The organism is Chryseobacterium defluvii, assembly GCF_003634775.1.
Lineage (GTDB): Bacteria > Bacteroidota > Bacteroidia > Flavobacteriales > Weeksellaceae > Chryseobacterium > Chryseobacterium defluvii.
The window spans coordinates 807,398-922,740 of record NZ_RBXB01000003.1; the positions used below are offsets into that span (position 1 = coordinate 807,398).

106 protein-coding genes and 1 riboswitch (2 of these 107 running past the window's edge) are annotated in these 115,343 nt (G+C 36.8%); of the genes, 67 read left to right on the forward strand and 39 right to left on the reverse strand.

What is annotated here, in order from left to right; translation table 11 throughout:
• Window positions 1-553, reverse strand: the 5' portion of a protein-coding gene (locus BCF58_RS15605; RefSeq protein WP_121462725.1) for a tRNA threonylcarbamoyladenosine dehydratase. 173 nt of this gene lie to the left of the window's left edge; only the first 553 of its 726 coding nucleotides appear in the window; it begins with the start codon at window positions 551-553; its stop codon lies off the left edge, out of view.
• Window positions 546-1,175 carry a TatD family hydrolase gene (locus BCF58_RS15610; RefSeq protein ID WP_228434821.1) on the reverse strand — a complete coding sequence of 210 codons (630 nt, stop codon included), beginning with the start codon at window positions 1,173-1,175 and terminating at the stop codon, window positions 546-548. The genes BCF58_RS15605 and BCF58_RS15610 overlap by 8 nt, the downstream gene beginning before the upstream one ends.
• Window positions 1,176-1,268: 93 nt before the next feature.
• Here BCF58_RS15610 and BCF58_RS15615 point away from each other — a divergent pair, with 93 nt between their 5' ends.
• From BCF58_RS15615 to BCF58_RS15655, 9 genes are all read left to right on the forward strand, one after another.
• Complete coding sequence (locus tag BCF58_RS15615; RefSeq protein ID WP_121462726.1) at window positions 1,269-1,898, forward strand: TetR/AcrR family transcriptional regulator; 630 nt, start codon at window positions 1,269-1,271, stop codon at window positions 1,896-1,898.
• 98 nt (window positions 1,899-1,996) lie between these two features.
• Window positions 1,997-2,992 carry an outer membrane protein assembly factor BamD gene (locus BCF58_RS15620; RefSeq protein WP_121462727.1) on the forward strand — a complete coding sequence of 332 codons (996 nt, stop codon included), beginning with the start codon at window positions 1,997-1,999 and terminating at the stop codon, window positions 2,990-2,992.
• A 41-nt stretch (window positions 2,993-3,033) separates the two neighbouring features.
• Window positions 3,034-3,357 (forward strand): DNA-directed RNA polymerase subunit omega, encoded by a 324-nt coding sequence (locus BCF58_RS15625; RefSeq protein ID WP_121462728.1) that lies wholly within the window; start codon window positions 3,034-3,036, stop codon window positions 3,355-3,357.
• Between the two features lie 113 nt (window positions 3,358-3,470).
• The gene (coaBC, locus tag BCF58_RS15630) at window positions 3,471-4,676 is read left to right on the forward strand and encodes a bifunctional phosphopantothenoylcysteine decarboxylase/phosphopantothenate--cysteine ligase CoaBC (protein ID WP_121462729.1); all 1,206 of its coding nucleotides are present in this window, start codon (window positions 3,471-3,473) and stop codon (window positions 4,674-4,676) included.
• A 37-nt stretch (window positions 4,677-4,713) separates the two neighbouring features.
• Window positions 4,714-5,616 carry a type IX secretion system protein PorD gene (porD, locus tag BCF58_RS15635; protein WP_121462730.1) on the forward strand — a complete coding sequence of 301 codons (903 nt, stop codon included), beginning with the start codon at window positions 4,714-4,716 and terminating at the stop codon, window positions 5,614-5,616.
• An 81-nt stretch (window positions 5,617-5,697) separates the two neighbouring features.
• Window positions 5,698-7,347 (forward strand): DNA repair protein RecN, encoded by a 1,650-nt coding sequence (locus BCF58_RS15640; RefSeq protein WP_121462731.1) that lies wholly within the window; start codon window positions 5,698-5,700, stop codon window positions 7,345-7,347.
• Window positions 7,348-7,397: 50 nt separating this feature from the next.
• Window positions 7,398-8,864, forward strand: a complete 1,467-nt coding sequence (locus BCF58_RS15645) for a DUF5687 family protein (RefSeq protein ID WP_121462732.1) — start codon at window positions 7,398-7,400, stop codon at window positions 8,862-8,864.
• Between the two features lie 4 nt (window positions 8,865-8,868).
• Window positions 8,869-9,591, forward strand: coding sequence for an ABC transporter ATP-binding protein (locus BCF58_RS15650; RefSeq protein WP_121462733.1), 723 nt, complete (start codon window positions 8,869-8,871; stop codon window positions 9,589-9,591).
• Window positions 9,592-9,608: 17 nt separating this feature from the next.
• Complete coding sequence (locus BCF58_RS15655; protein WP_121462925.1) at window positions 9,609-10,544, forward strand: Dyp-type peroxidase; 936 nt, start codon at window positions 9,609-9,611, stop codon at window positions 10,542-10,544.
• A gap of 94 nt (window positions 10,545-10,638) precedes the next feature.
• Here BCF58_RS15655 and fumC read toward each other — a convergent pair whose 3' ends face one another.
• The gene (gene fumC, locus BCF58_RS15660; RefSeq protein ID WP_121462734.1) at window positions 10,639-12,033 is read right to left on the reverse strand and encodes a class II fumarate hydratase; all 1,395 of its coding nucleotides are present in this window, start codon (window positions 12,031-12,033) and stop codon (window positions 10,639-10,641) included.
• A gap of 138 nt (window positions 12,034-12,171) precedes the next feature.
• Between fumC and BCF58_RS15665 the strand changes: the two genes are divergently transcribed.
• The 16 genes from BCF58_RS15665 (at window position 12,172) to BCF58_RS15740 (ending at window position 34,046) form a co-directional block, all read left to right on the forward strand.
• A complete protein-coding gene (locus BCF58_RS15665) occupies window positions 12,172-13,779 on the forward strand; it encodes a fumarate hydratase (protein WP_121462735.1) in 1,608 nt (535 codons plus the stop codon).
• A 93-nt stretch (window positions 13,780-13,872) separates the two neighbouring features.
• The gene (locus tag BCF58_RS15670) at window positions 13,873-14,946 is read left to right on the forward strand and encodes a serine hydrolase domain-containing protein (RefSeq protein WP_170149039.1); all 1,074 of its coding nucleotides are present in this window, start codon (window positions 13,873-13,875) and stop codon (window positions 14,944-14,946) included.
• Window positions 14,947-15,051: 105 nt separating this feature from the next.
• A complete protein-coding gene (locus tag BCF58_RS15675) occupies window positions 15,052-15,333 on the forward strand; it encodes a hypothetical protein (protein WP_121462737.1) in 282 nt (93 codons plus the stop codon).
• A gap of 284 nt (window positions 15,334-15,617) precedes the next feature.
• Window positions 15,618-18,452, forward strand: a complete 2,835-nt coding sequence (locus tag BCF58_RS15680) for an alpha-amylase family glycosyl hydrolase (protein ID WP_121462738.1) — start codon at window positions 15,618-15,620, stop codon at window positions 18,450-18,452.
• A gap of 155 nt (window positions 18,453-18,607) precedes the next feature.
• On the forward strand, window positions 18,608-19,693 hold the full coding sequence (gene prfA, locus BCF58_RS15685; RefSeq protein WP_121462739.1) for a peptide chain release factor 1: 1,086 nt from the start codon (window positions 18,608-18,610) through the stop codon (window positions 19,691-19,693).
• An 82-nt stretch (window positions 19,694-19,775) separates the two neighbouring features.
• Window positions 19,776-20,441: a hypothetical protein gene (locus tag BCF58_RS15690; RefSeq protein WP_228434822.1), complete on the forward strand. Its 666-nt coding sequence runs from the start codon at window positions 19,776-19,778 to the stop codon at window positions 20,439-20,441.
• A 179-nt stretch (window positions 20,442-20,620) separates the two neighbouring features.
• The gene (locus BCF58_RS15695; protein WP_228434823.1) at window positions 20,621-22,666 is read left to right on the forward strand and encodes a prolyl oligopeptidase family serine peptidase; all 2,046 of its coding nucleotides are present in this window, start codon (window positions 20,621-20,623) and stop codon (window positions 22,664-22,666) included.
• Between the two features lie 238 nt (window positions 22,667-22,904).
• Window positions 22,905-25,022 (forward strand): methylmalonyl-CoA mutase, encoded by a 2,118-nt coding sequence (scpA, locus tag BCF58_RS15700; RefSeq protein ID WP_121462741.1) that lies wholly within the window; start codon window positions 22,905-22,907, stop codon window positions 25,020-25,022.
• A gap of 20 nt (window positions 25,023-25,042) precedes the next feature.
• Window positions 25,043-27,940 carry a T9SS type A sorting domain-containing protein gene (locus tag BCF58_RS15705; protein ID WP_170149040.1) on the forward strand — a complete coding sequence of 966 codons (2,898 nt, stop codon included), beginning with the start codon at window positions 25,043-25,045 and terminating at the stop codon, window positions 27,938-27,940.
• Between the two features lie 223 nt (window positions 27,941-28,163).
• Window positions 28,164-28,655: a hypothetical protein gene (locus BCF58_RS15710; RefSeq protein WP_121462742.1), complete on the forward strand. Its 492-nt coding sequence runs from the start codon at window positions 28,164-28,166 to the stop codon at window positions 28,653-28,655.
• Window positions 28,656-29,172: 517 nt separating this feature from the next.
• A complete protein-coding gene (locus tag BCF58_RS15715) occupies window positions 29,173-30,564 on the forward strand; it encodes an RtcB family protein (RefSeq protein WP_121462743.1) in 1,392 nt (463 codons plus the stop codon).
• Between the two features lie 89 nt (window positions 30,565-30,653).
• Window positions 30,654-31,199, forward strand: coding sequence for a hypothetical protein (locus BCF58_RS15720; protein WP_121462744.1), 546 nt, complete (start codon window positions 30,654-30,656; stop codon window positions 31,197-31,199).
• A gap of 1 nt (window position 31,200) precedes the next feature.
• Entirely contained in the window at window positions 31,201-31,899 is a 699-nt protein-coding gene (gene prfH / locus BCF58_RS15725; RefSeq protein ID WP_121462745.1) for a peptide chain release factor H, read from the forward strand.
• Window positions 31,886-32,401, forward strand: a complete 516-nt coding sequence (locus tag BCF58_RS15730; protein WP_121462746.1) for a tetratricopeptide repeat protein — start codon at window positions 31,886-31,888, stop codon at window positions 32,399-32,401. The genes prfH and BCF58_RS15730 overlap by 14 nt, the downstream gene beginning before the upstream one ends.
• A gap of 25 nt (window positions 32,402-32,426) precedes the next feature.
• On the forward strand, window positions 32,427-33,050 hold the full coding sequence (locus BCF58_RS15735; RefSeq protein ID WP_121462747.1) for a hypothetical protein: 624 nt from the start codon (window positions 32,427-32,429) through the stop codon (window positions 33,048-33,050).
• A gap of 3 nt (window positions 33,051-33,053) precedes the next feature.
• Window positions 33,054-34,046: an enolase C-terminal domain-like protein gene (locus BCF58_RS15740; protein WP_121462748.1), complete on the forward strand. Its 993-nt coding sequence runs from the start codon at window positions 33,054-33,056 to the stop codon at window positions 34,044-34,046.
• A gap of 20 nt (window positions 34,047-34,066) precedes the next feature.
• On the opposite strand, the gene BCF58_RS15745 is transcribed toward BCF58_RS15740, so the two are convergent.
• Both BCF58_RS15745 and BCF58_RS15750 read right to left on the reverse strand, forming a co-directional pair.
• On the reverse strand, window positions 34,067-34,354 hold the full coding sequence (locus BCF58_RS15745; protein WP_121462749.1) for a cytochrome C: 288 nt from the start codon (window positions 34,352-34,354) through the stop codon (window positions 34,067-34,069).
• A gap of 22 nt (window positions 34,355-34,376) precedes the next feature.
• Window positions 34,377-34,670: a c-type cytochrome gene (locus tag BCF58_RS15750; protein ID WP_121462750.1), complete on the reverse strand. Its 294-nt coding sequence runs from the start codon at window positions 34,668-34,670 to the stop codon at window positions 34,377-34,379.
• Window positions 34,671-34,894: 224 nt separating this feature from the next.
• On the opposite strand from BCF58_RS15750, the gene meaB reads away from it, so the two are divergent.
• Complete coding sequence (gene meaB / locus BCF58_RS15755) at window positions 34,895-35,878, forward strand: methylmalonyl Co-A mutase-associated GTPase MeaB (protein WP_121462751.1); 984 nt, start codon at window positions 34,895-34,897, stop codon at window positions 35,876-35,878.
• 58 nt (window positions 35,879-35,936) lie between these two features.
• Here the strand turns inward: meaB and BCF58_RS15760 are convergent, their stop codons facing one another.
• Complete coding sequence (locus tag BCF58_RS15760) at window positions 35,937-36,476, reverse strand: DUF4251 domain-containing protein (RefSeq protein ID WP_121462752.1); 540 nt, start codon at window positions 36,474-36,476, stop codon at window positions 35,937-35,939.
• Between the two features lie 105 nt (window positions 36,477-36,581).
• Here BCF58_RS15760 and BCF58_RS15765 point away from each other — a divergent pair, with 105 nt between their 5' ends.
• Window positions 36,582-37,391, forward strand: a complete 810-nt coding sequence (locus BCF58_RS15765) for a M48 family metallopeptidase (RefSeq protein WP_121462753.1) — start codon at window positions 36,582-36,584, stop codon at window positions 37,389-37,391.
• A gap of 82 nt (window positions 37,392-37,473) precedes the next feature.
• Window positions 37,474-37,785, forward strand: a complete 312-nt coding sequence (locus BCF58_RS15770) for a DUF1049 domain-containing protein (protein WP_121462754.1) — start codon at window positions 37,474-37,476, stop codon at window positions 37,783-37,785.
• Window positions 37,786-37,826: 41 nt separating this feature from the next.
• Here BCF58_RS15770 and BCF58_RS15775 read toward each other — a convergent pair whose 3' ends face one another.
• The 11 genes from BCF58_RS15775 to BCF58_RS15825 all read right to left on the reverse strand — a co-directional run bounded on the left by BCF58_RS15775 (window position 37,827) and on the right by BCF58_RS15825 (window position 47,903).
• Window positions 37,827-38,438: an outer membrane beta-barrel protein gene (locus BCF58_RS15775; protein WP_121462755.1), complete on the reverse strand. Its 612-nt coding sequence runs from the start codon at window positions 38,436-38,438 to the stop codon at window positions 37,827-37,829.
• Window positions 38,422-39,237, reverse strand: a complete 816-nt coding sequence (locus tag BCF58_RS15780; RefSeq protein ID WP_121462756.1) for an ABC transporter ATP-binding protein — start codon at window positions 39,235-39,237, stop codon at window positions 38,422-38,424. The genes BCF58_RS15775 and BCF58_RS15780 overlap by 17 nt, the downstream gene beginning before the upstream one ends.
• Window positions 39,237-39,989 (reverse strand): MlaE family ABC transporter permease, encoded by a 753-nt coding sequence (locus tag BCF58_RS15785; RefSeq protein WP_121462757.1) that lies wholly within the window; start codon window positions 39,987-39,989, stop codon window positions 39,237-39,239. The genes BCF58_RS15780 and BCF58_RS15785 overlap by 1 nt, the downstream gene beginning before the upstream one ends.
• 35 nt (window positions 39,990-40,024) lie before the next feature.
• Window positions 40,025-41,395: an exopolysaccharide biosynthesis polyprenyl glycosylphosphotransferase gene (locus BCF58_RS15790; protein ID WP_121462758.1), complete on the reverse strand. Its 1,371-nt coding sequence runs from the start codon at window positions 41,393-41,395 to the stop codon at window positions 40,025-40,027.
• Between the two features lie 47 nt (window positions 41,396-41,442).
• Entirely contained in the window at window positions 41,443-42,072 is a 630-nt protein-coding gene (locus tag BCF58_RS15795; protein WP_121462759.1) for a 7-carboxy-7-deazaguanine synthase QueE, read from the reverse strand.
• Window positions 42,073-42,079: 7 nt separating this feature from the next.
• On the reverse strand, window positions 42,080-42,964 hold the full coding sequence (locus tag BCF58_RS15800; protein WP_121462760.1) for a bifunctional 5,10-methylenetetrahydrofolate dehydrogenase/5,10-methenyltetrahydrofolate cyclohydrolase: 885 nt from the start codon (window positions 42,962-42,964) through the stop codon (window positions 42,080-42,082).
• Between the two features lie 29 nt (window positions 42,965-42,993).
• Window positions 42,994-44,634 carry a glucose-6-phosphate isomerase gene (pgi, locus tag BCF58_RS15805; RefSeq protein ID WP_121462761.1) on the reverse strand — a complete coding sequence of 547 codons (1,641 nt, stop codon included), beginning with the start codon at window positions 44,632-44,634 and terminating at the stop codon, window positions 42,994-42,996.
• 205 nt (window positions 44,635-44,839) lie between these two features.
• Complete coding sequence (locus BCF58_RS15810; RefSeq protein WP_121462762.1) at window positions 44,840-45,451, reverse strand: hypothetical protein; 612 nt, start codon at window positions 45,449-45,451, stop codon at window positions 44,840-44,842.
• Window positions 45,441-45,950, reverse strand: coding sequence for an RNA polymerase sigma factor (locus BCF58_RS15815; protein WP_121462763.1), 510 nt, complete (start codon window positions 45,948-45,950; stop codon window positions 45,441-45,443). Before BCF58_RS15815 ends, BCF58_RS15810 begins: the two co-directional genes overlap by 11 nt.
• Before the next feature lie 18 nt (window positions 45,951-45,968).
• The gene (locus BCF58_RS15820) at window positions 45,969-46,826 is read right to left on the reverse strand and encodes a TraB/GumN family protein (RefSeq protein WP_121462764.1); all 858 of its coding nucleotides are present in this window, start codon (window positions 46,824-46,826) and stop codon (window positions 45,969-45,971) included.
• Between the two features lie 165 nt (window positions 46,827-46,991).
• Window positions 46,992-47,903 carry a DUF4349 domain-containing protein gene (locus tag BCF58_RS15825; protein WP_121462765.1) on the reverse strand — a complete coding sequence of 304 codons (912 nt, stop codon included), beginning with the start codon at window positions 47,901-47,903 and terminating at the stop codon, window positions 46,992-46,994.
• Between the two features lie 206 nt (window positions 47,904-48,109).
• On the opposite strand from BCF58_RS15825, the gene BCF58_RS15830 reads away from it, so the two are divergent.
• Complete coding sequence (locus tag BCF58_RS15830) at window positions 48,110-49,468, forward strand: acyl-CoA dehydrogenase family protein (protein WP_121462766.1); 1,359 nt, start codon at window positions 48,110-48,112, stop codon at window positions 49,466-49,468.
• 96 nt (window positions 49,469-49,564) lie between these two features.
• Here the strand turns inward: BCF58_RS15830 and BCF58_RS15835 are convergent, their stop codons facing one another.
• Window positions 49,565-49,942: a DoxX family protein gene (locus BCF58_RS15835; RefSeq protein WP_121462767.1), complete on the reverse strand. Its 378-nt coding sequence runs from the start codon at window positions 49,940-49,942 to the stop codon at window positions 49,565-49,567.
• A gap of 127 nt (window positions 49,943-50,069) precedes the next feature.
• Between BCF58_RS15835 and BCF58_RS15840 the strand changes: the two genes are divergently transcribed.
• Complete coding sequence (locus BCF58_RS15840) at window positions 50,070-50,306, forward strand: bacteriocin-like protein (protein WP_228434824.1); 237 nt, start codon at window positions 50,070-50,072, stop codon at window positions 50,304-50,306.
• Between the two features lie 30 nt (window positions 50,307-50,336).
• Here the strand turns inward: BCF58_RS15840 and BCF58_RS15845 are convergent, their stop codons facing one another.
• Complete coding sequence (locus BCF58_RS15845; protein WP_121462768.1) at window positions 50,337-51,449, reverse strand: AI-2E family transporter; 1,113 nt, start codon at window positions 51,447-51,449, stop codon at window positions 50,337-50,339.
• Window positions 51,450-51,607: 158 nt separating this feature from the next.
• A complete protein-coding gene (lon, locus tag BCF58_RS15850; RefSeq protein ID WP_394337676.1) occupies window positions 51,608-53,995 on the reverse strand; it encodes an endopeptidase La in 2,388 nt (795 codons plus the stop codon).
• A gap of 279 nt (window positions 53,996-54,274) precedes the next feature.
• On the opposite strand from lon, the gene BCF58_RS15855 reads away from it, so the two are divergent.
• The 10 genes from BCF58_RS15855 (at window position 54,275) to serS (ending at window position 65,234) form a co-directional block, all read left to right on the forward strand.
• Window positions 54,275-56,428 carry a SurA N-terminal domain-containing protein gene (locus tag BCF58_RS15855; RefSeq protein WP_121462770.1) on the forward strand — a complete coding sequence of 718 codons (2,154 nt, stop codon included), beginning with the start codon at window positions 54,275-54,277 and terminating at the stop codon, window positions 56,426-56,428.
• 122 nt (window positions 56,429-56,550) lie between these two features.
• Complete coding sequence (locus BCF58_RS15860) at window positions 56,551-57,501, forward strand: MlaD family protein (protein ID WP_121462771.1); 951 nt, start codon at window positions 56,551-56,553, stop codon at window positions 57,499-57,501.
• Between the two features lie 15 nt (window positions 57,502-57,516).
• Entirely contained in the window at window positions 57,517-58,842 is a 1,326-nt protein-coding gene (locus tag BCF58_RS15865; protein ID WP_121462772.1) for a (Fe-S)-binding protein, read from the forward strand.
• An 11-nt stretch (window positions 58,843-58,853) separates the two neighbouring features.
• On the forward strand, window positions 58,854-59,474 hold the full coding sequence (locus BCF58_RS15870) for a hypothetical protein (RefSeq protein ID WP_121462773.1): 621 nt from the start codon (window positions 58,854-58,856) through the stop codon (window positions 59,472-59,474).
• Window positions 59,464-60,243 carry a (Fe-S)-binding protein gene (locus tag BCF58_RS15875; RefSeq protein WP_121462774.1) on the forward strand — a complete coding sequence of 260 codons (780 nt, stop codon included), beginning with the start codon at window positions 59,464-59,466 and terminating at the stop codon, window positions 60,241-60,243. Before BCF58_RS15870 ends, BCF58_RS15875 begins: the two co-directional genes overlap by 11 nt.
• A 111-nt stretch (window positions 60,244-60,354) precedes the next feature.
• Complete coding sequence (locus BCF58_RS15880; RefSeq protein ID WP_121462775.1) at window positions 60,355-60,840, forward strand: hypothetical protein; 486 nt, start codon at window positions 60,355-60,357, stop codon at window positions 60,838-60,840.
• Window positions 60,841-60,922: 82 nt separating this feature from the next.
• A complete protein-coding gene (locus tag BCF58_RS15885) occupies window positions 60,923-62,053 on the forward strand; it encodes a glycosyltransferase (protein WP_121462776.1) in 1,131 nt (376 codons plus the stop codon).
• 1 nt (window position 62,054) lies between these two features.
• Entirely contained in the window at window positions 62,055-63,317 is a 1,263-nt protein-coding gene (locus BCF58_RS15890; RefSeq protein ID WP_121462777.1) for an MATE family efflux transporter, read from the forward strand.
• Between the two features lie 73 nt (window positions 63,318-63,390).
• A complete protein-coding gene (locus BCF58_RS15895) occupies window positions 63,391-63,894 on the forward strand; it encodes a serpin family protein (protein ID WP_121462778.1) in 504 nt (167 codons plus the stop codon).
• Window positions 63,895-63,965: 71 nt separating this feature from the next.
• On the forward strand, window positions 63,966-65,234 hold the full coding sequence (gene serS / locus BCF58_RS15900) for a serine--tRNA ligase (RefSeq protein WP_121462779.1): 1,269 nt from the start codon (window positions 63,966-63,968) through the stop codon (window positions 65,232-65,234).
• A gap of 47 nt (window positions 65,235-65,281) precedes the next feature.
• On the opposite strand, the gene BCF58_RS15905 is transcribed toward serS, so the two are convergent.
• The 9 genes from BCF58_RS15905 to BCF58_RS15945 form a co-directional block, all read right to left on the reverse strand.
• Window positions 65,282-66,058: a hypothetical protein gene (locus BCF58_RS15905; RefSeq protein WP_121462780.1), complete on the reverse strand. Its 777-nt coding sequence runs from the start codon at window positions 66,056-66,058 to the stop codon at window positions 65,282-65,284.
• A gap of 17 nt (window positions 66,059-66,075) precedes the next feature.
• Window positions 66,076-66,840, reverse strand: coding sequence for a sulfite exporter TauE/SafE family protein (locus BCF58_RS15910; RefSeq protein ID WP_121462781.1), 765 nt, complete (start codon window positions 66,838-66,840; stop codon window positions 66,076-66,078).
• Window positions 66,831-67,283: a FixH family protein gene (locus BCF58_RS15915; RefSeq protein WP_121462782.1), complete on the reverse strand. Its 453-nt coding sequence runs from the start codon at window positions 67,281-67,283 to the stop codon at window positions 66,831-66,833. The genes BCF58_RS15910 and BCF58_RS15915 overlap by 10 nt, the downstream gene beginning before the upstream one ends.
• Window positions 67,284-67,319: 36 nt before the next feature.
• Window positions 67,320-68,774, reverse strand: coding sequence for a cytochrome c oxidase accessory protein CcoG (gene ccoG / locus BCF58_RS15920; RefSeq protein WP_121462783.1), 1,455 nt, complete (start codon window positions 68,772-68,774; stop codon window positions 67,320-67,322).
• 96 nt (window positions 68,775-68,870) lie between these two features.
• Complete coding sequence (locus BCF58_RS15925) at window positions 68,871-69,752, reverse strand: cbb3-type cytochrome c oxidase N-terminal domain-containing protein (RefSeq protein WP_121462784.1); 882 nt, start codon at window positions 69,750-69,752, stop codon at window positions 68,871-68,873.
• An 8-nt stretch (window positions 69,753-69,760) separates the two neighbouring features.
• Window positions 69,761-69,958, reverse strand: coding sequence for a cbb3-type cytochrome oxidase subunit 3 (locus tag BCF58_RS15930; RefSeq protein ID WP_121462785.1), 198 nt, complete (start codon window positions 69,956-69,958; stop codon window positions 69,761-69,763).
• 20 nt (window positions 69,959-69,978) lie between these two features.
• Window positions 69,979-72,240: a cytochrome-c oxidase, cbb3-type subunit I gene (gene ccoN, locus BCF58_RS15935; RefSeq protein ID WP_121462786.1), complete on the reverse strand. Its 2,262-nt coding sequence runs from the start codon at window positions 72,238-72,240 to the stop codon at window positions 69,979-69,981.
• 5 nt (window positions 72,241-72,245) lie between these two features.
• Window positions 72,246-72,479, reverse strand: coding sequence for a cbb3-type cytochrome oxidase assembly protein CcoS (gene ccoS, locus BCF58_RS15940; protein WP_121462787.1), 234 nt, complete (start codon window positions 72,477-72,479; stop codon window positions 72,246-72,248).
• 116 nt (window positions 72,480-72,595) lie between these two features.
• Complete coding sequence (locus tag BCF58_RS15945; RefSeq protein ID WP_185144849.1) at window positions 72,596-74,968, reverse strand: heavy metal translocating P-type ATPase; 2,373 nt, start codon at window positions 74,966-74,968, stop codon at window positions 72,596-72,598.
• An 89-nt stretch (window positions 74,969-75,057) separates the two neighbouring features.
• Between BCF58_RS15945 and BCF58_RS15950 the strand changes: the two genes are divergently transcribed.
• The 13 genes from BCF58_RS15950 to BCF58_RS16010 all read left to right on the forward strand — a co-directional run bounded on the left by BCF58_RS15950 (window position 75,058) and on the right by BCF58_RS16010 (window position 86,924).
• The gene (locus tag BCF58_RS15950; protein ID WP_121462789.1) at window positions 75,058-75,771 is read left to right on the forward strand and encodes a Crp/Fnr family transcriptional regulator; all 714 of its coding nucleotides are present in this window, start codon (window positions 75,058-75,060) and stop codon (window positions 75,769-75,771) included.
• 59 nt (window positions 75,772-75,830) lie between these two features.
• Complete coding sequence (panB, locus tag BCF58_RS15955) at window positions 75,831-76,646, forward strand: 3-methyl-2-oxobutanoate hydroxymethyltransferase (protein ID WP_121462790.1); 816 nt, start codon at window positions 75,831-75,833, stop codon at window positions 76,644-76,646.
• 17 nt (window positions 76,647-76,663) lie between these two features.
• On the forward strand, window positions 76,664-76,987 hold the full coding sequence (locus BCF58_RS15960) for a hypothetical protein (RefSeq protein WP_121462791.1): 324 nt from the start codon (window positions 76,664-76,666) through the stop codon (window positions 76,985-76,987).
• Window positions 76,988-77,665, forward strand: a complete 678-nt coding sequence (locus BCF58_RS15965; RefSeq protein WP_121462792.1) for an RluA family pseudouridine synthase — start codon at window positions 76,988-76,990, stop codon at window positions 77,663-77,665.
• A 252-nt stretch (window positions 77,666-77,917) separates the two neighbouring features.
• Window positions 77,918-78,015: riboswitch (TPP riboswitch) on the forward strand.
• Between the two features lie 56 nt (window positions 78,016-78,071).
• Window positions 78,072-78,278 (forward strand): sulfur carrier protein ThiS, encoded by a 207-nt coding sequence (gene thiS, locus BCF58_RS15970; RefSeq protein ID WP_121462793.1) that lies wholly within the window; start codon window positions 78,072-78,074, stop codon window positions 78,276-78,278.
• 25 nt (window positions 78,279-78,303) lie between these two features.
• Window positions 78,304-80,115 carry a phosphomethylpyrimidine synthase ThiC gene (thiC, locus tag BCF58_RS15975; RefSeq protein ID WP_121462794.1) on the forward strand — a complete coding sequence of 604 codons (1,812 nt, stop codon included), beginning with the start codon at window positions 78,304-78,306 and terminating at the stop codon, window positions 80,113-80,115.
• On the forward strand, window positions 80,112-80,696 hold the full coding sequence (locus BCF58_RS15980; RefSeq protein ID WP_121462795.1) for a thiamine phosphate synthase: 585 nt from the start codon (window positions 80,112-80,114) through the stop codon (window positions 80,694-80,696). Before thiC ends, BCF58_RS15980 begins: the two co-directional genes overlap by 4 nt.
• Window positions 80,672-81,406: a hydroxymethylpyrimidine/phosphomethylpyrimidine kinase gene (locus BCF58_RS15985; RefSeq protein WP_121462796.1), complete on the forward strand. Its 735-nt coding sequence runs from the start codon at window positions 80,672-80,674 to the stop codon at window positions 81,404-81,406. Before BCF58_RS15980 ends, BCF58_RS15985 begins: the two co-directional genes overlap by 25 nt.
• 2 nt (window positions 81,407-81,408) lie before the next feature.
• Window positions 81,409-82,023 (forward strand): thiamine phosphate synthase, encoded by a 615-nt coding sequence (locus BCF58_RS15990; protein ID WP_121462797.1) that lies wholly within the window; start codon window positions 81,409-81,411, stop codon window positions 82,021-82,023.
• Window positions 82,020-82,796 carry a thiazole synthase gene (locus tag BCF58_RS15995; protein ID WP_121462798.1) on the forward strand — a complete coding sequence of 259 codons (777 nt, stop codon included), beginning with the start codon at window positions 82,020-82,022 and terminating at the stop codon, window positions 82,794-82,796. Before BCF58_RS15990 ends, BCF58_RS15995 begins: the two co-directional genes overlap by 4 nt.
• An 11-nt stretch (window positions 82,797-82,807) precedes the next feature.
• Complete coding sequence (thiH, locus tag BCF58_RS16000) at window positions 82,808-83,926, forward strand: 2-iminoacetate synthase ThiH (RefSeq protein WP_121462799.1); 1,119 nt, start codon at window positions 82,808-82,810, stop codon at window positions 83,924-83,926.
• A gap of 11 nt (window positions 83,927-83,937) precedes the next feature.
• Window positions 83,938-84,648, forward strand: a complete 711-nt coding sequence (locus BCF58_RS16005) for a HesA/MoeB/ThiF family protein (RefSeq protein ID WP_121462800.1) — start codon at window positions 83,938-83,940, stop codon at window positions 84,646-84,648.
• A gap of 143 nt (window positions 84,649-84,791) precedes the next feature.
• The gene (locus BCF58_RS16010; protein WP_147462072.1) at window positions 84,792-86,924 is read left to right on the forward strand and encodes a fibronectin type III domain-containing protein; all 2,133 of its coding nucleotides are present in this window, start codon (window positions 84,792-84,794) and stop codon (window positions 86,922-86,924) included.
• A gap of 45 nt (window positions 86,925-86,969) precedes the next feature.
• Here the strand turns inward: BCF58_RS16010 and BCF58_RS16015 are convergent, their stop codons facing one another.
• From BCF58_RS16015 to BCF58_RS16025, 3 genes are all read right to left on the reverse strand, one after another.
• Window positions 86,970-89,180 (reverse strand): outer membrane beta-barrel family protein, encoded by a 2,211-nt coding sequence (locus BCF58_RS16015; protein ID WP_121462802.1) that lies wholly within the window; start codon window positions 89,178-89,180, stop codon window positions 86,970-86,972.
• Between the two features lie 117 nt (window positions 89,181-89,297).
• Entirely contained in the window at window positions 89,298-91,568 is a 2,271-nt protein-coding gene (locus tag BCF58_RS16020; RefSeq protein ID WP_121462803.1) for an aconitate hydratase, read from the reverse strand.
• Between the two features lie 62 nt (window positions 91,569-91,630).
• On the reverse strand, window positions 91,631-94,402 hold the full coding sequence (locus BCF58_RS16025) for a bifunctional aconitate hydratase 2/2-methylisocitrate dehydratase (RefSeq protein ID WP_121462804.1): 2,772 nt from the start codon (window positions 94,400-94,402) through the stop codon (window positions 91,631-91,633).
• A 270-nt stretch (window positions 94,403-94,672) separates the two neighbouring features.
• Between BCF58_RS16025 and BCF58_RS16030 the strand changes: the two genes are divergently transcribed.
• The 8 genes from BCF58_RS16030 to BCF58_RS16065 all read left to right on the forward strand — a co-directional run bounded on the left by BCF58_RS16030 (window position 94,673) and on the right by BCF58_RS16065 (window position 103,908).
• Window positions 94,673-95,437: a WG repeat-containing protein gene (locus BCF58_RS16030; RefSeq protein WP_121462805.1), complete on the forward strand. Its 765-nt coding sequence runs from the start codon at window positions 94,673-94,675 to the stop codon at window positions 95,435-95,437.
• A 241-nt stretch (window positions 95,438-95,678) separates the two neighbouring features.
• On the forward strand, window positions 95,679-97,796 hold the full coding sequence (locus BCF58_RS16035; RefSeq protein WP_121462806.1) for a TonB-dependent receptor: 2,118 nt from the start codon (window positions 95,679-95,681) through the stop codon (window positions 97,794-97,796).
• A gap of 142 nt (window positions 97,797-97,938) precedes the next feature.
• A complete protein-coding gene (locus BCF58_RS16040; RefSeq protein WP_121462807.1) occupies window positions 97,939-98,691 on the forward strand; it encodes an HU domain-containing protein in 753 nt (250 codons plus the stop codon).
• Complete coding sequence (locus BCF58_RS16045) at window positions 98,679-99,200, forward strand: acyl-CoA thioesterase (protein WP_121462808.1); 522 nt, start codon at window positions 98,679-98,681, stop codon at window positions 99,198-99,200. The genes BCF58_RS16040 and BCF58_RS16045 overlap by 13 nt, the downstream gene beginning before the upstream one ends.
• A 118-nt stretch (window positions 99,201-99,318) precedes the next feature.
• Window positions 99,319-100,248, forward strand: coding sequence for a 2-hydroxyacid dehydrogenase (locus tag BCF58_RS16050; RefSeq protein ID WP_121462809.1), 930 nt, complete (start codon window positions 99,319-99,321; stop codon window positions 100,246-100,248).
• A gap of 159 nt (window positions 100,249-100,407) precedes the next feature.
• Window positions 100,408-101,667 (forward strand): serine hydrolase domain-containing protein, encoded by a 1,260-nt coding sequence (locus BCF58_RS16055; RefSeq protein WP_121462810.1) that lies wholly within the window; start codon window positions 100,408-100,410, stop codon window positions 101,665-101,667.
• 25 nt (window positions 101,668-101,692) lie between these two features.
• Window positions 101,693-103,444, forward strand: coding sequence for an Ig-like domain-containing protein (locus tag BCF58_RS16060; RefSeq protein ID WP_121462811.1), 1,752 nt, complete (start codon window positions 101,693-101,695; stop codon window positions 103,442-103,444).
• A gap of 5 nt (window positions 103,445-103,449) precedes the next feature.
• The gene (locus tag BCF58_RS16065) at window positions 103,450-103,908 is read left to right on the forward strand and encodes a heme-binding domain-containing protein (protein ID WP_121462812.1); all 459 of its coding nucleotides are present in this window, start codon (window positions 103,450-103,452) and stop codon (window positions 103,906-103,908) included.
• A 90-nt stretch (window positions 103,909-103,998) separates the two neighbouring features.
• On the opposite strand, the gene BCF58_RS16070 is transcribed toward BCF58_RS16065, so the two are convergent.
• The 5 genes from BCF58_RS16070 to BCF58_RS16090 all read right to left on the reverse strand — a co-directional run bounded on the left by BCF58_RS16070 (window position 103,999) and on the right by BCF58_RS16090 (window position 108,304).
• A complete protein-coding gene (locus BCF58_RS16070; RefSeq protein WP_121462813.1) occupies window positions 103,999-104,514 on the reverse strand; it encodes an NUDIX hydrolase in 516 nt (171 codons plus the stop codon).
• Window positions 104,515-104,556: 42 nt separating this feature from the next.
• Window positions 104,557-105,471, reverse strand: a complete 915-nt coding sequence (gene xerD, locus BCF58_RS16075) for a site-specific tyrosine recombinase XerD (protein WP_121462814.1) — start codon at window positions 105,469-105,471, stop codon at window positions 104,557-104,559.
• Between the two features lie 7 nt (window positions 105,472-105,478).
• Window positions 105,479-105,901, reverse strand: a complete 423-nt coding sequence (locus tag BCF58_RS16080; RefSeq protein WP_121462815.1) for a deoxycytidylate deaminase — start codon at window positions 105,899-105,901, stop codon at window positions 105,479-105,481.
• A gap of 42 nt (window positions 105,902-105,943) precedes the next feature.
• A complete protein-coding gene (locus tag BCF58_RS16085) occupies window positions 105,944-106,711 on the reverse strand; it encodes an enoyl-CoA hydratase/isomerase family protein (protein ID WP_121462816.1) in 768 nt (255 codons plus the stop codon).
• Between the two features lie 105 nt (window positions 106,712-106,816).
• Window positions 106,817-108,304: a catalase gene (locus BCF58_RS16090; protein ID WP_121462817.1), complete on the reverse strand. Its 1,488-nt coding sequence runs from the start codon at window positions 108,302-108,304 to the stop codon at window positions 106,817-106,819.
• A gap of 133 nt (window positions 108,305-108,437) precedes the next feature.
• On the opposite strand from BCF58_RS16090, the gene BCF58_RS16095 reads away from it, so the two are divergent.
• From BCF58_RS16095 to BCF58_RS16120, 6 genes are all read left to right on the forward strand, one after another.
• The gene (locus BCF58_RS16095) at window positions 108,438-109,388 is read left to right on the forward strand and encodes a LysR substrate-binding domain-containing protein (RefSeq protein ID WP_121462818.1); all 951 of its coding nucleotides are present in this window, start codon (window positions 108,438-108,440) and stop codon (window positions 109,386-109,388) included.
• 239 nt (window positions 109,389-109,627) lie between these two features.
• Window positions 109,628-110,908, forward strand: a complete 1,281-nt coding sequence (gene metK, locus BCF58_RS16100; protein WP_121462819.1) for a methionine adenosyltransferase — start codon at window positions 109,628-109,630, stop codon at window positions 110,906-110,908.
• A gap of 82 nt (window positions 110,909-110,990) precedes the next feature.
• Window positions 110,991-111,482, forward strand: coding sequence for a hypothetical protein (locus tag BCF58_RS16105; protein ID WP_185144854.1), 492 nt, complete (start codon window positions 110,991-110,993; stop codon window positions 111,480-111,482).
• A gap of 196 nt (window positions 111,483-111,678) precedes the next feature.
• Window positions 111,679-112,269 (forward strand): RNA polymerase sigma factor, encoded by a 591-nt coding sequence (locus tag BCF58_RS16110; RefSeq protein WP_121462821.1) that lies wholly within the window; start codon window positions 111,679-111,681, stop codon window positions 112,267-112,269.
• 200 nt (window positions 112,270-112,469) lie between these two features.
• Entirely contained in the window at window positions 112,470-113,165 is a 696-nt protein-coding gene (locus BCF58_RS16115; protein ID WP_121462822.1) for a YjjG family noncanonical pyrimidine nucleotidase, read from the forward strand.
• Window position 113,166: 1 nt separating this feature from the next.
• Window positions 113,167-113,643 carry a hypothetical protein gene (locus BCF58_RS16120; protein ID WP_121462823.1) on the forward strand — a complete coding sequence of 159 codons (477 nt, stop codon included), beginning with the start codon at window positions 113,167-113,169 and terminating at the stop codon, window positions 113,641-113,643.
• 53 nt (window positions 113,644-113,696) lie between these two features.
• On the opposite strand, the gene trpS is transcribed toward BCF58_RS16120, so the two are convergent.
• Both trpS and BCF58_RS16130 read right to left on the reverse strand, forming a co-directional pair.
• Window positions 113,697-114,665 (reverse strand): tryptophan--tRNA ligase, encoded by a 969-nt coding sequence (gene trpS, locus BCF58_RS16125; RefSeq protein ID WP_121462824.1) that lies wholly within the window; start codon window positions 114,663-114,665, stop codon window positions 113,697-113,699.
• A gap of 185 nt (window positions 114,666-114,850) precedes the next feature.
• A protein-coding gene (locus BCF58_RS16130) for a SanA/YdcF family protein (RefSeq protein WP_121462825.1) crosses the window boundary here: on the reverse strand, window positions 114,851-115,343 show its 3' portion. 152 nt of this gene lie beyond the right edge of the window; the window shows 493 of its 645 coding nt (coding positions 153-645); its start codon lies beyond the right edge, outside the window; the stop codon is at window positions 114,851-114,853.

A 115,343-nucleotide genomic window follows, 5' to 3' on the forward strand; every position in this document is an offset into this window, starting at 1 on the left:
GGATTTTTTCTTTTTTAAGTCTTTTTCTCACCTGTTTGGCAAGGAAGCAGTTATGAGTTTTGCTGATATCTCTCACCATCACTTTGCTTGGATCGGTTTTTCCGCCGGCTCCCATAGAACTGATGATTTTGATCTTTCTTTTTCTTGCGGCCTTAATCAGGCATAATTTAGGAGTCACACTGTCAATACAGTCCAGAATATAATCAAACTTTCCTGAATCCAGCACTTCATCCATTCTTTCAGGATTTAGAAATTCGTTGATTTTGATGAGATTAAGTTCAGGGTTAATATCTAAAAGCCTGTCTGCAACCACTTCCACTTTATGTTTTCCAACAGTAGAATGTAATGCAGGAAGCTGTCTGTTGATATTGGTAATGTCTACCGTGTCACCATCTACAATCGTCATATTTCCTACTCCGGCTCTGGCTAAAAACTCAGCTGCAAAAGAACCTACTCCGCCTAAACCTATAACCAGAATATTAGCTTTACTTAATTTTTCAATTCCATCTTCCTTTATAAGAAGTTCCGTTCTTTCCAGCCAGTACTTATCCATTTTTTATCGTCTCTAAATTTTCTATAATCTGCTCATTGAGCCTTTCCAAAGAAATTCCTTTGATTTCCGAAACCTTTTGGTACAATTCTCTGATGACAAAATCATCATTATCAGTCTCTAAAAAGATCTTATCTAAAGGAACTGTTTTTAAAATTTCCTGCAAAGATAAATTATACAAAACAGCTTTTCCAAAACTCAAATAAAAATTATTTTTCAGCAGGTCTTCTGCGATACTCTGTTTTTTATTAAATCCATGAATAATCATTGCCTGTTCCGCTTTTTTCCTGAATGAGATCACCTCATAAAACTTTCTTACACAATGAATGATCAATGGTTTTCTGAGTTCATTGGAAATCTTGATCTGTCTTAAAAAAACATCTTCCTGAATACGTTGATCTATTGTAACAAAAGAATCCAGCCCGCACTCTCCAATGGCAAAACAGCTTTCCGAAATATGGGATCGGAGCCATTGAAACTGGTTTTCAACGGCATTGATCTTAATATCTTTAGGATGAATCCCGATTGAATACAGATGTCCGTGGGGAATCTCTCCGATATTCACATTGTAAACGCCGAAAGATATATTTTTTTTATGATGGTGAAAATCAAAAAAATCCATCATCAAAAATACTCATAATTTGAGTTAGCGTAAAATTCTTAAACAAACGTTTATAATTATGTTAAAAATTTCTTAACTTTACTCAAACTACACTTTATGAGAAAAAAATTTACAGAAAAACAAATCCATATTTTAGACATTGCCGAGGAGCTTATTGCTAAAAAAGGTTATGAAGGAACATCTGTCCGGGATATCTGCTCCAAGGCCAACATCAATGTTGCCATGATTTCTTATTACTTTGGTTCCAAAGAAAAAATGATGTCTTATCTCTACCAATACAGAGTATTGAAAACCAGGGAGAATTTTTCGGAATTTGCGGATACCATTAAAGAAGGGAAACCGGAAATGCAAATGAAAGAGATTATTAAATATATTGTAAGTCAGTTGTTTAAGTATAATTATTTCCACGGATTTGTCACCCAGGAGTTACGCCACACAGAAAACCTGAAAGATGAATTGCTGGATTTTTACCAGCTGTTTGTAAAAAAACTGGATGAAGTAATCAAGAAAGGAGTCGCTTCAGGAGTTTTTACCTTTACTCCGAAACCGGAAGATATTCTTACCACCATTATAGGATCTACCCTTTTTGTGATCCGGAATAAAAACTTCTATGAATTGTATGTTCCCAACAAAAATGAGGAAACCTATGTAAAAGAAGCGGAAAAGAAAGTAAGAATGAACCTCTTACTCAGTGTTTTTGCGATTTTGGGATACGCTGCGGACTAAAATTACGTTAAATAATCATAAAAAGAAATCTATTGGCAAAAAAGTTATATTTTTGCAAATTAGTAGATCGGAAAAATCCGGAAACTGTTGAATTTTTTATGAAAAAATATATTTTAGGTCTCTTAGCGGCAGTTGTGGTTGCTTCATGTGTTAGCCAGCAGGATAAAGCCATGAAAAGTGCGGACAAAAACTACATTTTAAAAGTTGCTAACGAAAACTTTGCTAAAAAGAAATGGAAAAATGCACTGGCTCTTTACGACAGGCTTCCGAACCTTGTAGCAGGAACAGATGATGCTCCGAATGTGGTTTTCAATTCTGCATACGCGAACTATTACGACAAGAACTATAAATTAGCAGGGCACCAGTTCAAAAACTTTGCAGTAAGCTTTCCACAGGACAGCAGAAAAGAAGAAGCAGCTTATATGTCTGCATTGTGTTACTATGAAGGATCTATGGATTATAATCTGGATCAGTCGAGTACAGAACTGGCGATTAACGAGCTACAGGACTTCCTGAATAACTATCCGAATTCCGAAAGATCTAAAAATATCAGCCAGCTTATTGATGAATTATCTTATAAGTTAGAATTCAAAGCCTATGAAAATGCAAGACAGTATTTCAAGATGGGTGACTATAAAGCGGCAAATGTAGCCCTGGATAATGTATTGGAAGATTTTCCGAGTACAAAGCTTCGTCCGAAAATTTATGATTATATCGTAAAATCCCGTTATGAGCTGGCTACAAAATCTGTTTATGACCTTAAAGATGAGCGTATTGAAAGCGCATTGGCTTTTACAAGACAGATCGAAAAAGAAATGCCGAATACCGATGTTGCGAAAACAGCTTTAGACATCAGAGAAAAACTTGAAAAGGAAAAGAAAGATTTTGTTGTCGTTAAAAAACAGACGGAAGCAAGAATCGCAGCTTTAACGGAAAAACAAAAAAAGCTGGAAGCGAAGAACGCTGAAAAGGCAAAAACGGAACAACAAATGAAAGATCAGATTGATGCAGAGAAGAAAGCAATGCAGATCCAGAGGGATAGTGCAGCACTTCAGACACCTCCGCCGGCTGCGACTTTCAAAATTCAAAGATAATTCGTAAATTTGCCATCTTAAAATAAAATAAATTTCTCAAAATGAGCGTAAAAGATACAAAAGCAGAAGTAAATACAATTACTTACGATAGAGATAAGATTGAAGCAAAAGTAGGTTCAATCTATGAGGCTATTGTTATCATGGGAAAGAGAGCAGAGCAGATCAATGCAGAAATCCGTACGGAATTACATAATAAATTGGATGAATTTGCTGTGCATAATTCTACATTGGAAGAAGTTTTCGAAAACAGAGAGCAGATTGAAATCTCCAAGCATTATGAAAAACTTCCGAAACCAACTTCAATTGCTATTGAAGAATGGATGAATGAAGATATCTATTTCAGAAAAACAGAAGACAGAAAATAATTTTTCTGCAGAATAAATAAACGAAGGTCGTAAAGGAATAATTTCTTTATGACCTTTGCTGTTTCTGAACGTGAGAAAAAATAAGTAAATTAGTATTCTAAAATTAAAACTACATGGGTGTTTCCGGGAAAAAAATCCTTATTGCCGTCTCTGGAGGAATTGCTGCATATAAAATACACTTTCTGATCAGGGGTTTTGTGAAGAAAGGAGCCGAGGTTCAGGTCATTATGACTCCTGATGCAGAACATTTCGTTACCAAGCTCAGCTTATCCACATTATCTAAAAAACCCGTCTATACGGATTTTTACAGTGATAATGGCACTTGGAACAGTCATGTGGAAATGGCTTTATGGGCAGATGTGATGATTGTTGCACCTTGTACGGCCAATACATTAGCCAAGATGGTGCACGGAATGTGTGATAATCTGGTTATTGCCACTTATATGTCCGCAAAATGTCCTGTTTTTATTGCTCCGGCAATGGATTTGGATATGTATCAGCATCCGTCTACCAAACAGAACCTGAAATTGGCTGAAGATTACGGGCATTTCATCATTCCGGCGGAAAGCGGGGAATTGGCAAGTGGTTTAATCGGTCAGGGAAGAATGGCGGAACCGGAAACCATTGCTAAAGCAGTAGAAGATTTCTTTAATTCAGGGCATACGAATAAAAGCCTTGAAGGGAAAACCGTTTTAATTACGGCAGGGCCTACCTATGAAGCAATCGATCCGGTACGGTTCATTGGCAATCATTCTTCGGGGAAAATGGGATTCTCATTAGCAGAAGAAGCATCCGGGAGAGGAGCAAAAGTTATTCTGATTTCAGGACCAAGTTCTCAGGTAATCAATGATAAAAATGTAGAACTTCATAGAGTTACTTCTGCAAAAGAAATGCTGGCTAAAGTATTTGAGTTTTATGAAAATGCAGATATCGCCATTGCGAGTGCAGCGGTTGCAGATTATGCCCCAAAGGAAGTAGCCAAAGAAAAAATTAAAAAAAATGATGATAGCTTAACTATCGAATTGATTAAAAATCCGGATATCCTTAAAACAATGGGAGAAAAGAAATCTCATCAGTTTTTAGTAGGATTTGCCTTGGAAACTCAAAATGAAGAAGAAAATGCAAAAGGGAAGCTGGAAAAGAAAAATCTGGATATGATTGTTCTGAATTCTCTTCGCGATGAGGGAGCCGGCTTTAAAAACGATACCAATAAAATAAAAATATTTACCCGAACGGAAAAGAAAGAATTTGCACTGAAATCTAAGGATGATGTGGCGAAGGATATTCTTAACTTTGTTGAAAATCAACTTTTAAAATAATTTTAATAAATTTCCGTTCTCAATTTTTACTAACAGAATGAAAAAGATCATAAGCTTATTTTTACTGCTTTTCTTATATAACATCAGCTTTTCCCAGGAAATCCTGGCCACAGTACAGGTGAATGCCCAGCAATTGGGGGGAAGTAACCAGCAGGCTTACAAAGCGTTGGAAAAAAGTCTTCGGGACTTCATCAATAATACAAGCTGGACCGGGAAAAAGCTTCAGAATTTCGAAAAAGTAAAGTCAAACTTTGCTATCGTCATTTCAGAAAGAGACGGAAATAGATTCAAAGGAAGTATTGTGGTTCAGGCGGTTCGTCCGGTGTACAATACTACGTATGAATCTCCGCTTCTGAACCTTCAGGACACCAAATTCGGATTTGAATATGTTGAGAACGAGAACCTGATCTTCAATGAAAGACAGTTTTCCGGAAAAAACTTAATTGATGTCATCAGTTTTTATGTGTATCTGATCTTAGGATATGATGCAGACAGTTTCCAGTCTATGGCGGGTTCACAATGGTTTGCCAAAGCACAGCAGATTGCTCAGAATGCCCAGAACAGAGGGTATGAAGGATGGGGGCAGATCAATGAGCCAAGAAGCCGTGCCATATTGATCGGGGAAATTGTAAACCCGAACTTAAGTCAGTTGCGCTCCACAATTTATACATACCACAGAGCAGGATTGGATAATTTGTTCAACCAGGATCAGACTGCGGCTAAAAAAATCATTTTTAATACCCTGATGCAGCTGAAAATGTATGAAAACTCTTTCCAGCAGAATTATTTCTTCAATCTTTTCATGGATAATAAAAGTGATGAGATCTTCAATATCTTTAATACGGGAAATAACGGCGGAATTGTGCTCAATGACCTGAAGCAGCTCATGATTATGTTCTCTCCTAAGAATACTGAATCCAAATGGAACAAATGGAAATAGCAAAAGCTTCATTTCCTTCTATTGAATTCTGAATTCTAAAGTTCTATATTTGCAGTACCTAACGTAATCTGCTACTGATTCATGCTTTCGAGAATTTATATTAAAAATTTCGCCCTGATTGATACCTTAGAAGTATCATTACACAACGGTTTACAGGTCATAACCGGTGAAACGGGAGCAGGTAAATCCATTATTTTAGGTGCTTTACGACTTATTTTAGGCGAAAGAGCGGATGTAAAATCCATTTCCAATGCTGAAGAGAAAAGCATTGTAGAAACGGAATTTGCACTCAATAACCAGTTCAAAAAATTCTTTATTGAAAATGACCTGGATTATGAGCATCAGACGATTATCCGCAGAGAAATCCTGCCTTCAGGGAAATCCCGGGCTTTTATCAATGATGTTCCGGTAACGCTGGATGTGTTGAAAGAGCTTTCTTCTCAGCTGATCGATATCCATTCCCAGTTTGAAACTTCCAACCTTTTTACTTCCGAATATCAGTTTAAAATTATTGACGGGCTTTCGGATAACAAAAAAATCATAGAAGACTATCAGTATGAGTTTTCCGAATTTCAAAGCCTGAAAACCCAGCTTAAAAGATTACAAACCCAGCTTTCTGAAAATACCAAGGAAAGTGATTATAAACAATTCTTATTAAATGAGCTGGAAGAATTGAAATTGGATGATGTAGATTATGAGGATTTGCAAAACCAGCTTTCTATTCAGGAGAATGCGGAAATGATTTCCGAGAATCTGGGACAGATTTTATCCAGATTCCATCAGGAAGAAATCGGGATCCTGTCATTTTTTAATGAAGCTAAAAATAAACTTTCAAAAATCTCTGAAGTTTCATCAGCCTTTTCTGAATTGGATGAAAGGATGGAAACTTCTTTCGTAGAATTGAAAGACATTATTTCCGAGCTTGAAAACGAATCGGAGAAAATTGAGATCAATCCGGAAACTTTAGCTTTATTATCTGATCTTAATAATAAAATCAATGCATTATTCCTTAAGCATAACGTTTCAGATATTCATGAACTTAAAGAAATCAGAGATCAGCTAGCCGGAGAACAAAAAGGAGCTTCCGAGCTTGAAACTTTAATAAGCGAAATAGAAGGGAATATTTCTAAAAAACAGAAAAGCCTTCAGAATTTATCTGAAAAACTATCTAAGAACAGGAAGAAAAGTATTCCTGATTTTATTAAAAAAGCAGAAGGGCTTCTTAAAAAGCTGGGTCTTGAAAAAGCCAGGGTAGATATTGAGCTTCAGGATACAACAGAGTTTACTCCATTCGGGAAAGAAAATATTCAGCTTTTATTCCAGGCAAACTCAGGATTTCCTTTAAAGCCGATTCAAACGGCTATTTCAGGAGGAGAAAGATCAAGAGTGATGTTGGCGGTGAAGAAGATTATTGCGGAAAGCGATGAACTTCCGACTCTTATATTAGACGAAATTGATACGGGAGTTTCCGGAAAAGTGGCTGAAGAAATCGGAAACCTGATGCGTGAAATGTCTGGAGACATGCAGCTCATTGTTATTTCTCACCTTGCGCAGGTAGCCGCTAAAGGAAATAATAACTATAAAGTGGTAAAACAGGATATTTCCGGGAAAACACAATCTACTATCATTCCGCTAAGTGAAGAGGAGAAACTCAACGAAATTGCACAGCTTCTTTCCGGAAGCAAAATAACAGAAGCTGCTTTAGCACAGGCTAAAGAATTAATTGGATAAAAATCTGTAACATATTTTACATTACATTTACTAATGTAAAAAAGTAAACTATGTTTTTTAAGTTCCTCAGATTAGAAATAAAAAGTTTTTTTCGTGGTACGTCAGTCGGGGTCAATCTTGCGATGAAGATTCTCAGGTTTATGGGGATTTTTTATTTCATTGCCTGTTTGGTTGGAGGAGCCTTTGCGGCTTTTTTTTACATACGGGAAGAAATACATCAGGATCCTCTGAAAATCGTTTCCAGATACATGATCATTGCATGGGTTCTGGATCTTACTTTTAAATACCTTTGGCAGGAAATGCCAACCCAGAACATCAAGCCTTTTCTGACGCTGAATGTTTCGAAAAAAACATTGGTTAACTACATGCTGATCAAAACATTCTTATCCGCGTTCAGCTGGCTAAACTCCTTCTTTTTGATTACGTTTGCAGGAATCTGTTTATTCAACGGATATGGAGTATCAGGAACTTTTGCCTGGCTCATAGGAGCTTCTTTGCTTTTTTATCTCAACAATTTTATCAACATCCTTTTTAATGATAAGGAAACGATTGCGATTGTAGTAGGAGGTATCTTTACTTTGTTTGGGATTCTGGCCTACTACAACATGATTCCTTTACTGCACTATTCAGAAAAATTCTTTTACAGTTTTTATGAGAGACCTTATTTTGCAGCCCTGTCAATAATACTTTTTTTAGGATTGTGGAGGATCTGTTTCAGGCATGTTTATCAGGAATTTTATCTTGATCAGGGTCTTGAAGCCAAGAAAACAGTTGGTAAAACAGAGAATATTGCTTTCCTGAATAAGTACGGTGTACTCGGAAGCTTTATTAATAATGATATTAAAATGCTCAGACGGAATAAAGTCACCAAAGGGGTTTTATTGGGAAGTTTCTTATTCATCTTTTATGGGTTACTGATCTTTACTTCTCCGATATATAAAACATCCTATATGATGATGTTCATGGGATTGTTTGTTACCGGTGGATTCCAGTTTATGTTCGGACAAAGAGTTCCGTCCTTCGACAGCTCTTATTACCCTTTGATGATGACACTTAATGTACCTTACAAAGAATACCTGAAAGCAAAATGGTGGCTGATGAATATCGTAACAGCGGTATCAATAGTTATTGCTTTATTTTATGCTTATTTCGGATGGGAATTGTATGTTACCTTTTTTGCGGCAGGACTTTACAATATAGGAGTGAATTCACAATTTACATTATGGTCGGGAGCATTTAATAAAACCCAGATCGATCTGAATTCTAAAGAAAAAAGGATAGGGCAGAAAAACAGTTTTAATATGAAAGCCCTTCTGTTATTGATTCCTAAAATGCTGTTACCGATGGCTGTTTTCGGGCTAACGAAATATTTCTTCGGAATGACGGCGGGAGTGGTAAGCATTGCCATTTTAGGCTTAATAGGATTTTTGTTCAGAGAGAAAATCTTTGATATTATTGTAAAACAATATAAAGTAGAGAAATACAGTACTTTAGACGCATTCAAATCTAAAAATTAATATAATGATCACTATAAATAATTTATCCAAAACCTACGGAACAGCAACTGTTCTTAATATTGAGCATCTTGAAATTCCTAACGGAGAAACTTTTGGTTTGGTGGGAAACAACGGAGCCGGAAAAACAACCCTTTTCAGTTTAATGCTTGATCTTATTCAGGCAACTACAGGTTCAGTAAACATAGACGGAATTAAAGTCAGCGAATCGGAAGCCTGGAAAAGCAAAGTTTCTGCTTTTGTAGATGATACGTTCCTGATTGGATATCTTACCCCGGAAGAGTATTTTTACTTTATCGGAGAGCTTCGGGGACAAAATAAAGCAACCGTAGATGAATTTTTAAAACAGTTTCATGATTTGTTCAACGGGGAAATTTTAAACTCCGGGAAATATGTTCGTGACCTTTCCAAAGGAAATCAGAAAAAAGTAGGCATTGTAGGAGCTATTATTGGAAACCCTGAAATCATTATCCTGGATGAGCCGTTTGCCAATCTTGACCCCTCTACACAGATCAAATTAAAAAACCTTATTAAAGAATTATCTAAACAGGATGGAGTAACGTTCTTAATTTCTAGTCATGATTTATCCCATACTACCGAAGTTTGTAATAGAATTGTTGTGGTGAACAAAGGATTGCTTGTAAAAGATATTCAGACAAATCCTGAAACATTGAAAGAACTGGAACAATATTTTGCGGATCAGGTTTCCCGTCCTATTGAAGTTATTTAAGGTAAAAATGAATCATGATGGGTATAGAATCTCAAAATGTCACTGATTATCCTAACAGTAATACCATTTTTATGGTTTGGAAACTTGGAGATGATCCGAAAGTGAAAGACGTTTTCCGGCAATTGTGCGCCTTGGTTTTGAATCTTAATAATTCTGTTTTCAACAGGTTTCCTGACAGCCGGGCCAGTTGTGTAATGGGCATTGGCCATAATGCATGGAAAATATTAGACCTTCCGTCTCCTTTACCTAAAGAATTGACTCATTATGAAGAAATACGAGGAGATAAACATGTTGCAGTATCTACACCGGGAGATTTGCATTTTCATTTACGGGCAGATAATAAAAGCCTGATCTTTGATATGGCGATCGAAATTTCAAAATTATTGACGCCGGTTGCAGAAAGTATTTTGGAAGTTCACGGGTTTAAATATTGGGATGCCCGTTCCATTCTCGGATTTGTGGATGGTACTGAAAATCCTCATGGGGAAGATAGAGATTTTTTCGCTAAAATTGGTGATGAAGATCTACCCTACAAAGGCGGAAGCTATCTTTTCGTGCAAAAATATATTCATAATATGGATGCCTGGAAAAGCCTTTCGACTGAAGAACAGGAAAAGGTCATCGGAAGATCAAAAGAAAATGATATTGAAATGTCTGATGACGTGAAACCTTCCAATTCACATATCGCTTTGGCAAATATTGAAGGGGAAAACGGGGAAGAATTAAAAATCGTAAGAGATAATATGCCTTTCGGAAGCCCATCTACCAATGAATTCGGGACCTATTTTATCGCCTATTCCAATACATTTACCACCACAAAAAAAATGCTGACAAATATGTTTGTGGGAAATCCCGTTGGGAATTATGACAGAATTCTGGATTTCAGCACAGCAGTTACAGGAACCCTTTTCTTTGTTCCGACCAGAAATATGCTGGATGAGTTTTCCGGATAATTTTACATTCGACTTCAAAAACAGAACAGATAAAAAGAGAAAAACCTTGGAATTGGCCAAGGTTTTCTTACATTTAATCTATATTAAAAAATCATTATTTCAAACTTCCAACCATATCTTCAGGTTTTACCCATTCGTCAAACTGTTCGGCAGTTAGTAAGCCAAGATTAATGGCCTCTTCTTTCAGGGTAGTTCCGTTTTTATGAGCTGTTTTGGCAATTTTAGCGGCATTTTCATACCCGATGTGCGTATTCAAAGCAGTCACAAGCATCAAGGATTTATCCACCAGCTCTTTAATCCTCTCATGATTAGGCTCAATACCTACAGCGCAGTGATCGTTGAATGATATACATGCATCTGCAATTAATTGAGCAGATTGTAAGAAATTATAAGCCATCACCGGTTTGAAAACATTCAGCTCATAATTCCCCTGGGTTCCCGCAAAAGAAATAGTAGTATCGTTACCTAAAACCTGCGCACAAACCATCGTTAACGCTTCATTTTGAGTAGGATTTACTTTTCCCGGCATAATAGATGATCCCGGTTCATTTTCAGGAATATAGATTTCCCCAATCCCGGAACGGGGGCCTGAAGCTAATAACCTGATATCCTGTGCAATTTTGAATAGGGAAACAGCCAGTTGCTTAAGAGCTCCGTGAGATTCAACAATAGCATCATGAGCAGCCAATGCTTCAAATTTATTTTCTGCCGTTATAAAAGGATGATTGGTAAACTTCGCAATATATTCAGCTACTTTAACGTCATAACCTTTTGGAGTATTTAATCCTGTTCCTACTGCAGTTCCTCCCAAAGCAAGTTCAGAAAGATGAGGTAAGGTGTTTTTTAATGCTCTCAATCCGAATTCCAGCTGAGCAACATATCCTGAAAATTCCTGACCTAAGGTTAATGGAGTAGCATCCATCAGGTGTGTTCTCCCGATCTTCACGATATCTTTAAAAGCATTAGCTTTTTCTGCTAAAGTGTTCTTTAATTTTTCAACCGCAGGAATTGTTACCTCTACTACTTTTTTGTAGGCAGCGATGTGCATTGCCGTTGGATAGGTATCGTTAGACGATTGGGATTTGTTCACATCATCATTCGGATGAATTTCAGAGGGGTCTCCCAGAGTTCCTCCATTATTTACATGAGCTCTGTTCGAAATCACTTCATTCACATTCATGTTCGATTGAGTTCCGGAGCCTGTTTGCCAGATTACCAGCGGAAACTGATCATTTAATTTTCCTTCCAGGATTTCGTCACAAACTTTGGCAATCATATCTCTCTTTTCAGCAGGAAGAACACCTAAATCTGTATTGGTATAGGCAGCAGCTTTCTTTAAAAAGGCAAAAGCTTCTATAATTTCGTGAGGCATAGAACCTTCAGGTCCGATCTTGAAATTGTTTCTCGAACGTTCCGTTTGAGCACCCCAAAACTTATCTGCAGGTACCTGCACCTCACCCATAGTGTCTTTTTCTATTCTGTAATTCATTGTGATTGAAATTTTTATAAAGTTACTCATAACGTAAAAATCTCACAATTTATAATGATTATAAATATCAATTCAGATGACTGATTTTACTCATGTTTTTTTATGTAAGCTGTATTTTTGCACCAATAAAAAATTGAAATGGAATTTAGATATCAGGATCCGTATCCGATTCAGAAAGATGATACGGTGTACAAGAAGCTTACCTCAGATTATGTAAAAGTTGAAAAACTGGGCGACAGGGAAATTTTAACCGTAGATCCGAAAGGTCTTGAGCTGTTGGCAGAAGAAGCAATGGCAGATGTTTCTTTTATGCTTCGTTCTTCTCACTTAGAGAGTCTTAGAAGAATCATCGATGATCCTGAAGCTACAGACAATGACAGATTCGTTGCGTATAATTTATTACAAAATGCCGCAGTTGCTGCAGAAGGAGCTTTACCTTCTTGTCAGGATACAGGAACAGCTATTGTAATGGGAAAGAAAGGAGAGAATGTATATACCGGAGTTGATGATGGGGAATATTTAAGCAAAGGAATCTATAATACCTATCAAAAAAGAAACTTAAGATATTCTCAGGTGGTTCCTTTAACCATGTTTGATGAGAAGAATTCAGGTTCAAATCTTCCGGCACAGATTGATATTTATGCCAAAAAAGGAGATTATTATGAGTTTTTATTTCTTACAAAAGGAGGAGGCTCAGCTAATAAAACTTTCCTTTACCAAAAGACAAAGTCATTATTGAACGAAAAGTCTCTTGAAGAATTTATCAAAGAAAAAATATCAGATTTAGGAACGGCTGCCTGTCCGCCATACCATTTAGCTCTGGTAATTGGAGGAACCTCTGCTGAAGCCAATCTGGCAGCAGTGAAAAAAGCATCGGCTAAATATTATGACAACCTTCCGACAGAAGGAAATGAAGCAGGACAAGCTTTCAGAGACCTGGAATGGGAAGCAAAAGTTCAGAAAATCTGCCAGGAAAGTGCGATTGGAGCACAGTTTGGAGGTAAATACCTGACTCACGATGTTAGAGTGATCAGACTTCCTCGCCACGCAGCATCTTGTCCTGTCGGAATGGGGGTTTCTTGTTCTGCAGACAGAAATATTAAAGGGAAGATTACCAAAGAAGGTATTTTCCTTGAGCAATTGGAACAGGATCCGAAAAGATTTTTACCGGATACTCCGCCGCATCTGGAAGAAGCAGTTGAAATTGATCTGAACAAGCCTATGCCTGAAATTTTAGCAGAACTTTCAAAATATCCGATCAAAACAAGATTAAAGCTTAATGGAACTTTAATTGTAGCGAGAGATATTGCTCACGCAAAAATTAAAGAAATCATAGACAGCGGAAAACCAATGCCAGAATACTTCAAAAATCATCCGATTTATTATGCGGGACCGGCAAAAACTCCGGAGGGAATGGCTTCAGGAAGCTTCGGGCCTACGACTGCGGGAAGAATGGATGTATATGTAGATGAATTCCAGAGTCATGGCGGAAGCATGATCATGCTGGCAAAAGGAAACAGAAGCAAGGATGTTACGAATGCCTGTAACAAATACGGTGGGTTCTATTTAGGATCTATCGGTGGGCCTGCAGCTATTTTGGCAAAAGACAATATTGTGTCTGTAGATGTGGTAGACTTCCCGGAATTAGGAATGGAAGCGGTGAGAAAAATTGAAGTGAAAGACTTCCCGGCGTTTATCATTACCGACGATAAAGGGAATGATTTCTTTGCAAATTTAGCCCATTAAAAAAGAAAACAAGAATTTGTCTTCAAAACAAGCTACTTTGTATTGCATAGTACGTGATTATTTTGTACTTTTGAACTACAAAGTAGCTTTATTATGAAAAAATTTTTACTGTCCTTACTCCTGAGCGTTATTGTTTTTAATATTTCTTTTGCTCAGCTTGATAAAAAGATTGACGGCATCATTCAGACGGAATTCAACAATTCAAATGATCCCGGTGGTGTATTTTTGGTTTCAAAGAAAGGAAAAACTCTGTATGAAAAGGCATTTGGAAAAGCCAATCTGGAATTGGATGTCAATATGACCCCTCAACATGTTTTTCAAATTGGATCAATGACCAAACAGTTTACCGCAGTTTCAATTCTGATCTTGGAATCACAGGGGAAGTTAACTGTAAATGATCCTATTTCTAAATATATTCCTGATTATCCTTCCGGTAATTCAATTACCATTCATCACCTTTTGACCCATACTTCAGGAATTAAGGATTTTACAAAAATGAAAACAATTTCGGAGATCGCGCAAAAAGAAATGTCGCCTAAAATGATGGTGGATTTCTTTAAAAACGAACCTGTTGATTTCAAGCCCGGGGAGAAATTAGAATATAATAATTCTGGGTATGTATTGCTGGGATATCTTATAGAATTGGTTTCCGGTGAAAAATATGAAGATTTTATCAGAAAAAATATTTTCGAAAAAGCAGGAATGAGGAATTCTTATTATGCCAGTGATAGAAAATTGATCAAAAACAGAGCTTATGGTTATCATAAAAAGAGTGAGGGTTATGTAAACAGGACTATCATCAGCTTCAGTGTGCCTTTTGCCTCCGGTTCATTAATGTCAACGGTAGAGGATATGGTGAAATGGCAAGGTGCTTTGAATCAAAATATATTTTTAAAACCTGAACAGATCAGGAAGGCATTCACAAAATACAAGCTCAATAATGAAGAAGAGTTTACGTACGGTTACGGTTGGCATTTAAAAGAAATCAACGGAGTCTCAACGAGAGAGCATGGAGGAAGTGTTTTCGGATTCAAGTCGATGGCTGTTTATATTCCCGATGAAGATGTATACGTCATTGGGCTGAGTAATTGCGATTGTCATTCGCCGACACAGATTACAAAAGATATTGCCCGGTTGGTTTTGGAGAACACAAAAAAACAGCAATAGTGAACGTTTGAATAGTTTAAAATTAAAATAAATTATAAAATAGGGCTTTGATCTTTTGTGTAGAAAATAAAAAAGTTCTATTTTTGCCTAAAATCTTTAAGAAAAATGATGTTATCAGCATTTTGGCCATTTTATCAGTTCATTTGGACGATATTTTTCTTCACCATGTTCTTAGTAGGGTTCTGGTGTATTTTTATGTTCTTCGGTTTAGTTATTCCTATGTGGTTAACAGAAGGTTTGAAAGAATACTTTGGAAAGGTAAAGTCCTTCGATCCTGAACAGATCAGAAGAAAAAACATTTATGAGCAGGAAGGTGTAGAAGTAATCTACAATGAACCTAAAGGAAATGGTCCTTTCTTACACGATAGTCACGGACATCATCATTAATTGATTGTCATTGCTTTTTCACCTGAATTCTGAAAAAGTAATATCAAAGCAAAACAACATATATAAATCCATTCTGAATAAGAATGGATTTTTTATTGGATAAATTCACAAGTAAAGATGTTTTTATTTAAAGGATACTTCACTTAATTACCTGTTATTCGGTGGCTTTATGTAAATATGATCCTTTTCGCTGTAATGGAGAGTTTAATTTTTTTTAACAAGAAATCGGAAGTTTTCAAAAAATAAATTACATTCGTATTAAATTACTAAAAAAAACAAACTTTATGAAGAAATTTTATTCTGGTGTATTATTGTTGATGATGACTCTCCTATTCGGGCAGATCAGCTATACCATTACACCTAATCCATTTAATGAAACAGATCAGATCACATTAAGCGTACCCGGAAATCAGATCGATGAATCTGCATGGGGTGTTGTCGGAAATGCTATTTACATCTGGTCCTGGTCTTTGGATACGAATTATAATAACAGCCAGGACTGTCCTACCAACGGAAGCTGGAATAATTCCAATGAAGCGAACAGGCTTTCCTATAACGCAGGGACTGATACTTATTCTTTAACCTTTACTCCTACTACGTTTTTCAACAGAACAGGAATCGGAAGATTCGGTTTTTTATTGAAAGATAAGACAGGAGCCCATCAAACCGCAGATCATTTTGTAAACGTGGGTGTTTTGAGCTTGAGTATGACGAATCCTTTAGCAAATACTCTAACATCAGTTCCAACGGGAAATGCCATCAATATTACAGCTACAACTAATGTAAATGCAACATTCCAGTTAAAGGCAAACGGAACTGTGGTGAATTCAACATCTACGCCTTCCACTTCTTATTCTTACAGCTATACTGTAACAGGAGATGCAAGTATGGAGCTTATTGCAACAGATGCCAATTCAAATTCCAAAAACGCAACCTTCATTTTACAGGTTCCAAGAAATGTTGTGTCTGAAGCAATTCCTAGTTGGATAAAGCAGGGAATTAATTATCATCCTACAGATAATACAAAAGTAGGATTGGCATTATATGCTCCTTTTAAAAATTTCGTTCATGTGATCGGCAGTTTCAATGGCTGGACAGTTAATGATGCTTATCTGATGAAAAGAGATACCACAAACCCTGATCTTTACTGGATTGAGCTAAATGGATTAACCCCTGCACAGCTATATACTTTTCAGTATAGAACCAATGATCTGAAAAAAGTGGCAGATCCTTTCTCACCACAGATTTTATCTTCTTATGACGACCAGTGGATATCGGCTTCTACCTATCCAGGCTTACCAGCATTCCCTGCAGGACAGGAATTTGAGGTTTCCATGTTTAAAACAGGTCAGACACCATACAACTGGCAGGTAACCAATTTCCAGAGACCGAATAAAGAAAATCTGGTAATCTATGAATTGCTGTTAAGAGATTTTACCCAGGAAAAAAACTGGCAGTCTTTAATCAATAAGATTGCATATTTAAAGAATTTGAATATCAATGCGATAGAGCTTCTTCCGATTATGGAATTTGAGGGAAACCTTTCCTGGGGGTACAATACATCTTTCCACTATGCTATTGATAAAGCTTACGGAACACCTGAAAAATTCAAAGAATTTGTAGACCTGTGTCACCAAAACGGAATTGCCGTAATTTTGGATATTGCTTTCAATCATGCTACAGGAAGATCCCCATTGGTTAGGCTCTGGAATATAGATCCGGATAACGACGGATATGGGGATGTTGCAGCTAATAATCCTTATTTCAATCAGGTTCCAAAGCATTCGTACAATGTTTTCAATGACTTTAACCATACAAGTACTGCCACCAGATATTATGTGGAGAGATCTTTGCAACAGTGGTTAACGGAATATCATATTGATGGATTCCGTTGGGATCTAACAAAAGGATTTACCCAGAGCTGTTCTGCAAATGATGAAACATGTACCAATGCTTATCAACAGGACAGAGTGGATATTATGAAATATTATGCCGACAAGCAATGGGCAATTGATCCTAATTCCTATATGATTTTTGAACACCTGGGAACAGATGCTGAAGAGCAGCAGTGGGCCAATTACAGAATTGCTGAAGGGAAAGGAGTAATGCTTTGGAACAAGCAGACCGATCCTTACAATCAGAATACGATGGGGTATAAAGATAATAGTAACTATGACAGAATGGATCATGAACTTCATGGTTTTACCAATATGCATGCTGTGGGATTCGGAGAAAGCCATGATGAAGAAAGACTGATGTTTAAAAACCTTTCTTATGGTGCTGTAAATGGAGCTTACGATGTTAAAAACCTGAATACGGCACTGGAAAGAATGAAAACTTTCGGCGCTACTTTCTTCACGATTCCCGGACCTAAAATGATCTGGCAGTTTGGTGAGCTTGGGTATGAATTCAGTATCAACAGATGTCCTGACGGGTCTATCAATAGCGGCTGCAGAACTGATGAAAAACCGGTTGCCTTTACATTAGGATATGATACCAATACCAATAGAAAAGCAATTTACGATACATGGGCTAAAATCATCAATATCAGAAATGCCAATCAGGTATTTAAATCGAAAACCTATAGTGTAGAATCCAACAACCTTACCAACGATCCGGATGGTTTGATTACCAGAATATATGTATATGATACGACGGCAACAGGAATTAAAAATATTGTGGTATTAGCTAATTATAACACATCGGCTAAAGATGTTGTACCTTATTTCCCATATACCGGACAATGGCAGAATCTGATGGATAATACGATTTTAAATGTGGCTTCCACAACTGCTCCTATTACACTTCAGCCGGGAGAATTCAGAATCTTTGGAAACTATACCGGAACCCTATCTACAATAGATCAAAATGCAGAATATAAGTTGTCTCTTCAGATCGCAGATAACCCCGTAAAAAACGGATTGGCAAAGTTGATTTATCACAAGGCTAAAAACGGAGAAATTACCATTTATGATATGAGTGGTAAAAAATTGGATTCATTTAAATTGAAGGATGAGAACGGCACTTATGAATTAAAAGCCCATTATCCTGCAGGAACTTATCTGGTTCATTTAAAATCCGATACCGGAGTGGCAATTCAGAAAATGATCATAAAATAATTAATTAACCTTTTAATAGCAAAAAGAGAGATAATTGAAAAATTGTCTCTCTTTTATTTAAAACGAGGATTACAGAAGACTTTCCTCATCTGAAACCTTTAAGAGTTTTAAAATGAATTAATAATTCTTATCTTTGCAGCCACAAAAATTCTACAATGTCTAAGTCATTAATTCCAAAATTAGAAGCTATAAAACAAAGATATAATGAGGTAGCAGACCTTATTATACAGCCTGATGTGATTTCAGATCAAAAAAGATATTCTTCTTTGAATAAAGAATATAGTGATTTGGGGAAAATTGTTAGAGTATATGATCAGTACAAAGGAGCCTTGGACACCATTACAGAATCCGACGAAATCATTGCAGATGGTTCAGACAGAGATCTGGTAGACCTGGCGAAAATGGAAAAGCTTGAAGCTCAGGATAAAATTCCCGGACTTGAAGAAGAATTGAAAGTATTACTGATCCCGAAAGATCCTGCAGACGACAAAAACGTGATCGTGGAATTACGTGCGGGAACAGGAGGTGATGAAGCCGCGATCTTTGTGGAAGATATTTACAGAATGTATTCTATGTATTTCAAAACAAAAGGATGGAAACATGAAGTAACAGATTCCAATGAAGCAGCCAAGGGATATAAAGAACTGATCATGAAAGTAGAAGGAGAAGGAGTATATGGAATCATGAAGTTTGAATCCGGAGTTCACCGGGTACAACGTGTTCCTGAAACGGAATCCCAAGGAAGAGTTCATACTTCTGCCATTACAGTAGCGGTTTTACCTGAAGCTGAAGAAGTGGACGTAGAAATCAATCCTGCAGATATCGAAATGCAGACTTCACGTTCCGGAGGAGCGGGAGGTCAGAACGTAAACAAAGTTGAAACAAAAGTTCAGCTTACGCATAAACCTTCAGGAATTGTAGTAGTTTGTCAGCAGGCCCGTTCCCAGTTAGCCAACCGTGAATTGGCAATGGAAATGCTTCGTGCTAAATTATATGATATTAAATTACAGGAAGTGCAGGGAGATATTGCTGCACAAAGAAAAACAATGGTTTCTACGGGAGACCGTTCCGCAAAAATCAAAACCTACAATTATCCTCAGGGAAGAGTTACAGATCACAGAATCAATAAGTCCATCTACAACCTTGATGCTTACATGAACGGAGATATTTCAGAAATGATAGATGCCGTAATCATGGCAGAAAATGCAGAGAAGATGAAAGGTGAAGAGGAAAGCTTATAAAAAATAACCACATTTGTTAAAAGGCTTTTGATATTCAAAAGCCTTTTTTTATGATATATCACAGAACTTTAAATCAATAAATATGAAAAATTTTAAACTCATCTTATTTTTATTCCTGGTAGGAACGGGTCAGCAACTTATGGCACAAAAGGAAGTGAAAAAACCGGCAGAAGTATTTGAACTGTTTTTCGGAACGTTCTTAAATAACAATGAAGCGGCACAAACTAAGCTTAATGATTATTTGAGGCCCACAGTAGAAGGACAGGATGCCTATCAGGGGAGCTTTAAAGAGGCATCAGAAGAAACCATTAAAAACGGAGCGGATAATTTTCTATCCGTATTTTCTAAAGCTACAGCATCAGCCTGTAAAAAGGAAGCGGAAGATTATTTTAGAGCGATGTTTGGGAATTTCAGAAACGGAAAACTTACCGTTAAAAACGTAAAAATGGTTCCTAATGAATATATTGAAGATCAAAAAATTGCTGAGATAACTTATACAGTAAGTTTTAAAATACCTTCAAAAGTAACGCACGGTCCCCAAGGAGATCCAGGAAAAGTAAAGGCGGAAGAGCTGAAAAAGTATTTGGTACAGACCGTTCAGGATTTAAAAAACGCAGATAAAACAGTAAGCTTCGATCAGAAGTTCAGTTTATATGAGCTTAAGGTAGAAGATAAAATATATTACTGGAATGGCAGTCCGGATGAGATTGTTACTAATCTTACAGATCTTTATTTTGACAGCTTTTAAAGCTGAGAGTCAAAAAATAGTAATGAATAGATAATCATCATATAAAGTTCCTGTTTCCGGAACTTTTTTTATTTCACCTACTTTGCTTATTTTTGAGAAAATCATAAAATATGAATATCAAATCCGTTTTATTAACAGCTGGAGTTTTATTTTCGGCCTCTTTTTATTCTCAAAAAATAATGAATTATCCTAAAGCATTAAAAGGAAATCAAACAGATACGTACTTTGGGACTGCTGTGGCAGACCCCTTCAGAGATTTGGAAAATGATTCGGAGCCCACTAAAAAATGGGTGGATGAAGAAGTAGCTTATAGTCAAAACTATCTTTCAAAAATCCCTTTCAGGGAACAAATTAAGAGCCAGCTGAGAGATATCTGGAATTATGAAAAAATTTCAGCTCCATTCAAAGAAGGAGATTATACGTATTATTACAAAAACGACGGATTGCAGGCCCAGTCGGTTTTATACAGGACCAATAATAAAACCAAAACCACTGAAGTATTTCTGGATCCGAATAAATTCTCGGAAAAAGGAACAACCTCCCTTTCTAACCTGTCATTCAATAAAAAAGGAAATTTAGCTGCTTACTCTATTTCAGAAGGCGGAAGCGACTGGAACAAAATTATCATCATTGATGCCATCACCAAAAAGCAAATTGATGAAACTCTAACGGATGTAAAATTCAGCGGAATCTCATGGCAGGGAGATGAAGGATTTTATTATTCAAGCTACGATAAACCAAAAGAAGGAACGGTGCTTTCCGGAATGACAGATAAGCATAAAGTATATTTCCACAAATTAGGAACAAAACAATCTGATGATAAACTGATCTTCGGTGGAGAAAAAACACCTCGCAGATACATTGGGGCAGGAGTTTCGGAAGATCAGAGATTCCTGATTATTTCTGCGGCGAATGCAACCAACGGAAATGAATTATACATTAAAGATTTAAAAAACGGAGGTGACTTTGTTCAAATTAATAAAGGATTTGACATCAATGCAAGCATCGTTGATACACAAGGCGATGATATCTTCATTTTTACAGATAAAGATGCTCCTAATATGCGCCTGGTAAAAACAAGCATCAAAAACCCTTCACCCGATACATGGAAAGATGTGATTCCGCAAACAGAAAATGTCCTGGGGATTTCTTCCGGGGGTGGTTATTTCTTTGCTACCTATATGGTGGATGCTATTGATCAGGTAAAGCAATATGATAAAAACGGGAAGCTGATCAGAGAAATTAGTCTGCCCGGCAAAGGAAATGTTTCAGGATTTGGAGGTAAGGAAGAAGAAAAAGAATTGTATTTTTCGTTCAGCAACTATATTACTCCGGGAACCACCTATAAATTCAATGCGGATTCAGGAAAATCAGAAGTTTATCAGAAGCCTAAAGTAAAATTCAATCCGGAAGATTATATTTCAGAGCAAGTGTTCTATACTTCAAAGGACGGAACCAAGATTCCGATGATGATCAATTATAAAAAAGGAACTAAGCTTAATGGTAAAAATCCAACGATTTTATATTCTTACGGAGGGTTCAATATCAGCTTACAGCCGGCTTTCTCTGTAGTCAATGCTATCTGGATGGAAAATGGAGGTATCTATGCCGTTCCGAACATTCGGGGAGGTGGTGAATATGGGAAAAAGTGGCATGATGCAGGAACCAAAATGCAGAAGAAGAACGTTTTTGAAGACTTCATTGCAGCAGGAGAATATTTGCAGAGCAAAGGATATACTTCCAAAGAGTATATGGCACTTTCAGGAAGATCAAACGGAGGCTTATTGGTTGGAGCTACAATGACTATGCGTCCTGATTTAGCAAAAGTAGCATTCCCGGGAGTTGGAGTACTGGACATGTTGAGATACAACAAATTTACTGCAGGGGCAGGATGGTCTTACGATTATGGAACTGCCGAAGATAATAAAGAAATGTTTGAATATTTAAAATCATATTCTCCCGTACATAATGTAAAAGCCGGAACCTGTTATCCTTCAACAATGATTATTACCAGTGATCACGACGACAGGGTAGTTCCAGCACATTCCTTTAAATTCGGAGCTGAGCTTCAGGAAAAACAAGGATGTGGAAACCCTATTTTATTAAGAATTGAAAAGAACGCAGGTCACGGTGCAGGAAGAGCAACAGAACAGGTGATCAGTGAAAATGCAGATCTTATTTCTTTTGCCTTGTTTGAAATGGGAATTAAAAAATTAGGAAAATAAGTAAAGTCCGATAAAATTAAACATTGGCGGGTCTTTGCTAAGTGAAACGCCTTTGCGATCTTAAAACAGCATGGTTGTTTCCAAAAGCATTGCTTACTTTGCGATAAATTAAAGCATTTTATAACTCACTAATAGAGGCGATTTTGCAGTTTTGCAATTTCGCCTTTTTACTTTAGAAATTAGCACAGAATTATTAACACAAAAATCCGTAATTTTATGCGCCTAATAAATCTGAAAAATGAGAAGGGAAATCCAGAACAAAACTCCTCAATTTAGCATAGCCAGACACAATACAGAAATCTACCCATTTGAAAAAGATGGTTTGCAGCTAAAATCGTCCTATACTGCCGAAGATATTAAAGATAGATCTTTAACGGAGACTTCACCGGGAATTGCACCCTACTTAAGAGGCCCATATTCCACGATGTATGTTCAAAAACCGTGGACGATCCGTCAATATGCGGGCTTTTCCACAGCAGAAGAATCCAATGCATTCTATAGAAGAAACTTAGCAGCAGGACAAAAAGGACTTTCCGTAGCCTTCGATCTGGCGACCCACAGAGGGTATGATTCAGATCATGCAAGAGTGATAGGTGATGTTGGAAAAGCAGGAGTAGCGATTGATTCTGTAGAAGATATGAAAATCTTGTTCAACGAAATCCCTTTGGATCAGATTTCCGTTTCTATGACAATGAATGGTGCGGTTTTACCCATTCTGTCTTTCTACATCGTAGCGGCAGAAGAGCAAGGTGTAAAACAGGAGCTTCTTTCAGGAACTATTCAGAATGATATTTTGAAAGAATTTATGGTGAGAAATACCTACATTTATCCACCTGCGCCTTCTATGAAAATTATCGCGGATATATTTGAATATACTTCTCAAAATATCCCGAAATTCAACTCAATTTCCATTTCAGGATACCACATGCAGGAAGCAGGAGCTACTCCGGTATTGGAAATGGCTTATACTTTGGCAGATGGTCTTGAATACGTAAGAACAGGGATCAAAGCGGGAATGAATGTTGATGATTTTGCACCAAGATTATCCTTTTTCTGGGCCATCGGGATGAATCACTTCATGGAAATTGCTAAAATGCGTGCTGCAAGATACATCTGGGCCAATCTTTTAAAACAATTCAATCCTCAAAATCCAAAATCTTTAGCGTTAAGAACACATTCTCAGACTTCGGGATGGTCTTTAACAGAGCAGGAGCCTTTCAATAATATTACCAGAACAGCCATTGAGGCGCTATCCTCAGCTTTAGGGGGAACTCAATCCCTTCATACCAATGCCTTGGATGAAGCCATTGCGCTTCCTACAGATTATTCTGCAAAAATTGCCAGAAATACCCAGATCATCCTTCAACAGGAAAGCGGAATATGTGATGTGGTAGATCCGATGGGGGGAAGTCATTTAATTGAAAGTCTTACCCAGCAGATGATTGAAGAAGCGATGAAATACATTGATGAGGTGGAACAGGAAGGCGGGATGACCAAGGCGATCGAAGCAGGAATTCCTAAAATGAGAATTGAAGAAGCCGCTGCCAGAAAACAGGCAAAAATTGATAGTGGTGAAGAATTTATCATTGGAGTAAACTCATTCAGGTCATCTTTAAAACAAGATGAAATAGAGATCTTAGATATTGATAATACCGAAGTCCGCAGAAAACAAATTGAAAGATTAAATACGATAAAAGCAGAAAGAAATGCTGACGCTGTTGAACATATCTTAAACGAAATCCGCGAAAGTGCAAAAACAGGAAAAGGTAATCTTTTGGCATTATGTATTGAAGCAGCCCGCAGAAGAGTAACATTAGGAGAAATGAGTGATGCCATGGAAGAAAGCTTCGGAAGATATAAAGCAAACATTAAAACAATTTCTGGAGTATATGCTATGAACGCCGGGAAAAACGAATATTTTGAAAAAGCCCTTCAATTAACCCAAAAATTTGAGGAAGAAGAAGGACGCCGCCCAAGACTAATGGTTGCCAAAATGGGACAGGACGGCCACGACAGAGGAGCAAAAGTAGTAGCAACAGCATTTGCCGATATGGGATTTGATGTTGACGTTGCTCCATTATTCCAGACACCTGAAGAAGTAGCAAAACAGGCCGTAGAAAACGATATCCATATCTTAGGAGTGTCTTCTCTTGCTGCGGGACACAAAACTTTAGTTCCACAGGTCGTAGAGGAGCTGAAAAAACTGGGCGCAGACGATATCACTATCGTTGTAGGAGGAGTAATTCCACAACAGGATTATGAGTTCTTATATGCAAATGGTGCCGATTTCATCTTCGGTCCCGGAACCAACCTTCCGAAATGTGCTGTGGATATTTTAGAGAAATTTTTAGGATAGCAATAATAAAAACACAAATTATGAAAACAGGAAATTTTACCAATATTAAAATAATTTTTCTCTTTTTCTTTTTTAGCTTACAATGTTTTGATGCACAAGTAACAATAGCTCCTGTAGGTTCACCGGCAACATTACCTAATATTAATTTGAATGATATTGATAATATCTGTACAATAAGTAATAACTACAGAGGTCTGACAAAAATATCAAGTGTTGACCCATCAAATAATTATCAGGCAACTTTTAACAATAATACATGGAATTCAGGGGCTTGGTTTAGAGGATATTTTTCCGGATTTGAAGATACATTAGATAAAAGGACAAAATTTTATAATGAAAACTGGAGCTCTCATCCCTTGGCAAGATCTACCAGTAAGGTTGTAAGAGGTCTTATTCATTATAATAATTTCAGAGGTGAAAACGGTAATGCTAATTACAATTTGAATATTGACCAGATCGTTGATGGACTGAAATATCTCCAGACACAAATCCAGCCTAGTGGAGGAGTTATTTGGTGGTTTGAGAGGCCGGGGCTTAACACTTTTGACCAGGATGATACCCCAGGAGCGAATAACATTCATATCTATGAAACAGGGCATACCTTGGCTACCTTGTGTGATGGTTATATGTATCTGAAGAAAATAAATAAGCTGGATAGGGTGCCAAACCTGATACAGGATATAAATAAAATTGCCGGATTTATTGAACAGATCCCGGTTCCAACTACTGATATTTTGGACCCCTCTACACAATATAATACGGCAGATTATATGGCATTTGGATTATGGGGATTATCAAAAGCCTATAAAGTAACTAAAAACTGCAATTATTTAAATAAGGTAACAGAAATTTGTAATTGGTTCATTGCTTATCAAAGTTTGGATAATACAAACAATGAAGAATGTAAAGGGACATGGAAATTTTCTTCTCAAACTGAGAATAATGTGCAAATTTACAGTAATACAAAAATTGTCTATCATTTAGTATGTGTACGAGGACTGATAGAAGCATTTGATATAATACCAGCTTCTTCCTCCATTAGGGAAAATCTATCTAATACAATAAAGTTAGGAGTAAACCATATAATAAAGAAAAGAGTAAGAGAATCTGATCAAACATTAAGCTGGCTACAATTCGATACTAACTGCCAAACCTTAGCAAATATTGACTATGCTTACTATTATGATAATGATCAAGTAGAACCTATAGCATTACTTGCTTATTATGCAACACTTCATAATGACTTATTTAATAATTCTGAAAAAGAATATCTAAAAAACTTTTTGATAAAAATGAGTTTGTATTCAGGATCAAGAATACTTCCAAGCACAAACAATCAAGGGGATTATGGAGCACTTATCCAAATGCATTCCTGGGCTTATTATGTGGATTATTATAATGCGATTACCCACGGCTATAAAATTTTTGCTGAAGACGGAAATCCATATTATGATTCCAATAAAGTGATGAATAAAATGGTGTCGGGAGATTTTGATAATGATGGGAAACAGGACGATATTGCTGCGTTTTATGATTACGGGGGTGACCCAATTAACGGGATGACAACAGAACTTCATGTGTTAAAGGGAACAGGTAGTAATTTCAACTTTTCTTCGTCAAGTATTTATTGGCAGGCACCAAATTATAATTCAGCTCAAATAGTAGGGAATACCGTTTCCGGAGATTTTGATAATGATGGGAAACAGGACGATATTGCTCTTTTTTATGATTTAGGAACAGACCCTGTGAATGGAGCAAAAACAGCTATCCACGTATTTAAAGGAAATGTAAATAGCTTTGAATATTCCGGGACAAATGGGTTTTGGCAATCTCAGGGCTATGATTCAGGAAAAATAACAGATAGAATAGTTTCCGGAGATTTTGATAATGATGGTAAAGTAGATGATATAGCGGCTTTTTATGATTATGGTACCGGAGGGACACGTATCCATGTATTTAGAGGTACAGGGTCCGGGTTTGAATATCTTAATGGGGCAGACGGTTTTTGGCAACAAACAAGTTATGATGCTAATAAAATAACAGGGAAGATAGTTTCCGGAGATTTCGATAATGATGGGAATTTTGATGATATTGCCGCTTTTTATGATGATGGAAATACGGCAAATGGGATTAAGACATCTATTCATGTTTTTAAAGGAACGGGTACAGGTTTCGATTATTCTGATCCTAATGGATTTTGGAATACAACGGGATATGATTCTAATAAAATAACAGGACGTGTAGTTTCCGGAGACTTTGACAATGATGGTAAATATGATGATATCATTGCCTTTTATGATTATGGATCCAATGAAACTCGTGCTCATATATTCAGAAGTACAGGTACAGGGTTTGAATATCTTCCTTATGCATCAGATGGTTTTTGGCAGAATATTAACTATAAAGCAGATAATATAACAGGAAGATTAATTTCCGGTGATTTCGATAATGATGGAAATTTTGATGATATCGCAGGCTTTAAAAACAATACAAATCAAAATTCTTCGATTAACGTCTGGCTTTCCTCAAATCATGATTTCCAATATACCGGAATAGATAACTGGTTTGGATGCGGATCAAATAGCAATAATATTTTTATAGCGGCGAAGAGTCCTAACAATTATAATAGTATAGAGTATTCCGTATCAGCAAAAAATCAGAACGAAATAGTAGTGTATCCAAATCCTGCAGATGATATAATTAACATTAAGTATCAACTAAAAGAGAAAGGCTCAGTATTAATAAATATTTCAACTTTCGAAGGAAGAAGAATTAATATTCAGCCATATATAAAAGAAGAAAAAGGTATTTACAATAAAGTGTATAATATTAAACGATATCATTTAACTAAAGGAACTTACCTTGTTGAAATATATATCAATAATATTTTGCACACAAAGAAAATAATAATAAAATAGGTTAATGATTTGAGTCTCGAAAGCTATCAAAATTTCTAATGTAATTGATTTCTTTACCATTATCATGTGCTTTCCTTTTTGCAAATGGTGCCGATTTCATCTTCGGTCCCGGAACCAACCTTCCGAAATGTGCTGTGGATATTTTAGAGAAATTTTTAAGTTAATTAACATTTGTAAAGGGTAAGCTGTATGATTTTTGTATTATTTACTGAAAAATTTCATTATGGCTTATACAGTAATTTCAGTATTTCCTGCTACTGTAGATACAGAGGAAATTAAAGAAGATTTAACAAATCAGGGCTTTGATAGAGCAAATATTATCGTTTCAAAATCAAGGCTGGAGAACAGATCACCGGATGGTCATTACGAAGAAGATGTGAAAACAAGAAGTTTCTGGGATTATATCTTTGCCCATGATACAGAAATGTTAGAAGCCTACAAAAAAGAAAGTGTAGGAAAAAATAACATTATTGTGTATACGGATACTGCTGAAGATGCACAGAAGGCAAAAGCGATTCTTGATAAAAAGGGAGCAATAGAAGTGTATCGTAAACAGCCGGAATCCAATGTACCCGAAGGTATGTCTGAAGAAACATACAATGGAATTATTGCCAAAGCAAGGCATAATTTATATTTTCTGGATTCAGAAAGAGTATATAAATCGGGAAGCAAAGGGATGGATGAACCCATGGATAGCCAGGGATCAGAAGACTGATTTCACAACATATGTAGAAATAGAAGAAGCCTGAATATTTGTTCAGGCTTTCTTATTTTCGGATAAAAAAGTTGCAGTTTCAGAAAATTTAATATATTTGCACCAGAAAATTAAAGTTTAACCATTTAATAACAACGAAGCAAATGTTCAGATTTAATCATAATTCTACAGTTGGATTACCGCTTATGGTGGTAAGGCTTCGTGGTATGGTACATTCTTAGAATAACAGTATAATGAAATATCAGAACCCGAAGTCGTAGAGATTTCGGGTTTTTTATTGCGCAATATTTCAAACTTAGTTTCCCCGAAATCCTTTTAATATCATTTTGAACGAAGTGAAGGATTGGCTCTTTACCGGTTCATAATAATTATCTTGTCATTCTGTCCAAGAAGAATTTGTTTTTCTTAGTCAAAAATGACAAAAATTCATATCAACTAAATTTTTAGTTGATAGATCAATGGTGTGTATATTAGAAGCTGACTTCTAACCTCACCTCTAATTTCTAAAACAAAAACAATGGGAAATTTAAAACTAAAAGGAAAAGATATATTAAAATTAGGCTATCCAAACAACCAAAGTGTAAACATCGCTCTGGAGGTTATGAAAAGAAATTTTGCAACAAAAAACATTCATTATGTGAAATCTCTTTTAAAAGAAATACTCCTGAATCCGGAACATTTTGAAAAAGATTTAACATTCGGGCAAATTGCTGAAGCTTTGCTTTCATCAAAGAAAACAGAGAAGAGAATGCTCAATACAAACCGTGCTTCTTTTCAGATTTTCGGACCTCAAATTTCAGATGAAGCGAAAAATCAGCTGTATACTGCTTTGAAACTCCCCATTTCAATACAGGGAGCTTTAATGCCCGATGCACACAGCGGTTATGGACTTCCGATCGGGGGAGTTCTTGCTGTGGAAAATGCAGTCATTCCTTATGGAGTCGGGATGGATATAGGTTGCAGAATGAGCCTCAGTATTTTGGATACGCCAATTTCATATCTGGATGGTGCTAAAGATAAATATGAAAAAGCACTGGCTGAACATACCAAATTCGGAATGTATGAAACGCATAAACTTCATGGAGAACATGAAATTTTCGATAGAGATACATTTGATATGATTCCGGTTTTGAGGAGATTAAAAGGGAAAGCCATTAAGCAAATGGGAACTTCCGGTGGCGGAAACCATTTTGTAGAATTCGGGGAAGTGGAAATTACCGAAGAGGACGAACAGATTGGATTACCGAAAGGTAAATATCTGGGAATTCTTTCACATAGCGGTTCGCGTGGATTGGGAGCTGAAATCGCCCAGTATTATTCAAGGGTTGCAGTAGAACAATGTCCGTTGCCAAAAGAAGCGCAGCAATTTGCATGGCTGGATTTGAATACCCACCTCGGATTAGAATATTGGACAGCTATGAATTTAGCAGGAGATTATGCTTCAGCCTGTCACGATGATATTCACAGACGATTGGTAAAAGCAGTTGGTGGAAGAGTGAAAGCGAGAATCGAAAACCACCACAATTTTGCCTGGAAAGAAATCCATAATGGAAAAGAAGTGATTGTTCACAGAAAAGGGGCTACTCCGGCCCATAAAAATGAACTGGGAATGATTCCCGGATCCATGACGGCAAAAGGATTTATCGTTCGTGGAAAAGGAAATCCGGATTCCCTGAATTCAGCTTCACATGGAGCAGGAAGAGCTTATTCAAGAGGAGAATGCAGAAATCTTTTCACTCAAAATGACATCAAAAAAGAATTGAAACTAAAGAATGTCATTTTAATGGGCGGAAATGCAGAAGAAGCACCAATGGCATATAAAGACATCAACGAAGTGATGAATGCACAAAGCGAATTGGTAGACATCCTCGGAACCTTTCAACCGAGAATCGTAAGAATGGATAAATAATTTGGTTAATAGTTGAGAGTTATTGGTTGGCAGATTATTTCATGCTGACCATTCTCAACCATTAATATTCAACTTAAAATTAAAAAGAAATGGGAGCACCACATAATATAAAAAGATACGGTGAAGTCTGGCCGGAATTCAGAATCAGGCACGGACTTGAAATTTTAGAAAAATTAAAACATAAGATCATTTTATCTGGAGGCTGGGCATGGCATTTTATGTCTGAAGCAGGGCATACGGAATATAAACATGCCCACGATCATAAGGATATTGATGTTTTTGTAGAAAAAGAAAATGTTGCCGGGGTGATAATCATTCTTCAACAGGAAGGCTTTCAGAAAGTCTGGACCCGTTACGATCATTTACCCAGTGAAGAGAACTTTCGAAGGTATGAGAAAACGGTAGAACTGGATAACGGAAAATCTCACAGGATTACCATAGATTTTTTTGAAAGAAACGGGTTGGAAACTGTTGAATCTAATGGATTTACTGTTGTAAAACCCGAAATCCTGCTTTCATTTTACAGAAATATCCATTCCAGTGATAAATGTTGGGCTGTAATGGCTGCCAAAGATTTATTGGAAAAAGGAATAAATCCTGTTGGTCATTCCAGATTAAGTGAAATACCAAAATAAAATGGAAAAATTAATACAGATTACCTCAGGAAGAGGACCTTTGGAATGTCAGTGGGTAGTTGCCAAAATTCTGAAGGTCTTCCTTGAGGAAGCAAAAGATAATCATATAGAATATGAAATCATTCACCGTGAAAATGGTGATGAAAACCTGACATTGAAATCCGTAAGTATACTTTTAAAAGGAAAAGATTTATCTCAATTTTTAAAAGGCTGGCTAGGAAGTATCTGTTGGGTAGGAAAAAGTACATTCCGGAAGCTGCATAAAAGAAGCAATTGGTTTATCGGAATTTTTGAGATGGAAGGATTGGAAAAGATCAATTTCAATGAAAAAGATATTCAGTTTCAAACGACGAGAAGCCAGGGAAGTGGTGGGCAAAATGTAAACAAAGTCAACACTGCTGTTCGTGCTACACATATTCCCAGCGGGAAAAGTGTGTTTGTACAGGATTCCCGATCACAGTTGGAGAATAAAAAGCTTTCCATTATTCGGTTAAAAGAAAAAATGATGGAGCTGCATATTCAACAGCTGGAAAAAAGAATGCAGGAAACCTGGAACAATCATTTGCAGGTGCAGAGAGGAAACCCGGTCCGTACATTTTCCGGGACAGATTTTAAAAAGAATTACAAGGATAAATCTTTCAAAAAGCAAAGAAATGTCCTGAAAAATGAATTAAAAAACAACAACAATGACCTTAACTAAGAATAAATACTATTTCGAAGCCTTAGATAATTATCCATACAGTCTTCCTGACTGTCTGGAAGCCTTGAATTATGCATTGTCTTACGATCCTGAAGATGCGGACAGCCTTTGTCTGATGGGAAGAATCTATAGTGAAATGCTAAATGACTTTGAAAAAGCAAAACTCTATTTTGAAGAAGCTATGCAATGTGACATGACGAATTTAAATGTACCTCAATATTATATTAAATGTCTATTGGATAACGAAGACCTGAGAGAAGCCGAAAAGTTAATTGAATATTCATTGAAAATAAAAGGAATCGATAAGTCAACACTATTGTTACATAGATCTTTACTTTCCGAGAAAAGAGGAAGTTTTTCTAATGCATTGAAATTTTTGAACGAGGCAGAAAAGTATTGCTTCACACTATATAGTCTGGATTTAGTAAGAGATCGTAAAAAATTTATCAAGTCAAAAATGCCGAAGAAAAAACAAAATAAAATTGAGAAGGAGACGAAATGAGTCTCCTTTTTTGTAGATTTAATTTATGAAATACATTATTTTTTTGCTCTTGCTTTTGCTCTTCTCTTGTAAGAAAAGTGAAAATAGAAAAGAAGAGATTATTCCCAAAGATGAAACTTTAGATCTAAAGTATGAGGTTTTAAATCAATTGATAAATGAAATAGAAGCAAAAGAAAAATTTACAGATACATATGTTTATAACATTTCCGTGAAACCTATTTCTTTAGAAATACCGATGGATACCAATGAACCGCCTCCACCTCCGCCAGGATTTGGAATCAGTTTGAATTATGATTCAATATTTATAAGTAAGGATTCCGCTTATTATCGGGACGAAATTCAAATATTGAAGAAGTTTAAATTTGACAAAAATAGAATAAAAAAGCACCTACAATATACTACGGATGAGGAACTGTACCAATTAAACGAAAATAAAGAAAGTGACTATTGGACAGAGTTTGATAAAAAGTATGGCAATAAATGTATTCAAAGATTTTCTGTGCCTTTTTTCAATAAAGACAAAACAATGTGTGTAGTTCAAAATTCTACTTCCTGTGGATATTTAAACGGAAGAGGATACACGGCAATTTATAAAAAAGTGGATGGAAAATGGATAGAAGTCAAATCATTTGATCACTGGATAAGTTAAGATATGAAGCTAAATTTCACCATAAAACAGCTCCGGTTAAAAGAAACATTCTCTATTGCCTATGGAAATTATGATAAAAGAGAAGCATTGCTTGTAGAATTATTTCATCAGGGCAATAAAGGATACGGGGAATGTATAGCCATAGATTATTATCAGATCAATCTGCCAAACTTTGCTTCAACATTAAAAGAAATTCAATCCCGGATTGAGGTTCATCCGATCATTCATCCCAAAGAGTTTTTTCAGTTTCTGGTGAGTCTGAATTTGCATCCATTTTTACTGTCCGCTTTAGATTGCGCGTATTGGGATCTTTTTGGAAAACTTGAAAACAAAAGTTTCATAGAACTGAATAATATACCCCATGAAAATCTGGTGGAAAGTTCCATTACAGTTTCAGTTGACGATATTGAAAAGCAAATCCTGAAAATTGAAAAAAGTAAATGGAACAGATTCAAAGTAAAATGCAAAGGATTGAATAAAGATAATGTTGAAAAGCTTTTACAGCTTAATAGAAATATCGCTTTAGATTCCAATGCAAGCTTTACCAATGAAGATTGTATCTGGTTGCAGGAAAACATAGAAGTTCAAAAATTCTCATATCTTGAACAGCCAAGACCAATTGATCAATATAGCATTTTAAAGAAAGAGGGCTTTGCCAATTGGATGGCAGATGAAGACTGCCAGGATATGGATTCTCTGGAAGAACTTATTCCCTATTACAAAAGCATCAATATAAAGCTGATGAAATGCGGCGGTTTAACACCAGCGCTGGAAATGATCCGGAAAGGCAGAGAACTGGGATACAAAATAATGATCGGCTGCATGACAGAATCATCCGTTGGGATTTCCGCAGGATGTGTATTGACCGGGCTTGCTGATTATTCAGATTTAGACGGAGCCAATCTCATTTCCAACGATTATGCAACAGGCAATTTTGTTGAAAACGGGAAAATAATGTTGTCCGGAAAGCCGGGATTAGGAATACAGTTGAAATAAAATAAGCTTTCCAAGAAAGCTTATTTTTTATTTACAGAAATCAGATAATCATACACCATTTGATGCTGGTCGTCACTCAATTTGGCTTTTGGCGCCATTCTGCTTAAGGTTTTTATCCATCCCTGATCATCATGCTTAGCCGGATCCGGTAATTTGTGACACTTGTTGCATGAATTTTCAAAAATGGTTTTTCCTTGAGCTAACTGTTCGGATGAGGTGTACTTAGGCCCGGTGACCGCTACACTCTTAGGTCCGCATGATACCATAAAAACGGAGCCTAAAATCATACCTGAAATCAATTTTTTCATAATACTATTTTTTTGAAATGATTTATTTCTTCACAGAAACAATATAATCATAAACCCATTGATGTTGCTCATCCGTAAGCTTTGCTTTCGGAGCCATAGAGTTCATAATTCCTACCCATTGTACAGAGTTGTGAGATGTTGGATCTGGCAACTTATGACATCTGCCGCATGAATTTTCAAAAATCGTTTTTCCCTGGGCAATTTGTTCAGCAGTAGAAGTGGCAGGCCCTGTAGCAGCAGTTGGCGTTGATGTTTTTGGAGTACAAGAAGCTAATAAAACAGCAGTGAATGATGCTACAGCGAATATTTTTTTCATGTTATTTAAAATTTGATTAGTAACAAATGTAATGAATTCCGCTTGCTATTGATAAAAACCCGTGTAGTTTTAATTTAGAAGAAATAAAAAGTAAGGACAAGTGAATTGTCAATGGTGAATAGTGAATTTTTAATAAAGAAAAATTGACGGGTGAAATGCATTCACCATTGACAATTCACGGTTCGCCGTTCACATTCTCACATTTAATTATTATTTTTGAATCAATGAAATTTTCTACAGAAGAGCTTATACAGGGAATACAGTCAGGTAACAAACGCCTGATCGCAAAAGCTATCACCCTGGTTGAAAGCAAAAAGGCTGAACACAGGATACAGGCGGAAGAATTATTAAAGAAAATAATGCCACTTACCGGAAATTCCATAAGAGTAGGAGTAACGGGAGTTCCGGGTGCGGGAAAGTCGACATTCATAGAAAATTTTGGAAGATTGGCTATCTCTAACGGCAGAAAAGTAGCTGTTTTGGCCATTGATCCGAGCTCTGCAGTGAATAAAGGAAGCATTTTAGGTGATAAAACCAGAATGGAAGAACTCGCAAAAGAGGAAAATGCATTCATCCGCCCTTCTCCAAGCTCCGGTTTTTTAGGCGGTGTTGCGAATACAACTTTTGAAACGATGATGATCTGCGAGGCAGCGGGTTACGACTATATTTTAATTGAAACGGTAGGAGTGGGTCAATCTGAAGTTCTGGTTGCAGACATTACAGATATATTCCTGTTCCTTAAAATTATAGGTGGTGGCGATGAGCTTCAGGGAATAAAACGCGGGATTATGGAAATGGTAGATGTTATTTTTATTAATAAAGTGGAGCAGGACAACCTTCCCAAAGCCAAAAATACACGCCTTGAATTAAAAAGAGCTTTAGATTTTATTCCTCCCAAAGAAAAAGACTGGAAAGTTCCTGTTCTGTTAGGCTCGGCTTTACATAATGAAGGCTTGGGAGACGTTTATCAGAAAATTGATGAATTTATCAGATTAAAGAAGAAAACCGGCCGTTTTGAAAAAGTCAGAACCCAACAGGCGGAAAAAAGATTCGATTATTGGGTACAGGAGTATATTCTGGCGATGATGAAGCGAAATAACTCCATGGAGGAAGCTTATATTCAGCATAAAAAAAATGCTTCGGCGATGGTTTCAAATCCAAGTACCGAAGCAAAGTTATTTGTAGAGAAATTCTTGAAGGATAGCTAGGTTTTTCCTTTTTATGAATTTCTGACAGGTTTGTTATTTAGTAGAGAAAATGATCATTTTACTGTTTGGATGTTTCTTCATTTTTAGCAATATATCCATCATAAGATATAGGTTGTCTGTCATTGCTTCTCATAGAAGTTAGAGCTTTTCCGTTCTTGAAGACCTCAATAATGATTTCCGGAGCATTTTTTACATCATTAGGTTTAATTGTTACAATCCATTTTCCTTTTTTACCTTGGGATTTATTAATCGTGAAATCTTTAGAGGTAAATCTGTAGCTATTGTCATTATTGCTGTATGATGGCGTAAATGACCTTCCGAAATAAGGTAAAACAACCTCCAGAGTATTGTTTTTTAGTTCAATGGTATAATTTCCGCCACTCAGCTCCAACATTCTTGTAGAAGTAGAATTAGGCATTGAATTCATAACGTTGATAACATCGTAATTCGTAGGATTGGCTCTTGTGGCATAAAATGTAAATTCTTGGGAATTGACTAATGCATCCACTGTTTTCGGATCTGCTGTAGCTTGAGAAGAACAGCTTTGAAAGAAAAATAAAAAACCGAAAACAAATAGAAGTGAAATATATTTTTTCATGACCTTAATAATTATTAATTTTAAATAGCAAAATGTATGCAAATCTTCATTCGGGAATATTTTGGAATAGAAATTGTTAAAGTTGAATTATTAACACTCTAAACTATGAAAATAACACATCTATTAGGAATAGGAGCAATTGCAATGTCAGTTGCAGCTTGTACCACCAACCCGATCACAGGAAGGTCTTCTTTGCAGTTAGCCAATAATTCTGAAATCATGACGATGTCTGCACAGGAATATAAAACAACTTTGGCCAAAGGTAAAGTAATTACCGGAACAGCAGATGCAAAAAGAGTGGTAGGTGTAGGAAACAGAATAAAAAGCGCTGCTGAAAGATATTATCAAAGTATCGGCAGATCAGCAGATCTCGCTAATTATAAATGGGAATTTAATCTTTTACAGAGCAACGAGCTAAATGCCTGGTGTATGCCGGGTGGAAAAGTAGCGGTCTATACAGGTATTTTGCCGGTAACAAAAGATGATAACGGACTTGCAGTGGTAATGGGACACGAAGTATCTCACGCATTGGCAGGTCATGGTAATGAAAGAATTTCCCAGGCAATGGTAGCTCAATATGGAGGGGCTATTTTAGGAAGCACCATATCCAATGCTCAATGGGCAAATATTTTCCAGCAGGTGTATCCGGTAGGTTCCCAGGTGGCATTGCTGAAATATGGTAGAAATCAGGAGTCTGAAGCAGACCAAATGGGGCTATATCTGATGTCTATGGCAGGTTATGATCCGAGAGCGGCGATCCCATTCTGGAACAGAATGGAAGCAGCTTCTAAAGGGAGCAGCAGACCTCCTCAGTTTTTATCTACCCACCCTAATCCTGAAACAAGAATTTCTGATATTCAGAGAGATCTTCCTAAGGCATTAGAATATTATAAGGCTGCGGGCGGAAAAATATAGTTATTAGAATTTTAATTTTGAAAAAGCCTTATTAAATTTTCCTTACATTTGATAAGGCTTTTTAATTACTAAACACAAAATTATGAAGAGTTTATCAATTACCGGACTTATTCTTTTAGCTGTATCAGCTTTACTTTTTTACCTGACTACTGATTTTGCCGTAGAGCAGATTAAGCTTTCTCATATTATGGGAATTATGGGTGGAATAGGCATAGGGCTTATTATTGGTGGAATGGTAGGATACGTAAGTAAAGGAAGCGCCATCAAAGAAGAGCAGAAGAGGAGGGAATTTAAGCAGCTGCAAAAAGATAAAGAAGAATTAGAAAAACAGGCTGCCGAAATCGCTAAACGTCAGGCAGAACTGGAAAACCAAAATAAAAATCCTCAAATGTAATTTGAGGATTTTTTGAATAGTTGTTATTTTCAATGAATTAATTAAAATTTATATCCAACCCCTACCATAAATAAATTAGGGCGGTTGTCGTATCTGATTTCTTCACCGGATACCCTGTTGATGAAATTTCTTTCATCCTTACTTAAAGCCCCTTCGTATCTTGCATTGATAATCAGTTTCTGAATTTCAAGCTGAGCTCCGAACTGGTATCCCACGGTAAAGTTATCTCTTGCATTTTCCTTGAAGTCGTTGAACGTATCTTCTTTACTCAAATTATAACTTGCCACAGGACCTATAAAAACACCTAATGTATTTCCTAAGATATTGTATCCCAAAAGCACTGGCAAATCTATACGGTTGTTCTTAATGTCGAATGTTGTATTGGCTGCCGTATATTCATTTTTAAAAGAAGTGTAATACAATTCCGGCATTACATAAAATGAAGTCGGAAGACCTACTTTCAAGGAAAGTCCCACGTTAAAACCTACATTATTTTTACCTTCATTATTGGCAGCATCCACTACAGTTCCTTTGATGTTTTCCCAAGACGGAGAACCTGTAGGGAAAATTAAATTGGCTTTACCGGCAAGAGAAATTTGTGCAGAAGCAAATACGGAAAAACTTATTAATGCTATACTAAGTACCTTTTTCATTATCGTCTAGTTTTGTGATTGTATTTTCAATAGTTTTATTATTTTCTAGTAGATATTCTCTTAGTTCCTTAAACAACTCTGATGAATAAACGAAGTCGATGAGGTTTTTATTGCCTGCAGTAATCAGAATATCTTTGTTTCCTTCCCACTCCTTAATTCCCAATCTCAGATAAACAATCTTTTCCCCAATCGTCATTACGGAATTCATATCGTGAGTATTGATAATGGTTGTGGTATTATATTCTTTGGTGATCTCAAGCAATAAATCGTCAATTACATTTGAAGTATATGGGTCCAGCCCTGAATTAGGTTCATCACAGAACAGATATTTAGGGTGGTTTACGATGGCTCTTGCAATAGCTACACGCTTCTGCATCCCCCCGGAAATTTCAGACGGAAATTTTCTATTGGCCTTATCCAAATGAACTCTTCCTATTACTTCAAAGACCCTCCTTTTCTTTTCTCTGAAAGTAAGGTTGGTAAACATATCCAGCGGGAACATAATGTTCTCCTCTACAGTTAAGGAATCAAACAAGGCACTTCCCTGAAATAAAGTACCTATTTCAGATCGTAAATGCTGTTTTTCTTCCCTGTTCATGACATTGATATCTCTTCCATCAAAAAGGATTTCCCCTGAAGAAGGCTGATAAACATTCAATAAGCTTTTAAGAAAAACTGTCTTTCCTGAACCGCTCTGCCCAATAATTAAATTTACTTTTCCTTTCTCAAAAGTGGTTGAAATTCCTTTAAGTACTTCAACTTCATCAAAACTCTTTTTAAGATTTTTTACCTCAATCATCAGCTTAATATTAATTGGGTTAAAATTAATTCCGAAATGATAATGAAAACCATGGTCCACACTACAGCCTGTGTACTCGCTCTACCCACTTCCAGGGATCCTCCTTTTACAAAATATCCGAAATAAGCGGGAACCGTTGCGATAATGAAAGCGAATACTGTTGTTTTAGCAAAAGCATAGTAGATGAACAGGTTAGGCATATACATCTGAATACCGGTTATATAATCATTTTCCGTCCAGTTGCCTGTAAGAATTCCTGCCATATAACCACCTCCGATACCAAATACAATACTGATGGCGATTAATAATGGATTAAATAAGACACATGCTATTATTTTAGGGAATATCAGGAAATTCGGAGAATTTACTCCCATGATATCCAGAGCGTCAATCTGTTCCGAAACCCTCATCGTACCAATACTGGAGGCAATATAAGAACCTACTTTTCCCGCCAGGATCAAACTGATAATAGTAGGGGAAAATTCAAGTACCAGAACTGCTTTGGTAGCATATCCCACAAAGGTGGTCGGTATAGGGAAGGAAGACGCATCGAAATTGTTGAACATCTGAATAGCAACTACCGCTCCTACGAATATAGAGGTAAAAACCACCAACCCGAATGAATTGACTCCTAAATCATTGATCTCTCTCATGAACAGCTTCCAGAATACCCTCATTTTCTGAGGCTTCTGAAGGGATTTCCCCAAAAGAATAATATATTCTCCTACAGCTGTGAAAAACTTTTTTAACATGCTGCTAAATTAACCTTTTTTTATTAAAGCATTATTTATTTTGCGTTTTTATCCCCACCAATTACTAATAAAACAGTTTTCAAAATAATAACCAGATCCAGAACAAAACTCCAGTTTCGGACATAAAATGCATCTGCCAAAACGCGTTTATTCATTTCTACTTCAATATTCCCGAAGTCACCCCTCAGACCATTTACCTGGGCCAAGCCTGTAATTCCTGGGTTTACCATGCTTCTTAAACTGTATCTCCCAATTTTAGGTTTATAATAATTGTCTACGGCAAGCATATGGGGACGCGGACCAACCACTGACATTTCTCCTTTTAAAACATTGATAAATTGCGGCATTTCATCCAAACTTGTTTTCCTTAGGAATTTGCCTATTTTGGTAATCCTGGAATCATTATCCTGTGTCGTTTTTGTAGAAGATTCTTCATTGACAACCATAGTTCTGAATTTAATGCAAGTGAAAACCTCTTCATGAAATCCATATCTTTTTTGAAGAAAAAAAACAGGTCCTTTGGTAGTTGCTTTTATGAGTACGGCAATAATGGGAAAGAGCCAGGAACAGATGAAGGTGAGCACCAGGATGGAAAAAACAACGTCAAACGTTCTCTTTACTAAAAAGTTGGCATAATAATCCAAAGGATATTTTGCCTGGTTTAAAACAGGTTGTGTTTGAATATAAGCCAGGTCGTAAAGAAAAAAGTCACTTTGGGTGATACTGGGAATCAGAGAAACATGAACTTTATGGGCTTCCGCTCTTCTGAAAATTTCGTTTTCTGCATGTTCGCCCAGTGAATTCTCACTCGACAAGAATAAAGTATGGATTTCGTTTTCCTTCCAGAATTCCACAAGCTTGTCCGGACTAATATCATGATAAGGATAGTTGAAGATTCTGTATCCGTAGTCTGTCCTTTCGCTGAATATATTTCTTAAAATCTCGGTTGAACTGTTTTTGCCCAGAAACATCACATTCCTGTAATTGATCCCAAGGCTCCGGAAATATTTGATACCGAAGAATATAAGAGATTTCATAAGAAAAATAAAGAAAAATAAGTAAAAGGAAAGCCAGTAAATATCTGAGTTGAAAAAAACATTATAACTTACTTTTCCTATTAATAAAACCCCGATTATAAATAGTATGAAATGAATTAAAAGACGCTCAAGAAATAGGGTATAGGTCAAGTTTCTCGGAATATTATAAATTTTTGTCCTGCCACTCAGAAGCATCCAGAATAAAAATAACAATAAGAGAGAAAATATATTCTGATACCATGTTTCCCGATTATATTTTAAATCTTCATTTCTGCTGATAAAGAAAAAAATAAAGATAGATGCAATAACCAGGAGGTCAAGCAAAATGATAATCGACTTTAAATATCTAGAATATCGAATTCTTTGCATCTAATAAATACTATTAAAAACAATACTTCAAGCTAAATTACATATTTTTATGGGATGTTCAGATATTTATGAGTTTGCACTGAAGCCTGCCATTCCGGGTGAGCCAAAATAAAATCTGTGATTTTAGGATACATTTCATCACGTTTGCTCCATTCACTCTGAAGATATAGCTTACAGTTTTCCGAAACTTTGGCCGCCTGTTCCTCTGCAAAGGTAAAATCATGATTGTTGAAAATAATAACTTTCAGTTCATTCGCCCTCTGATAAATTTCCTCTTTCGGAAGGCCTGTCTTTTTAGGTGAAAGAGTAATCCAGTCCAAATGACCGCTCATCGGATAAGCACCTGATGTTTCAATATGGATGGAACATCCCAGTTCTTTCAATCTGGATGTTAATATGTCTAAATTCCACATTAATGGCTCTCCACCCGTTAATACAATTGTTTTACAATGTTTTGCAGCTGTTTCTGCAATCTCTTCAGCATTCATAAGAGGATGAAGATCAGGATTCCAGCTCTCTTTTACATCACACCAGTGACATCCGACATCGCAACCTCCTAAACGGATAAAATAAGCCGCTTTTCCGGTATGTGCCCCCTCTCCCTGTAAAGTGTAAAAATGCTCCATCACAGGGAGCATTTTACCTTCTTTTAATAAAATATCTTCTTCTTTGTTCATTTTAAAATTAGTCGTTATAGACCGAAGTTTTGTACGCAATGATGGTGTTTTTCATCAGCATCGCTCTTGTCATAGGTCCGACTCCTCCCGGAACAGGGGTGATCCAGCTTGCTTTTGTGGCACAACTGTCAAAATCCACATCACCTGCAAGGTGGTAACCTTTTGGAGAATCGTCGTCTACTCTTGTAATTCCTACGTCAATAACTACTGCTCCTTCTTTGATCATGTCTCCTTTTAAGAAGTGAGGATCCCCTAAAGCGGTAATAACGATGTCTGCTTTTTTAGTATATTCTTCAATGTCTTTAGTATAAGAGTGTGTAAGGGTAACGGTAGAGTTTCCCGGGAAATCTTTTCTTCCCATCAAAATACTCATAGGTCTTCCTACAATCTTACTTCTTCCGATGATTACACAGTCTTTCCCTTTTGTTTCAATATTATATCTTTCCAATAACGTTAAAATTCCGAATGGAGTCGCAGGTAAGAACGTATCCATTTCCAATGCCATTTTTCCGAAGTTTTCAGGGTGGAATCCGTCAACATCTTTTCTTGGATCGATAGCATTGATAATTTTTTCCTGATCGATCTGATCCGGTAAAGGCAACTGAACGATAAATCCGTCAACTGCTTTAGATTTATTTAATTCATCAATTTTTTCCAATAATTCAGATTCAGAAACCGTACTTGGGAATTTGATTAAACTGGATTGAAAACCTACTTCTTCACAGTCTTTCACTTTAGAGTTTACATACGCCTTACTTGCGCCGTTGTTCCCTACAAGAATAGCCACCAAATGAGGAGCCCTTCTTTTTCCTTCAAGGATTTTTTCAACTTCTACCTTGATTTCTGCTTTTATTTCTTTGGATACTTTAAGTCCGTCAAGAATTTCTGCCATTTTACTTTTATTAGATATTGAGTTCAAATTTACTTATTTCCTTTATAATAGTTGATCAATCCATTCGTAGAACTGTCATGAGACGTGATCATTTCACTATTTTCAAGCTCGGGCAAAATCTTGTTTGCCAAAACCTTTCCTAATTCCACTCCGAACTGATCAAAGCTGAAGATATTCCAGATCACCCCCTGAACAAAAATTTTATGTTCATACATTGCAATTAGCTGTCCCAATGAAAAAGGAGTTAATTCTTTGAACATAAATGAATTAGTAGGGGTGTTTCCGTGGAAAACCTTGAAATTTAATAATCTGTCTATTTCTTCATCAGATTTCCCGGAATTTCTTAATTCCTCTTCAACTTCCTCTTCCGTTTTTCCAAAAGCAAGCGCTTCAGTCTGAGCAAAGAAGTTGGCTAGCAATTTTTCCTGGTGATCAGAAATGTCATTACAGCTTTTTACATAAGCGATAAAATCTGCAGGAATCAATTCTGTACCCTGATGAATCAATTGGTAGAATGCATGCTGTCCGTTAGTTCCCGGTTCGCCCCAAATGATTGGTCCTGTTTCATATTCCACAAATTCTCCGCTTCTGTCAACACATTTACCATTACTTTCCATATCTCCTTGCTGAAGATAGGCTGCAAATCTGTCTAAATATTGTGAATAAGGCAAAATAGCATAGCTTGTTGCTGCATAAAAGTTACGATACCAGATTCCTAAAAGCCCCATTAAAACAGGAACGTTTTCAGAGAAATCCGCAGCCTGGAAATGCTGATCGGTATCAAATGCTCCTTTTAAAAGCTGTTCAAAGTTGTCATAACCTACCGCAAGGACGATACTCAATCCGATCGCACTCCAAAGAGAGTACCTTCCGCCAACCCAATCCCAGAATTCAAAGATATTTTCTTCTGCAATCCCGAATTTTTTAACTTCCTGAATATTAGTGGATAAAGCGACAAAGTGCTTGGCCACGTCTTCCTGTTTTCCTGCTTTTAAGAACCAGTCTTTTGCAGAATGGGCATTCGTCATTGTTTCCTGGGTGGTAAACGTTTTGGAAGCAATAATGAATAAAGTGGTTTCAGGATTTAAATCTTTAACTACTTCAGCTATATGATTTCCGTCCACGTTGGAAACAAAGTGAACTTGTAATCTGGTTTTAAAATGTTTCAAAGCGGAAACAACCATTACAGGCCCCAAATCTGAGCCTCCGATCCCAATATTCACAACATCAGTGATTTCTTTTCCGCTGAAACCTTTATGTTCTCCTGAAATAATGCTTTCGGAAAAAGATTTCATGTGCTGAAGAACTCTTTTGATCTGAGGTTTGATATTTTCACCGTCAACCAGAATCTCTTTATCGGAAAAATCTCTTAAAGCTGTATGAAGAACAGCTCTTCCTTCTGTTTCATTGATCTTATCTCCTGAGAACATTTTGGAAATGGCATCCTTTAACTGGCATTCGTCTGCAAGATTTAATAAAAGCTCTTTTGTTCGGGAGTCCATTAAGTTTTTGGAATAATCGAAAAGGAAATTATTTCTTTTTACAGAAAATTCTTCAAAACGGCTCGGGTTGTATTGGAAAAGGCTTCTTAAATCAAAATCATTACCTGCAAAATGTTCGTCAAGGGCTTTCCAGCTGTTGGTTTGTATAGGATTTATTTTTGATAGCATATTGTAGAATTATATATAAACAGGAATAGTTTACAGCGTTGAAAAATATTTCAAAACCAAGCATATAATTTCCTGGTTTGCAAATTTAAGGAAAAATAAAACCCCAAATAAATTTGAGGTCAATAAATAACATTTTTTTAAAGTAAGGCACGGAGATTCATCTGAAGCCTTTATCGATTATGGGAATAAGAGATCGGAAATATTCTTATTCATACTCCGTTTCATTCAGGATAGTTTCTAATTGCTTGGCGTAGCGTCCGTAAATATATTTTGTCCATAAAACAATACTTGCTACCACAAATAAAGTTCCTATCAATACCACCAAAATTAAAGTTTGCTGATGAGATGAAGCAAGGTCAGAAATTGACTTTCCCTTTTCTTCAAGCTGATTATAAATAGCCAGACCAATTGTTAATAGAAAGTGAGGCAGCAAAAGAAACCCGAAAGACTGGTATCTTTCCATGTTCAGACGCAGTTCGTAATAGATTTTCCACAGGCTGTTTCTTGTATTTCCGGTGTACAGTTCAGTCTGTTTGTAAAATTGATAGAACCCATAAAGATAATAAGAGGAAATTACTACCAACATGGCATAGGACGTATAATAAATGACATATTGTGAAGAAGGAAATCCGAATTGAAATGGGAAAAAAGCGATTAATATAATGGCTATAACCTGCATTACAAATTCCCTTTTCATTGTTCTCTGGATGCGTTCAATAGGATGTTTGCTCTCCTTTAGCTTTTTTATAGAGTCGGGAATATTGATATCTTCATTGTTCTCATTATTCCATTCATTTTTTAATTGATCAAAATTCATAACCTGATTTTTTTATGATTTGCTGTATTTTTTCTTTTGTTCTGTTGAGTTTTACACGGGCGTTGCCTTCACTTAGCCCGAGATGGTTTCCGATTTCACGATGAGAAAGCCCTTCCATAAAGTAAAAGATGATAGCTTTTTCCAAAGGATTGAGCTCCTGGACCGCTTTATAAAAAATCTCCAATTGTTTATCTTTTGCAGGATTGTATTCTTCGGTCTGTACTTCAAAATGATGAGGTGCGTCGGAATGATTCGTCGTTCTTTGTTTTTCTTTTTTTAAATAAGTAATAGCAGTATTGATGGCTACACGGTACATCCATGTGGAAAATTCACTGTTTCCTTTAAAGCTCTGATAAGATTTCCAGAGCTGTATCATTATTTCCTGCTGGAGGTCTTCCCGGTCCTCTAACGAATCAGCATACATTCTGGAGGCCTTGTATAAAATGCCTTTGTGCTGATTGACCTGTTTCAAAAATGTGATTTCTGTTTGATTGTTCACCGTATTTCTCTGGTTTTGTTACAGGTTGCTAATTGGTTTTACAGTATATCCTTTAGATTTTAATAAACTGATCAATCCGTTATCTCCCCATAAATGGCCGCTTCCCACTGCGAAAAATGAACGTTCCTTTTTCATCATTTCCGGCATCTTTTCAACCCAGTTTTTATTTCTGTTAGAAAGCATAGCTTCTTCCTGTTTTTCATTCATGAATCTTTTGTCTTTAAGAAGCATATCTAATGTTTTGAGGTCCTCATTTTTGAAGGCATTAATCGTTTTTTGCATCAGGATTTCATATTCTTTACCCATTTTCAGTTGAGCGATAATGTCTTTTAAATGGTATGCCTTGTTTATAGAATTCAACTGATCGTTAACACTTTCCAATCCTTTAATACTTTTTTTCTCCTTTAATGCCTTTTGCAAAAGCTCTAATTCATACATTTTCACCTCTGTTTGCGGACACGGAATTGCTTTGGTGGAAATAAGAGCATATAATGCCTGAGAACTGTAATTGTCTACATTTTGTAAATTAGTGTGATACTCTTTTAAGATTTCATCTAATTCATTTGCCTCTGTAGAAGTAAGCTGTTCAGAGATCTTTTTATCTGCCTGAAGCATTTTTTGTAAGGCGGTCATTTCTCCCGGATCTGTATAATTGATTTCCATGACAAGGCTTTCCGATTTTTCAAGAGCTTTAAGTACTTTGGGCTTCATTTCAAAATCTTTTTTGCACATTACATGGATTGTTCCAAGCAGATAAGAAGGTTGAGACAGTCCGTTCCCTGAAATTTCCCATAAAATACTTTTGTCCTGTGCCTTTGTAATAACAGCTGTGAATGATAATAAAACGGCTAATCCAAATGTAACTAATTTTTTCATGATATTATTTTTTGATTTTTTATGGTTTTAATGAGTAGGTAATAGAGTGAAAAGTTTCGTTACAGTTTTTTTTGAAAAAAATAAAAGAAAAACCTCCGGGGGAACCGGAGGCTTGTAAAATCTAAAATTATGATGATAACCGAGAGGTTAGGATAGCATGATCAATCATTCAGAAAGGGTTGGAGTATTGTTTTTCAAAGGCTTTCTTTTTCTTAAAAAATATATGACTAATCCCAGTATTAATAAAATTGGCCAAACAGTAATCAATCCTACTGCAATTTTTTGAATCAGGTAAAAACCTTCTACAAAAGCATTTTTAGCATCGTAGATAAAATTGAATTTATATTTATTATCAATATTATGGGAATTGGTTATAGCAATTTCAGCAATGCGGAGTTTAGGTTCCTTGATGTAAATATCAATAGTACTGTATTTCAGATTATCGGTAACATCCATATTGGCGAGCTGTTGCAAATTATCTTCCGTCATATTTTCATCTCCCATTTTCACCTTGTCTTTATTGGTTTTCAGTTGAGAGATATTTTCGCCGGTTTTTTTGATTCTTTTCCCTTCCAGTTCTGCATACTTTATATTTGCAGTTACATCCTCCGCATTGATGACCCTTGAGTTCAAAAACAGTTTTTTATTATTGATTAGAGTCAAAAGCTCACCCAATCTTTCTGTAGGGACACGCACCTGCATCGTGTTTTCTGTCTGATATTTCTTTACCAGCATCGCATTTTCATTGGAAGTATTGTAAATGTCTTCCGAAATTACATTGCTGTGTAATTCACTATGAGTTACGAATCCTCCCAGATCCTGAACTGATTTTTCAATGGAAATCGTCGCTTCATAAACATCCTTCACTTCCATATTGACATCTGCTGTTTTGATGAATTGTTTATCTTTTACCTTCATATTGGCAACAGAAGAAACACTGTCGGAAATCATAGCCGAAGCAGAATCTGCGGAAGCCGATAGTTCATAATCGCTTGCTGTTGCCTCGCCTTTTTTACATGAGTATACACCTAAAAGCAGTAATGATGCTAATGATAATTTGATGTAAGTGGTTTTCATAATGTTGATTTTTATTGTTTTGCTTACCTCAAAGTTCAGCCTGATTTTTTTGTAATATTTGAAAATTGCAAGTAAAAAATTTGTAAATAAAATAGCATGGATAAATATATGTAAATCAATACTTTGTAAAACGCGTGATTAAATTAAGGCTTAATTTCGGATTGATTTTTGCATGCTTTTTACAAACCAAAACCACCATAATAACTATGTCCAGCCCTTTTTCCAAAATCAAAAACGCAATAGAGTTATTCAAGTCAATAGACTTTGATCAGCTGAGTGCCATTTCTCAAAAAGTGGACCTTCCGAAACTGATGCATAATTTTTCAAAATTAGATGACAAACAGTTGAGCGGATTAATGAAAATGCTTGATCCGGATAAACCGAAAAAAGAGCTTCCGCCCATTGATGGAGATTTCTACGATATCTATCATACGCTGACACCGGAACAAAGAGACATTCAGCTTAAAGTAAGGGCTTTCATGGAAAAAGAAGTGAAACCTCTGGTCAACCACTACTGGCTGAGAGATGAATTTCCGTTTGAATTGATTCCGAAATTCCAGAAGCTGGATATCTGCGGAGTAACCTATGAAGGATACGGCTGTCCCGGAATGCCGTTTTTGATGGAAGGGGTCATTGCAATGGAAATGGCGAGAATTGATGCATCTATTGCCACTTTTTTTGGAGTACAGTCCGGATTGGCTATGGGCTCTATCTACATCTGCGGATCCGAAGAACAAAAACAGAAATGGCTTCCACAAATGCAGAAATTCGAGAAAATCGGCGCGTTTGGATTAACGGAGCCGGAAGTAGGTTCGGGAGCAGCAGGTGGTTTAACGGTAACCTGTAAAAAAACACCTGAAGGCTGGATACTGAACGGACAAAAAAAATGGATTGGAAACGCAACTTTTGCTGACCTGGTGATCATTTGGGCAAGAGATCTGGATAATGGGGAAGTAAAAGGGTTTATTGTAGAAAAAGATAATCCCGGATATTCCGTAGAGAAGATCAAAGGGAAAATGGCCTTAAGAATTGTTCAGAACGGACTGATCACGTTAAAAGACTGTCTGGTTACGGAGGAAAATCGCCTCCAGAATGCCAATTCATTTAAAGATACGGGGAAAGTCCTGCGTATGACAAGGGCCGGAGTGGCGTGGATGGCAACGGGATGTGCAAGAGGAGCTTATGAAAGTGCATTGGATTATACCAGAAAAAGAGAACAATTCGGAAAACCTATCGCTTCATTCCAGATGATTCAGGGACATCTCGTAGAAATGTTATCGAATCTCACCGCTATGCAAACGATGGTATTCAGATTATCCGAAATGCAGGACGAAGGGATTCTGAAAGATGAGCACGCTTCTTTAGCCAAGGTTTTCTGCACCTTGAGAACCAGGGACATTGTTTCCAGGGCACGTGAAGTAATGGGAGGAAACGGAATTCTTCTGGAGTATGATGTTGCAAGATTTGTTGCTGATGCGGAAGCCATTTATTCCTATGAAGGAACGAAAGAAATCAATTCATTAATTGTAGGAAGGTCTATTACAGGCTTCAGTGCATTTGTATAATTTAAAAATGAATGGTCAATAGTCAATTAACCTTGTTGTCAATTTTAAGAATTCACTTGCGAAGCAAAATTCACGATTGACCTTTCACTTAACATATTAGCTTACTAAAGCTTTATATTTTTCTTTATTATCAATAATCATCCAAAGGTTGATCAGGAACATCACTCCCGCAATTGTCATTCCCATGGGAGATTTATCCATGGTGAAAACATGAACAACAATTCCTACCATTACAGGTAAAATAACAATAGCTCCTAAAGCTCTTGTTTTTGGGAAAATAAATAATAGTCCCCCAATGATTTCTACAATTCCAACTAATGGCATCAACCAGCTGATTTCTCCAAAAGCAGCGAAAAGCTTCATTTGTTCCGGAGTGGGTTTCTCCATGGGCATATAATTAAAGAATTTGTTCAATCCGGCATTAATGAACATAAGCCCGAAAAGTAAGCTTACAATGAATTTTACTATTTTCATGATTCTTGGATTTTTTATCAAATTTAAATAAAAAACACATTGATATTCTCTCATTAGAGAATTTTTTATTATTTCATGCCTTATACTTTATATATTTGCTAAACCAAACCAACTAAACAGTAATATTATGTTGAAAAATCTTCAAAAATTAAATCGCGAAAACTTAAAGAAAATCAATGGTGGTGCGGAACCTTGTGATATAGCACCGATAGACTGCCCATGCATTGTTCCTCCCGGTCATCCGTGCCTTGGAGGTGGTGATCCGGGTGGTGGCGGGACATTAGGATATTGCCCGAATGACGGAGCCTATATTCCTTGTGATCAGCTTTGTTCTGACGGCAGACAGCCGCTCTGTCCTTTATAATTAAAAAAGCCCTCCAACCGGAGGGCTTTTTTAATCCTTTTCTTGTAAGGTGATATTTTTAGAGATTTTATAGCTTTTTTTCTTTTTATGAGGCTTCTCTTCCTCTCCAAGTAATCTTCCCCAAGGTTTCAGATCTTCCACTCTTTCAAAGATGATCTTAATAATGGCGATGGCCGGAATACAGAGAAACATACCCGCAATACCCCAAAGGTGCTCTCCTATTACAATACCAATAAACGAGAACAGTGCATTGATTTTCACTTTGGAACCTACAACAAAAGGAAGAACAATATTTCCGTCGATAATGTGAACTCCTACATACCCGATAATAACATAAATGCAGGTTGCCGGTGTACTGGTAGCAAAAGCAATAAAGCACGATATTAAAAGGGAGATAAGTATTCCCAAATAAGGAATCACATTCAGCAATCCCGTTAAAACGCCTAAGAGAACAGCATACTTCACTCCTAAAACACTAAGCACAATAGTCGTAAATATGGATACAATAATCACCTGAAGACAAAGCCCTATGATATATTTTTTGGTCATCACCCTTACTTCGTTGACTACTTCCTGCACACTGGATTTATGCTTTTCATTAAAAACAGAAACGATGAAGTTGTTCAGAATTCTTCTGTAATTCAAAATAAAAATGAAAAAGAGAATAAAGAATATAATAAAACCAATTCCGGTTGAGAATATGCCAAAAGTAAAGCCGAGAATTACCCCGGAAGAAGATAAAAGCTTATTTAAGCCCTGATCAAGATAATCCAGCTGCTCATCAATTTTTACATGAAAAGTCTCAGAAACCCATTTTTGAAGGCTGTTGAAAACCGTATCAAATTGTGCCCTTAAATGAGGTATATCTTTGCTGAAACTGGACAGCTGTGATCCAAAGAAATATATAAGTCCGGTTAAAATAATCAGCATGATCATCACAGAAGTCATGGTAGATAAAGATCTCGGGAACCTTAGCTTTCTTTCCATAAAAGTAGCCACCGGCAAAAACAGCATAGCCATTAAAAATGCAAGGAAAAAAGGAGAAAGAATACTCTGGCCTAAAGCCAGAAGATATCCGATACCAATGATGGAAACGACAACAAGGGTAAGTTTCAGGAGAAAAGGGATTCTAAAAAAGTTCATTTTGCAGTTATTCAGTATAAAAATACTAAAAAGCCCTTAATTGGAAGGCTTCATCATCTTTATAATTTGATTAATTTATTTCTTCCGCAAAGTATGAAAATAAAACTCGCTCCAACTATGGAGCGAATTTTTTATTGAGAGTTAATATGTATAAATTTTTATTTTTCGATAGCGATGTCAATTACTTCCTCCATTCTGTTTACGTAATGAACTTTCAGGTTTTTTAAATAATCTTTCTTGATTTCTTCCACATCTTTTCTGTTAGCTTCACAAAGAATTACATCTTTAATTCCGGCTCTGGTAGCTGCTAAAAGCTTTTCTTTAATTCCACCTACAGGAAGCACTTTACCTCTTAAAGTAATTTCCCCCGTCATGGCCATATGCGGTTTTACTTTTTTATTCTTAAAAGAAGATACCATGGATGTTAACATCGCAATACCTGCAGAAGGTCCGTCTTTAGGTGTTGCCCCTTCAGGAACGTGAACGTGGATGTTTTTCTTTTCCAGATCCTCCTGATCAATTCCAAGCTCATGATGCTTCGCCTTAATATACTCTAAAGCAATTGTAGCCGATTCCTTCATCACGGTTCCCAGATTACCGGTCATCGTAAGAGTTCCTTTACCATTGCTTAAAATACTTTCAATGAATAAGATATCTCCTCCCACACTTGTCCAGGCCAATCCTGTAACCACTCCCGGGACTCCGGTAATTTCAGATAAGCTCTTCGGTCTTGGGACTCCTAAAATTTCATCTACTTTTTCAAGAGAAATTTTACGGTCGTATTCTTTCAATAATGCCGTTTGTAAAGCTACCCAACGGGCAATGGAAGCGATTCTTTTCTCTAAAGATCTTACTCCGCTTTCAGAAGTATGTGCTTCAATAATATGCTTAAGTTCAGAATTTCCAAGCTTGAATGATTTAGAATCCAAACCATTTTCCTCCTGCTGCTTTTTGATGAGGTGTCTTTTGGCAATCTCTATCTTTTCTTCCAATGTATATCCTGCGATTTGGATGATCTCTGTTCTGTCCAAAAGAGGAGTCTGTATCGTTGAAAGAGAGTTGGCTGTAGCAATGAACATTACTTTAGATAGATTATAACCCATTTCTAAGAAATTATCATAGAAAGATTTATTCTGTTCAGGATCAAGAACTTCCAGAAGCGCTGAACTCGGGTCTCCGTGAAGACCTTGCCCGATCTTATCAATCTCATCCAAAACAATAACAGGATTCGATGTTCCGGACTTTTTAATAGACTGGAGAATTCTTCCGGCCATTGCACCAATATAGGTTTTTCTATGTCCCCTGATCTCACTTTCATCATGAAGGCCACCCAATGATAATCTTACGTATTTTCTGCCTAAAGCATCTGCAATTGATTTTCCTAAAGAAGTTTTACCCACTCCGGGAGGACCAACCAAAAGAAGGATAGGAGATCTCATATTGTTTTTCAATTTTAGAACAGCCATATGTTCCAAAATCCTTTTTTTGATATCTTCCAGTCCGAAATGAGCCTTATCTAAAACTTTTTCGGCTCTGGCAATGTCAAAAATATCTTTAGTATAAGTTTCCCAGGGAAGATCCGTAAAAAAATCCAGATAATTTCTCTGAACATTATAATCCGGAGAATTAGGGTTCTGGCGTTGAAGTCTGCCGATTTCTTTCTGGAAATGCTCCTCCACTTCATTGTTCCATTTTTTGGCTCTGGCTTTTTTGATCAGTTCTTCAACATCACTTTCCGGACCGCCTCCCAATTCCTCCTGAATGGTTCTGATCTGTTGATTTAAAAAATATTCTCTTTGCTGCTTATCCAGGTCTTTTGATGTCTTCTGATGAATCTGATTTCTCAATTCCAGTTTTCTGAAATCTTCATGCATCATCTCATAACATTTATTTGCCCTTTCTATCAGGTTTTTCTCTTCAAGCAGTTTCTGCTTGTCTGCCGGTGAGAAATTAGCATTGGTGCAGATGAAATTTAATAAATCATCATTATTATTGATGTTTTTAATCGCAAAATTGGCCGCGTTGGGAATGTTAGGATCAAGTTCGATAATCTTTAAAGCCAGATCCTTGATGTTTTCAAGCAAGGCTTCATATTCTTCTATATTTTTAGGCTTATTGTCTTTCAGCTTGGAAATTTCAGCTTTAAAATAAGGCTGTGTTTCAACGTACTTTTTGACCTTAAACCGGTGAAACCCTTTAGTAATGGCTGTAATATTCCCTTCAGGAAGCTTGATGATTTTGATGATCTTAGCCAAGGTACCAATCTGAAAAAGATCCTTCTCGGCAGGTTGCTCTAAATCTGAATTTTTCTGGCTGATAATTCCGATAAGATCTCCATTTTTTTGGGCCTCTTCAAGCAGTTGTATAGATGTTTTTCTTCCTGCCGTAATAGGAATCACCACATTCGGGAACATTACCATATTTCTTACGGGAAGTATAGGGAATATTTTCTGTTCGGAATTTTTCTCAGTCTCGGTAAGGTCGGAAAGATTGATCTCCTCGGCCACAATATCGAATCCGTCGCTGATTATTTCTTCTAAACTCATATCTTCAAATTCTGTCATAGTCAATCGAATGACAAATTGTCATTTCAGTTTTAAATCGTTAAAGTGATATTTTGATAATATACTGCAAGAATACCAGATATACTATATCATTTTAAATGGCACAATACTTATGCCATTTGTATTTTGGTGAGAAATCTGGTCAAAATTTCCTTTTTTGTATAAGATTGAGTTTAAAAAGATTAAAAAAAGCATATACGTTTCTGTAATTTCTTAAAAATGTGTATTTTCGCAAACTGATAAAAAACTATAATTTATAAAATGGCAATTTTAGGACAGATTAGGAATAGACCTTGGCTTTTGATGGGAGTAATTGCGTTGGCACTTTTAGCCTTCTTGGTGAATCCTGACAGTATCGATAAGGTTTTTGGAAAAAATCCTGATGTTTTAGGAAAAGTGAATGGTGAAAAAATTACTCGTGAAGAGTACAATGATCAGCTTTTCGTACTTCAGCAGCAGGCAGAGCAACAAGGTCAGCCAAAGAATGGTCTTGAAGAACAGGCTTGGCAATTGTTGGTGCAATCTAAGCTTATCAAGCAACAATTTGAAAAAATGGGGTTTGAAATGACGGAAGATTACTTTTGGAATCAGATCCAGTATGATCAGTTGTTTGCCCAAAACCAGCAATTCTTCGATGAGAAAGGGAATTTTAAAACCCAGGAACTTAAAAAACAAATTGAAGAATTAAAGAATGCTAGTCCTGAAGGTTACAACCAGTGGTTGAAATCTAAAAAAGCTATCGAATACAGATTGATGGCAAGACAGGTATTTGCAAACCTTTCTGCAGGAATCACGACAGGGAAGAAAGAAGCTGAAGAATTAATGAAGCAGAGAGACCAGCTTGCTGATATCGATTTTGTAAAAATTGATTATGCGGCTTATCTTCAAAAAACTAAAATCAATGTTTCTACTGAGGATCTTGCCAATTATATTAAGCAGCATCCTGTCATGTTCAAAACAGAACCGAGCAGAAATATTGGGATCGTATATTTTCCTTCTCAGCCAAGTGCAGCAGATGAAGCAGCAACTCAGAAAGAAATTACAAAATTATTTTCAGGAGGTACGGATGCCAGTGGAGGTAAGGAAAATTTCCAGAATACAACCAACGATTCTATGTTCGTAATGGCTAATTCTGATATGCCTTTCAGTAATCAGTATTTAAAGCCTAATCAATTGCCTCAGACTATTCAGGGGCAGATTGCAACTGCTGCAATCGGTCAGACTTTCGGCCCTTATAAAGAGCAAAACGTTTATGTAGTATCTAAGCTTTTAGATAAAAAAACATCTGATTCTACATTATCAAGACATATCCTTATTGCATTCAAGGGAAGCCCTGCAGGAGAAGGTGTTACAAGGTCTAAAGAAGCGGCTAAAAAATTAGCGGATTCTATTGGAGCTATCGTAAAAACTGATCCGGCTAAATTTACAGACTTCATTAAGCTTTCCAATGACCCTAATTCTGCGGCTCAAGGAGGAAGCTTAGGATGGACTACACCGGAAACGCCTTTTGTTCCTGAATTCTTAACCTACCTTGCAAACAATCCTAAAGGAGCAACAGGAGTGGTGGAAACACAATTCGGATACCATATCATTAATATTCAGGATAAAAAACCTGGAGCAATGGGTTATAAAGTGGCTAACCTTGTGAAAGCTGTTAAGCCTTCCGAAGCTACTGAAGCTGATACGGATAAAAAAGCAAGAAGATTTATCCAACAGGTTCAAGGAAAATCTTTCAACGATTTCGTAAATATTGCTAAAAAATCTAATTACCAGTTCTCTAATCCTAAAGCGGCTAAAAGATTCGATGGTCAGCTACAAGGTTTAGGTACGGATAAAGATTCTGAGATCCTTGCATGGGCATTCGATAAGAAAAGAGAGAAAGGAGATACAGAATTTTTTACGGTAGACGGAACAGGAGATAAAATTGTAGTATATCTTAACGGAAAACAGGAAAAAGGCCTTGCTGATCCGGAATCTGTAAGAGACCAGATCGAAGTTATTGTTAAAAATAAATTGGCGGCAAAACAAATCTCTGATAAAATTGCTGCAGCCAAAGCATCCAACTTAGATCAGATTGCAAAAATGTTTGCCACTACAAAACAAACGGCACAGGTGAATCTTTTAAATCCTTCAGTAGGCGGATCAATGGAGCCTAAAGTTGCAGGTGCTGCATTTGGAGTTAAAAAAGGTAAGATTTCTAATGCGGTTGAAGGAGGTACAGGAGTTTATGTGCTGATCAAAAAGAATGAAACCGTAAACAAACAACCGGGAGATCTTAAACAACTGACAGAATCTATTACCCAGAGAAATGCGGGAATGTTCGGGCAGGCATGGATGAAGAGTTTACAGGATAATGCAGATATTGAAGATTATAGAATTGAGATCTGGAGTAAGCTTGGAACACAGCAACAATAAAAATAAAATTCATTTATATAAAGCGGCAAACTTTTTGCCGCTTTTTTTGTATTTAACGCAGAGCAAGAAAGAAAAACATTAATTTAAATGTCTTATATTTGCTCATAGAAAAAATTTAGCAAGTGAAGTTCAGTAAAGAATTAAAAGCTGGTGTGATCGCACTTTTGGCTATTGTAGGCTTTGTGTTATTATTTCAATTTATGAAAGGCAGAAGTCTTTTCACTACCGATAATATATTTTACGCAAGATATGATAATGTAGAAGGACTGGCTCAATCTTCTCCTGTTTCGATCAACGGATTAAAGGTGGGGCAAGTGGATAAGATTATTCCTCAGACTGCAAAAGACGGGAAAATCCATTTTATTGTAAAAGTTACCATAGATAATAACTTTGAATTCTCAAAGAATTCTACCCTTGAAATTTTCGAGCCGGGATTAATGTCCGGTAAGGAGATGAGAGTAAATCTAATGTATGGTGGCCCCACTGCAAAAGATGGAGACACCTTACAGGGTGCTTTCAAATTATCCATGATGAATAACCTGTCTTCTCAGGTAGGGCCTGTTAAAGACCAATTACAGGTTGTCCTTCACCGTGTAGATTCATTAATGACTAATGCGAATCAGCTAGTAGACGCTCAGAACAGGGCAGAAATCAGAGCATTATTAAGCAATCTTAATAAAACTGTTGGCGCATTGCAAACTACAGCAGCAAGTGTAAATTCATTGGTAGGAAACAATGATCCTAAACTTCAAAAAGTATTGGATGATGCGAGCTTAACGATGCAAAGTGGTAAAGTTACATTAGATAAATACGGAACCCTGGCTGAAAGCATTGATACTAAAAAGCTGAATGCTACGATTGCTAATTTAGATGCCACAGTAGGAAAACTGAACCAGGTGATCGGTGGAATTGATAGCGGACAGGGAAGCTTAGGGAAGCTAATGAAAGACGAGCAGCTTTACAACAATCTGAATTCTGCATCTACAAATCTGAATTCGTTAATCGAAGATATGAAGGCCAATCCGAAAAGATATATCAACTTCTCCGTTTTTGGTAAGAACAATAAAGACTAATAACTCATAAACCTTATGCAGTATATTGATAATATAATTTTCCTGATTTTATTAGTTGCAGGTTTCGGGCTTTTTGCAAAAAGCTTACAAAAGATCTATCGGAATATCAGATTAGGAAGAGAAATCAACCGGAATGACAGAAAAGCTGAACGTTGGGAAACCATGGCTAGAGTGGCAATGGGCCAGAGCAAAATGGTAAAACGTCCTGTTGCAGGGATTTTACACCTTTTTGTGTATGTTGGTTTCATTATCATCAATATAGAACTTATAGAAATTATTGTTGACGGATTATTCGGAACACACCGGTTTTTGGCAACGATCTTAGGACATGGATTTTATAATGCTTTTACGGCAACACTGGAAATTCTGGCTCTTTTAGTCGTTATTGGTGTTGTTGTATTCTTTATCCGAAGAAATTTTTACGGAGTTAAGAGATTAACGATGAAAGAGCTTTTCGGATGGCCAAAGCAAGACGCGAACTGGATCCTGATCATTGAATTTGCTTTAATGGTGGCTTTCTTTACGATGAATACTTCTGATTGGGTACTGCAACAGAAAGGTTTACTTCCTGAACACGGAAGTTTCCCGATCAGTTCCACTATTTTGGCTCCTATCTTTAATAACTTTGGAGACAGTTTCCTATTCTTTACAGAAAAAGCAGCATGGTGGTTTCACTTTGTAGGAATTTTGTTCTTCATGAACTATCTTTATTACTCAAAACATTTACATATTATTTTAGCATTTCCAAGTACCTGGTATGCTAATCTGGAAAAGAAAGGGAAATTTAATAACCTGGAATCCGTTACCAAAGAAATCAAATTGATGATGGATCCTAACGCAGATCCTTATGCTGCACCGGCGGAAGGCGAGACCGAAGCTCCGTCAAAATTCGGAGCGGAAGATGTGTTTGATCTAAACCAGGTTCAGCTACTGAATGCCTATTCCTGTACGGAATGCGGAAGATGTACTGCTGTGTGTCCTGCGAATATTACCGGTAAAAAGCTTTCTCCAAGATTAATCCTTATGAAAACCAGAGACCGTCTGGAAGAAGTAGGAAAAAATATTGATAAAAACGGAAAGTTTGTGGATGATGGTAAAAAATTATTAAACGATTATATTACCAAAGAAGAACTTTGGGCTTGTACCACATGTAATGCGTGTACCGAGGCTTGTCCTGTACTGTTGGATCCTCTTTCCATTATCTTTGAAATGAGAAGATTCCTGGTGATGGAACAATCAGCGGCTCCTCAGGAACTTAACCTGATGATGACCAATGTAGAGAATAATGCCGCTCCGTGGCAATATAATCAGGCCGATCGTTTAAATTGGGCAAATGATTAAAAGCTCAAAAGATGAAAAAATTACTCTTCATTTTCGTATTAATTTCAGGTTTTCTGGTGGCACAATCTGCAGATCAGAAAAAGATTCTTGAAGACTCTCAATCCATGATGGAGTTATTCAGTAAAAAAGATTACAACGGAATACTCAATCTTACCCACCCGGTTCTTTTTGAAAAAATCAACAGGGAAACGATGATTGAAGGCTTCAAAGCTATGTTTGAGGGAAATGAAGAATTCAAAATGGAAGTTATTAAGGTAGATAAGACTGCATTTAATGCTTCAGAAATTTTTTCAGGGAAAGACCAAATAAAATACGCATTCGTTACTTACCCGATGAAAATGAAAATGACTTTTCTGAAAGAGAAATTTGATGCAGAAAAGAAAACAGCAATGATAGGGATGATGGAAGTACAAGGGATGAAAGCAAAGTTTCTGGATGATAGTACTGTAGAAATAAGCAAAGAAAGCATGATTGTTGCAATCAATGATAAATCTACGGGGAATGTCTGGAAATATATGAATTATGACGAAACCAATCCTTTTTTTGCATCAGTAATACCGGTAGAAGTATTGAAGAAAGCCAAGGAGTACTATGCGGATTTTTTAATTAAACAAAAAGAAAATGCAAATTAAAACAATGGCAGAATATGCTGCCGAAGGAAAATCACCGGAAGTTTTGTTTTGGGTGGGCTGTGCCGGAAGTTTCGATGACCGTGCGAAAAAAATCACCAAAGCATTTTGCAAAATATTAAATAAAATAGGGGTAGAATTTGCCGTATTGGGACAGGAGGAAAGTTGTACCGGAGATCCTGCAAAACGTGCCGGGAATGAATTCGTTTTCCAGATGATGGCATTAACGAATATTGAGGTTCTTAACGCTTACGAAGTAAAGAGAATCGTAACCGCTTGCCCGCATTGCTTTAATACCCTGAAAAATGAGTATCCCAATCTTGGTGGACATTATGAGGTAATGCATCACACCCAGTTCCTGAAAAAATTAATGGAAGAGGGAAGATTAAAAATTGAAGGTGGCGCTTTCAAAGGAAAGAAAATCACTTTCCACGATCCTTGCTATTTGGGAAGAGCCAATGATGAGTATGAAGCACCAAGGATGCTGTTGGAAAAGCTGGATGCCGAATTGGTGGAAATGAAACGTTGCAAAACCAACGGCCTTTGTTGTGGAGCAGGGGGAGCACAGATGTTTAAAGAACCTGAAAAAGGAAATAAAGACATCAATATTGAAAGAACAGAAGAGGCTTTATCTTTTGAACCGAAGGTAATTGCTACGGGATGTCCTTTTTGCAATACGATGATGACGGATGGAGTAAAGCATTTTAACAAAAATACTGAAGTTGCGGTAAAAGATATTGTTGAACTTCTTGCCGAAGCAGAAGACTTATAAATTTTACCATCTGAAAAAATAGTATAAAACTCAGGAAAGCTCCTGAGTTTTTTTGTATTAAAATAGAACTCGATTTAATTTATTAATTTTGTACTTTAATTTATTGAAAATATGAAAATTGAAGAATCAAATGTTGTTGAAACCAACGACTACAGAGTTATTATATATCCGGCTTCAAGGCCTTTCACAACCAAAGAAGCAAAGACGATTACAGAGAGGTTATTTGATTTTTTGGCAACCTGGGCTGCGCATGGGAAGCCTCTTTCCTCATCCTTTAAAATTGAAAGGAATCAATTCATCGTTATCTGCGTAGATGAAGAAAAAGAAATGGCTTCAGGTTGCAGTATCGACTCCTTAGGAAAAGTGATGAGAGAGATCGATGAAGAATATCAACTGGGATTGTTCGACAGAATGAAAGCCAGTTATGTGGAGAATGGTGAGGTAAAAACTTTGAAGCTTCAGGAGTTTAAATCCAAACTGAGAAGCGGAGAATTATCAAAAGACATCGAAGTTTTTGATTTCTCTAAAAACACCTACCTTGATTTCTTAAGTCATTTTTTGCTGCCACTGGATAAAAGTTGGGCAGCATCTATATAAAAGAGAGTACATTGGAAAAAATAAAAAGTGGAAAGAGTTCCACTTTTTTGTTTTAAGTATATTTGTAAAAAACAAATAACTGATGTCTAAAATTTTATTCTTGACTACATCGCATAGCTATAATGATGACAGAATCTTCTATCACCAGGCAAAAGAACTGGAAAGTCAAGGATATAAAGTGAAAATCTGTAGTCTTTATGCGGATTTTCAGGGTATGATCGACGGTATCGAAGTGGAAGCTTATGGGATTTTAGATCACAGTATTAAAGAAAAGCATAAAAAACTTCAGGAGGTTTGTGACCATTTTCAGCCGGATTGTATTATTTGTTCGGAGCCCTTGACAGTAGTTGCAGCGAAAAAGATCAAGAGAGAGAAAAAGATCAGTATTATTTATGACATTACGGAATGGTATCCTTCCATGAGAATGGTTGAGAAATATCCATCCTATTTAAAACCTTTTCATGCCGTTAAGTTTTTCCTGATCCAATTATATGCAGGGTATTTAAGTACTCATTTCATTTTTGGGGAGAACACCAAAAAATTTCCGCTAGCTTATGTCTTTCCATTCAAAAAGAGTATCCTTTTACCCTATTTTCCGGATGATCGTTATATTCATCCTCATATTAAAAAACTAGAACCTGATAAAATTACCCTTTGTTACACAGGACAAATGTCTAAAGAGAAGGGTATTGGGAATTTTTTTGAGGCCATTGCCTGCTTACGTCAGAAACGGCCGCAGCTACAAGTAGAAATTCTTTTAATAGGAGGGACAAGAACAGAAAAGGATACCTTCTACTTTTCTAATCTTCTGAACCAATATAACTGGGATAATATCAGGATCGAAAAAGCGGCTTCATTTGAAACTTTTACCCAGGCGTATGCATCTGCGGATATTTGTTTTGATCTGAGAGAATTGAATTATGAAAATGATCATTGTCTTCCTATTAAGATATTCTATTACGCGGCTTCCGGAAAGCCTGTGATCTATACAAATTTAAAAGCAACCCGGGAACATGTGGATGTGTCAAAGTTTGGGTTCCTGGTAAATCCTGTAGACTCTGAAGCGATAGCGGATATTATATGGCAATATATTAATACTCCGGAATTGTATGATAAACACGCCCAAAATGCAAGAGAGGAATACGAAAAAAAATATAACTGGGGTATAATCCGGGATATATTTGTAGATTTCGTTACAAAAACACTGCATTAAGATGAAAAAGAATACTATTTTCAGGATTTTCTTTTCCCGGTTTTTAATATTGATATTAAATTTCGGACTTGTGATTTACACTACCAATATGTGGGGTAGTGAAGGGAAGGGAGTCATTTCAATAGTTATTGCAGATTTAACGATCATAGGATTTTTCAGTAATATTTTTGTAGGAAGCAGTGTTACTTATTTTGCTTCGAAATACAAAACAGAACAGATTCTTTTGTATGCCTATATATGGTCTGTACTGGTTGGGGTTTTTATTCCTGTATTTTTTAGTATGATCCGCACGGTGGAATATTTAGAGTATCTGATTTCCTTGTCGGTTTTATCATCCCTTCTTGCTGCCAATATCAACTTATTCGTAGGAAAGCAGAATATGAAGATGTTTAATTTGTTTACCATTTTACAACAGTTAGTCCATATCATTTTTATTATTGTCATCATATATATTTTGAAAGAGACTTCTGTTTCGGGCTACTTTATGGCACAGACAGGATGCTATGGGATTTTATTTTTTATCAGCGCTTTTCTGTTGCTCCGTTATCTTAAAATTTCGGATATTTCCTTTTCCAGGCAAGTCAGAAATACCATGTTCGATTATGGCTGGAAAATACAGACAAGCTCATTTTTACAGTTTTTGAATAATAGACTCTCCTTTTATTTTTTAGAGTATTATAAAGGAATTATGAGTGTAGGTATATACTCTATAGGTGTTGCATTTTCTGAGGCGATTTGGACGGTGAGCAGAAGCCTGTCTATAGCCCTATATGCAGATCTTGTAAATGACGAAAATGAAAATGCAGGTATTGAAAAAACAAAAATTTCCTTAAGGATAAGTTTCTTTACCACATTGGTTTTTATTGCATTGGTTTTATTATTACCTGCCAAGTTCTATGTCATGATTTTTGGCAAAGATTTTCAGCAGACGAAGCAGATTATCCTGCTTTTATCGCCGGGAATATTGGCTATTGCCATGAGTAATATTATAGGATATTATTTTGCCGGGGTCAATAAGCTGAGAATTTTGAATACCAAATCTATCATCGGAGTTGTTTTTACCATCATGTCATCATTTTTCATTATTCCATATTGGGGAATTGCAGGAGCCTGTATTGTGACTTCCATTTCTTACTGCCTGTCATCCGCTTTACTTTTCTGGAAATTTTACCAGATTACCGAATTCCATATTCAGGATTATTTTATTTCTAAAAACGAATTTCAGATATTACTCAATAAGCTGCTCAGAAAGAAATCGAAATAAAACTGGGTGATAAATCACATAGGTTTGCTAATCATAGCATCCGAAATTAAAATAAGTTTTATCTTTGCTGATAATGAGGAACATCGTATTTGGAATATTAATTATATTTTTCGCACTGCTAAGCTGTAGAAGTGGTGATGAAGATTCTTTACAGCAAATAGATCAGATATTACATCTTTATATTAAGAACAGTGCCGGTCAGGATCTTCTGAATAATAAAACTCCGGGCTATTTTTTTGCTTTCCCCATGAATGATATTAATGGGAACACCAATGTAGCCCCGGTAAATGCCTCTCTTAAAATGAGAGCTGATTCAGCATATTATATTGAATATGTTGCCGGAGCAAAAAGATTAACATTGGATTCCATAAGCCCGGATGACAGAACATATCATTCTGTAATTGCATTAGCATTAAGGAGAACGGTAAATAACGTCACAGATACCATTAATGATACATTGGAAATTCAATATCATTGGACTCCCTCCGCATTTCAGGTCTCGAAAGTATATTATAATCATGAGCTGAAGTTCACTAAAGAACCGGGTGTACCCAATGTGGTTACTATCGTGAAATAATTTTTTAAATTTGCAAAACTGTCAGCATTAAAACAGAATGTCGACAACTTAATAACTAACATCTAAATAAAATGTTACAAGTCAATTTTTTACGCGATAACAAAGAACGCGTTTTAGAAGGTCTGAAAAAAAGACAATTCAAAAATCTTGAGTTGGTGGATGAAGCTATTGCTACTGACGACGAAAGAAAAAAAATTCAGTTTGAATTAGATTCACAACTTTCCGAAATCAATAAAATCTCCAAAGAAATCGGGCTTTTAATGAAAGAAGGAAAAAAAGAAGAAGCTGAATCGGCAAAATCTAAAACAGCACAATACAAAGAATCGAGTAAAGAATTGCAGGCCCAACTAGATGTAAAGGAAAAGGCTTTATTGGATATTTTATACCAGATCCCGAATGTTCCGAGTGAGTTGGTGAAAAGCGGAGCATCTGCTGATGATAACGAAATTATTTACCAGTCTCATGATGTGAAAGGATTAGGAGAAGGGGCTATTCCTCACTGGGAGCTTGCTAAGAAATATAACCTGATCGATTTTGAACTGGGTGTAAAAATTGCAGGAGCAGGATTCCCTGTTTATTTCGGCAAAGGAGCAAGATTGCAGAGGGCTTTGGTTCAATATTTCTTAGATAAAAACGTAGATAAGGGATATACGGAAGTTAACCCGCCTCATGTTGTGAATGAAGCATCAGGTTACGGAACAGGACAATTGCCTGATAAAGAAGGTCAAATGTATTATATCGGAGCAGATGATCTGTATCTGATCCCAACTGCGGAAGTTCCGGTAACCAATTTATACCGTGATGTCCTATTTGATGAAAAAGATCTTCCGGTAAAAAATACGGCTTTCTCTCAATGTTACAGAAGAGAAGCGGGAAGCTACGGAGCTCACGTAAGAGGCTTGAATCGTCTTCACCAGTTTGAAAAGGTAGAAATCGTGAGAGTGGAGAAGCCTGAAAACTCTTACGCTGTTTTAGAAGAAATGGTAGAGCATGTAAAAGAGATTTTAACGGATCTTGAATTGCCTTTCAGAATATTGAGACTTTGTGGTGGAGATATGGGATTTGCCTCTGCAATGACCTATGATTTTGAAGTATGGAGTGCGGCCCAGGAAAAATGGTTGGAAGTAAGTTCAGTTTCCAACTTTGAAACTTTCCAGGCGAACCGTTTGAAGTGCCGTTATAAAACTGAAGGAAAGTCTCAATTGGTTCACACCTTAAATGGTTCAGCAATGGCGCTTCCTAGAATTATGGCTGCCCTTCTTGAAAATAATCAGACAGCAGAAGGAATTAAGCTTCCTAAGAAGGTTGCGGAGTATGCAAGATTTGATCTGATTGATTAAGAGCTTGCTTATAAATAAAAACCCACCGGACTCCGGTGGGTTTATTTTTATTCAGTTACAATAACTATTTTCTTATCTGAATTTTTAAGGGGCTTTTTATCTTTATCATCGCCAAATAAGGCATCTAAATCATAATTGATCCTTACGGAGTAATCATCTACTTTAGTAATCCAGTCATGCTTTCCGGAAACGGATTTGATTTTGTTTTCAAACTTCAATGTGGTTCCGATGCTTTTATACATCATTTTCATCATAGCTGCTGTTTTTTCGGCATCATCAGCAGATAAGCTTTCTTCGCCCGGAATACCTTTACCGGCCAGAATATCTTTGAAACCATTTAAATTAAGATTTTCAGTGTCAATGGTTAAGGTTTTACCATCCCATGTATTTAATGCCATCTGATCAACAGGTAATTTTTCCTCTTTAGAAAAATTGGTAAGACCACTATAGTCTGCTTTGGTAAAATGATCCATTTTTAAAGATACCCCTGTAATCTCCTTACCTTCGGCGTTGGACTTCATAAAGATTTTTTTCATGATCTTAATGGAATCCGGATTGTTAGTCTTTAATTTTCCTTCTTTTTTGTCTAATTCATACAGACTCGTCCAGGTTCTCGGAAGTTTATCCAGTTCAGCTATTTCTTTCTGGTCGTTTTTTACAGAATCCGGAACCATGGATTTCATCATTTCCATGGCTTCCTTCATATCAATATCCATCACCATAGTGGAAGCGGAGTCCTTATGGTATATAATTTCGGAATTAATCGAGCAGGATTGTAAAGCGAAAAAGCAAATCAAAAGAACAAATAATAAGCTTTTTTTCATAGTATTAATTTAAAAAGTTAGTGACAATTGGTTGAATGCTCATGTTGACTGTGATCTCCTTCTAAATGACAGGAACCGTGATTCTCTTTGGAAACTGTCATGGCTTCGGCTCTCGGCGAAATATAAGGAATCCCCAATTCCAAGCCTCTTATGATAAATAAACCTCCCAAAATAATCATAATAACAGGGATTACTTTCAGAACCTTAATTCTGAAAGCCTGATTCATGAGATTTCCGGCAAGAACTATTGCAAACATGAATGGAAGTGTTCCCAATCCGAATAAAGCCATATATAAAGCTCCCTGCCATATTCCTCCGCTTGCCAGGCTGGCCGTCAAAGCCATATAAACCATACCGCAGGGAAGAAAGCCATTGAGGACGCCGGTGGTGAATCTGGAGCGGTAATCGGCCTTTTGCAGGAGTTTTCCCAAGTTTGACTTCACAGAAAACAGAAATTTTGAGAAAAACGGAATTTTCGAGGCAAAATCTTTTCCGCCGAATGAAAATAAAGCCATTACAATAAGCAGAATACCAACAGTAATGGTTAAGTATTTTTGAAAACCTGCCATCTCAAAACCTTCTCCGATAATTCCCAATATAGCACCTAACAAGGCATAGGTGAAAATCCTCCCGAATTGATAGGTGAGATTCTGAAGGTAATAATTGGCCGATTGCTTTTTCGTTAACCCCATCGACAAAGCAATAGGACCACACATTCCGATACAGTGAAACCCGGAAGCGAAGCCTAACCCTATTGCCGATATGAGAAGCGCTATTTCCATATCACATCATAATCCATTCTGTAGTCTGTTTTATCTTTTGTCCACATCAATCTCAAAGTATAATTTCCTGCTTTAAGTACCTGTGTCGGAATCAGGAAAGATGGTGTGGCATCAAGCTGAACAGATTTTTTAACATCTAAATTCTGGTCATCGGTTCTGTTTAAAACAAATTTTACCGTAGTATTGGAATTATTATAGTCTTTAGGGAATGTAATCTTAATTCCTTCAGCAGTCTGATTATATGCAGGCTTTTCCTGCAGGCTGTCTGCTCTTTTCTTAGCATTAATTACATCCTGGTATTGCAGTTCTTCTTCATAATAATTATCCGTAACCATTTCAGAGTTCTTTTGCCCGTTTGGAAAAAGAAATAACATGGATAAAATAAAAGCTATGAATGCAAATAATGCAATTACAACACCGTGTCCCCAGCTAAAGTTTTTCATTATATTAAAGATTTTGAATCATGAAGATTTCTGCAATTAAAACTGTAATTTAAATGGTCCTTCAAAATAGGTCTGATAAGAATCTATCAATTTCCCATTGGTATCATACACACCGATCGTAATATTTTGTTTGGAAAGTTTCATTTCGTTTTCAGGGAAGCTGATATTGATCGTTCCTTTTGAAATTTTATCTCTTTCCACAGGAATTTTACTGGAAGCGCTGTATATCACTTCACCATGGGAAGGCTCCACTACTTTTATCGTTACAACCTTTTTCTCGTTTGTTTTGTTTAGGAATGTATAATTATAAGTATTGGTAATTTTCCCGTCTCTTACAAAGAAGGTACTTCCTGCAGGCTTAATGAATTTGGCTTCCATTTCTCCACGGTTGTAAAGAAGATAGCCCAGGAATCCTACCAACAGGACAAGAAATATTGTGAAGCCTTTCATTCTTCCCGTAAACTTGAATTCAGTCTGCTTTTCTATTTCGTTTTCAGAAGCATATCGAATCAATCCTTTTGGAAGGCCTACTTTCTCCATTACTTCATCACAAGCATCAATACAGGCAGTACAGTTTACACATTCCAATTGTTGTCCGTCTCTGATATCAATCCCGGTTGGACATACCACAACACATTGATGGCAATCTATACAATCTCCTTTTCCGGCAGCTTCTCTGTCTTCCCCTTTTCTCCATTTAGCTCTGTTTTCCCCACGCTTGAAGTCATAGAAAACATTAATGGTGTCCTTGTCTATCAATACTCCCTGTAATCTTCCATAAGGGCATACCAATGTACATACCTGCTCTCTGAACCAGGCAAACACAAAGTAAAATGCAGCCGTAAGAAGTACCATTACGATAAAATTGGTTGGATGGGCAAAAGGCCCTTCCGAAATAATTCTTAATACCTCTTCATAGCCTACAATGTACATGAACATGAAATGGGTAATGATGAGAGAGATAATAATATATATACTCCACTTTAACCCTCTTTTCCAGATTTTTTCACTGTTCCACTCCTGCCTGTCAAGTTTCATTTGCCTGTTTCTGTCTCCTTCAATAGCATATTCTATTTTACGGAAGATCATTTCTAGGAAAATTGTCTGAGGACATATCCATCCGCAGAAAATTCTACCGAAAGCAATCGTAAAAACAATAATGAATATCAAAGAAGCGATAGCGCCTAATGTAAGGATGAAAAAATCTTGTGGATAGAAAGGCTGTCCGAAAATGAAAAACTCTCTATCGATAACATTGAATAGGAGTAATGGGTTCCCGTTGATTTTGATGAACGGTACTGCAAAATATATAAGTAATAAAATATAGCTTACAACATTTCTATAGTTGGTATACCGGCCTTTAGGCTTTCTTGGAAAAACCCATTTTCTTTTTCCGGATTGTTCCATGGTCCCTATAGAATCTCTGTAAGTTTCAGGGTCCAGAACCTGGCCCTGTCCGCCGCGTACTTCTATTTCTTCTATGTCTGACATGTTGTATAGATTTAAAAAAAGAAAAACATAATTCGTTACTATTTTTTTTCTAATAACAAATTATGTTTTTCATATGTTTTCTAATTTCTTTTTAAATTATTCTTTTTCCCAATGTGCTTCTGTTCCCTGAGGAGCAGCACCACCCTGAGCTGGTGTTACAGGAGGCTGTTCCTGATTGATATGATATACATATGCTGCAATCTTCTCAATCTCTGCACCGGAAACCTCTCCGTTTTTACCAAACGGTCTCATCGAAGGGTTGGTAGGAGAACCATTCCAGTCCATATGGAAAACGTTTTTGAATAAAGTTTTCTCAGGCTGATTGATCCAGTAGTTATCAGTCAAGTTTGGCCCGATACCTCCACTACCGTCTTCTTTGTGACAAGATGCACAGTTTGTTTTAAATAGCTCTTTACCTTCTGCAATATTATCCGCTGAATATTTAGCTGTTTCAATGGTTACAGGAGGTTGAGATTTTTGAAACTCTTCAATGCTTGCAATCTGTTCTTTATATTCCACTTCATATTCTTTGATCGGATGAGCAAAGTCTGTGAAAGAGAATGCTGCCACATATACAATACAAAAAGCAGTCCCAAACCAGAATAAGCCTACCCACCATTTTGGTAATTGGTTATCCAGCTCCATGATTCCGTCGAAACCGTGGTCGATAAGTATATCTTTCTCTTCAGCTGCAGATTGTTTTTTGAATGCTGCATTATATAATCTCTTGAAGTAAGGAACTTTTTTCTCTGCCAAATAAGCAGCCTTTTCTTCAGGACTTAACTTCTTGAATTTATTATTTTCAATTAAATCTCCAATCGCACTATGGATATAAGCTAAAATACTGCCTATTACAATAGTTCCCCAGAAATAAGGTGAAGATAAAAACGAATAGCTTTGAACAAACAAATAATAAAAAACTATTAAAAGTCCAGTTATTATTAAGATGTTTACAAAAACCGGTGTTCTTTGTTTCATAATAAAGTTTAATTTTTAAAATCAGATTCATCTGAGTCATCCTCAAGAGGAGCCTCTTCTTCTTCTTTGTAATATTTTTTAGGCCTGCTAAATACATATATTACCAAAGCTACGAAGAACAGCATAAAGAATATCAGAGCCAATGTCTGGTAAAAGCCAGCATTTTCGGTATTGGATAATATATCTTTAAAATTCTGAGGAATCATTATAGAACCTTTTAATATGTTTAGTTATTACTTGCTGTTTTTATCTCAGTAGTCTTAATATCGGTTCCTAATCTTTGTAAATAAGAGATAAGAGCAACAATCTCTTTTTTCTCCAATTCACCTTTAGGTCTCTTAGCATACGCGTCTTTTAAGTCGGCCGCTTCAGAGAAGATATCTCTTACAATTCTTGACGCCTGGTTATCTGCCCATTGGTTCGCAGAGTCTATTTCGGCTTTTGTATAAGGTACTTCGAAAGCAGACTTCATCAATACCATTTTGTCTACCATTTTAGACCTGTCCAGGTTGTTAGCAATTAGCCAAGGGTAACGAGGCATGATAGAACCTGCAGAGGTAGATCTCGGATTATACATGTGCTTGTAATGCCAAGAACTTGGATTTTTGCCTCCTTCTCTATGTAAGTCTGGTCCTGTTCTTTTGGATCCCCATAAGAATGGTCTGTCATATACAAACTCTCCGGCTTTTGAATATTGTCCATTTTTACCGTTGAATCTTACGATCTCATCTCTGAATGGTCTTACCATCTGTGAGTGACAAGCATTACAGCCTTCACGGATATAAATATCTCTACCTTCAAGTTCCAGTGGAGAATATGGTTTTACTGCAGAAATAGTAGGTACGCTCTTCTTAAGGGATAGTGTAGGGATAATTTCCACTGAACTACCGATCGAAATGGTCAGGAAAGATAAAATTCCTAATAATACTGGTGTTCTTTCTAACCAAAGGTGAGTTCCTTCTCCTTCTTTTCTGTTTTTGCTGATATTAGCTAAAGCAGGTGCTTCTGCAGGAACTTCTTTCTGGAATGAACCAGCTCTTACAGTTTTATAAAGGTTAACCACCATTAAAATAGCTCCCGAAAGATAGAAGACTCCTCCTAAGAATCTCATTTTGAAGTAAGGGATAATAGCAGTTACCGTATCCAGCCAGTTTTTCCATACTAAGGTTCCGTCCGGATTGAATTGTTTCCACATTAATCCCTGAGTGAACCCTGAAATATACATTGGTACTGCATAGAAAATAATTCCTAATGTTCCTAACCAGAAATGCCAGTTAGCTAATTTTACAGACCAAAGCTTGGTTCTCCACAGGATTGGGATCAGATAATAGATTACCCCGAATGCCATGAAACCATTCCATCCAAGAGCACCTAAGTGAACGTGACCAATTACCCAGTCAGTAAAGTGGCCAATTTTGTTAATGTTTTTTGTTGCTAAAAGCGGTCCTTCAAAAGTAGCCATACCATAACAGGTTACTGCTACTACGAAGAATTTGAGGATAGGATTTTCTCTTACTTTATCCCAAGCTCCTCTTAGAGTAAGAAGTCCATTTAACATTCCTCCCCAAGATGGTGCAATAAGCATAATCGAGAACCCTGTTCCGACAGCCTGCGCCCATGCAGGAAGTGCTGTATACTGAAGGTGGTGAGGACCAGCCCAGATATATACGAAGATTAATGACCAGAAGTGAATAATAGACAGTTTATAAGAGAATACGGGTCTGTCCGCTGCTTTCGGTAAGAAATAATACATCAAACCAAGAACCGGAGTTGTCAGGATAAATGCAACCGCATTGTGGCCATACCACCACTGAACAATAGCGTCTTTTACACCAGCATAGGCAGAGTATGATTTCCATCCTGTGAATGATAACGGAACCTCCAAATTATTAAAGATGTGAAGCATTGCTACAGCAATCCAGGTACCGATAAAGAACCAGATGGCTACATATAAATGTCTTACTCTTCTTTTGGCAATAGTTAAGAACATATTAGCTCCAAAAACGATCCATGAGAATGCGATCAAAATATCAATCGGCCATTCATGTTCCGCATATTCTTTAGAGGTGTTAATTCCCATAAAGAATGTAATATAGGCAGCAATAATCATGATCTGCCATGTCCAGAAATGTATCCATGATAAAGTATCACTGTACATTCTTGTTTTCAATAGTCTCTGTAATGAGTAATAGACTCCTACAAATACACTGTTACATACAAATGCAAAAATTACAGTCGTTGTATGCAGCATTCTTATTCTTCCGAATCCAAATGCACCCTGTGTATTGATCAAGCCTTGGATATTGCCGGAGGCTAAGCTTTTAATGGTTGTATCATCCGTTCCAAAGAAAAACTCAGGAAGCTCCGGATAGAAAAGCATTAATGCCGCCGTAAGCCCAAACAAAAACCCTATGATCCCGAAAGCTACGGTCGCATAAAGGAATGCCCGAACAATATTATTGTCATAACTAAACTTTTGTGTTTCCATATCAACTATTCACTTTTTTCTTCAATTTTTTTATTGTCTCCTTTTTCTTCCGGGTCTTTTTCTTTGTTGTCAACCTTTTTCTCTTCTTTTTCCTTGATTTCACCAGAGTCAAAGAGAATTCTTACAGCTGGAGATTCATCGTCTTCAAACTGTCCTTTTTTGGCGTTGACTATAAAAACGACCAAAAAAATCGCAGCTAAGGAAACGCTGCATAAGATCATTAAATATAGAATATCCATTGGACAACAAAATTAACCAATTTTCGGGGTTCAAATTTAATGAAAAATAATGACATTCATCACGAAATACGGATTTCGGCTAATTTAAAACCAGTCTAAATAAGCCTTAAATAGGCCTATTTCTTGAAATGTTTTCTTCCCAAAATCCACGTTGAAAGGGTGGTGAATGTAACGACAGTAATAGAACTTATCGGCATGATGATCGCAGCGAAAAGAGGATGCATATGCCCTGTGACTGCGTAACTTAAACCGACAATATTGTACAAAAAGCTAATTATGAATGTCATTTTCACAATTGTTATGGAGCCTTTGCAGACGTTAAGGTAATTGTCAAGGGTAACCACTTTATCCCCGTTCATAATTACATCGGAGGAAGGCGTGAAAGTATTGGTGTCATCGGAAATTGCAATTCCTACATTGCTTTGTTTTAACGCTCCGGCATCATTCAAACCGTCTCCCAGCATGGCCACTTTCAGACCTCTGTCCTGGAGGTTTTTGATGTAATTCAGTTTGTCCTCAGGGCTTTGATTGAAGGCCATTTCCTGGTAATTAGGAATCAGTTCTTTGAGTTGGCTTTCTTCGGAAGAATTATCTCCGCTCAAAATAAAAATCTTATAATTGGTAAGCCGTTGGAAAAGGTTTTTAAGCTTCCCGCGATACTCATTTTTAAAAATGAACTTCCCTAAAAATTCGTCATTTTTACTGATATACACGGCTGTTTCAAGATTTTTTGATTCCTGATTGTTGTAACGGGCAGAACCTATTTTATAAATGCTTCCCCTTATGTTGGCATGATATCCTTTTCCGGAAATTTCTTCAAAATTTTCGACAGGGAAATACTCATCCCGTATCTCTAAAAATTCATATAGTGATTTGGAAAGCGGATGATTTGAGTTCTTTAATAAAGTTTTGATATTGGCTAAATCAAATTCCTGAATTTCAGAGCCTTCATAGGTGATGTTTGACTTTTTTCTATGGGTAATTGTTCCTGTTTTATCGAAAACAATCGTATCCAGTTTTGCAATTTTTTCAATAGTCAGGGTGTCTTTTACGTAGAATTTATTTCTGCCCAATATTCTCATAATATGTCCAAATGTGAATGGTGCTGAAAGAGCCAATGCACATGGACAAGCGATAATTAAGATGGCAGAAATAACCTGGAACATTTTTTCAAGATCAACAAAAGACCAATAGATTCCGGAAATCAATGCAATACCTAAAATGATGAATGTGAAATATTTACTGATATTATTGGTTAGAGTGTCAAGTCCGGTTTCATATTTCTTGAAAGCTTCCTTATTCCACAACTGGGTTAAATAACTTTGATCGACATTTTTAATGACCTCAAGTTCCAGTGATGAGCCAACCTGTTTTCCTCCCGCAAAAATCTTGTCGCCCGGCTGTTTGCTGATACTTACACTTTCCCCGGTAATAAAACTGTTGTCGATATTTCCTTCTCCGTTAATCAGGATGGCATCTACAGGAATAATTTCCTGGTTTCGGACCAATATTCTGTCTCCAATCTTAATGTCAGAAAGTAAAATATTATCCTGTTTTCCCTCAAAATCTACTTTTGTAACGGCAATAGGATAAAAAGATTTATAATCCCGATCGTAAGAAAGGGCATTATACGTTCTTTTTTGGAAAATCTTACCTAAAAGCATGAAAAATAAAAGGCCGCACAACGTATCAAAATATCCGGGGCCATAATCTGTTACGACTTCATAAATACTTCTTCCATAAAGAACCAGAATTCCTAAAACAATCGGGACATCGATGTTGACGATTTTATTTTTCAATCCATACCAGGCGGATTTGTAATAGTCTGATGCAGAGTAAAAAACAACCGGAGTTGCCAACAAAAACATCAATCCCCTGAAAAGCCCTTTATAATGATCCATCCAATAATCCTCTCCACCGACGTACTCGGGAAAAGCAAGAAACATCCCGTTACCGAATGCAAAACCTGCAATGGCAAATTTGATTAAAAGAGATTTATCGAGATGATCCACATTCTTTTCAGCAGTTTCCAAACTGATAACAGGTTTGTACCCGAGATTTGTTAAAAATTTAGCTAATTCGCTTAATTTTAAATTGTTATGATTGAATGAGATCTGTAAGGTCTTTCTTGTGAAATTAACCTGGGAATATTTAATATCTTTATTCAGGGTATGAAGGCTTTCTAATAGCCAAATACAGGAAGAGCAATGAATTACTGGAATTTTGAAAGTCACAAGACTGGTAGCTCCTTCAGAAAAGTCTGTTACTTTTTCAAAAATTTCAGGAGTATCCAGATAATCGAATTGTGAAGAATTTTCATCACTCGGACGAATTCCTGCTTTTTTATTTAATTCGTAAAAATTACTTAAATTATTAGTATTCAGAATTTCATAGACGGATTTGCAGCCGTTGCAGCAAAAAGTCTTGTCATCAAAAAGAATTCTTTCCTTTTCTATACCTTGTCCGCAATGATAACAGTTCTCACTCACCTTCATAATATATTGACTTACAAAATTATAACAATTTTTTTTGTTTATCGAGTTAAAATGTTCTATTTTTGTGATAAATGTCATGTAAAATGCCTCAGGAACAACAGTTAGCGATTGAAGAAAGATTTGCCAGAGTTTTTAATGATAAATCATTTAAAGAAAGACTTTCCAGCGCAGATTTCGAAAAATATATAAATGCCAAAAAGAGATTGAGTTTTCAAAAACACGATACTATTTTTGAGGATGGAGAAATTCCAAAAGGCGTGTTCGTTTTAGAAAAAGGAGCCGCTAAATTATCGAAATCCGGTGCTTTCGGAAAAGATCAGATTTTAAGATTTATCAAAGAAGGCGATATTATCGGCTACCGGTCGTTACTTTGCGGGGAGAATTTCCAGGCGAAGGCTGAAGCGATGACAGACATTGAATGTGTTTTTCTACCTTCGGAGGTATTCATGCATCTTTTAGAAGTTGATCCACAATTATCTTTTGTGATGCTTCAAAAAATCGCCTATGAATTAGGAGAGTCTTCCAATACCATTACTTTCCTGGCCCAAAAAACGGTAAGGGAAAGACTGGCAGAGATTTTATTGCTTCTGGAACAAAAGCTGGGGGTGGACCCTGAAGGTTTTATCAAGATTTCTTTAACCCGGGAAGAAATTGCCAATATCATTGGAACTGCTACGGAAAGCGCAATCCGGTTGATCTCTGAATTCAAACAGGATCATCTCATCGAAGTGGATGGGCGAAATATCAAAATTTTGAACCACGACAAACTAATGAAACTAGGACACGTAGTTTTATAATCCATACAAAATGCAAGTCGGCGGAAGCCGACTTTTTAACTTTTAAACATACAATAATTATGTCTGTTCATTCTGAAATTAAAAAAGTTACTACGGAAACCTTGCGAAAAATGAAATTCGATAAGGAAAAAATAACAATGCTTACCGCCTATGACTTTACTACAGCTAAAATGGTAGATGCAGGAGGAATTGATGCTGTATTGATAGGAGATTCTGCAGCCAATGTAATGGCGGGCTTTGAAACAACATTACCTATTACCTTGGACCAGATGATTTACCACGCTCAGAGTGTGGTTCGTGGAATAGACAGGGCTTTGGTGGTAGCAGACCTGCCATTTGGAACCTACCAGAGCAATCCTGAAAAAGCATTGGAATCTGCAGTAAGAATGATGAAGGAAGGAGGCGCTCATGCCGTTAAGATTGAAGGAGGGAAAGAGATTTCAAAATCAATCAAGAAAATTATTAATGCCGGAATTCCTGTAATGGGACATTTAGGATTGACTCCCCAATCGATATATAAGTTCGGAACCTATAAGGTAAGAGCCAAAGAAGAAGCTGAAGCTGAAAAATTGATCAATGATGCAAAGCTTCTGGAAGAATTAGGATGTTTTTCCATTGTATTAGAAAAAATTCCTGCTGATCTGGCAAAACAAGTGTCTGAAAGCATTTCTATTCCAACCATTGGAATCGGGGCCGGGCTTCATTGTGACGGGCAGGTTCTGGTATATCATGATATGGTAGGAATGAACAAAGGATTCAGTCCGAAATTTTTAAGAAGATATCTTGATCTTTATACAGAAATCACCGGAGCAGTTGCTCAATACGTGAAAGATGTAAAAAACCAGGATTTTCCTAACGAAAACGAAAGTTATTAATATTCTTATACTCATTAATGAAAAACCAGCAATCCACTCAGGGAATTTTATCAATCGTTGCACTGCTTTGTCTTGCAGCGGGATGGTTCAATTTTTTTTCTCCGGAAATCAATCTGTTACTTTCAAGGAAAGTTTTTTATGTGTTGATCGGGATCAGCTTTTTTTTGCAGGCTCCTTTTTTAACCAATAAAAATTTCATGTATGCCATGTATGGTGCTGCCGTACTATGCATTGTCGGGGCATTGTTTCCACTGGAATGGAAGATTTCGGGAATAAAAACACTAGGCCTTTTGGCCGGGATTATCCTTTCATTTACAAACAGACCTACTTACCGTCAGTAAATCATGGAAGAACAAATTGTTTACGAAGACAATCATCTTTTGGTTATTAATAAAAAAGTAGGACAGCTTGTGCAGGGGGATAAAACAGGAGATGAATCTTTGCTGGATTTAATCAAAAGCCATATAAAAACAAGAGATCATAAACCGGGGAATGTTTTTCTGGGCCTGGTTCACCGTATCGACAGACCCACTTCAGGGCTGGTGATTTATGCTAAAACGTCAAAAGCGCTTACCAGATTAACTCAAATGGTTAAAAACCGAGAAATCGAAAAAACATATTGGGCCGTTGTTGCCAAGGAAATGATTCCCCAGAAGCAAAGGCTGGTTCATTATTTAAAGAAAAACGAAAAAAATAATAAGGCAATTGTTTTTCCTAAAGCTACGGAAGGAGCAAAAGAAGCTATTTTAACATATACTGTTATTAAAAATCTTGATAATTACCTGCTCCTTGAAATTGACCTTGAAACGGGAAGGCATCATCAGATCCGTGCACAGCTTTCCAAGATGGGTGTTCCTATAAAAGGGGACTTGAAATACGGGGCTCCTCGTTCAAACCCGGATGGAGGAATTAATCTTCATGCAAGAAAACTAGAGTTTATTCACCCCGTAACAAAGGAAAATATAGAAATTGTTGCTCCGCTTCCTCAAAATGATGCTATTTGGAGAGCTTGTGAATAAAAGATTTCTAAAACGTATAAATGAAATTAAAATAAAAAGAGAAGCAAATAGCTTCTCTTTTTTATTAAATGAAAAATGAGAGCCCTGATTTATGATGTCTTATCTTGACAAACTTTTAATAGTGTGAAAGAACAGTCAATCAACCAATAAATTTTAATCACCAATTGATCCGTCCGGATGTTTATGTTTCCGGATTTTTTGTTTTTTTGACAGATCGTATTTTGTCTATTCTGAAAAAATACCTAACTTCGCTCCATACTTTAGGGGTGTCTGTTGATCAACAGACTGAGACTTTACCCTTTGAACCTGATCTGGATTATACCAGCGTAGGGAAAAGTAAATGACTTTTGCTGTACGTTCTTGTACAATAATAGCCATTCCTAAAGTGTATAGATAAAATTTAGGAATGGAACTCATAATCAACCACATCAGAAAAACATTTAATGAACTTCCGGAAAACCTGGAGGCACTACTCGCTATGGAAGCGTCCGGAAAGAAAAAGGGAATCGCAATAGCCCTTAACAATCGTATTATTCCTCGATCCGATTGGGCAACAACAATTCTCAAAGACCAGGATTCAATTTTAATCATCACTGCCACTCAGGGCGGTTAATTTTCATACCATAATACAAATACTCATGGCTCATTCAATCACATGTTCGCCATTTCCGAACTCAAAGAAAATTCATGTTGAAGGAAATATACATCCTATCAATGTTGCAATGCGTGAAATACAGCTCAGCCCTACCAAGCTTACCAATGGGGAGCTGGAGCATAATCCTCCTGTTACAGTATATGACACATCAGGACCTTATACTGACGAAAATGCAGAAATTGACATTTTAAAAGGACTTCCAAGAATCAGGGAACAATGGATTCTGGATAGAAAAGATGTAATCGTTTTAGAAGGAATTTCATCAGAATATGGAAAAGCACGTTTGGCAGATCCGAAACTTGACGAATTACGGTTTTCCTATGACCATAAGCCTAAAGTTGCCGCTGAAGGGAAAGAGATTACCCAGCTTTATTATGCAAAACAGGGGATCATTACTCCCGAAATGGAATATGTAGCTATCAGGGAAAATCAACGTATAGAACAACTCGATTCCGTTTCAAAAGATATGGCTTTCCAACATGTGGGAAACAGCTTCGGAGCCAATACTCCTGAAAATAAAGTCACGCCTGAATTTGTAAGAGATGAGATTGCCGCAGGAAGAGCAATCATCCCGAACAATATCAATCATCCTGAAAGTGAACCGATGATTATTGGAAGGAACTTCTTAGTAAAGATTAATGCCAATATCGGAAATAGTGCCGTATCGTCAAGTATTGATGAAGAAGTAGAAAAAGCAGTTTGGGCATGTCGTTGGGGAGCAGATACTATTATGGATTTGTCAACGGGGAAAAATATTCATGAAACACGGGAATGGATCATCAGAAACAGTCCGGTACCCATCGGAACGGTTCCTATTTACCAGGCCTTAGAAAAAGTGAAAGGTGTTCCGGAAGATCTCACCTGGGAAATTTTCAAAGATACCCTGATCGAGCAGGCAGAGCAGGGAGTTTCTTATTTCACTATTCATGCAGGCGTTTTATTACGGTATATCCATTTAACGGCTAACCGGGTGACGGGAATTGTTTCAAGAGGGGGCTCCATCATGGCAAAATGGTGTCTTTACCATCATAAAGAAAACTTTTTATATACTCATTTTGAAGAAATATGTGAGATCATGAAGAAATATGATGTCGCCTTTTCTCTTGGTGACGGGCTTCGTCCCGGTTCCATTGCAGATGCCAATGATGCTGCACAGTTTGCAGAACTGGAAACATTGGGAGAGCTGACAAAAATTGCTTGGAAGCATAATGTACAGGTAATGATAGAAGGCCCTGGCCATGTCCCGATGCATATGATCAAAGAAAATATGGATAAGCAACTGAAGGAATGCCATGAAGCCCCATTTTATACACTGGGTCCCCTAACGACAGATATTGCTCCTGGTTATGATCACATTACTTCGGGAATAGGCGCGGCAATGATCGGTTGGTTCGGATGCGCCATGCTTTGCTATGTAACCCCGAAAGAACACTTAGGCCTTCCGAACAAAAAAGACGTAAAAGACGGAGTAATTACCTATAAATTGGCTGCACATGCTGCCGACTTGGCAAAAGGACATCCGGGAGCACAGTATAGAGATAATGCTCTGAGTAAAGCAAGATTTGAGTTCAGATGGGAAGATCAGTTTAACCTTTCATTAGATCCGGATACGGCAAGAGCCTATCATGATGAAACACTTCCTGCCGAAGGAGCAAAGATCGCTCATTTCTGTTCGATGTGCGGTCCGAAATTCTGTTCCATGAAAATTACACAGGAAATTCGTGAATCTGCTGAAAAAGGGATGCTGGATAAATCGCAGGAATTTATTGAAAAAGGGAAAGAGATTTATATATGATCATTATAATCACTCCCGAAGAAATTGTTCAGAACGAAACGGAAATTATCAATGGATTGTTTCTGGAAGGATTGGATCTGCTTCATATCAGAAAACCTTTTATTAACAACGAAGAAATGAAAAATTTTCTTGATCAAATAGATTCGTCATATCATGCTCAAGTAATATTACATAGCCATTATGATTTGGGAAAAGAATATTCTATTTCCCGATTTCATATCAGAGAAAAAGATAGGCTGGAAGGATTGGGGACTCACTTTAAAAATCAAATCATCTCAACTTCTGTACACGATGTCAGGATGTACAATAAATTGGGAAAAGAATGGGAATATTCATTCATAAGTCCGGTTTTTCCAAGCATTTCCAAAAAAGGGTATGGAGAAAATACAACTATTTTGGAAAATATTAAAGATAGAAATAATGAGGATGTGAAATTAATTCCTCTGGGAGGGATTAATGAAAATAATATAGATAAAGCTTTCCAAAGTGGAGCAGATGGGGTGGCCTTATTAGGTGCAATATGGAATAATGAGCAACCTTTACAAGTTTTCAGGAAATGCAGACAAATCGCCCTTTCGTAATGAGTATTGCGGGATATGATCCCAGTGGTGGCGCGGGTTTATTAGCAGACATCAAAACAATGGAGCAATTGAATGTATTGGGCTTTGGGGTTTGTACAGCAATGACATTGCAAACAGAATCTGAATGTCTGAGCCTGGAATGGCAATCTTTAAAGGGGATAATAGCATCTATTGATGCCCTAATGAAAAAGTATCCGGTAGAAACAGTGAAAATTGGGGTCATTAAAGATGCAATGATGCTTATTGAAACGGTGAAGACAATCCAATCCAATAATCCTGAAGCCATGATAGTTTGGGATCCTGTTTTGAAAAGTACGTCAGAATTTACATTCTTCGATGTAAGCACAATCCATCTTCTGGAAGATGTGTTGGAAAAGATTGATTTAATCACTCCCAACTATGATGAATACAAGATTTTAAGCAATCTTTTAAATAGGCATGCATGTTCGGTACTCATTAAAGGAGGGCATAGGGAAGACCGGTTGGGAATTGATATTCTAAAAAATAAAGGAAGAGAAATTTCAATTGAACCAAGTCACGATAGTTCTGATTATTACCCTAAGCATGGTTCCGGTTGCGTTCTTTCTTCTGCAATTGCGAGTTATCTTGCCAGAGGAGAAAATCTGGAAACAGCTTGTAAAAAAGGGAAATTATACACAGAAAAATTTTTAAAAAGCAACCCTTCTTTATTAGGGTTCCACTCAACTTAACAATGGAAACACTACAATACATATCACAGGGAAACACCAAACAGGAACAGGAGATCAATATCCGGAAAACGTTAGATCACGGAATAAAATGGGTGCAGGTTCGTTGGAAAAACGCTCCTGAAAATGAATTGATTAAGCTCTGCGAAACTTCGAAGTGGCTTTGTTCGGAATATAACGCTGTTTGCATTATTAATGATCATGTTCAATTAGCCAAAGAAATTGATGCAGACGGAGTTCATTTGGGATTAAAAGACCTGTCGGTTGAAATAGCCAGAAATATTTTAGGAAAACACAAACTGATTGGTGGGACGGGCAATGCTCTTTCCGATGTGATGCAAAGAATTAATGAATCCTGTGACTATATAGGCTTAGGGCCGCTAAGGTTTACCTCTACCAAAGAAAATTTAAGCCCGGTTCTGGGATTTGAAGGGTATCAGAAAATTATTGAAAGCCTGAAAGAAAAATCAATAGAAATTCCCAACATCTTTGCCATTGGAGGAGTTACTTTACATGATATAGAATTATTACAACAGATCGGAATCTATGGAGTGGCTGTTTCGGGAGAGTTAACTACCCAACCTTCCATCATCAGTGAATTTAAAAAAGTAATGCAATGAAAAATCAACAATTAATAATAGCAGACAGGATCTTTGATTCAAGACTGTTTTTAGGGACAGGAAAATTTGGGAATCTTACGGAAATGACAAAATCTATTATAGCCTCAGAAACCAATATGGTGACTATGGCTTTGAAAAGAATAGACTCAGGTGCTTCTGAAGATGATTTGTTAACTGCTTTAAAGCCTGCGAAAACTCATCTTTTGCCCAATACTTCGGGAGCAAGAACGGCAAAAGAAGCAGTACTGGCGGCTCAATTGGCAAGAGAGGCCCTGGAAACAAACTGGGTAAAGCTTGAAATACATCCGGATCCCAAATATTTATTGCCCGATCCTATAGAAACACTATATGCTACAGAAGAATTGGCAAAACTAGGATTTATAGTGATGCCCTACATACATGCCGATCCGGTCTTATGCAAACGTTTAGAGGATGCCGGAACAGCCGTGGTAATGCCATTAGGAGCGCCAATTGGAACCAATAAGGGATTACGGACGTTGGATTTTCTGGAGATCATTATCAGTCAGAGCAATGTTCCGGTAGTGGTGGATGCAGGAATCGGAGCTCCTTCAGATGCGGCAAAAGCGATGGAGATGGGTGCAGATGCTGTGTTGGTAAACACCGCAATTGCTGTGGCAAGAAATCCAGTAAATATGGCATTGGCTTTTAAAGAGGGTGTTATTGCAGGAAGAAGAGCCTTTGAATCTGGCTTAGGAGCTATTTCCGATCATGCGGAAGCATCAAGTCCACTGACTTCTTTCTTATTTGATTAATCTGAATTTCTATGAACACCTTTAAAGACTTTTTTGAACGCTATCATTGGGATGAGGTAAAGCAAAGGCTTGAAAAAGTGACCCTATCAGACGTGGAATATAGCCTGTCTAAAAAGAATAGAACAATAGAAGACTTTTTGAACCTGCTTTCTCCTGTTGCCGCTCAAAAACTAGAAGTAATGGCGAACATGACCCGCTTTATTACGCAAAAACGTTTCGGAAAGACCATTCAGCTCTATGCCCCATTATACCTTAGTAATGAATGCCAGAATATTTGTACCTATTGCGGTTTCAGCTTAGATAATAAAATTAAAAGAAAAACCCTTTCTGATACGGAATTGATGATTGAAGCAAGCGTGCTCAAATCAATGGGTGTCAATCACATCTTGTTGGTAAGTGGTGAAGCCCATAAAACAGTAGGTATTTCTTATTTTTTGAATGCAGTTCGTTTATTGAAGCCTCATTTTGCCAATATTTCCATTGAAGTTCAGCCTTTGTCGGAAGAAGAGTATGCAGCGCTGCACAAAGAAGGAGTTCATTCTGTCCTGGTGTACCAGGAAACGTATCATCAGGAAGTGTATAAAGAATATCATCCTAAAGGTAAAAAATCAAATTTCCATTTCCGTCTGGAAACCCCCGACAGAATTGGAAAAGCGGGAATTCACAAAATAGGATTGGGTGTTTTACTAGGACTCGAAGATTGGCGTGTAGACAGTTTTTTTAATGCTTTACACATTGATTATTTACAAAAGTGCTATTGGAAAAGTAAATTTTCAGTTTCATTTCCGAGACTCAGGCCCGCAGAAGGGATTATTGAACCTAACTTTATTATGGAAGATAAAGATCTTCTTCAGCTGATCTGTGCTTACAGGATTTGGAATGAAGATTTAGAGATTTCCATTTCAACGAGGGAAAACGAAAAATTCAGAGATCATATTATTTCATTAGGGGCAACAACAATGAGTGCTGCTTCTAAAACCAACCCCGGCGGATATGCAGTAGACCGGGAATCTCTGGAACAGTTCGAGACCAGTGATGAAAGAAGTATGGAAGAAATAAGAAATATCATTAAAAAGTCCGGATATGATCCCGTAATGAAAGACTGGGACTCTGTCTATACTGGGTTTTAATTATTCAAAAAGTGAAGAGAGAAGATATTTTTTCCCGATACAGCAGACAGATTTTTATTGATGAAATCGGCTTGGATGGTCAAAGGAAAATAATGAATTCAAAAGTTCTCGTGGTAGGAGCCGGAGGATTGGGAAGTCCCGTTATTCAATATCTGGCGGCAGCGGGAGTAGGCACTTTGGGTGTGGCAGATTTTGATGAGGTGGAATTGCATAATCTGAACAGGCAGATCATTCACAATGAAAATAATGTAGGAAAACCTAAAGTGAAGAGTGCAGAAGAATTTGTAAAAAATCTCAATCACCATGTTCATTTTATTGGTGTTGAGGAAAAGATTGATCCCTCTAATGCAGAACAAATCCTTTCTCAATTTGATATCATTATTGACGGATCAGACAACTTTAAGAGCAGATATTTAATTAATGATACCTGCGTTAAATTGAATAAACCTTTAGTGTATGGAAGTATTTTGAGCTTTTCCGGACAGGTGGCTATATTCAATTATAAGGGAAGCAAACATTTAAGGAGTCTGTTTCCCGAACCTCCTTTTGATGAAGATATTCCGGATTGTGACAGTCTGGGTGTCTTGGGAGCTTTGCCGGGAATTGTAGGGAGCATGATGGCTAATTTAACCTTGAAAATAATAACAGAACTTCCTTTCCTGGTTAATCAGATGACATTGGTTGATACTTTACACTGGAGATTTCAAACAATTGATTTTTAGAGTTGTTTAAATAATGAAATGGGAGTTATAGCTTAAAGGGGTATTGTATTTTTCTGCATATTAACAATGTGGCAGTGTTTTTTTTTGTTTTTGATTTATTTTGCAAAAAAAATGTATATTTATGGCTAATTCAATTGAACCTTATGAAACATTTTTACAATTTATCAAAATGCATCAAAAATAAGAGTTATCTTAAAAAAGCAATACTTGGGCTTGCTTTTTTGTTTGGTACTCATCAGTCTGCCGATGCACAAGTTAATGCTTATAGTTTTGCCCAGTCAACGGGAAGTTATGCGCCAGCTTCAGGAACAGCAGCGGTATTAGGAACAGCTACCGATAATACCACTTCAACGAATCTTAATAGTAACGTATATCCTGTAACATTACCTTTTAATTTTGTTTTTAACGGGACATCTTATAGCTCGTTGAATGTATCAAGCAATGGTTTTGTTACTTTTGGAACTACTGCACCAAGTACAACTACTACAAGTCCTATTTCAAGTACAACTACGTATGAAGGAGCGATTTCTATTTTCGGAAGAGACATCAGTAGTTTTTTTAATGTAAATGGAATCAGTGGAAGTATAGTATGGGAAACCATAGGTACAGCACCTAATAGAGAAATTGTTATAGAATGGAAAAATTTTAGACCTAATAATGCTACAGCAGTTACTACAGTATATAGTTTCTCGTTCCAGATAAGATTGCAGGAAACATCAAATGTTATCAAAATGGTTTATGATGCCGGGACTTATTTAGCAGGAAGTACAGCTATTTCAGGAACGTTACAGGTTGGATTAAGAGGAGCTACTACTGCTGATTTCAATAACCGACTAAATGCATCAACCTTAGAGTTTATTAATTCTACACCGGGAACAACAAGCTCCAGTACTCAGAATATGAATACCGTTAATGCTATTCCTGGGATGCCAACCGCAGGATTAACATATACTTGGACTCCTCCTAATTGTTGGACTCCATCTGGTGTTAACATAACAAATATCACAACGAATTCTGCTACGGTAAATTGGATTGCACCGTCAATAGCTCCAGGCTCTTATGAAGTATATTATTCTACATCGAATACAGCGCCAACTGCTTCAACGCCACCTACTGTACAGAACATTACAGGTTTATCAACACCTATTGATCCTTTGCAACCTTTAACAACTTATTATGTTTGGGTAAGATCATCTTGTGGTACATCGGAAAAAAGTACCTGGACAAATGTGACGAATTTTACAACACATCCAACTTGCTGGACTCCTTCTGGTGTAAACATTACAAATATTACAACAAATTCAGCTACTGTAAATTGGACCGCACCATCTGTGACTCCGGCTTCCTATGAAGTATATTATTCCACATCGAATACAGCGCCAACTGCTTCAACTACACCTACTGTACAGAATATCCCAGGCTTATCAAGTCCAATTGGTCCATTGCAGTCTTCAACACCTTATTATGTTTGGGTAAGATCATCTTGTGGTACATCAGACAAAAGTACATGGACCAGTGTAGCTAGTTTTACAACACAATGTGATGCAATTACAGGGGCTTATTTTGAAGGGTTTGAGGGATATCCAGCTGTTTCGAATGGAAGCACTGGAGGTGTCTTACCAATTTGTTGGACGAATTTAGGAACAGCCAATGGAGGACATATTTCTAATAGTACCAGTTCAACAATTACAGGGACTAATACCTTATATCTGTGGACATCAGGAGCACGTATTGCTTATGTAGCCTTACCTCCGATGAATACATTGCAGTCTGGGAATTACAGGTTGAAATTTGATGCGAAAGCTTCAGTTACTGCAGGAGGAATTCTTCAGATCGGATATTTAGACACTACAAATACTTTTGTTGAGTTAACAACATTCAGTGTGGCTACTACTGCTACGGTATATCCTTTTTCATTCGATATTCCTGTGCTCCCTGCAGGAGTAACTCAGCTGGCAATTAAAAACCCAGGCACCCCGGCAAATAGTTTGTCGATTGATAATGTTTCTTATGAACTGAAAAACTTAGCAACTTCAGAAATTGCAGAAAAGAATAAATTGAAAATCTATCCAAATCCATTCAGTGATGTGATCAACATTTCCGATGTGGAAAAGGTAAAATCTATTGCTGTACTTGAAGCTTCTGGAAGGGTTCTAAAAGTAATCGGGCAGGCCTCCTCATCAATCAATTTATCAGATTTAAAGCAAGGTGTGTATATCCTTAATGTGACATATAAGGATAATACAATATCTTCACATAAAATTATCAAGAAATAATTTGTATACTTCAAAAGAAGAAGGCGGTTTAATTACCGCCTTTTTTTATTGTCCTTGCTGCATTACACCGCCATTCTCCTCTTTCTTATTATTGTTTAAGATATTCGGATCTTCTTTGGCCAGCTTATTCCTAGTAGGGATCTTATAATTGACGGATAAACCAAAATTTCTCGTATCATATTTATTGCTCATAAATACACTTTCTCCGGTTGGCGGATTAGAGCGTACCTGCATTTTCTGACCATTGAAAATATCATTGGCAAAAACGGAAAGCGTTAAGCGGTTATCCATAAACTTTTTCGTAAGGGTAAGGTCGAAAGAATTATTAAACGGTTTCTCTGCCGTAAAGTAGAAGTAACCCGCCTTCGGAGTCAGATAACTGTAATTTGCCGTTAACTTGATATCTTTAGGTAAAATCAGCTGTGTCATGATGTTGAAGATCCAGAATCCTTTATTATTCAGATTATCGATATCATGTTTCTGATATCCTGCGTAGATATACATAAAGTTGATCTTGTCAGGGTTGAAATTAAACTTCATCACTTCACTCAAAGGTTTAGTGAAAAGCATAAAAGGAACAGGAAGACCTACATTAAAATTATGAATTCTCATATTCGAAATGTTGATCTGCTCATTAGTAAGATTTTTACCATTCTTCCTGATGATCTGCGCTACCTGGTTTTTAGCAGAGCTTACATTATACCCGATAAATGCATAATCAAATGCAGAGATCTTCAATTCGTAATTATCAAAAATAGTAGGCTGTAGATTAGGATTACCTGTCACCTGCGTGTTTGGCCCTGCAAAAATCACGTTATTCGGGTTTAGAGCAGAAATACTTGGCAAGTTGATTTTTTTATTATAATTGGCAGCTACATATACTTGATTCATCAGGTTATACTGAACACTTGCATTCGGGAATAACTTGAATCGGTTGAAAGGTCTCAAATCACCCTCAACAACTGTTCCGGACTTTATCACTCTTGTTACTCCGGAGATATCATAATTTTCTGCACGGGAACCCAAAATGAAATCAAATTTTTTCAATTTCGCCTGGAATTCCAGATAAGTGGAAGCCGTTTGTCTTTGGTACTCTAAGTTAGTTAAACCTTTACTCTCCGTATCCAGATCCTGTCTTTCATATAAACCTCCCAAGCTTACTTTTCCGCCATCCAGAATATTGATAGGTTGAGAGTAATCCACTTTGAAATTGGCAATGCTTATATCCGTTTTATTATCCAAAAGCCCTTTTGTTCCGGGAATGAAATATTCCTGATTATTATCTGTGAAAACACCTTTTTGGAAGAAATTATCCTGTATGAATTTACTGTCAGATTTTGTATACCCAAACTGAAAATCCAATTTTTGAGACTTGTCTGTAAATCTTTTTTGATAAGTTACTACCGCTTCCTGCCTTAAACTGTTCGTATGAGCTGCATCCGAAGCTTCAAATATCGTTTCTCTGAAAGTATCCGGTGCTATGGGAATATCCGCAAGTCCGTTACTTGCCGTATAGTTGTCATTATTGTTGTGATAAATATCGTAGTTTACTAATAATCGGTCCTGTCCAAGATCAAAAGTCAAACCTGATTTTGCAAAGTATCCTCTTCCGATTCTGTCTGTGTTACTATTCAATAATACGTCCTGTAACGTTCTCAGATTACTTTCACGGTAATTCTGCCCGATATTCAATTGCCATCCGAAAATTTTATTTCTGGCATTCAAATTTAGGGAGTTCGAAGTTCTGCTTCGGAATTTATCATAGTTTGTGAATGAATAGTTCCCGGAATAGGTTGCCGTTAAATATTTATTGGCATTTTTATTTGTGATGATATTCATGATTGCTCCACCTGAGGTAGCAGGAAATTCTGCACCCGGCTGTGTGATTACTTCAATTCTGTCTACCGAATTGGCAGGCATACCTTCCAGGAAAGAATTCAGTTCATTAGAAGTAATATTTAAAGGCCTTCCGTTCAAAAATACATCCAGAACTTTTCCCTGATACATCATTCCGGCAATATCGGTAGAAATAAGTCCGGGAAGTTTTTTAATGCCCTCCAAAACATTTCCATTATTAAGCTGAGGCTGCTCAGAAAAATCGAAGATCGTACGATCTGCTTTTTGCTCAACAGCTTTTTTAGTTTTGGTGATGGTGACACCCTCAATTTGTTTTTCTTTTACTTGATTGTTCGGCTTCTCCTGGGCATACACCGTTAAAGAGCTTATCAGAGATAAGGCAACAATTGTTTTTTTCATAATGTTTTTTACTACACTTGGTTAGACGCAGAAAAAACAGTTTCGTTACAAGAAATAAAAATAAAAAGCGACTTCTATTTGAAGCCGCTTTTATATTAATCGATCTAACAATTAATCTTAATTTTTTTCTTGTAGTTTAATTAAGTTCAGTGCAGAACCAGCCTTGAACCATTCAATTTGCTGAGCATTATAAGTATGGTTGGCCATGATGATATCTTTAGTTCCATCAGCATGTACAAACTCTAATGTCAATTGTTTTCCGGGAGCAAACTGATCTAAGTCTAAGAAGTTTACGGTGTCGTCTTCTAAAATTTTGTCATAATCAGATTCGTTAGCAAAAGTTAACCCAAGCATACCTTGCTTCTTAAGATTGGTCTCGTGGATTCTCGCAAATGATTTTACCAATACCGCCTTTACTCCAAGATGTCTTGGTTCCATGGCGGCGTGCTCTCTTGAAGAGCCTTCCCCATAGTTCTGATCACCTACAACAATGGAAGGAATTCCGGCAGCTTTATAAGCTCTCTGTACAGCAGGAACCTCACCATATTCACCGGTCAGCAAGTTTTTAACTTTATTGGTTTCCATGTTGTAAGCATTGACAGCTCCAATCAACATGTTGTTGGAAATATTATCAAGGTGTCCCCTGTATTTCAGCCATGGCCCCGCCATAGAAATATGGTCGGTAGTACATTTTCCGAAGGCTTTAATTAAAACTTTAGCCCCTTCGATGTTTTTACCATCCCAAGCTGGGAATTCTTCTAATAACTGAAGTCTGTCTGAAGTAGGACTTACGTTTACTACCACAGAAGAACCGTCTTCAGACGGAGCCTGATATCCGTTATCTTCTACCGCAAAACCTTTAGCGGGTAATTCAGAACCTTTCGGCTCATTTAGTTTTACCTGCTCCCCGTTTTCAGCAGTTAAAGTATCAGTAATCGGATTAAAATCTAATCTTCCGGAGATTGCAATCGCAGCTACCATTTCAGGAGAAGCTACAAATGCATGAGTATTCGGATTACCGTCTGCTCTTTTAGCAAAGTTTCTGTTGAAAGAGTGGATGATTGAATTTTTCTCTCCTTTTTCAGCGCCTTCTCTGTCCCATTGTCCTATACAAGGTCCACAAGCGTTGGTAAAGATTCTGGCATTCTCGAATTTTCTGAAAGAATCTAAAAACCCATCTCTTTCTGCCGTAAATTTCACCTGCTCAGAACCAGGGTTGATTCCTAAAATCGCTTTAGGCTTCACTCCTTTTGCCACCGCATCTTCAACGATGGATGCAGCTCTTGATAAATCCTCATACGAAGAGTTGGTACAAGACCCGATGAGAGCCCATTCAACTTCTAAAGGCCATCCGTTAGCTTCAGCTTTCGCTTTGAACTCAGAAACAGGAGTTGCCAAATCCGGAGTGAAAGGCCCGTTAAGATGGGGCGCCAATTCAGAAAGGTTGATTTCAATAACCTGATCGAAATACTGTTCCGGATTAGCATATACTTCAGCATCACCCGTTAAATGTTCAGCAATTTTGTCAGCTGCATCTACCACTTCCTGTCTGCCTGTTGCGGCCAGATATCTTCTCATAGAATCATCATATCCGAAAGTAGAGGTGGTAGCACCTACTTCAGCACCCATATTACAGATTGTTCCTTTACCGGTTGCAGAAAGAGACTCTGCACCTTCACCGAAATATTCGATGATGCATCCTGTTCCTCCTTTTACTGTAAGAATTCCGGCTACTTTCAGGATCACGTCTTTTGCTGAAGTCCATCCGTTCATTTTACCAGTTAATTTTACCCCGATAAGCTTAGGCATTTTAAGTTCCCAAGCCATTCCGGCCATTACATCTACTGCATCAGCGCCTCCTACACCTATAGCAACCATCCCTAAACCTCCGGCGTTTACCGTGTGGGAGTCAGTTCCGATCATCATACCTCCGGGAAAAGCATAATTCTCTAATACTACCTGGTGAATAATACCGGCTCCCGGCTTCCAGAAACCGATTCCATATTTATCACAAACAGAACTCAGGAAGTTGAAAACCTCAGAGTTCTTGTTGATACCTTCTTGTAAATCTTTATCAGCGCCTACTTTCGCCTGAATCAAGTGATCTGCATGAGCAGTTGAGGGAACCGCTACTTTGGTTTTTCCTGCCTGCATGAATTGTAAGAGTGCCATCTGTGCAGTTGCATCCTGCATAGCTACTCTGTCCGGCGCGAAGTCTACATAAGAGTTTCCTCTTTCATATGCTTGTGTAGCATTTCCTTCCCAAAGGTGGGTATAAAGGATTTTTTCTGAAAGGGTAAGAGGTTTTCCCACAATTTGTCTTGCTGCAGCAATCCTTTCAGGGTAACGCTCGTACACTTTTTTGATCATATCAATATCAAAAATCATATCTCTTAAATTAAGGTTTTTATATTTATATTTATCAACAGCTAAAATAGCGAATGACTACATTATTTAACTAATTCCTTGATAGGAGGAGCAAATTTAGTCAGGTCAATGCCATCAACAGCAGCTTTATATTCATCTATATTAGGAATTCTTCCAATAATGGCAGATAATACAACAACCGGAGTTGATGCCAGTAAGGATTCTCCCTTTTTACGTTCGGAATCTTCAACCACTCTTCCCTGGAAAAGGCGGGTTGAGGTTGCCAATACCGTATCTCCTTTAGCTGCTTTTTCCTGATTACCCATACAAAGGTTACAGCCAGGACGTTCAAGATACATCATATTTTTGTATTCGACACGAGCTTCCCCTTTAGGAGCATTGTCATCAAATTCAAAGCCGGAATATTTTTGCAATAAATCCCAGTCCCCTTCATTTTTAAGCTCGTCAATGATGTTATAGGTAGGGGCTGCCACAACAAGCGGAGCATTAAATTCTACCTTACCTTGTTGTTTTTCAATATTTCTTAGCATCTGAGAAACAATCTTCAGGTCACCTTTGTGAACCATACACGATCCGACAAAGCCAAGATCTACTTTTTTCTCTCCGCTATAATATGAAAGCGCTCGGATAGTATCGTGAGTATATCGTTTAGAAATATCTTCATTGTTTACATCCGGGTCTGCAATCATTGGCTCTACGATCACATCAAGATCAACAACCACTTCGGCATAATATTTAGCATTGGCATCCGGTGTTAAAGCAGGTTTTTCACCTGATTGAATCTCTGCAATTCTCTTATCGGCTTTTTCAATCAGTCCTTTAAGAACCTGATTTTTATTGTCCATACCCTTATCGATCATGATCTGGATTCTGCCTTTAGCGATTTCTAAAGACTGGATCAAAGTATCATCCTGGGAAATACAGATAGAGGCTTTTGCCTTCATCTCTGCAGTCCAGTCTGTGAATGTGAATGCCTGATCCGCAGGAAGTGTTCCAATGTGAACCTCGATGATTCTACCTTGGAATACATTCTCTCCGCCAAACTGCTTCAACATTTGAGCCTGTGTCGCATGAACAACATCACGGAAATCCATGTGTTCCTTCATATCTCCTTTGAACGTCACTTTTACAGACTCAGGAATAGGCATAGATGCCTCCCCTGTAGCCAAAGCTAGTGCAACGGTTCCGGAGTCAGCTCCAAAGGCTACACCTTTAGACATTCTTGTGTGTGAATCACCACCAATGATGATTGCCCACTCGTCTACAGTGATATCGTTAAGAACTTTGTGAATTACATCGGTCATCGCATGATATTCGCCTTTCGGGTCACGGGCTGTGATCAAACCGAAATCGTTCATGAATCTCATCAGTTTCGGAATATTTGCCTGAGCTTTTTTATCCCAAACCGAAGCGGTGTGGCAACCTGACTGGTAAGCACCGTCAACAATCGGGGAAATCACTGTCGCAGCCATTGACTCTAATTCCTGCGCAGTCATAAGACCGGTGGTGTCCTGTGAACCTACGATATTAACCTGTACGCGAACATCAGAACCGGCGTGTAATACTTTTCCGGGTGTTACACCAACAGCATTTCTGTTGAATATCTTTTCTACCGCTGTAAGACCTTGTCCTTCATGAGAAATTTCTTTTGACGGAGCAAAAACCTGAGGCGCTTCAACACCTAAAAGCTGTGCCGCAAATGTTTGAAGCTTTTTACCGAATACGATGGCGTATGACCCTCCGGCTCTAATGAATTCCATTTTCTGAGGCGTAAAAGCTTTAGAAATGTCAATCAGCTCCTGGTCTCCGTTATATAATTTTTTCTTTTTTGTGTTGATAGTAAGAACAGTCCCTGTAGCAACGGAGTATGCTTCTTCAAGAATAGGCTCTCCATTTTCGTTACGGATAGGGTTCCCATTCTCATCAAGTTTTTTAACCCAGTTTTTAAGGTCGATACCAATTCCTCCGGTTACGTCAACAGTAGTAAGGAATATCGGAGAAATACCATTTGTACCTCCAACAATCGGAGCAATATTTACGAATGGTACATAGGGACTCGCTTGTTTACCTGTCCAAAGAGCCACGTTGTTTACTCCTGACATTCTTGATGAACCAACTCCCATTGTGCCTTTTTCTGCAATCAGCATTACACTTTTATCAGGATGCTGTGCCTGCAATGTCCTGATTTCTTCCTGGGCTTGAGGAGTGATCATACATTTACCGTGAAGCTCTCTGTCAGAACGGGAGTGTGCCTGATTACCCGGAGAAAGTAAGTCTGTGGAAATGTCACCTTCTCCTGCAATATAAGTAACGACTTTAATTTCTTCAGCAACTTCAGGCAGTTTCGTGAAGAATTCAGCTTGTGCGTAGCTTTCAAGAATTTCTTTTGCGATTTCATTACCGCCATTGAATGCATCCTTTAAGCGGGTCGTGTCCGCTTCATAAAGGAAAACCTGTGTTTTAAGAACGTTTGCAGCTTCTTTGGCAATAGAAATATCATGGCCTAAAGCTAAATCCAGCAATACTTCAATAGATTTACCGCCTTTCATATGAGATAGCAACTCAAAAGCAAAAGCAGGAGATATTTCTTCTACAATGGATTCACCAAGAATAATTTCTTTTAAAAACTTAGCTTTCACACCAGCGGCACTTGTAGTCCCCGGTAGCGTGTTGTAAATAAAAAAGTTAAGAGAATCTGTTCTGTTTTCGTTACCTGGATCTTTTATTTGTGCAATAATCTCGCTTAATAATTCAGCACTGTCAATTGGCTTTGGATGAAGCCCCTGGTTTTTTCTTTCTTCAATCTCTTTGATGTAATCCTTATAAATGCTCATATAGAAGTCTTTTCAATTTTTAAATCAGATTATAAGACAGTGATTAGTAAGTCTGAAGTCAGTATAATCTGTAGTTTTCTTATGATGTGAGATAATGCCCTGTCCCAAAGGTGAATAGAAAAGGACTTTTTAAAAAGTATCAAACATCCAAAAATGTTCCCAAAATTACGAAATTTTACTATTTTATAAAGATGAATTTATTTAGATTCTTTATAAATATGATTTTTATATTTTCTATTTTGGCCGTAATTTTGCAAACAAATGATGAATATGAAAAAGACGTTTGGTTTTTTATTGACCTTAATTTCGATTTTTATTTTTTCACAGACAAAATCTGTGAAGAAATTACCTGTGAAAACTACTTCCAAAACAGCTGCTAAAAAAGCAGCGGCTTCCAAACCGAATCCAGATCTTGTTCGGATTAATGAGGATGTTCCGGTTTTGATTCCGCAAAAGAAAGATGATCTGTTCGGGTATATCAATCAAAAAGGAAAATTTATTATTCAACCCGAATATCATATTGCCGTTTTTTTTGCAGAGGACTGTAATCTTTTAAGCTCCCCGAATGAAAAGGTAAGAAAGTTTGGGACAAAGGAATATGCCACGGTAGAAAAAGATATGATTTCCTACAGGATCAATCAGGCGGGAAAAAAAGTATATCAATACAAAACTTCCGATTTGGGAAAATGTAAAAGCGAATATAAGCAACAGCAATATCAGGCGTATGTCTCCAATGGTTTTTACGGGATCATTGAGCCAGCAAAATTCGTGAATGCAGCAGATTACAGGGATTATCAGATTTATCCTCAATATCAATATTTGCATATTCTGGAAGGAGATGATGTTTCCAACCCGATGATTGTAGCTTCACACAATGACAGGTTTGGAGTGATTGATATTAATAATAAAATTATCATTCCCTTCGAATATTCCAATATTAAAAGAAACTTCAGCTGGAAATTAGGTAAAATGTTTGAAGTTACCAAAGACGGGAAAAGCTATTATTATATTGATTCCAAGAATAAGGCGTACTGATACATTGGGATTATATTTTTTCATTTTCTGATAACTCAAATAATTTTTGTAATTTCGCGGCAGAAATAAAGGGGTGCTGTAACAGGCTGAGATTATACCCAATGAACCTGAACGGGTAATGCTGTTTAGGGACACATGTAAAATAATTGATAGATGATAAGCGATAAATGATCGCATAGAGATCACTCATCAATTGTATCATAATCGCCCCTTTTATTCATTAAATTTTAAAATTTATAGAATGAAAGGATTATTTTTTTTAGGACTTACCGCAAGTTCTTTGGCATTTGCTCAAACTCAGAATCCAGATTCTTTGAAGATCAGAGAAATCGAAGCCATTAATTTTACCAAAAGACTTCCTGTTGCTAAAGAGATCATCAATGTTCAAAAAGACGTAGACAGTAGAAATCTCGGACAGGATTTACCCATACTTCTAAAAAACCAGACTTCGGTTATTTCCACATCCGATGCAGGAAACGGGGTAGGATATACAGGTTTTAGAATTCGTGGTGTCGGAGGAAGTGGAATTAATGTTATGATGAATGGAGTTCCATATAACGATTCCGAAAGTCAGGGAACCTTTTTTGTGAATGTACCGGATCTCACAAGTTCTGCTTCTCAAATTCTTATTCAAAGAGGAGTGGGGACTTCTAATAATGGTGTTTCAGCATTTGGAGCCAGTATTAATGTGATTTCTAAGGAACCGGAAGAGAAGTTTTATTTTAAAACGGATGACAGCTACGGATCATTCAACACATACAAATATTCTGCGGAAGTGGGCTCCGGAAAATTTTGGAAAAACCGTCTTTCCGTAATGGGAAGATATACCCATATCCATTCTGACGGATATATAGACCGGGCTTCTTCTAATCTGCATTCTTATAATTTTACCGCGTTATTCGAAGACGGGAAAACAAAGCTTCGTTTGATGGCATTTGGCGGAAAAGAAAAGACATATCAGGCCTGGAACGGAATTGACAGGGAAACCTGGAAAACAGATCCTAAATTCAATATTTCCGGTGCTATTTATGATGCCAATTGGGAAAATATTGTCGGATTTTATGATAATGAAACTGATAATTACAGGCAAAACCATTATCAGTTATTCTGGGAACAGGGGATTGGTGAGAAATGGAATCTAGAAACCACTTTGCATTATACCAAAGGAAAAGGGTATTATGAAAATTACAAACAGAGTGATCCTTTTTCAAGATACAATTTGCCTAATCTTATTGAGGGCGGGCAAGCTGTAGAATACTCAGATTTTATCAGAAAAAAATGGTTGAATAATGATTTTTACGGATTGGTTTCCACGCTTTACGGAAAGTTTGATTATCTGGATATTAATTTCGGAGTTGTAGTGAATCAATATTATGGAAGGCATTTCGGAAATGTAACGGGTGTTTTTTATCCGCAGATAGATGAGCATGAATATTACAGAAACCGTTCCGTGAAAAACGAAGCAGCCGGATTTGCAAAAGCTTTAATCAGAGTGAATCAATTTGAATTCTTCGGAGACCTGCAGCTAAGACATATTGATTACGACACAAAAATTATTACACAAGGTGATTACGAAGGAGCAGACTTAAATAGAAACTGGCTGTTCTTCAATCCAAAAGCAGGTGTTAACTATAATATAGGAAAAGGAAAGGTTTTTCTTTCTTATGCACATGCTCACCGTGAACCGAACAGGGATGATCTGTTTGCCAATAATGATACTGAAGCAGAGAAGCTTCACGATTTTGAAGCCGGGATTGAAAAGCAATTCGGAATTTTATCATTAACGGCTAACTTATATTACATGTATTATGTGAATCAGTTGGTTTTAACGGGTGAGCTAAACAATGTGGGAGCCTTTATCAGGGCCAATTCCGGGAAAAGTTACAGAAGAGGTATTGAAATTGGGGCATTGGCTAAATTGTCCAGGCAATGGGAGGTTTCGGGAAACCTTACTTTAAGCCAAAACAGGAACCTGGATTTTAAAATAGAAGATGAGTCAGGAGTGAAAGATCTTGGAAATACACAAACTTCTTTTTCACCGGATGTTATTGCGAATCTGGGATTGAAATTTAGTCCGACAAAAAATTTCCAGCTGGCATTCATGAATCAGTATGTTGGAAAGCAGTATTTGGATAATACGGAAGATAAAAATCTGCAATTGGAAGATTATTTCCTTACGGATTTTAATGCACAGTATCAGTTCAAAATTGCGAATAACGATATTGCTTTAAAGTTGCTGGTTAATAACCTTTTCAATAAAAAGTATGTGAATAACGGTGCGGTTTGGGATGGTTCTCCTTATTATTTTTCACAGGCGGGAACCAATTTTATGTTTGGGATCAGCTGGAAAATTCAATAACAATTAAAACAGATATTTTATTTTTAAAATAGTAAAATAGAAGTTAGATTAAATTTTTTACTCGAAGGCTGCTCCGGCAGTCTTTTTTTTCATATCAAGAATGTCATAAAAAGTCATGAAAAAGTTTTAAATTTGCTGCCAAATGAATATTTCGGCTTACATTCTCGAATACCTGAAACAATTTGGTACTGTTGAAGTTCCGGGCTTTGGTGTATTTTATCTGGAAAATTCCAAGGCAATCATCAATGCGGAGAACGGGAGCATACTTCCGCCTTCCAGCCAGATTGCATTTATATCCGATTATGAAGTGCGTTCTGATGAGCTCGTTTCATTTATCAGTAACCAGAAACAGATTTCCATAGAGTCTGCTAAAAATGAACTGCTGATCCAGACCGATTTTTGGAAAAAAAGACTTCAGGCAGATCTGCTTTTGGAAATTCAAAATCTGGGAACAATATATATTGAAGATGGGGAGACTCATTTTAAAGGACATAGGTTACAGACTGATCATCCTGACTACTACGGATTAGAAGAAATCAGAATCTCAGATATCAATACTGCCGGAACAGCCGGGAAAACAAATAATACTGAAGAGGACTATAAATTCAACAGATCTATTCTATGGGTTTTTCTTTTCATTATTCCGGCTTTAGGACTTATGTATTTAGCCTACACACAGCAGGAATTTCTTTTCGGAAAGAAATCTTTTGATGCGGTTTCTATACAAACCAAAACACACAGAATTGTAAAGGATACAGTAAAAATTAAAAAAGATTCCGCTCAGGTGAAAATGTCTGATTCTTTGAAAAAAGATTCAGCAGTATCATCGGCAGCTAAAAAAGGTGTCAAAAATTTGACATCTAAAAACACTAAGATTAATAAATGGCAAAAATAAAAACTGCGTCAGAATCTCTGACTATTATGACCAATATCGTACTTCCTAATGAAACTAACTCTTTAAGAAATCTTTTTGGAGGTGAGCTCTTAGCTAAAATGGACAGATGTGCTTCCATTTCTGCTGCCAGACACTGTGAAAGAAGAGTGGTAACAGCTTCTGTGAATCACGTTTCCTTTAATCATCCGATCCCTGAAGGCGGAGTAGTGGTGCTGGAATCAAAAGTATCAAGGGCATTTTCAACTTCTATGGAGGTCTATGTAGATGTTTGGTTGGATGATCCCATCAACCAGAAAAAAGTACATACCAATGAAGGGATTTATACTTTTGTAGCGGTAGATGAGTTTAACCGTCCCATTCCAATCCCGGAAATGGTACCTGAAACGGAAGAAGAAAAAGCTAGATTTGATGCTGCTTTCCGTAGAAAAGAACTTTCATTGATCCTTTCAGGAAGAATGAAGCCTCTGGAGTCTGTTGAGCTTAAGAAGCTTTTCCAGGAACCAAGCTAATCCAAATTACAAGTTTAGCCAAAAACGTCGTAATAGTCTTTGTTAAATGTTAACGCCTTTGCAACTTAAAAACAAGCCGCTTATCATGAATCTTTGTGGACTTTGCATTTAAAGTAAAATGAAAATTCTCCTTTTAGATAAAAACCATCCTCTTATCACAGAACAACTGCTGACTAAAGGCTTTGTTTTGGAAGAAGATTTTACATCTTCTTACGATGAAATTTGCCATAGAATTGAAAGCTATGATGGCATCATCATCAGAAGCCGTATTCCTTTAGATAGAAACTTCCTTGAAAAAGGGAAAAATCTGAAATTTATTGCCAGAGTAGGAGCAGGTATGGAAAATATTGATGTGGCAGCAGCTCAACAATTGGGAATTCAACTGATCAATTCTCCGGAAGGTAACAGAGACTCTGTGGCAGAGCACGTCGTAGGAATGTTATTGATCCTTATGAACCGTCTTTTCATTGCTTCGCAGGAAGTGAAAAACGGAATCTGGAAACGGGAAGAAAACAGGGGAGATGAGTTATTAGGAAAAACAGTAGGGCTTATCGGATATGGAAATATGGGAAAAGCTACTGCGAAGAGACTGTCCGGATTCGGATGTAAAGTGGTTTTCCACGATATACTCCCTGGTCTTTCTGATGAATTTGCAACACAGGTTACTCTGGAAGAATTAAAAAACACAGCGGATATTGTAAGCTTACATATTCCTCTGACCACTGAAACGCACTATCTCATTGATGAAAAGTTTATTTCTGAAATGAAAAATGATTTTTATTTCATCAATACGGCAAGAGGAAAAAATGTGGAAACTAGATTTTTAGTTGAAGGGTTGAGGTCGGGGAAAATAAAAGGAGCATGCCTTGATGTTTTAGAGTATGAAAAATCCTCATTCGAACATCTGGAGGCTGAAAACGATGATCTGAAGTTTCTTTTAGAGTCAGAAAAGACAATTGTGACCCCTCATATTGCTGGATGGACGCATCAAAGCAAGGAAAAACTTGCTCAGGTAATTGTGGATAAAATTGTTGCCTCCTTTTGTTAAAGATAGCATCAACTCCCAATTGTAAATTCAATCTTATTTTTTTTACTCTTTTTGTGATCTCAGTTTTGCTTTCTTTTATGTTAAATAATTCATAATGTCCTATGAACTATTTAATAATTATTTTGAGTTTTATTAAATTGCTGCTCATTTTTTGAACTCATGAAGAAGCTTAATCTTGTATTGGTTTTAACCGCAATTATATTCCTTTTTTCCTGTAAAAATAAGTCTGAATCAAACGAATCCGTAGCCGCTGCTACCCAACTTCCTAATTTTGGAAATGTAGAGTTGGATAAAGTATTTACGAAAACAGACAGCCAACTTTCTAATAAAGATTCCATTGTTCGTTTTATTGATAAATATTATAAAAATATCTGGGAAGGGAGTAATCTTAGCGGTGGAATACTGGTGGCGAAAGGCGATGAAATTTTGTATGAAAATTACAGAGGCTTCGGAAGAGAAGGGAATCAGATGCCAATTGGAAAAGAGACACCACTACATGTAGCTTCGGTTTCTAAAACACTAACGGCAATGGCTATGATGAAATTGGTGGAAGCGGGAAAAATAAAGTTGACTGATAACCTATCCCAGTATTTTCCGGGATTTCCATATCCTAATGTTACCGTTCAAACTCTTTTGGATCAAAGAAGCGGGCTTCCTAAATATGAATATTTTATTACTAAAATTCAGCCGGCACCTGCAGAACTTTCAAAATCTTATCTGACGAATCAGGATATTCTAAATATGATCATTAAGTACAAACCTGAATTGGCCAGAGATACAGATACAGGTTTTATGTATTGTAATACCAACTTTGCCTTGTTGGCTTTATTAATTGAAAAAGTAACTCAGATGCCTTTTCCGCAGGCAATGAAAGAAATGGTTTTTACACCCCTAAAAATGAATGACAGTTTCGTTTTCCAGGAAAAGGATATTCCTACTGCGGCACAGTCATTTTATTATGGAGGGAACAGGTTATATCCTTTGGATAGGCTGGACCTTATTTATGGTGATAAAAATATATACACAACTCCAAGAGATCTGTATAATTTTTCTAAAGCTATGTTCTCCGCCAACTTCCTGAAGCCTGAACTTATGGAAATGGTATTCACGCCATACAGCAATGAGAAAGCAGGAATGAATAATTACGGGTTAGGATTCAGAATGAAAATCTTTGATAATGGTGAGAAACTAACGTATCATAATGGATGGTGGCACGGCACCAATGCTGTTTTTGCCCATTTGCTAAAATCAAAAGTGACGATTGTTGCCATCGGAAATAAATACTCCAACAGGGTGTATACGGCACTTGCCTTATCGGGGCTCTTTGAAAATTTTCCCGTACAGAAAGACAAGCTTCACAGCATTATGAATGATAACCAGGATTCTCTGAAAAGCGGACATGAAGTTTTTGGAGAATAATGTTTACTTTTGCTCAAACATCTTCATGAAAAAACTTTTTCTATTATTCATCATCGGTTTTCTTGTACAGTCATGTGCAAGGGTTGGTTCACCTGTCGGTGGTCCGAAAGATTCTCTGGCCCCCAAGTTTTTAAGCTCTAATATTGATACTACAAGAGTAAATGTTTCCAGGGATATCAAAGAATTACGCCTGGATTTTGATGAATACATCACATTGAAGGATATCAATAAAAATTTGATTATTTCCCCGCCAATTAAGAAAATTAAGAGAATTCTTCCTTCCAATATTGCAAATAAATATGTTCTGATCCAATGGGAAGACACTTTGCAAGCCAATACGACTTATAACTTCAATTTCGGAAATTCTATTGTAGATAATAACGAGGCCAATATCCTGCGTTATTTCAATTTTGCCTTTTCTACGGGAGAAAAATTAGATGATCTTTACATCAGTGGAGAGATTAAGGATGCTCTTGCAATAAAAAAGCAGACTACCAATACAGATAACAAGCTTGTTGTAGGGTTGTACCAGGCTAAAGACACCATCAATTTTAAACAGAAACCGTATTATATTACCAAAGTTGATGATGATGGATATTATGAGCTTAATTATCTGTCGCCGGGAAAGTATAAGATCATAGCTTTTGAAGATGAAAACGGGAACTCCATTTATGATCCCGGAAAAGAAAAAATCGGGTTTCAGAAGGAAACCATCGATTTTGAAAAATCAGTTTCAGGGTTGAATCTGAAGGTCTATCCATCTAAAAAAGCTATAAAATATCTGGAGATGAAAGAATCTCCCGGAGGAATTACAATGACTTTTGAAGGAAAACCGCAACATGTAAAAGTGGTTTCACTTAATGATAAGCTTAAAGATATTAAAGTTACCCATCGCCCGAAATCGGATACGGTAAATATCTGGTTTGATGCCGTAAAAAGTGATGTTGGGCAAACTGCAACGGAAAACTTAAAATTCGGATATAATGCAGATCAAAAGAAAGATACCCTTTATAATGCATCATTGTTTTATAAATACAATGCAAAAAATGCAATGGATATCGTCAACAATGAAGTAGGAGTATTACCTCCGAAATCTGACTTTAAAATTACTTCCAATTATATCGTTGATAAAATAACTACAGACAAATGGGTACTGAAAAGTGATAGTGTAACGACCCAACAGTTTACAGCCAAAATTTCCGAAACGAATCCTTATCAGATTCTTATTCAATCCGATTTCGTTGCCGGAAAGAAATATCAGCTTACCGTTCCTAAAGAAACCGTTTCTTCCTTTTATGCTAAAAATTCCGTTTCCAAACGATTTGATTTTGAATTCGATAAGATTGAAAATTATGGAAGCTTAGCCTTTAATCTTCAAAATACACCTGAAACAAATTATTGGATTCAGTTATTGGATTCGTCAGAGAAAGTTCAGTATCAAAAATATACAAAAGGAGAAAGCGTTAAATTCAATACCATCAAACCCGGAGAATATATCGTAAGAATTTTGGTTGACAATAATGATAATCAATATTGGGACGAATCGGATTTTGAAAACGGAACTTTTGCAGAAGATTCCCATGTATTCTATAAAATGGCCATTGTAAGGCCGTTGTGGGATTCTGTTGAGAATTGGGACTTAAAAGATACGAGAACGCTGGAAAGTCCTAAAGGAACTACGCCTTCTAATGAGACCACACCGAAAACTCAAGACAGACCAGTGCCAACCTTAAATAATGCAAATAAAAACGGAACTCTTTTGACACCGGTGAAATAATTGGAATGAAAAAATTCAAACAAATAGTATTCTGGAGTTTGATAGGCTTTACATTGATCCAATTTATTCCGGTAGACAGAGCAAATAAACCCGTTGATCAAAAGGTAAATTTTGTAGTCTCCCAAAAGACACCGGAAAAAATTAAGGAATTAATTAAAGGAGCTTGCTACGATTGTCATTCAGATGAAACCGTTTATCCTAAATATGCCTATATAGCACCTTTGTCATGGTCGGTGAAAAGTCATATCAATGAAGGCAGGGAACATCTTAACTTCTCTATCTGGGAAACCTACAATAAGGATTTAAAAACGAATATGCTGACCAAATCCATTCAGACTATTCAGGCTAAGACCATGCCGATGCCCGGGTATATAGTCTACCATAAGGAAGCCAATCTATCCGAAGCAGAAAAGACATTGCTGATTAATTATTTTCAGGGTATTTTAACATCTAACATCTATTAATTTAAAAAAATATCCCACAGATTTCACAACTTATTACAGTGTATATATTCATAAACATCTGTATTCATCTGCGAAATCTGTGGGAAAAGATTATATAGTTTTCAAATACTCTTCAAAAAACCTTTTCTGAGAATCAAAAGCGATATCTTCAAGATCCAGCTCTTTCAAAGGAATCCATACGGCTTCTGAAATTTCAGAAAGTTCAAGATTCACTTCAAATTTTTCAGGAACATGGTATTCGTAAAAAAGATCAATTGTATTATAATCGATCTCTTTGTATTGATAAACATTAGGCAGGCTCATTAAGTATTGTAAGTTTGAAATATCGATATCCAGCTGCAGCTCTTCGAAAAGTTCTCTTTTGCATGTTTCCTCCGCACTCTCCTTCGGATCAACAAACCCTCCGGCCAGATCAAGTTTGCCTTTTTTAGGGTCCCTGTTTCTTCTTGTGAGATATACTTCGTTTCCGCATCGTATTACGACCGCAACGGCTCCGGCAACATTATTATAAAGAGTAAAATTACAAATGGGACAGCTCCATTTTTTTTCGCTGTCCCAATGTAAAGATTCTTTGCCGCAACTAGGGCAATATTTCAATAATTTCATCTGGATATAATTATTTTTTCAAATGTCAGATGGAACTTTGTTTCATTGAGTAATATTAATATTTCTCGGATGATAACTTAAAATCACATCCCGAAGTTCTTCTGTTTTCAAATGAGTATAAATTTCAGTAGTCGTTATACTCGAATGTCCCAGCATTTCCTGGATATATCGAAGATCTGCTCCATTTTGCAATAAATGGGTGGCAAATGAATGCCTGAAGGTATGTGGCGATATTTTTTTGCTTACCCCCGCTTTATCCGTAAGTTCCTTTATAATCAGAAATACGATTACCCTGGACATGGATGTCCCTCTGCTGTTCAGAAACAAAGTGTCTTCGTATTTTTTGTTGATTTTGTTATTGGCACGTACGTCATTGATGTAACTCTTCAGTAATTCAGCGGTATAATCAGCAAGGGGAACAAATCGGGTTTTATTGCCCTTTCCGTTCACTTTGATGTAATTTTCCTGAAAATTGATATTCGAAATTTTTAATTCAATCAATTCTGAAACACGAAGTCCACATCCGTAAAGAACTTCAATGATACATTGATTTCTTTTTCCCAGATCGGAGTTTACTTCGATAGCGCTGATAATTTTATTGATGTCAGGCAAGCTTAATGTATCCGGAAGATATAATCCTAATTTTGGGCCTTCAAGCAAAGCAGCCGGATTATCTTCACGGAACTCATCTTCCAGTAAGAATTTGAAGAAAGCTTTTATGGAAGATATCCATCTTGCTTGTGATCTTTCACTGAATTTTTGTTTGGAGAGATTGAAAATATACTCTTGTAAATTCTCGTATCCAATACGATCCGGACCGACATTTGCCAGATCTTCTTCTGCGTATTCTTTTAATTTTTTGATGTCTCGTACATACGCGTCGAGAGTGTTTTCTGAAAAGTTTCTTTCAAATCGAAGAAAGATTTCAAAATCCTTAATTTTTTCATCCCAAGTCATTGTGTGCTTATTTTTTTAATTCATTGTCCGAAATTTGCTCTATTTCAATATGATGGTTTCTTAAAAATGATATCCCGTCATCGTCCGAATATTCATTAATATACACTAGCCGGGTAATTCCCGCCTGTAAGATCAGTTTGCTGCATTCCTTGCATGGGGAGAGCGTTAAATATAACGTTGCTCCTTTTGCAGATTGAGTTGAAGCTGCCAGTTTTAATATGGCATTAGCTTCAGCATGCAGTACATACCAGTGCGTTTTTCCTTCATTATCCTCACAGCAGTTTTCAAATCCTGAAGGAGTACCATTGTAACCATCTGAAATAATCATCCTATCTTTTACGATAAGAGCCCCTACCTGCTTTCGTTTACAGTAGGAGAGTTTTGCCCATTCAAGAGCCATTTTTAGATAAGCTTTATCAAACTTATTCATACCGCAGCATTGTTTTTTTCGAAATAATTTTGTATTAAGGTTTTAGAAGTTCGGCTTTCTTTTTTCCATAAAAGCAGCCACTCCTTCTTTTTTATCATCTAATTCAAAAAGCTCGCCGAAATACTGGATTTCTGTTTCAAAGCCTTTATCAGTATCTGATAAATTAACGGCATGTATTGCCTTGGATATTGCCATGGGTGAATTGCTGGCAATACTTTTTGCTAATTCTTTTGTTTTGGTTAGTAATTCTGTAATAGGGTATACTTCATTCACCAATCCGATCTCTTTAGCTCTTTGAGCAGGAATCATTTTGGCTGAGAAGATCATTTCGTTGGCAAGCCCTTTTCCGATAAGCTTTGGTAATCTTTGAGTCCCTCCATACCCAGGAATTAATCCTAAGGTAACTTCCGGAAGTCCTAATTTAGCATTTTCCGATGCGTATCTGATGTGGCATGCCATAGCAAGCTCTAATCCTCCGCCTAATGCAAAACCGTTTACGGCTGCAATCACAGGCTTATACATATTCTCAATTTTATTAAATAGTGTATTTTGTCCATTTCTAGCCAATTCTTCAGCTTTTTCCTGTCCAAAATCACTAAATTCTTTAATATCTGCTCCGGCAACAAATGATTTCTCTCCGCTCCCAGTAATAATAATCACCCTGCATTCTGTATCAGAGTTCAATTCATCCAGTGCCAAACTTATTTCCTGAATGGTTTTTGCGTTCAATGCGTTTAAACTTTCAGGTCTGTTTATGGTAATGATAGATATTTTATCTTCCTTTTCTAATAATATATTTTGGTAACCCATTTTCAACTTTAAAATACAATCGAGTGCAAATTATAAATTTTTTACAAAAAAAAGGAAAAAATATTGATTTTTTTTCCTTAGTATGTGATTATTTATTTGACATAATTACTTAGAATGATTCATCATATTCGCATCAATATTGATATTTAGTTGCAAAGCTACTTTCATGCCAAGCTCGATATTAGCTCTGAAGAAGTGACACAACTGTCGGTTTATGATTTCATTTTTCTTTGGACCGTCGATTGCTTTCATACTTTCAACAATATTATGAACAAGATGTTCTCTGTCTTCCGCATTCATTGCTTTAGTATATAATAAACCGGGTTGGGTATAATGATCATCGTCGTTTTCATTCCTGTTATAGTGCGCTACGTGATAGCTGTCTAATTCATATTCGAAATCTTTATAGGATGAATCAGGCTTGATGTTATCAAAACTATTCGGATAATAATTAGGTTGATCGCCATAATCTTTAGAGTCAGCCATAAATCCGTCTCTTTGGTAATTATTAATTGAAAACGGACATCGGTTAACCTCCAGTTGATGAGCATTCACTCCAACTCTGTATCGATGGGCATCAGGATAAGAAAACAATCTTCCTTGGAGCATTTTATCCGGAGAGAAGCTGATACCATTAATTAAATTGCTTGGTGAAAATGTGGATTGTTCTACGTGGGCAAAATAATTAACCGGAATTTCATTCAGCTCCATTTCACCCACTTCAATCAACGGGAAATCGCTCTGGAACCAAACTTTAGTAACATCAAAAGGGTTCCATCTGAATTCTTTTGCCTGTTCTTCCGTCATTACCTGGATGTACATGGTCCATTTCGGGAAATCACTATTTTCTATCGCATTGCAAAGGTCCTCTTGTGCAAAATCGGGATTTTCACCTGCCATTTTCACCGCTTCTTCATGGGTGAAATTTTTGATTCCCTGTTTGGTTTTCAAATGAAACTTTACCCATACTCTTTCATTTTCCGCATTGATCATAGAAAAAGTATGCGAGCCGAAACCATGCATATGTCTGTATCCGTGGGGAGTTCCTCTGTCTGACATCAGAATTAAAACCTGGTGAAGAGACTCTGGATTTAAGCTCCAGAAGTCCCACATCATGGTGGCGCTTTTTAAATTGGTTTTCGGTACTCTTTTTTGAGTATGGATGAAATCCGGGAATTTCTTGGCATCTTTAATAAAGAAGACAGGCGTGTTGTTTCCCACCAGGTCCCAATTTCCATCTTCCGTATAGAATTTTAAAGCAAAACCTCTCGGATCTCTTGCCGTATCTGCACTTCCTTTTTCACCGCCCACAGTTGAAAATCGGGCAAACATTCTGCAAGAATTCCCAATATTTGAAAATAGTTTTGCCTTTGTGTATTTTGTGATATCATGAGTTACAGTGAATTTTCCATAAGCACCACTGCCTTTTGCATGTACAATTCTTTCCGGGATCCTTTCTCTTACAAAATGGGCCAGATTCTCCTGAAGGATAAAATCTTGTAACAGCACTGGTCCTCTTGGTCCTACCGTCTGGGAATCCTGATGTTCATAGTAAGGAGCTCCGTTACTTGATGTTAATTTTTTAGAATCCATATAAATGATGATTTGAATAATAATTCTTCCTTTTCAAAGGTAGTTGTTAAACATAATAAATATCAAATTTACTTGAATTTTTAATTGCTAATAGCAAAAACGTTATATCTTTGTAATAGATAATATTAATCAGATGAACATTCAGCAATTGGAGTATCTTATCGCTGTCGATAAGTATAAACATTTTGGAAAAGCGGCTCAGGCGTGCTTTATTACACAGCCTACTTTAAGTGCCATGATACAAAAATTTGAAGATGAACTGGATGTAAAGGTTTTCGACAGGACAACCCATCCCATCCGTACTACGGATGTGGGTTTACAGATTATTGACCAGGCCAAGGTAATTATAGAATCTGTCAATGAGTTAAAGAACAAAGCCAACCTTCTGAACAATATTTTAGGAGGTACTATTAATATAGGAATCATTCCAACTGTTTCATCTTTCATCTTACCTACAGAGATTTTCAAATTCTTAGAAGAAAATCCGAAAATTCAGATGAATGTAAAGGAGATGACCACGGATAATATTATCAAAGCTTTAAAAGCAGGTGAGCTGGATGCGGGAATCATTTCCACCCCTTACGACAGTGCCGATGAGTTTTATCAGGATTTCTTATTTAATGAGGAATTGATGATCTACAGTTCGGATACGGAAGCCAATAAAAAGAATTCATACATCATCCCGGAAGAACTGAACGTTGAAAAAGTATGGCTTCTTGAAGAAGGAAACTGTTTAAGAAATCAGTTTGAGAATATTTGTCATTTAAAGGAAAATACTCTAAAACCCAAGAACTTAGATTTTCTTGCCTCCAATATCCAGACTCTTGTCCATATGGTAGATAAGGTAGGCGGAATCAGTATTTTACCTGAATTGGCATTAAGCCAGCTTTCTGAAGAACAAAAGAAAAACGTTTTCAGATTTAAAAAGCCTTTCCCTTACAGAGAAATAAGCGTGATTTATTATAAACCGACTTTCAAACAGAAAATTATTGATGAATTATCCAATTCTATCAAAGCTTCGTTAAAAGAAAAGCTGAATTTTAATCAAAGTCCGAAAGAATTTGTAAGCATAAAGCCACAATAGTTTCTATCTCATAAAGCAATATAATTCATTAATTTAAAGAAAATTATAAATAGCGGCTAAAAATTTGAGTATTAAAAAAATAGTGCTTAAATTTGCCAACGTTTATCAACGAGGAAAAATTTGACCTGATTGCAACCTCTATAAAAAAATGCTAAAACAGTATTCTTTTTTTGAGCTTTCTAGGCAATTATTTCATATTTTTCTGCATTAATTTTTTAATTTAAAAACAAAAGAATAATATGTCTTATTTATTTACATCTGAATCCGTTTCAGAAGGACATCCGGATAAAATTGCCGATCAGATTTCCGATGCATTAATCGACCATTTCCTAGCATACGATAAAAATTCAAAAGTAGCTTGTGAAACTCTTGTTACAACAGGACAGGTAGTTTTGGCGGGAGAAGTGAAGTCTGACGCTTATCTTGATGTACAGACCATCGCCAGAGACGTTATCAATGGAATTGGCTATACAAAAGGTGAATATATGTTCAATGGAGATTCTTGCGGAGTTATTTCTGCTATTCATGAACAATCACCGGATATTAACCAAGGTGTTGACAGAGCTGTAATTGACGAATCTTTTGAAGGTAAGGCTAATGCTCAGGGAGCTGGTGACCAGGGAATGATGTTCGGGTATGCAACTAATGAAACGGCGAACTATATGCCGTTAGCTTTAGATTTGGCACATACTATCCTTAAAGAACTTTCTGCGATCAGAAGAGAGAATAAAGAGATCACTTATCTTCGTCCGGATGCTAAAAGCCAGGTTACGATTGAATATTCTGATGATCACAAGCCCGTTAGAATTGATTCTATTGTAGTTTCTACTCAGCATGATGATTTCGGAACAGAAGAAGAAATGTTGAACAAGATCCGTGAAGATATCAAGAACATTTTGATTCCGAGAGTAGTGGCTCAACAGACAGAAGAGATCAAAGCCTTATTCAATGATCAGATCAAATATCATATCAATCCTACTGGGAAATTTGTAATCGGTGGTCCTCACGGAGATACAGGTCTGACGGGGAGAAAGATCATTGTAGATACCTATGGTGGAAAAGGAGCCCACGGAGGTGGTGCGTTTTCAGGAAAAGATCCTTCAAAAGTAGACAGAAGTGCTGCTTATGCAACAAGACACATTGCTAAAAACCTAGTGGCTGCAGGAGTTGCTGATGAAGTTTTGGTACAGGTTTCTTATGCAATCGGTGTTGCTGAACCTTGTGGTTTATACATCAATACTTACGGAACTTCAAAAGTGGATCTTCATGATGGTGACATTGCTAAAAAAGTGTCAACTATCTTCGATTTAAGACCTTATGCTATTGAGCAGAACCTTAAATTGAGAAATCCTATTTACCAGGAAACCGCTTCTTACGGACATATGGGTAAAGAACATTATGTAGCTAATAAAACCTTTAATAAAGGACAAAAGAATGAGCTTACCCTGGAAGGGCTTGAATTCTTTACCTGGGAAAAACTGGACAAAGTAGATGAAATTAAAGCTTCTTTCGGAATTTAATTTCTTGCTTTTAATAATAAATGACTGCTTTATCCAACAGATAAGGCAGTTTTTTTTATTTTTACATTAAATAAATGATATGATGACGAACTTTCGTTTGGCAATTGCTGTTTTGCTTGTATTTTTCTTAGGTAACTTCTCAAAGGCCCAATATACAATGCATAAGATGATTAATGTGGGATATGTATACCAAAATCAGAGTTTTGGGGAAGTGGGAGGCAAATTGCTTTTTTTGAAGAATGATGATGTGATTTATAGATTGGGAGGTTCTGCACTAATGGGATCTGCCAATTCCCAATTTGCGATCATGCCGAAATTGCAGGCGGATGTATTGCTTAATTTTGAAAAAAATGTAGATTTCTATCATTCCTATTATTTTTTGATAGGAGCGGAAGGAACGAATAAATATGTCGCTCCTAAGGTTGGTGTCACCCTTTTCGGGATCCTGGATCTTACAGGAGGCTATGCTTTTCCCACCGGAGATGCTGAATTAAATGGTAAACAATTGAAAGGATTGAATATTAATTTCACACTAAATATCCCTACAGTATTCATTCACGATATGTTTAAATGATTTTTTTTAAATATTTTTTGGAAAAAATTAATAATAGGTTAACAGTTATTAAAATTTTATTATATTTACATCCATAAAATTGTACCCGCCTATTGATTAGACTTTACTCTAAAGAATTGTTTTGTATTTACAATTAAAGCCAGATAAAATATCTGGAAGATAAATTGTCTACAAATATATTATTGAGAAGAAAGTTATGAAATCAAAATCGGATAGCCTACTAATTTCCCTTTATCAAAAAGGAGACGAAGAAGCATTGTCAACGCTTATTCATCGTCATCAGAGAGAGCTGTTTACATTCATTTTTTACAAAATTAATGATGAAGACCTTGCTAATGATGTTTTTCAGGATACATTTATGAAAATCATCATCATGCTAAAAGAAGGACGCTACAACGAAGAAGGAAAATTTATTCTTTGGGCCAAAAGAATCGCCCACAATCTTATTATCGATCACTTCAGATTAAAATCGAAAAACATCAAAGTTTCAGAAACCACTTTTGAAACGGATGAATATTCTATTTTCGACCTGATAAGAGAACCCTCTGAAAACATTGAAGACCAGCTGGTAACCAATCAGATCCAGGAAGATTTATTGAGAATGTTGCAATTCCTGCCGGAAAATCAACAGGAAGTGATTAAACTAAGATTTTTTGACGGCTTAAGCTTCAAGGAAATTGCAGATCATACCAATATGAGTATCAATACAACCTTAGGAAGAGTGCGATATGCCTTGATAAACCTGAGAAAAATCATGGATGAGAATAATATTATACTAACCAGATAATAATTCTTAATATTTCTCGTTTTAAGGAAAAACATTCACTCGCCTATGAGAAAAAATGATTCCCTAAAAGAGAAAACTTTGAAACCAAAAAAACAAACAATTGATTTTTTGCTTAACTTTTCAAAGAACTTGGAAGTTGTTAAGACCAAGAATAAGAATTATCCGATTTCCAAAAATTAAAATTATTAATTTTGTGCTGTATGAATATTCAGCACATTTTTTTTGATCTCGACAATACGCTTTGGGATCACCGCAAGAACGCCTACCGTACCATCAAAGACCTTTTCGAAAAACAGGAAATTACTTTACAGTATCATATTGATTTTGAAGAATTTCACAGTGTTTATCATGAAATTAATGAAACCCTGTGGGAAAAGATCAGAGATGGGATTATTGGAAAAGAATACCTGAGAAAGCATCGTTTTTATGATACATTCAACCATTTCGGTGTTGATAATGAAGCGCTTTCCATGTATTTTGAAGAACATTTTCTTGATAAAATCCTTAATCATAATGAGCTGGTGGAGGGGGCAGAACCTATTTTGCAATACCTGAAATCAAAGGGATATACTTTGCATGTGATCTCTAACGGTTTTCAGGAAGTAACGGAAAGAAAATGCCTTCTATCGGGAATTGCCAAGTATTTCAATACCATTACCAGTGCAGATTCCGTAGGAGTAAGAAAACCCGATCCTGCTATTTTTGAATACTCTTTAGGGCTTTCTCAAGCAAAAAAAGAGGAAAGTATCTTAATTGGTGATGACTGGATTGCAGATGTAGTGGGCGCGCAAAATTTCGGGATGGATGTTATTTTCTTTGATGCCTTGAATGAAAACAGAGAAGAAGAAGGATTGAAAACGATCAAGTATCTTTTACAAATAAAAAACTATCTATAAGATGAAAATTCAAAATCAAAATGCAACTCTTGCTTCTTCCTTAAAGAGGATCAATGTTATTTTTTTCGGTTTACTTTTCGGTATGGTATCGATGGGGAGTATAATTTATGTAATAAATCCTACGGAAAACTTCGATTTTAATTTCAAAAACCCTCTTTTGATTATTATGATGGTCGTTATGATCGCCGGAGTTTTTGCCAGTGGATTTTTGTATAATACGCTGAAAAGTAAAATTGAGACAAAAGATTCTTTACAAGATAAAATTGCAAAAATTCAGCAGGCATTGATTATAAAATTTGCTTTAATTGAAGGACCTGCTTTATTAGGAATTATATTATTTTTAGTAGAATCTAATCTTGCATTTCTGATACTTTCTGTTCTGATGATCCTTTACTTTGTCACTTTGAAACCAAGTAAAAATAAGCTTGCGGATGATATGAATCTTACCTCTCAGGAGAGGAGAGAAATTGGAGAATAAAAATAAAGCCTTTCAATCTGAAAGGCTTTTTTATGGATTTAAAGTCAGGAATACTAAATTCCCAAACTTGTTCTTACTCTTTTGATTGTCTCCAGAGCAATTACTCTTGTTTTTTCAGCTCCTTCCTGAAGTTTGGCTTCCAATTCATCCAAATTATTCATGTAATAGGTAAATAATTCTCTTTCTTTAGCGAAACGGGTTAAAATTAAATGTAAAAGTTCCGTTTTAGCATGTCCGTAACCGAAGTTTCCAGCCAGGTATTTCGCTCTTAATTCTTCCGTCTGTCCAGGAGTGGCGATCAATTGATAAATGGCGAATACCTTATCCGTTTCAGGATCTTTTGGCTCTTCAAGGCTTTTAGAATCCGTTTCGATGCTCATTACCTGCTTTTTCAGTTCTTTTTCAGGTAAGAAAATATTGATGATGTTCCCTCTGGATTTAGACATTTTCTGTCCGTCGATTCCGGGAACGTATTTCGTGTTTTCCTGAAGCTCAGATTGCGGGAGTACAAAAACCTCACCCATCTGGTTGTTGAATCTGGAAGCTACATCACGGGCTATTTCTAAATGTTGAAGCTGATCTTTTCCTACAGGCACAATTTCCGCATCGTACAATAAAATATCTGCAGCCATCAGAATAGGATAGGTAAACAAACCTGCATTGACGTCCTGAAGTCTGTCTGCTTTATCTTTAAAAGAATGAGCAAGCGTTAATCTCTGATAAGGGAAAAAACATGATAAATGCCAAGATAGTTCACAGGTTTCAGGGATATCACTTTGTCTGTAAAAATAGGTTTTTTCCGTATCCAGCCCACAAGCAAGCCAAGCCGCAGCGATCTCGTAGGTATTTTGTTTTAGCTCTTCCGCATTTTTAATCTGTGTCAGCGAATGAAGGTTCGCAATGAATAAAAATGACTCATTTCCTTCCTGCTTCGATAGTTCGATGGCAGGAATAATAGCACCTAATAAATTCCCAAGGTGCGGTGTTCCGGTGGCTTGAATGCCGGTAAGAATTCTTGACATTTGTTTTTATTTATAAAAATTAATGAATTGCAAATTTAATAGGTTTGAATGGATTTTCTGGAATCAATACTAATATTATTAAAAGTCCGAATGTTTTTCGCACACAGATTACTCAGATTTTCACAGACAATTATGCTATTAAAAAAGGATTTGCGTTATCTGTTTTAATCTGCGAGGGAAATATTTTATGGAATCAAAATCCTATCTCCCCCGAATTTAGGTTCAACTCCGAAAAGCAAATCCCAATAAGCTTTTGCCTTGGCTATATATTCACGGATATTGGTCTTTAATCCGGCATATTTGTTGACATCCGGTGCGTTATATCCATAGGCTTCCATTCCATTTTTCCGGGCTAAAAAGACAGCTCTCTCATTATGGAACTTTTGCGAAATGATAACCAGTTTTTTCTGCCCGAAGATGTCTTTTGCCCTTACAACAGAATCCAGTGTTCTAAAACCGGCGAAATCCATGAAAATTTTATCTTGCGGAATACCATATTTCATTAAAGTCAATTGCATATCCTCAGGTTCATTATAATCTTTTCTGCTGTTGTCTCCGCTTACGATTACATATTGAATTTTCCCGCTTTTGTAAAGATCAACGGTTGCCTGAATCCTGTTATAGAAATAAGCATTCGGCATTCCGTTGCTTAACGTTTTGCTGGTTCCAAGGAGTAAT

Coding starts and splice junctions, on each gene's coding strand:
- BCF58_RS15875 (WP_121462774.1), top strand. CDS start 59,464: ATGCAAATTAAAACAATGGCAGAATATGCTGCCGAAGGAAAATCACCG.
- meaB (WP_121462751.1), top strand. CDS start 34,895: ATGAAATTTTCTACAGAAGAGCTTATACAGGGAATACAGTCAGGTAAC.
- BCF58_RS15640 (WP_121462731.1), top strand. CDS start 5,698: ATGCTTTCGAGAATTTATATTAAAAATTTCGCCCTGATTGATACCTTA.
- BCF58_RS15790 (WP_121462758.1), bottom strand. CDS start 41,395: ATGCAAAGAATTCGATATTCTAGATATTTAAAGTCGATTATCATTTTG.
- ccoG (WP_121462783.1), bottom strand. CDS start 68,774: ATGTCAGACATAGAAGAAATAGAAGTACGCGGCGGACAGGGCCAGGTT.
- BCF58_RS15835 (WP_121462767.1), bottom strand. CDS start 49,942: ATGAAAATAGTAAAATTCATTGTAAGCTTACTTTTCGGGCTTATGTTC.
- BCF58_RS15610 (WP_228434821.1), bottom strand. CDS start 1,175: ATGATGGATTTTTTTGATTTTCACCATCATAAAAAAAATATATCTTTC.
- BCF58_RS15720 (WP_121462744.1), top strand. CDS start 30,654: ATGGGAGCACCACATAATATAAAAAGATACGGTGAAGTCTGGCCGGAA.
- BCF58_RS15650 (WP_121462733.1), top strand. CDS start 8,869: ATGATCACTATAAATAATTTATCCAAAACCTACGGAACAGCAACTGTT.
- lon (WP_394337676.1), bottom strand. CDS start 53,995: ATGAGTTTAGAAGAAATAATCAGCGACGGATTCGATATTGTGGCCGAG.
- BCF58_RS15990 (WP_121462797.1), top strand. CDS start 81,409: ATGGAAACACTACAATACATATCACAGGGAAACACCAAACAGGAACAG.
- BCF58_RS15705 (WP_170149040.1), top strand. CDS start 25,043: ATGAAAACAGGAAATTTTACCAATATTAAAATAATTTTTCTCTTTTTC.
- BCF58_RS16090 (WP_121462817.1), bottom strand. CDS start 108,304: ATGGATTCTAAAAAATTAACATCAAGTAACGGAGCTCCTTACTATGAA.
- BCF58_RS15840 (WP_228434824.1), top strand. CDS start 50,070: ATGTTGAAAAATCTTCAAAAATTAAATCGCGAAAACTTAAAGAAAATC.
- serS (WP_121462779.1), top strand. CDS start 63,966: ATGTTACAAGTCAATTTTTTACGCGATAACAAAGAACGCGTTTTAGAA.
- BCF58_RS15925 (WP_121462784.1), bottom strand. CDS start 69,752: ATGAAACAAAGAACACCGGTTTTTGTAAACATCTTAATAATAACTGGA.
- ccoS (WP_121462787.1), bottom strand. CDS start 72,479: ATGGATATTCTATATTTAATGATCTTATGCAGCGTTTCCTTAGCTGCG.
- BCF58_RS15800 (WP_121462760.1), bottom strand. CDS start 42,964: ATGGCAGAAATTCTTGACGGACTTAAAGTATCCAAAGAAATAAAAGCA.
- BCF58_RS15930 (WP_121462785.1), bottom strand. CDS start 69,958: ATGATTCCTCAGAATTTTAAAGATATATTATCCAATACCGAAAATGCT.
- BCF58_RS15620 (WP_121462727.1), top strand. CDS start 1,997: ATGAAAAAATATATTTTAGGTCTCTTAGCGGCAGTTGTGGTTGCTTCA.
- BCF58_RS16110 (WP_121462821.1), top strand. CDS start 111,679: ATGAAATCAAAATCGGATAGCCTACTAATTTCCCTTTATCAAAAAGGA.
- BCF58_RS15615 (WP_121462726.1), top strand. CDS start 1,269: ATGAGAAAAAAATTTACAGAAAAACAAATCCATATTTTAGACATTGCC.
- BCF58_RS15890 (WP_121462777.1), top strand. CDS start 62,055: ATGAAAAAGAATACTATTTTCAGGATTTTCTTTTCCCGGTTTTTAATA.
- scpA (WP_121462741.1), top strand. CDS start 22,905: ATGAGAAGGGAAATCCAGAACAAAACTCCTCAATTTAGCATAGCCAGA.
- BCF58_RS15855 (WP_121462770.1), top strand. CDS start 54,275: ATGGCAATTTTAGGACAGATTAGGAATAGACCTTGGCTTTTGATGGGA.
- BCF58_RS16095 (WP_121462818.1), top strand. CDS start 108,438: ATGAACATTCAGCAATTGGAGTATCTTATCGCTGTCGATAAGTATAAA.
- BCF58_RS15710 (WP_121462742.1), top strand. CDS start 28,164: ATGGCTTATACAGTAATTTCAGTATTTCCTGCTACTGTAGATACAGAG.
- BCF58_RS15775 (WP_121462755.1), bottom strand. CDS start 38,438: ATGAAAAAGGTACTTAGTATAGCATTAATAAGTTTTTCCGTATTTGCT.
- BCF58_RS15675 (WP_121462737.1), top strand. CDS start 15,052: ATGATGTTATCAGCATTTTGGCCATTTTATCAGTTCATTTGGACGATA.
- BCF58_RS15995 (WP_121462798.1), top strand. CDS start 82,020: ATGAAAAATCAACAATTAATAATAGCAGACAGGATCTTTGATTCAAGA.
- BCF58_RS16050 (WP_121462809.1), top strand. CDS start 99,319: ATGAAAATTCTCCTTTTAGATAAAAACCATCCTCTTATCACAGAACAA.
- BCF58_RS15810 (WP_121462762.1), bottom strand. CDS start 45,451: ATGAATTTTGATCAATTAAAAAATGAATGGAATAATGAGAACAATGAA.
- BCF58_RS16010 (WP_147462072.1), top strand. CDS start 84,792: ATGAAACATTTTTACAATTTATCAAAATGCATCAAAAATAAGAGTTAT.
- BCF58_RS15740 (WP_121462748.1), top strand. CDS start 33,054: ATGAAGCTAAATTTCACCATAAAACAGCTCCGGTTAAAAGAAACATTC.
- BCF58_RS15745 (WP_121462749.1), bottom strand. CDS start 34,354: ATGAAAAAATTGATTTCAGGTATGATTTTAGGCTCCGTTTTTATGGTA.
- BCF58_RS15845 (WP_121462768.1), bottom strand. CDS start 51,449: ATGAACTTTTTTAGAATCCCTTTTCTCCTGAAACTTACCCTTGTTGTC.
- BCF58_RS15690 (WP_228434822.1), top strand. CDS start 19,776: ATGAAAAATTTTAAACTCATCTTATTTTTATTCCTGGTAGGAACGGGT.
- pgi (WP_121462761.1), bottom strand. CDS start 44,634: ATGCTATCAAAAATAAATCCTATACAAACCAACAGCTGGAAAGCCCTT.
- BCF58_RS15665 (WP_121462735.1), top strand. CDS start 12,172: ATGGAATTTAGATATCAGGATCCGTATCCGATTCAGAAAGATGATACG.
- BCF58_RS15880 (WP_121462775.1), top strand. CDS start 60,355: ATGAAAATTGAAGAATCAAATGTTGTTGAAACCAACGACTACAGAGTT.
- BCF58_RS15735 (WP_121462747.1), top strand. CDS start 32,427: ATGAAATACATTATTTTTTTGCTCTTGCTTTTGCTCTTCTCTTGTAAG.
- BCF58_RS15680 (WP_121462738.1), top strand. CDS start 15,618: ATGAAGAAATTTTATTCTGGTGTATTATTGTTGATGATGACTCTCCTA.
- BCF58_RS15870 (WP_121462773.1), top strand. CDS start 58,854: ATGAAAAAATTACTCTTCATTTTCGTATTAATTTCAGGTTTTCTGGTG.
- BCF58_RS15905 (WP_121462780.1), bottom strand. CDS start 66,058: ATGAAAAAAAGCTTATTATTTGTTCTTTTGATTTGCTTTTTCGCTTTA.
- thiS (WP_121462793.1), top strand. CDS start 78,072: ATGGAACTCATAATCAACCACATCAGAAAAACATTTAATGAACTTCCG.
- BCF58_RS15645 (WP_121462732.1), top strand. CDS start 7,398: ATGTTTTTTAAGTTCCTCAGATTAGAAATAAAAAGTTTTTTTCGTGGT.
- BCF58_RS15950 (WP_121462789.1), top strand. CDS start 75,058: ATGCCTCAGGAACAACAGTTAGCGATTGAAGAAAGATTTGCCAGAGTT.
- fumC (WP_121462734.1), bottom strand. CDS start 12,033: ATGAATTACAGAATAGAAAAAGACACTATGGGTGAGGTGCAGGTACCT.
- BCF58_RS15715 (WP_121462743.1), top strand. CDS start 29,173: ATGGGAAATTTAAAACTAAAAGGAAAAGATATATTAAAATTAGGCTAT.
- BCF58_RS15785 (WP_121462757.1), bottom strand. CDS start 39,989: ATGTTAAAAAAGTTTTTCACAGCTGTAGGAGAATATATTATTCTTTTG.
- BCF58_RS15915 (WP_121462782.1), bottom strand. CDS start 67,283: ATGAAAAACTTTAGCTGGGGACACGGTGTTGTAATTGCATTATTTGCA.
- BCF58_RS15670 (WP_170149039.1), top strand. CDS start 13,873: ATGAAAAAATTTTTACTGTCCTTACTCCTGAGCGTTATTGTTTTTAAT.
- BCF58_RS16065 (WP_121462812.1), top strand. CDS start 103,450: ATGAAAAAATTCAAACAAATAGTATTCTGGAGTTTGATAGGCTTTACA.
- BCF58_RS15760 (WP_121462752.1), bottom strand. CDS start 36,476: ATGAAAAAATATATTTCACTTCTATTTGTTTTCGGTTTTTTATTTTTC.
- BCF58_RS15830 (WP_121462766.1), top strand. CDS start 48,110: ATGTCCAGCCCTTTTTCCAAAATCAAAAACGCAATAGAGTTATTCAAG.
- metK (WP_121462819.1), top strand. CDS start 109,628: ATGTCTTATTTATTTACATCTGAATCCGTTTCAGAAGGACATCCGGAT.
- BCF58_RS15795 (WP_121462759.1), bottom strand. CDS start 42,072: ATGAACAAAGAAGAAGATATTTTATTAAAAGAAGGTAAAATGCTCCCT.
- BCF58_RS15655 (WP_121462925.1), top strand. CDS start 9,609: ATGGGTATAGAATCTCAAAATGTCACTGATTATCCTAACAGTAATACC.
- BCF58_RS15765 (WP_121462753.1), top strand. CDS start 36,582: ATGAAAATAACACATCTATTAGGAATAGGAGCAATTGCAATGTCAGTT.
- xerD (WP_121462814.1), bottom strand. CDS start 105,471: ATGACTTGGGATGAAAAAATTAAGGATTTTGAAATCTTTCTTCGATTT.
- BCF58_RS16025 (WP_121462804.1), bottom strand. CDS start 94,402: ATGAGCATTTATAAGGATTACATCAAAGAGATTGAAGAAAGAAAAAAC.
- BCF58_RS15730 (WP_121462746.1), top strand. CDS start 31,886: ATGACCTTAACTAAGAATAAATACTATTTCGAAGCCTTAGATAATTAT.
- BCF58_RS15985 (WP_121462796.1), top strand. CDS start 80,672: ATGCAGACAAATCGCCCTTTCGTAATGAGTATTGCGGGATATGATCCC.
- BCF58_RS15910 (WP_121462781.1), bottom strand. CDS start 66,840: ATGGAAATAGCGCTTCTCATATCGGCAATAGGGTTAGGCTTCGCTTCC.
- BCF58_RS16120 (WP_121462823.1), top strand. CDS start 113,167: ATGAAAATTCAAAATCAAAATGCAACTCTTGCTTCTTCCTTAAAGAGG.
- BCF58_RS16085 (WP_121462816.1), bottom strand. CDS start 106,711: ATGGGTTACCAAAATATATTATTAGAAAAGGAAGATAAAATATCTATC.
- BCF58_RS16055 (WP_121462810.1), top strand. CDS start 100,408: ATGAAGAAGCTTAATCTTGTATTGGTTTTAACCGCAATTATATTCCTT.
- prfH (WP_121462745.1), top strand. CDS start 31,201: ATGGAAAAATTAATACAGATTACCTCAGGAAGAGGACCTTTGGAATGT.
- BCF58_RS16115 (WP_121462822.1), top strand. CDS start 112,470: ATGAATATTCAGCACATTTTTTTTGATCTCGACAATACGCTTTGGGAT.
- coaBC (WP_121462729.1), top strand. CDS start 3,471: ATGGGTGTTTCCGGGAAAAAAATCCTTATTGCCGTCTCTGGAGGAATT.
- BCF58_RS15960 (WP_121462791.1), top strand. CDS start 76,664: ATGAAAAACCAGCAATCCACTCAGGGAATTTTATCAATCGTTGCACTG.
- BCF58_RS16040 (WP_121462807.1), top strand. CDS start 97,939: ATGAATATTTCGGCTTACATTCTCGAATACCTGAAACAATTTGGTACT.
- BCF58_RS16045 (WP_121462808.1), top strand. CDS start 98,679: ATGGCAAAAATAAAAACTGCGTCAGAATCTCTGACTATTATGACCAAT.
- BCF58_RS15980 (WP_121462795.1), top strand. CDS start 80,112: ATGATCATTATAATCACTCCCGAAGAAATTGTTCAGAACGAAACGGAA.
- BCF58_RS15820 (WP_121462764.1), bottom strand. CDS start 46,826: ATGAAAAAATTAGTTACATTTGGATTAGCCGTTTTATTATCATTCACA.
- BCF58_RS16035 (WP_121462806.1), top strand. CDS start 95,679: ATGAAAGGATTATTTTTTTTAGGACTTACCGCAAGTTCTTTGGCATTT.
- porD (WP_121462730.1), top strand. CDS start 4,714: ATGAAAAAGATCATAAGCTTATTTTTACTGCTTTTCTTATATAACATC.
- BCF58_RS15865 (WP_121462772.1), top strand. CDS start 57,517: ATGCAGTATATTGATAATATAATTTTCCTGATTTTATTAGTTGCAGGT.
- ccoN (WP_121462786.1), bottom strand. CDS start 72,240: ATGGAAACACAAAAGTTTAGTTATGACAATAATATTGTTCGGGCATTC.
- BCF58_RS15695 (WP_228434823.1), top strand. CDS start 20,621: ATGAATTATCCTAAAGCATTAAAAGGAAATCAAACAGATACGTACTTT.
- prfA (WP_121462739.1), top strand. CDS start 18,608: ATGTCTAAGTCATTAATTCCAAAATTAGAAGCTATAAAACAAAGATAT.
- BCF58_RS16080 (WP_121462815.1), bottom strand. CDS start 105,901: ATGAATAAGTTTGATAAAGCTTATCTAAAAATGGCTCTTGAATGGGCA.
- BCF58_RS16015 (WP_121462802.1), bottom strand. CDS start 89,180: ATGAAAAAAACAATTGTTGCCTTATCTCTGATAAGCTCTTTAACGGTG.
- BCF58_RS15625 (WP_121462728.1), top strand. CDS start 3,034: ATGAGCGTAAAAGATACAAAAGCAGAAGTAAATACAATTACTTACGAT.
- BCF58_RS15885 (WP_121462776.1), top strand. CDS start 60,923: ATGTCTAAAATTTTATTCTTGACTACATCGCATAGCTATAATGATGAC.
- BCF58_RS16105 (WP_185144854.1), top strand. CDS start 110,991: ATGACGAACTTTCGTTTGGCAATTGCTGTTTTGCTTGTATTTTTCTTA.
- BCF58_RS16070 (WP_121462813.1), bottom strand. CDS start 104,514: ATGAAATTATTGAAATATTGCCCTAGTTGCGGCAAAGAATCTTTACAT.
- thiC (WP_121462794.1), top strand. CDS start 78,304: ATGGCTCATTCAATCACATGTTCGCCATTTCCGAACTCAAAGAAAATT.
- thiH (WP_121462799.1), top strand. CDS start 82,808: ATGAACACCTTTAAAGACTTTTTTGAACGCTATCATTGGGATGAGGTA.
- panB (WP_121462790.1), top strand. CDS start 75,831: ATGTCTGTTCATTCTGAAATTAAAAAAGTTACTACGGAAACCTTGCGA.
- trpS (WP_121462824.1), bottom strand. CDS start 114,665: ATGTCAAGAATTCTTACCGGCATTCAAGCCACCGGAACACCGCACCTT.
- BCF58_RS16060 (WP_121462811.1), top strand. CDS start 101,693: ATGAAAAAACTTTTTCTATTATTCATCATCGGTTTTCTTGTACAGTCA.
- BCF58_RS15770 (WP_121462754.1), top strand. CDS start 37,474: ATGAAGAGTTTATCAATTACCGGACTTATTCTTTTAGCTGTATCAGCT.
- BCF58_RS15750 (WP_121462750.1), bottom strand. CDS start 34,670: ATGAAAAAAATATTCGCTGTAGCATCATTCACTGCTGTTTTATTAGCT.
- BCF58_RS15895 (WP_121462778.1), top strand. CDS start 63,391: ATGAGGAACATCGTATTTGGAATATTAATTATATTTTTCGCACTGCTA.
- BCF58_RS15825 (WP_121462765.1), bottom strand. CDS start 47,903: ATGAAAACCACTTACATCAAATTATCATTAGCATCATTACTGCTTTTA.
- BCF58_RS15780 (WP_121462756.1), bottom strand. CDS start 39,237: ATGATTGAGGTAAAAAATCTTAAAAAGAGTTTTGATGAAGTTGAAGTA.
- BCF58_RS16030 (WP_121462805.1), top strand. CDS start 94,673: ATGAAAAAGACGTTTGGTTTTTTATTGACCTTAATTTCGATTTTTATT.
- BCF58_RS16020 (WP_121462803.1), bottom strand. CDS start 91,568: ATGATTTTTGATATTGATATGATCAAAAAAGTGTACGAGCGTTACCCT.